A 111,495-nucleotide genomic window follows, 5' to 3' on the forward strand; every position below is an offset into this window, starting at 1 on the left:
GAACAAGGAACACATCAAGAGTTAGTGGCTCGAAAAGGACAATATTATGAGGTTTATCAGAAACAGCTTGGATTAGAAAAGCAGGAGGTGGATTAAATGGCACGCAATCGTTTCGATCAGGATGAAGCGTTGGAAGAAGAATTCAATTGGGGGCATTACAAACGAGTAGCTGCCTACATCCGACCTTATAAACGACCAATACTAAAGGTGTTAGCTGCCATCATCGTGGCAAATGTCTTAGGAATGCTGGGACCGTATTTCACGAAGATTGCTATCGATGATATCTTACCGCAAAAAAATACTTCGTTGCTTTGGGTACTGAGTGGTGTCTTCCTGATATCGCTCGTTATCATGGGTTGGCTTCTTCGCTACCGCATTCATGCAATAACTGAGATTGGGCAGGATATCTTGAAGGATATGCGTTCTTCCATTTTTGAGCATTTACAGCGTCTGCCATTTGCCTACTTTGACAATCGACCTCATGGGAAGATTCTCATTCGTGTGGTTAACTATATCAATACGCTGAGTGATTTGTTGAGTAATGGTTTAATTAATCTGATTTCGGATATCTTTAATGTGATTATCACATTAATTTTTATGTTCCTTATTGATGTAAAGCTGACACTGTACAGTTTGGCACTTCTCCCGCTGTTGTTTATCATCGTGATGGTTATTACGACAAAACAAAGAAAGGCGTATCAGGTTCTTAGTAACAAGCAGTCCAATTTGAACGCCTATATTCATGAAAGTATCTCCGGTATCAAGATTACACAATCTTTTGCCAGAGAAAAAGAAAATTTTCAAATTTTTAATGAGGTAAGTGAGGAATACCGAAGCTCATGGATGAAGGCTGTAAAAATTCAATTTCTTTTATGGCCGGGAGTCCAAAATATTGCCGTAATGACTACATGCCTGATTTACTTTATTGGTATTCGTCAAGTAGGAGTTACAGTCAGCACTGGAACGTTGGTGGCCTTTATCGGCTACATTAATAATTTTTGGAACCCTGTCATTAATATTGGCAATTTTTATAATTCATTGATTACGGCAACTGCCTATTTAGAACGGATTTTTGAAACCTTGGATGAGGTTCCTGATATACAGGATGAGCCAAATGCGACGGAGCTGCCAAAAATTGCCGGACAAGTAGATTTTGAGAACGTAACCTTCCGCTATGAGCCTGGGAAAAATATTTTGAATGATGTCAGCTTTTCTGTGGCAGCGGGACAAAGTGTTGCCCTAGTTGGACCGACGGGAGCTGGGAAATCTACAATTATCAACTTGCTGAGCCGCTTCTATGATGTGAACGAGGGCAGTGTCAAGGTAGATGGGTATGATGTGCGAGAGGTTACGTTGTCTTCTTTACGAAAACAGATGGGTGTTATGCTGCAGGATACCTTTGTTTTTTCAGGTACGATTTATGAGAACATTCGATATGGCAAGCTGGATGCAACCGAAGAAGAGGTGATTCGAGCGGCGAGAATCGTTCGGGCACATGAGTTTATCAAGGACTTAAAGGATGGGTACCACACGGTTGTTGAGGAGCGCGGGAGTACCTTGTCAGCAGGACAACGTCAATTGATTTCATTTGCGCGAGCGTTACTGGCTGATCCTAAAATTTTGATACTGGATGAAGCGACATCGAGTATTGATACAAAAACAGAAACGCTGCTGCAGGAAGGCTTGCAGGAATTACTAAAGGGCCGCACATCCTTTATTATTGCCCATCGTCTATCAACCATTAAAAACAGTTCAAAGATTTTTTATGTAGATGATGGTCAGATTGTCGAAGCGGGAACGCATGAAGAATTGATGAAGCTGAGAGGGCTGTATCATCATTTGTACCAATCTCAATATGACTTATTACAAGTCGGCTAATTCTATTGATTCCATTAGTGAAACGAAAGAAGCAGTGAAGTCTTTTGCCGGTATCTTTGGCAGAAGACTTTTTTCTATGAGAATTAGTGGAAATATAAATATACACGATTCTACTAAAGGCGGTTCAACCTTTTCATCATTCATTTTTTTCACACGGCTGTGCAAAAATTGACCATAATAAATTTCCTTCTTCTGTTAAAGTAAATGGAAAGAATCATGGCTTTTAGAAAGAAGGGGACAAATGAAAACTGAATTGAAAAAAATTCCGGGAATTCTGGCAGGAATTCTAATTATTTCGATAGGATTGAATTTTTTCTTACTCCCACATAGCATAGCTTCCGCCGGTGTCGGCTCTATTGGCTATTTGCTTGAAAGCTTACTGTTTATTGAGCGAGGCGTAGTTGTTTGGGCAGTGAATTTACTGATGCTTTGTTTGGCTTTTCTATTTTTGGAAAGGGAGATGTTCTTTAAAACGGTGATAGGAAGCTTACTGTTTCCGGTTATTTTGAGCTATGTTCCGGTTATCCCAATGACGCGTTTCATTACTGCGGCACTGATCATTGGCAGCTTTATGTTCAGTCTTGGGATTTTCATTCTTTATCAGGTAGGAGCGTCCAATGGCGGAGTAACAGTTCCACCACTGATTTTTGATCGGCATTTTGGGATGGATCGAGCAACAGGAATCTTGCTGACAAACCTCGTGATTATCTTTCTAAACTGGTTTGTTTTTGGTTTTCGAGAGGCCATGGTATCGGCGATTTCTATTTACCTCATCGCTTTTTTTATGAAGAAGATGATGCAGCTTCAAAACGAAGGGGTTCTAAAAAAATGGTTCAATAGAAGAGTATCTAATTAAATAAAAAGAAGCATATGACGTACTCCATTTATCAGGAGTGTCATTTGCTTCTTTTTATTTGAAGTAAGGTGAAACAGTTTTGCATGTTTGGTTTTGCAGCTATTCATCTGTAGGAAGAATTGATATACTATTATTGCTTGTGAAAAAAAGGAGCGTTGAGAAATAATTGGAAAGGGAGAGAAATGTTGTGGAGGATAAGGATGTTGTTGTTATAAAAAAGGAATTAATGGAGTGGCAGAATTTTAAAAAGATGGTTTCCGTATTTACCTACTTAGAAATTCCAGCCTATCTGTTTACTATACTTGCTGTAGTCGGAGGTGCATTCTTTTTGTATGAGGGCGTACCTTTTGATTTTGAAAATGTTGAAATCCAGCTTTTGCTGGCAATTGCACTTTTAGCAGTTGTTTTTATGAGTGTGTCGATTATAAGAACGAATTATTTGATGAAGAAGGCCTATAACTATTATATGGAAAGTCCCTCAGTTTTGAAAAATGAATTGTTTGGATTGAGCGGTGGGTATTGCTTTTATATAGAAAGCGGCTATGAATCAACAAGAGAACAGATTGAGAACGTAGTTGTTAGTTACTTGGAACAAAAAAATGGACAATTCAATGATTCTAAAAGAGACATAGCTGAGTTGAGAGAAATTCTTTCTAAAAATTTTGACATAGAGCTGCAAGGAACAATCAAACCTCAAGGGCTAAAACATGGAATGATTGTCGGGTATGAGGAAGAGGAAACAATCTTTATTTTTAAAGTTGCCAACGCCAAAGGGAAACAGATTTCGCTCTATAATCTGGACCGTATCTCAGAGCTTGAGCTGAGAGATATTCGAATCATTGGTTGGTAAGGTATAAATCGAAACGAATCCCGCTGCTTTGTCATGTGAAAGCAGTGGGATTCTTAGTTTTGTTGATAAAGCTATAGTAACAGTGTTTGGTGTATATTCTTTATCAGAATTAACCCACTGTTTTATAACACTCTCATGCATTATTACTTCTTCGTACAGGAATCATCAAATCCATTTGAGGAAAGTCAGAATCATTATTTTTGAAATAGGTATAAGCATTTAGATGTTCTTCCAATGAGTCAAACATGTTTTCAGGATTGCCGTTCCCACGGTATTCATACTGAGGATTTTCTGAGACCCATTGTTCCAACAATCCCCATTCTTGGAAGTTCCCCATTACGATGCTATGTGCAGCATATTCTCCGCCCGTAAAGTTCCTTTTTATCAGCGGCTCAGTTACTTCCATGTCTTCAGGAATCGTAACCCAGAATTCGTAGCCATAGGTTGAACTTTTTTCAGAAGGATTAGGATGATTAAAGCCAAATACACGGATATCAGACATGATTTCCCAAAGCTTGTTCTTTTGAACAAAATCCTTTATTTGATTAAATGCCTGTTGCTCTGGTTCGGGACCGATAAAATGAGCCGCAGCTACACTATAAGATGGAACGTGAATAACTCTCGGTTCAATTTTTTTCAGTTGTGAAGCTGCTTGGTTGATTGTTGTCATATTGATTTCCTCCTTTAATGTTGTTTCGGGTATCGGAAGATCGGTGAGTAATGACTGCAACACTTCATCCTTCAAGTTGAGCTCAGGTAGCACAGAGCGTTGAAAAACAGTAATCAATTGCTCGTAGGCTTGTCGTAGAATCGAATAAGCAGAGACCTTTTGATCAATCGAATACATATTTTGTTCGAAAATTTCGATTGCCTGCTGAGCATCAGAGCTATTTAGAATCACGCCAATCTCTTTTAAGGAAAGTCTCAGTTTACGTAAAAAAAGAATTTTTTGGATTCGCTCAGTATTTTCTGCATTGTAAACTCGATAAGCATAGCCTGATACACGTGTACTTTGAATCAGACCCATTTTTTCATAATACCGCAGCATACGGGAAGTCACTTCATAATGCTTGGCTACCTCACTAATTGTTTTCAAATTATTTGTCATCACTTGATCCTCCTTACATGTAACTCCTGCCAAAAATTTTTCTATACGCTGAGTAGATGACCGCATATATCCATATAACTTTTAGTTGCAGCTACACTAAATAGAATAGCGGCGGACACCGTGTCGCTGTCAAGCAGCTATCCAATAATTCTTTCCATAAGTTTCGTCATATGTATCATAGCATATTCGAATCTAATGAATACCCGAATTTTCCAAAAAGAAACAATGTGTCTCCGATAGAAGTTAGGTGTTATACTTAAGAAAAAGGTGGGTGTATGTATGGAGAAGGAACTTTCTGAGATGAGTATGGCAGAGCTTTGGGCACTATTTCCGATTTTTTTGGTGGAGCAAAATGCAGAATGGCATAGGTGGTACAAAGAGGAAGCACAGGAGCTGAGGACGTTGCTGCCGGAGCACACAATTTATTCTGTAAATCATATTGGAAGCACTGCAATAAAAGGGATTAAAGCAAAGAATATTGTAGATGTGCTGGTTGAGCTGACAGAGGATGCGGATATGCATGAAATAGCGAAGCTTCTTTCATCTCAAGGCTACATTGTTATGTCGAATGAGGGAAAACGAGTCTCACTAAACAAAGGGTATACAAAAACAGGTTTTGCTGAAAAAGTCTTTCATATCCATCTTCGCTATATCGGTGACAACGATGAAGTTTATTTTCGAGATTTCCTCAACGAGCATCCAGAGGTGGCAGCGGCATACGAGGAACTAAAAATGACGTTGAGCGACACCTTCAAACATGATCGTGATGCTTATACAAATGCAAAAGGTGCGTTTGTAAAAAAATGGACGGCTGTTGCTAAAGAAAGCTAAGAGGATGAGCGCTACTTTTATGACAAGATATTTGTGATAAAAAGCAAGAGAAAAAGAATTGATTCTGAAGTGAGCCCCCATAGTGAGACCACAAAATCTAGCTTAGGGGGCGCACTTCATTTTCTCTTGTTTTTTATTTATTGCTTAGAGGAATAGGCAGGATTGGCTACTCGAACAGCATCAGGAAAAACTTGCTGTAAAGCCAGAAAGGCATCGGTCACTCCTTTTGGCACTTCAACATGTGCAAGGTAGTTTTTCCCATTAGGTCCATAGCCATTTTCATCATCAGTCAGCCTGGGGATTTCACCCATGAGTAGAGAAATATAGCGTTCGATTTGCCACATTCCGCTGATTTCTTGCGTATATTCGAGTTGAAGCTCTCTGCTTTCAACCTGTGCCTGATAAGCGGCATAATTGATGACGATAGAATGAGTATCAAACTTTTTGAACGTGGCATCCATACGACGCTGCATCGCTGCATCCTGTATAAGAATAATCGATTGGTGAGGGATGGCTTCATTTTTTAATAAGTCGAGCAGATACGTGATGTTGTTGCCGCAGTTTGTTGACTTTGTTTCAAGGTAATCAGCTTGAAGTCCATAAGTAGCTTTTAGGTATTCGTTGAATAGCTCAGCCTCAGACAGTTGATTCACAGGTAAGCTATCCGACAGATGCTTTTGAATTTCTTTTCGCAGTCCGTCAGTTGTATGACCATATCCGCCAACAATAATATACTTTCTCGCAAGGTTATTCTTCATTGCTTGGGCCAAAAGGTCTCCACCGGCAAGAATGCTTCCGCCAAAAAGAACGAGTACATCGGCTTGCTCGATTCCGTATTTTTGCTTCAGGTTTGCTGTTTCAAGTGCATTTAAGTCTCTTTGCCCGCAAAAGGCACTCAACGTGTTGATGTTTTGTACAGTTGTTGCTTTCACATAATCACCAGCTTTTCTATTTTCACTTTCTTATATAGTAGCAGTTGGTAGGAGAGGGAAGCAAGAGATTATCAGATATGAAATATTGTTTAATTTTTTTATGAAGAGTAAATAAATCATCTGATGCAGTGAAATGGGTGAAAATAAGATGGAAAGAGAAGAGGTAGAAATATAAATATTACTTTTTCTCATGTTTCCCATTTTTTTATGTAAAACATGAGAAAAAAGAGCTGTTAGTGGTTGACAAATAATCTCATTCTGATATTATAAATATACCAACAACAACCTTTTTATTTTTCATATTACTCTTTTGAGTAATACTCCTTTTAACTATCTCTGAAAAGAGATAGTTTTTTTTGTTTAAAGACACAACCAGACACCTTAATACTCACTGAAATATATCGGCGTTCATATTTTTAGCGCATACAGATAGTTAGCATCTACTTTTTCATTGGATAGTAGAAAATATTACGGATTCTACTAATAAAAACAAGAAAGACAATTCAGCAGGAAAAGCAACGAGTAGCAAGGCTACTTCTGTTTTTTCTGAAAAACTGAAATTTTTCCTAACAAAAAAAATCTAAGGCTGCCATTTTCGGACCTTAGATTTTTTATTATCGTATTTCCTCTAAACCTTTTTTTAAATTATCTCTTCCTGATTCAAAGGATTTTTTTAGAGAGTCGCTTAATTCCTTTGTCTCTTCTTTGATTTCCTGAGCGGCTTCACTTAATTCCTGTCTTGTTCGTTCACGCCAATCTGAGGGACGAGTAATGTGTGTTACCCCAGCCAGACAAATCAATCCCAGTAATGCGATACCCCAAAATAATCGATCCTTTGTACGTTTCATTCTAATTTCCTCCATCTCTCTTTTTCTGTAACCTCACTATCTATTCTATAGAAAGTAGACGTTTCGTTCATCCATCCACAGTCCGAACTTCATTGAAGAATAACTAAGACTTTAGTTGCAAGTTTGGGCAATCGAACGGGTCAAACATCATTCCGGTAAAGAGGATAAACCAAATCATCCTGACGAAAAAAATAAAAATTGGGATGAAAGCGATAACATTTCAACGAAGAACTTCTATATACTATGGGTAACGACGGAGAGAAAGGAGGGGAACGAATGACAATCGATGAGTATTTTAATGAGGAATTAGCCGACATAATTGAAGTAAAAGGTGGGCAAGAGGAATTTTTTTCCTATATCTTCCAAAAATTAAAGCAGAAGGATTATGTAGAAGAAAGTTTTTTTGAAGCACTCAAGGAACGAGAGCGAGATTATCCAACAGGTTTAAAAACACATTTTATGGGTGTAGCGATTCCTCATACAGATCCTCAGCATATAAAGAAACCGTTCATTTTTATTACAAAGCTGAAAAACCCAATTCAATTTGGTCAGATGGGCTCAGTGGACGAGCAGGTAGAGGTTCACTATACCTTTGTTTTAGGTTTTGACAAGGGAGAGCAGCAGCTGGTTTTACTACAAAACTTAATGGCAATGTTTGCTGATGAGAGCATAATGACCCAACTGGCAGAAGATGTTTCAGAAAAAGAGATGTATGCAATTGTTAAGCAATACTATATTAATAAAGGATAGGAGTTTTTACTGATGGGAAAGATTCACAATATTTATGAAGCACCATTTATCAAAGAAATGTGTGAGGCAACTAGGAATCTATGGAACAACGGTTGGGCCGAAAGAAATGGTGGAAATATCAGCTATCGTCTGGATGAGGCAGAGGTTCAGTTCTATCTTGATACGAATCGAGTACTGGACAAGGTGGCCCTTGGGTTTGATATACCGGAGCTGGCAGGAATGATTTTTCTTGTATCAGGTTCAGGTAAATACTTTAAAAATGTCTGGCAAAATCCTGCCGATAATTTAGTCATTTTGAAAGTGGATGACGAAGGAAAAAATTATCAGGTTCTTTGGGGCTTGGAAACTGGCGGTGTGCCAACGAGTGAGCTGGCTTCTCATTTAAAATGTCATGCTGTTCGATTGAGAAAAGATTCGGAGCATCGTGTGATTCTTCATACGCATTCAATCGCGATTTCAGCGATGACCTTTGTACACGACTTGGATGAAGACAAATTTACCAAATCACTTTGGGAAATGATTACTGAATGTCTCGTTGTTTTTCCAGATGGGGTTGCAGTTTTACCTTGGATGGTAGCCGGGACCGTTGAGCTGGGGGAAGCTTCTGCAGCGAAGATGGAGGATTCACGTATCGTTGTATGGCCGCATCACGGAATCATGGGTGCAGGACAATCAATGGATGATGCCTTTGGTCTGGTTGAAACAGCAGAGAAAGCAGCAGATATTTATATGCGGGCGATTTCTGCTCCGACAGGAATTATTCAAAAGATTACCGACCAACAGCTTTGGGATTTAGCTGATCGTTTTGGCGTTGTGCCGAAGGACGGCATTTTAGCACCTAGAAAATAGAAGAGAAGAGGAGAGAATAAAATGAAACGAGTGAATGTGATTTCAGTATGTGGTTCCGGAACTGTGACCAGCTCAATGGTTGCTGGAAAGGTCAAGGACTTTTTGGAGGAAAATGGTTATCGAGCGAAAACGGTAGAGGTAAATCCAGGAGGAGTGGAAGGTGAACTGGCTTCCGGTCAGTGGGATGTGATTGTTCATACGAGTCCGTTGAAGGGGAAGTATGACATTCCTACAATCAATTCTGTAGGGCTGTTGACCGGGATGGAGGAAGATGAGTTTTATGAAGAGCTGCTGGCGACGGTAAAAACATTATAAAAGGGGGAGGAAACCTTGTTAGAACTATTATCTAGTATCATGGAGTCCTTTGGAGCGGCAATCGTCGTTCCGGTCATTATTTTCTTTATTGCGCTGATTATGAAGGTAAAACCGAAAAAGGCATTTACCGCTGCGCTAAATGCAGGAATTGGACTGACAGGCTTTAATATGATTATTGGTGCATATTCACCAATCGTTACACCAGTTGTGCAGCGGATGGTTGAGGAAACAGGCGTAAACCTGCGTATCCTCGATACAGGCTGGCAGGCGACGAGTGTGGTGGCGTATTCTACACAGGTTGGGATGATATTTTTAGGCTTAGGCTTGTTACTTCAGCTGATTCTGTTTGTATTGAAGTTTACCAACATCTTTATGCCGTCGGATTTATGGAACAACTTTTCGTTCATGCTTTGGGGATCGATGCTGTATATTGCTACAGGGAATCTATGGCTGGCGATTGGTCTTATGGTCTTGTCAAACCTTTATAGTTTGGTCTTCTCTGAGATTGTGGCAAAAAGATGGTCGACCTATTATGGCTATCCAAAATGTACGATGACAGCTCCTCACCATATTTGTTCCGTTCCACTTGCTATAGGAATGGACTGGATTTTGACAAAGCTTGGTGCCAACAAGGTGCAATGGAATCCTGAAAAAATACAAGATAAGCTGGGCTTTTTAGGAGAACCGACTTCTCTTGGCTTCATGCTTGGTTTACTGTTGGGGTTTGCCGGAAACTTCATGCGTTTGGATACCATGGAAGGCTGGGGCGAAATCGTGACAGTTGGAATTGCAACGGCAGCTATCATGGCAATCTTCCCGAAAATCGCCGGAATTTTTGCTTCTGCGTTCACAACAATTACCGATGCTTCTAAACGCACGGCTAAATCAGGCGGAAAAGATCGTGTTTGGTACTTGGCAATTAATGATGCAGCAGGTTACGGAGAGACCGCTACTTTGCTGACAGGCATGCTATTGATGCCGATTATTTTAGTATTGGCGATTCTCTTACCAGGAAATGAAACCTTGCCGATGGTTGACTTGATAGCGATTCCATATATGATAGAATTGATTATCTGTATTTCAAATGGAAATATTTTTAAGTCGTTGATTTCCGGAACAATCTGGTGTGTTGGCGGTCTTTATATGATTACAGCCGTGGCACCAATTTTTACCGATGTTGCTTTAGATGTCGGTGTCAATCTGCCGGAAGGCGCATTGCTGATTTGTAGTTTTGCAGTAATGACGAATCACATCATGGGTGGTTTGTTCTTAATTTTCATGACACAAAATCCACTTTGGATTGGTTTATCTGTTGTTGCTTATATTGCGATGTACATCTTTGTGAGAACACGTAGAGAAGCAATCCATAATTATCTGGAAAGACAGGCAGAATTAGAAGCAAATGCACAGATGATACTGGAAGAGGAGGCAGCATAATGGTGAAAGTAGTAGTTGTCGGTGACCGTCTGGTAAGCAGTGAGACGTTGAAAGATGCGGCGCAGCAGTTAGAGCTGGGAACAGCGATTGATGTGGTGGAATTTAACTGGCACGCAGATTTAACCAAGGATCAGTTTCAAGAAAAAATACTGTTAATCGAAAAACATGGTCCGGAAGCTGTAGATGTACCTGATGGTGTGGTTGAGGCGATGAAGGATGCGGATTATTTATTGGTGCACATCGCTCCGGTCTCAAAAGAAATGCTGGAAAATGCACCAAATTTAAAGCTGATTGGTACGTGTCGAGGCGGTTTGGAGCACATTGCCATAGAGACTGTAAAAGAGAAAAACATTCCCTTGCTTCATGTCATTCGTAATGCAGAACCGGTTGCAGATTTCACCGTTGGTTTGATTTACGCGGAGACACGAAACATCGCCAGAGGGCACAAAGATGCAGTGACTGGAAAATGGACAAAAGCATTTCCAAACGATCCCTACAAAACAACGATAAGTAACTTGAAGGTTGGATTGATTGGTCTCGGCTATATTGGCAAGCTAGTAGTGAAACGGCTGAATGCTTTAGGTGTTGAGGTTATGGCATACGATCCGTTTGTCAATCAGGAAAAAATCAAAAAAGAAGGCTTAACCGTAACTTTTAAAGAACTGGATGAAGTATTTTCAGAGGCAGATGTGATTTCTCTTCACATGCGGGTCACACCTGAGACAACAAATATGGTTAGTGATCGCTTATTATCTTTGATGAAACCGAGTGCTTATTTGATTAATACTGCCAGAGCAGCGGTGTTAGACAAAAACGCACTGATTACCGCTCTGAAGGAAAAAAGAATTGCCGGTGCCGCCCTAGATGTAATATGGAAAGAACCAATCCAAGAGGATGATCCCTTATTACAGCTGGATAATGTGACTCTCACCCCACATATAGCAGGCGACACAATCGACGCGATTCCCAAATCTCCTTACTTGTTACGAGATGTAATCAATGCGTACTTTAAACTTGGCATAAGTGATATGCTAATTAAATTATAACGAACTAAGAATGAAAAAGAAAGAATCTTGTGACTATAAGCTGAAATAATCCTTATAGTCACCCTGGTTCTTTGAAAAGGGATAAAAAAGAAAATAGGAAACAGGGTAAATACTTGCCCTGTTTCATCAAAGAATAAAAGGAGAGCCATTTCCCTTTTGCTAAGAATGCTAGGGAAATGGACATCGGACCACCAAAATAAAGAAACAAGGCAAACCCTTGCCTTGTTTCACCAAAAAATAAAAGGAGTTTGGATATGGATTCAATGATGAAGCAAGTGATTGAGCTGGTGTTAAAAAACACTGCGGTTTCTTCACATCGTTTGATGAAGGAGCTGAATTTGAGTAAAAGCCAGTTGGATTATCGAATGAAAAAAATCAATGATTTTCTGAATGCAAAACAACTGCCCATGATACGCAAAGAAAACCATCGCTATTTACTTACTCTAAGTCGTGAACAAAAACATTGTCTTTTAGAAAACGATTCATCATTGCCCCATTTCCAAAGTGAAGAGCGACAGCAATATATTATTCTTTTGATTATTTTGCATGAAAATTTGACGTTGGGAAATTTGGCAGAAACATTAGGTGTTAGTCGAAATACTGTTTTAGCTGATATGAAGCAAATCAACAAGGACTTAACCAATCGTGGATTGATTATGAAATCTACTAGATTAAAAGGTTATTTTCTGGTCGGACAGGAGATAGCGATTCGTAAGCTGTGGCTATGTTTGATTAAGGAAGAAATTGACAAGGAATATTCACTGGCGACTTTCAAGAGGCTGCTGGAAATAGATATGGTTTTATTGGATAAGATTTATCAACGAATTGAGCAGCTGGAAAAAAGACTTCAATTGTTTTTTTCGGAGGTCAAGATTACCTATCTCAGCATGATTATCTACCTATCTATTTGTCGCTTTCACTCAGAGGAGTCTATTGACACTGAAACGATTGATCGCTACGGTAAGCTCTTAAATCATGAAACCTACAATGTTGTTGCGGCTTTATTTATGGATCTTTACTCCAAGAATCAAGTCAAAGAGCATGAAGAGGAACTGAGATTTATCACCATGCATATTCTGAGTATCAATGTGGTTAAGCGTACCTCTTTTAGACAAAACAAAGAGCTTCAACAGGCAATAACCAGCAGTATCGATCGCTTTGAAAAATCGAGTATCACTTTTTTTGAAAACAAAGAAGAATTATGCGACATTCTTTATCAGCATATCATACCGGCAAGTTATCGAATTCGCTTCGGTGTTCCTGATGAGAATGAGCTTTCTCATTCGATTCAACAGGAATATCAAGAATTTTATTCCATTGTAAAAAAAGCTGTTCAGCCGATTGAACAACATCTAGCAATTGAGTTTGTGGACGAGGAGCTGGCCTATCTTCTAATTATTTTTTTAAGCTTTTTAAAGGGAGACAAATTTCTTGAGCAAGAAAAAAAGACAGCGGTTGTAGTTTGTATGCATGGCGTTTCAGTGTCACGATTGCTTTTAGAGACATTGAAAGAATTGTTACCTGAAATTCGTTTTATTCGCTATATGTCCTTGCGGGAATTCTATGAATCAAATCCGAAAGTTGATATTGTTTTTTCGACAGTTGGTGTAGATACTGATATTCCCTGCTTTTTTATCAAGCATTTTCTGACTGAAGAAGAGAAGCAGCTGTTGAAATATAAAGTAGAGGCTGAGGTTTTTGGGCGTCAATTATACGTTGGCACAGGAAATCATCTTAACTTGGATAAACTGATTGCAGTGATTGAAAAGCATGCGACAGTCCACTCTCGACCGTTGCTGAAGCAGGAGCTGGAAGAAGTATTTTTTACTGAGAAGAAGAATCGGTCCATAAAACCATTTAAAGAGCAGTCAGATTTACTGGCTCTCTTGCCTCAAGAAAATATCCAAATTTATGATAAACCACTATCTTTTGCTTCAGCAATTCGTTTATGCGGGAAGCCGTTGCTTCAGCAAGGGTTTGTTGACGAGGCGTATATTGAAACAATCATTAGAAACTATGATCCTGAATATCCATATTTTGTAATTGCTCCGCAAGTAGCGATTCCGCATGCTGCTCCGGAGGATGGTGTTAAACGGTTAGGGATGTCTCTGTTACGGATAAAGCACCCAATTCCTTTTTCCGATACCTTGTCTGTCCGCATTTTAGTTATGATTGCACCAAAGGATAAAAAGAGTCATTTAAATGCTGTAACGACTTTGTACAATCTTGTAAATGATCGAACATTCAGAGAGCAGCTTTTAGCAGCCAAATATGAGCAGGAGCTGCACCATTTATTAAGCAGCACTCTAGCAGAAAATACTTGCTTATCTCAGTAATTTTCCATAGAAACGAATAGAAATAATTGATAGTTAAACGAATAGGAATGAAAGAAAGGAGCTTATACATGGCAAACAGAATGGTATTAAATGAAACATCGTATTTCGGTAAAGGAGCAATCAATGAGATTGTGGGCGAGTTTCAAAAACGGGGCTTCCAAAAAGCGATTGTGATTACTGATAAGGAGCTGATTAAGTTTGAGGTAGCGACGAGGGTAACTGCTTTATTGGATGAAGCAGGAATTGCCTATACTACGTATGATGGTATCGTGCCTAACCCAACAATTAAAAACGTCACAGATGGTGTGGCGGCAGTGAAAGAGGCTGCTGCGGATTGTATTATTGCCATCGGTGGCGGTTCACCAATTGATACAGCGAAAGCCATCGGAATTATTGTGACCAATCCGGAATTTGCGGATGTGCGCAGCTTGGAGGGGGTAGCAGAGACGAAAAATCCTTGTTTACCAATCCTTGCGGTACCAACAACCTCAGGAACAGCAGCAGAGGTAACCATCAATTATGTGATTACAGACGAAGAGAACCACCGTAAGTTTGTTTGTGTCGATCCCCATGATATCCCAATCGTGGCATTTGTAGACAGCGACATGATGATGGGGATGCCGAAGGCGTTGGCAGCCGCGACAGGGATGGATGCCATGACCCATGCTATTGAAGGCTTCATCACGAAGGGTGCTTGGGAAATGACGGATATGCTGCATATCAAAGCGATTGAAATTATTGGTCGCTCGTTGAGAGCCTCTGTGAATGGCGACCAGACAGGGAGAGAAGAGATGGCATTAGGACAATATATTGCCGGTATGGGCTTCTCGAACGTCGGCTTGGGCTTGGTGCACGGGATGGCGCATCCATTAAGCGCGTGGTATAACATTCCTCATGGTGTGGCCTGTGCTTCATTGTTACCAACCGTAATGAAATACAACAAAGATTTTACTGGTGAGAAGTACCGTGAAATCGCCTTGGCACTGGGACTGGAAAATGCAGCCACAATGAGCATTGAAGAAGTTCGTGATGCAGCTTGCGCAGCCATCGATCAGCTGAGTAAAGATGTTGGCATTCCGGCGACGATATCTGAGCTGGGTGTGAAGGTGGAAGACCTTCCGCAAATTGCACAGGATGCCTTCAAGGATGTTTGTTCACCAGGCAATCCTCGAGATGCATCTGTAGAGGAAATTATTGCATTGTACCAAAGCTTAATGTAAAAACAAAGAGTCAATAGAAAACAGCCAAACTGTTATGTTCCTAAGAAAAGGAAGGATAGCTGTTTGGCTGTTCTTATTCTTTGTATTTGGATAGCTTCTAGCGTAATAAAGTGATGGGAGAAAGTTGCTTTGTCTGATTGATGATTGCAGCAATTTCTTCCGGAGACTCTTCCGCATCTCGATTGATCCATAGTAAAATTACTGAGACAATGCTTGATAGAAGGATTTCATGTGCATAAACCTTTGGCAACCCTTCATGATTGCAGGTTAGAAAATCAGATTTCTCAATTTTATGCTGTATCGTTTCTTCGATTAGCTCCTTAAAGGTATCAATAAATCTTTTGTCGCCACCTTCACCGATTAATGCTTTAATTAATTCAAACTCTGTCAAAACATAGTGCAAGGCTTCCAATATTGCTTCATATGGAATCAATTCCATTGGATCGTCGGTATTTCCATAGGTATTAAAAATTTTTTGTAAGCGAGAGAGGATATCAGCTTCAATCTTACTGAGAAGGTCATACTTATCAAGGTAATGCAGATAGAATGTTCCCCTGTTGATGTTCGCTGTTCTTGTGATATCACTTACGGTCAACCCTTCAATTCCTTTTTCTACAAGGAGTAGTGTAAATGCTTTTTTTATTCGTACCTTTGTTTCTGTATTTCTCACGCTGGACATGCTCTCGCTTCCTTTCTATGGAAATTAAATGAACAGTCTTCGAAAAATTGTTTATTGTATTCTTTCTGCGTTCATTTTACAATATCTTTATATTTAAATCAACGCGTTGTTCATTTAAGGAGGAAATAGTATGTCATATATAGAGATGATTGAGAGTTATAAACGTTATCAGATTGGAGATACAGTTGTCACAGCAAATAATGGTGTCACATTTTCCATTGAAAAAGGCGAGCTTGTTGTGATTTTAGGGGCTTCCGGTGCCGGAAAATCGACTGTCTTAAATATTTTGGGAGGAATGGACACCAACGATGACGGAACGGTCTTAATTGATGGGCAGAAGATATCTGATTATTCTTCGAAAGAGCGGATTGCTTATCGCCGAACCGATGTAGGTTTCATTTTTCAATTTTATAATTTAGTAACGAATCTGACTTCAAAAGAAAATGTAGAGTTGGCTTCCGAAATCGTTAAGGATGCTCTGGATGCTGAGGAAACGCTAAAGGAGGTTGGTCTCGGTGGTCGAGTCAACAATTTTCCGGCCCAGCTTTCAGGTGGTGAACAGCAACGTGTTGCCATTGCCCGTGCCGTAGCAAAAAATCCCAAGCTGCTGCTTTGTGACGAGCCTACAGGTGCTTTGGACTATCAAACAGGTAAACAGGTTTTGCAGATTTTACAAGATATGAGCAGAAAGAAGGGGGCAACGGTTGTGATAGTCACTCATAATGCGGCGATTGCTCCCATTGCGGATCGTGTAATTCATATGCATGACGGAAAAGTAAAAGCGATAGAGGTTAATGCAACACCTGAAATGATTGAGAATATTGAATGGTAGGTGAATAGGATGAGAAAAAAACAGCTTTGGAAGGATATTCGACGATCAATATCAGGTTCGTATGGACGATTTCTGTCCATTTTCAGCTTAATGTTACTGGGGGCCTTTGCTTTTGTTGGACTAAAGGTAACCGGACCGGACATGCGTACAACAGCAGAAGATTTCTATGCTAAAAACAATCTGGCTTTCGTGACAGTTACTTCCACTTGGGGCTTAGACACTGAGGATCAGGAGCTCTTAAAAAGGAGTGCACAGCTAGATGATATCGAGTTTGGCTATTTGAAGGATGTAGTTGTTAAAAATACAGATACCGGCTTTAGGATTTTCTCGACTCCCGACGATCTATCAAAGTATGAGCTTGTAGATGGGAAAATGCCAACGAAAGAAAATGAAATTGCCTTGGACTATCAACAACAGGGAAAGTATAAGCTCGGAGATGAGATTACATTTACAGAAAAGCTGGAGGAAGGCGATACTCCGATTTTAACAAGGGATGCCTTCAAAATTTCAGGCTTTGTCAAATCCAGTGAATTGATTGATAAAACCTCAATTGGACAGACAACGGTGGGAAGAGGACAGCTTGACAGTTATGGCGTTGTACAACCTGAGGTATTTGATTCAGAGGTCTTTATGATTGCAAGACTTTCTTTCACGGATACCAAGAAAATTGATGCTTACAGTGATGACTATAACGAAATCATTGAGAAGCATAAAGTAACTATTGAGGACTTAATGAGTACTCGTCCCTCTGAAAGATTGACAGTGCTGCAAGACGAAAAGCAAGAGGAGCTGGACGAAGGAACGGCTGAGATAGAAGAGGCCAAAGCTGAGCTTAATTCTGCGGAAGCGGCATTACAGCAGGCCAAACAGCAAATTGATGAGGCAAAGGCACAGCTGTCGGAGAATGAAAATAGTCTGGCTGCTAATATTCCTGAGTTGCAACAGCAATTAGAGTATGCTCGCCAGGAAATTGCCGTACAAGAAGCTGCTTACAATGAGCAATTGGCTGTCTTCAACGAGAAAAAGGGAAAGGCCGAGACAGAAATACAGGATGGAGAGAAGGAAATAGCAGAGCAGCAGACAGAGCTGAACGAGCTATCTGCACCAGTCTATACTGTAAATGACCGTAAAGACAATCCCGGCTACAAACAGTATTTGGAAAATTCTCAGCGAATTGATGTACTTTCAAACGTCTTTCCGGTTTTCTTATTTGGTATAGCAGCTTTGGTTAGCTTAACTACAATGACTCGTTTTGTAGATGAACAGCGAATCAATATGGGGACTCTAAAGGCGCTGGGATACAGTAATACGGATATCAAGAAGAAATTTATTGTTTATGGCTTAGTACCTAGCAGCTTGGGTGCGGCTGTGGGTACCTTGTTAGGGCATACTCTGTTGCCGAAGGTCATTTTCAATGCCTATGCAGCAACCTCAACATTTTCTGAGATTATTCTGCTTGTTTCATTTAAATATTCATTGATAGCGATTTTGACTGCGGTTATCTGTACAGTTGTTCCGGCGTATTTATTGGCTTCCGGTGAGCTGAGGGAGCATACTGCCAGCTTGCTCTTACCAAAACCGCCCAAGGCTGGTGCGCGCATTCTTTTAGAGAAAATCAAACCAATCTGGAATAGAATGAGCTTTACTTATAAAGTGACGGCACGTAATCTATTCCGCTATAAAAAGCGGATGCTCATGACAATTATCGGTGTGGCGGGCTGTACAGCGTTGCTGATTACCGGCTTTGGTATTAGAGACTCATTATCAGGTATTGTTGACGAACAATTTGGTGAGCTGATAAATTATGATTTAATCACCGTTTATGATGATGATGAAAAAACAATCAATCAGGAATTGACTGCACCGGAGCTAACGAAAAAAATTAAGGATTCAACAGATATTCGCTACGAGGAGGTATCAGCTGTTGCGGGTACGAACCAAGATAAGCAGTCAATTACTGTGCTTGCTGCAGATGATTTGATAGATTTTTCTACTTTTGTGAAATTACGTAATCGTAGTAGTGGACAAACGATTGAGCTGTCTGATAATGGTGCTGTTCTTTCAGAAAAGCTTGCGGAGCTTCTTAATGTTAAAAAGGGGGATCAGGTCACTATTCAAGATGATGATGGCATTGATCGAAAGATATTAGTTTCCGATGTGACGGAGATGTATATGGGCCATTATATGTTCATGAATCGTGTTGCTTATCAATCTATTTTTGAAAAAGATATGGTTTTGAATGGGAAATTAATGACGTTGAATGATCAGTCTTCAGCGGCCAGTGATGAGGTTGCAACTGAGCTGATGAATGTTGAAGGCGTAAGAGGGATTGTTCAATCAAAAGAGTTAAGCAGGAAAATCGATGCTGTGATGGGTGGATTAAATAATGTGATCGTTGTATTAATTGTCTGTGCTATTTTACTGGCAGTAGTCGTGATTTACAACCTTACAAATATTAACGTATCCGAGCGGATTAGAGAGCTGTCAACAATCAAGGTTCTAGGCTTTTACGATAATGAGGTGACATTGTATATCTATAGAGAGACAATCATTTTATCTATCGTTGGTATACTTGTCGGCTATGTTATTGGCTTCTTTCTACACAGCTTCATCATGGTTTCTTTACCACCGGACGAAGCCATGTTCAAGCCGGAGCTAATGCCAATGAATTTCATTTTATCGGCGGGGATTACGCTGGCAATTACCTTTGTCATTATGGGCGTGATGCATCGGAAAATCAAAAAAGTCAATATGCTGGATGCTTTGAAATCAGTTGACTAAAGAAATAGTTTATAGAAAGTATAAACCAGCTGCGGGACACCTTCGTTGTCCTTCAGCTGATTTTTTGCAGCTAAAATTACTGTTAATGACCTTCTTTTTGTGTAGAAAGGCTTTCGATGGCTGCCAGCAGAAAAGGGAGATAAAGAAAGAACAGATTTGCTCGTTGCCAAAGCCCGCGATAGGGAACATGGAGTTGGTCGATAATGGGAATTTTGGGAAGAGCGAATAGCAGCATAAGCACACATGAAATAACAAAAATAATCGGGATAATTGTAACCATAAAGTGTTTCTCCTCTAAAGAATATAGCTTAAAAAGTAAGGCTGTCCCAATTAACAGAGCGACAAAACCCGCACCTGATGCATAATCATGAATCAAGTCCTCAATATTTACTCCCGAATACTCCGTGGATCGGTCAAACAATCCTGTAATAATGCAATCACCAATACCAAAAATAGCAAGCATAACAGCCAATGCTTTCGCAAGAAAAGTAGAAGTTGTCTTGAATCGTTGGAAGAAGGCTGGGATTGTCATCAGAAAGAGCAAACCATCAATAATCACCCAAATCTTGAATGCCATTCTAACAGGACTTTTATCTTCTCCAAATGAACTAATCAGCATGGAAAGCTGGCTATAGTCTGGATAGAAGGCTCCTAAAACAAAGGGAAGAATCAATTCACTGATGACGGCAAGCACCATTAGATGAAATCCATAGGTTTTCAAAAATTTCATGCCACTATCTCCTTTCTGAATTGTCTTGTTTATTGTAATATGGATGTTTTATTTTCACACGTAATAGGCCTCTATCTATACAAAGTTGTTGAGTGGCTAAAGAATGAGGAAATTTTTGATAAGAATGTACGAGCGGGGGAAGCAGTCAAACGAAAAAATAGTATTTGTGTATTTTTGTACGAATTTCATTTTTTAATTAATCGAACGAAGAAACACTCAAGGAAAATGGCGTGTTTGCGCAGAATATCCTCTATCAAAAGAGGAAAGCGGTGTATTAAAAAATTAGAATTGTTTTTGCAAATGGAATTAAATTTCAATTATAAAGATAAGAAAATATTTAAATTAAATTATTTTTTCACAAAAAGGAACTTAAAACAAATCTTTTGCTTGAATTATAGAAAAAGGATAAAATTTATATTGAAATATGAAACTAAGGAGAGATAGCAATGATTAAAGTGTACACTTCCCCAAGCAGTACATCATCGAGAAAAGCAAAGAAATGGTTTGCCACTCACGAAATTCCATTTAAGGAGAAAAACTTTTTCAACGAAGAGCTGACAAATGATGAACTGAGAAGAATGCTGCAGATGACTGAAAATGGAACGGAGGATATTCTTTCAAAACGCTCTAATATCTATAGAGATTATGAGGATAGAATCAGCCAGTTTTCTACCAATGAATTAATTGAACTAATTAAGAAGGAACCATCTATCTTAAGAAGGCCAATTATTTTAGATGATTATCGCATGCAGGTGGGTTTCAACGAAGATGAAATCCGTGTATTTTTACCTAGAAATATCAGAAAACAAGAACTCACACACGCCTTGTTACTGACTGGGTTATAAAATTAAAAAGATTAAGCAGTACTTGAAAATATGTTTGGAAAATAGCCATCAATATAATGAGGCTAGTGATATTTAATTAAAAAGAAAGTCACAGAAATTTTTTAGATTTCTGTGACTTTTTTTCAGCCGTTCATTTGTTAGTTGAAAATGGTCATTGAAATCAGGAAAGAAATTTGCCATTATTAATAGGAAAGCTCCAATTAATATATTGTAATAAAGTAGTTTGGCTAAAGAAAATTATTTCAGAGGTCAATCAAGTCAAAGGCATAAGAGAACCTTGCCTGAATAGAAGAAGGAGAACGAGATGATGAGTGACGATATTCGCTATATCACTTATTCGGAAGAGGAAATGACTATTGTTAGAAATGGAACAGCGGCAATTAGAAAAGTCCTTGAACGAGGGAGTGAGAAAGAGAAAGAGCGGCTCTTATTCTGCTTAGACAGATACTTAGATCCTTGGTTTGAGTACAATCTATCATACAAAGCAGAGATAGATCGATTGTTGGAAGAAGTAATTGTCACTGCTAACACTTTGGCTGTAAAAGAATCGGCGCTGCAATTGTTGACAGATTATGGAGAAGGTGATTTTAAAATAATTAAAGAAAATATTGATAAAATTGAGCCCGAGCTGATGAGTGAAATCAATTATTTATTAGAAATGATTGATTTCACTCATAAAGGAAACGAAATGCTCTAAAAAAAGCGGATGTTCTCCGAATGAGGAGAACCATCCACTTTTTTATATGTTGATTGTTTATCGAGTTGTAACTTTCGCATATGCATATCTGTGTTTTCTGGTTAGTGTAATTGCTGTAATTGCAGCGATTGAAAGTAGGGAACCTGCAGTAAATAATTTTTTCATGAGCATCATCCTTTCTTGTGTAAGAGAGTCTAGTCATCTTGGTCAAAATCTAAGTAATTATATGATAAACCCTAGAAAAAATAGGGAAACGTGGACGGTAGGATTCGAACCTACACCTCTATGGATTGAGAATAAACATCTGTTAAGCCTCAGGCGAGTTAAAACACCACGTTCATCCACTTAATAGTATATGAGTAAGCAGTTATGCTTTTTTTCATTTAGTTGAAAGGAAGGAGTAAGGTGTTTCGCTCTTTTGTCTCACTGAGTCAATATCAGTCTTTTTGACAGTCCTGTTTTTAGAGTGAAACACACCTACTGGCTTCTGGTTTAGAAGTTCGGGTCATCTTTCCGGCTTTCTTTATACACCTGAAGGACAAAACCCAAAAATGAAAATCCAATTCCTTGAAACAGCCCCTTTCGTATTTGATGAGTTAATCATAACCATCTCATATTAAATGGAACATAAAAAAGTAAGAAGAAAATAATACTTTTCATGAAGGAATTGTGAAAGTGCTTAAAAAGAGGTAAAGGGATTAAAGAAAGTCTTTATCTATTTAGAAAAGCTTGATTTTGGTGTGCAAAATGGAAAGTTAAAAGGAGGTGCTCCTCCGACTTTTTTTTGTTAAAATGAAGAAAAAGGGCAGGTGTGCATGCTTGGAAAAAAGCGAATTAAAACATGGGATAAAAGAATGGTTGCTGAGAATTGATTTAGTGGATAGGCGGCCAGAAGAGATAATAGCATTGAATTTTGGACTTTTTGAACCATATGGACTAGAGTTGATTGGCTCGAAGGTTTATAATCTGGAAGACGATGACTGGGCTTGTGAGGAAGATTTTATCCCCACAGAAAGAACTTGCCAAGGAATAACATTTGACGACAATCAAACCTGGCAAGAAATTTTGTCGATGGTTTATTCAATAATAGAAGAATTAAGTGCTGAGTTGTCAGAGCTGGATCTTCTAAGGGTTCCTCATATTACGACAGGCTTTTCAGATGGAGATTTGCTGATTGTGAAATAATTCTGAGAGTGAAGCATGGGATGACAGTAGAAAGTATAGAATAATGATGGATATGGTAAACTATATAAGGATTTATTTCATTACTGCTCGTGGAAAAATGTGTATCAAGAGTAGAATGAAGACTATTTTGAACCAGATTTTACAGGGAATTTAGGAGGAATATAATGAGAAAAGCGATATATGCTTCAAGTGTTCTAGTATTGACCGTCGTGTTTATCAGCGGCTGTTCGTCTGCTGAAAATACTTCGGGTACTTCTGACAAACGTTCGGCCAATGAAATTGAGGTAACTGTTTCCTTGATGAAGGATGATGCTGAGGTTACTAAAAAGGAAATTACTACTGCCGAGGATACTACCTTGATGGAGGCAATGAAAGAAAATTTTGAACTCGAAGAAGACAACGGAATGATTACGTCTATTGATGGTATTGAACAGGATGAAGCCGAAAACCGCTATTGGGTTTACACGATTAATGGCGAAATGATTAACACAGGAGCAAAAGATACAACGTTGAAGCAGGGCGATCAGGTTGAATTTACGTATGAGAAATTCTAAGCAGCCATTGAAACCAGTGTTTTCGGTTAGAGAATTGACTTATTTGGCGTTGATTGTGGCCGCGTGTGTAGTTGGCAGAATCTTGTTTCAGCCAATACCCAATGTTCAGCCGATGACTGCTATTTTTTTGATTATCACAGCTCAGTTAGGCTTTGGAAGAAGTTTGATTGTTTGCTTGCTCTCAGTCATTGTAACGAACCTTTATATGGGGATGGGACTCTGGACAATTACTCAAATAGCTAGTTATACGGTAGTTCTAGCTCTATTCAGCGGGCTGCTAAAAATACCAATCGTAGGAAAAACCTTTATTACTCAATGGAGTTTCAGCTTTTTTTCAGGATTTATTTATGGATTTGTTATTTCTGTAATAGACGTTCAAGTCTATGGTATGCCTGCATTTCTGCCTTACTATTTACAAGGCGTATCCTTCGATTTTCTCCACAGCATAGGAAATTTTGCCTTTTTTCTATTATTAACACCCATTTTTCAACGACTCTTGAAAAGAGTTGAGGGAAATGAAAAAGCACGATGAGCTGTGTCAGTAGGCTCATCGTGCTTTTTTCGAATACTTTCTATGTTTGTTTCAGTGGTTGCAAAGAGTCTTCATCTGGTGTGACATATAGAGTCTTTTGATTTTCATAAATGACATAACCAGGTTTGGCTCCGTTCGGCTTATGAACATGCTTTACTTGAACGTAATCTACGGGTACTTGTGCAGAAAGACGGAATTTTGAGTAATACGCAGCGAGCAGCGCCGCTTCGTATAGCGTTTTTTCAGAAGGTTCAGGGTTCTTGATAATTACGTGTGAACCTGGAATGTCCTTTGCATGCAACCAAATATCGGTTTTCTTGGCTGTTCTCAACGTCAACTGATCGTTTTGCAGGTTATTTCTGCCGACAAGAATCGTGTCTCCATCAGAGGATAGAAATACCTCAGGTTTACTAGGCTGTTCTTTCTTCTGCTTTTTATTTTTTTGTTTTTTTACATAGCCTTGATTAAGCAGTTCTTCTCGAATAACGCCTAAATCAATTGGACTTGCCAGCTCTAGCTGGGAAAGGACAGATTCAAGGTAAATAATCTCTTGTTCTGTCTGTTCGATTTGTGTTTGGACAACGCGAACAGCATTTTTTAACTTTTGGTATTTTTGAAAATATTTTTGTGCATTTTGATTCGGTGTGAGTGAGGGTCTCAGCTTGATATCGATTGGCTGATTTTCTTCGTAATAATTGTCAAGCGTTACCTTATCAGCTCCTTTAGGTACTTGAGTCATGAAGGTAGTCAGAAGCTCACCGTTTCGTCGATAAAATTCTGCATTTTCAGTATCATCTAAAGTTTTTTTCAGCTTTGAAAGCTTTGTCTGATTTTTTTTCAACTCGTTTTCAATTTTGCGAATCAGCTCGCCGCCCTGTTGTTTGACGCGATCCTTCTCGGCTTTTCCACTATAAAAAGCATCTAAAAGCTCACTTAGAGAAGAAAATACCTCTTTTTCGCCGCTAAGCGAATGATACGTCAGCGGTGTGAAAAATTCTTTTTTTTCAGTTCTTGTCAACGTTGGGGTAGGATGTTCAACTAGTTCTTGCCAAAAGGCTTCCCAAACTGGAATTTTCCTACCAGGCTGTTCATTCAGACGATAAGCCAGCTCCTCTGCAGTATCTCGTCCAAGCCCTTGAAAGGTTTGCTGAAGGTAGCTTGCATTCAACTCATCTGCGATAGAAAGCAGTTCAAATACTTTTTCCTTTGATACTTGAAAAGGATTATGCTGGTCTTTCGCTGGCGGTGCAAGGTAGTCAACTCCGGGAAGAAGTGAGCGATAGCTGTTTTGAGAACTGCCAATATGCTTGATAGTATCCAGAATTTTTCCTGTCTCTTGGTTCATAAGGACAATTGTACTGTGACGCCCCATTAACTCAACGATTAATACGATATTCTGCAAATCACCTAGTTCATCTCGTTTGGTAAAAGAGAAATGAATGATGCGATCATTGTCGACTTGTTCAATTGATTCTAAAATTGCTCCATCTAAGAATTTTCTAAGCATCATCACAAAATTGGGTGGAACATCTGGGTTCGCATACGTCATTTCAGTTAATTGAATTCTTGCATAGCTTGGGTGAGCAGAGAGAAGCAGCTTATGATTCTTTCCTTTAGAGCGGATAACTAAAACAACCTCATTTTCATAGGGTTGGTGAATCTTTGATATTCGTCCAGAGACTAATTGCTCGGACAGTTCATTTGTTATTGTATGGGTAAAGACACCATCAAAGGACATGATTTTCCCTCATTTCTATAGTCCGTAATAGTATTATTATAACGAATACAAAATTAATAATAAAGAAAATACTCAGAAATTGATTGGTCTGCTGTAACTTCCCACTGCAATTGCTCATTTCTATAAAGAAATCAATGAAATTCAGTTTTTCCTGTTTGCGCTTTCGTTTTTTTATCAAGATGAGTATAATAGGTATAGACAAATTTTTTAGGAGGCTAACAAATGGTAAAACGATTAATCAGTGCAAGCTATAGTGAGGTTGCTAAAATGTCCGCGCAAGAATTGAAACAGTCAATTAAAGCAAGTGAAGGTCGAACAATTCTGTCTGAAAATGTTGTTTTGGCTTCTCCGCAGGCTGGAGATATCACAAATGCAGAGGTCGCTGCGGCTTTTGGTGCAGATTTGATTCTGTTGAATGTCTTTGATTGCTTCAACCCAATCATTCAAGGACTTCCTGGCATGGATATCGAAAAATTAATGACCTATATGCAGTACCCTGAAAAAAATACAAACAGCAACCCGATTGCTGAATTGAAGAAGCTAGTCGGTCGACCAGTAGGTGTAAACTTGGAACCGGTTGATGAACAATCAGAAATGTTCAGTGAAAAACTGGAAATCTCTAAAGGAAGAATTAGTTCGAAAGAAGCGATTCAAAAAGCTGAAGAACTTGGTTTTGATTTCATCTGCTTAACTGGAAATCCGGGTACAGGTGTAACCAATAAGCAAATCGCAAAAGCTGTAACTGTGGCAAAAGAGAATTTTTCAGGATTGATTATTGCTGGGAAAATGCACAGTGCCGGTTCTGACGAACCAGTTGTGTCAAATGAGGCAGTGGAAGACTATGCGAAAGCCGGAGCAGATATCTTACTTCTGCCAGCTGTCGGCACCGTACAAGGCTTTACAGAAGATAATCTGAAGGACGCTGTAGCAATTGCGAAGAAATATGATTTATTGACAATGTCCGCTATTGGGACAAGTCAGGAAAGTGCTAACAAAGAAACAATTCGCCAAATTGCTTTGATTAACAAAATTTGCGGCGTTGATATTCAGCACATCGGAGATGCCGGCTATGGCGGCTTAGCTCCTGCGGAAAATATTTACGAAATGTCTGTTGCGATTCGAGGCATGCGCCACACTATCAATCGTATGGCTCGTTCAGTCAATCGTTAATTTGGATGAGCGTCATTCAATCAGTTATGAATATAGAGGAACATGGATGTAGCTTATCATCCATGTTCTTTTTTTTAACTATAAAGGGATTGTAAAATTTTTATGGCTGTGAACTCAGTAATGCCACGGATTAGTTTCAGAACAGATGAAACATTGTCTAACTGAGCGAACTCGTTTAGCTTTTCTTATTGACAAATAACTGTAGTAGGTTATAATTTATTGTGAACCAAAAAATATTTTTATTCATAATAAAAGGAGAGAGTGAAGTGGCAAGAGGGCCTAAAGGTTTTTCCGATGAAGAAAAGGCTGTTCTAAGAGATAGGCTTTGTATGGAATGTGAAAAGAAATGGGCATTGTTAGGATACAAGAAAACCAATATTGGTGAGCTTACATCAGCAGTAGGGATTTCTACAGGAGCGTTTTATCTGCTTTTTCCATCAAAGGAAGACTTTTTCTGTGAAACTCTTATCAGGGTTAGAAACCGATTGAAAGAAACGATTATGACCATTATTCATGAAAATAAAAGTAAGCAAGGATTTGTTGCGGCATTAAACTGGCATTTTCAGGAGTTTGAACGGGCGCCGTTTCTGTACGACCTTGGTTCTCCTGATTTCATGGCTTTTTTAAATAAGATTCCTCGAGAAAGAGTAGACGAAATGACATTTGATAGTAAAACATTTTTCTATGAAATGGTTGAAGCCTCGAATCTGACATTTAAGATTGATTCACAAAAGTGCTATGAGGTTATTAATACTCTTCTGTATACTGTGGAATTGAAAAAGAATACGCCGTATGACTCACGATGGGTTTTTGAATTCTTATTAAACAGTGTGATTGATGATTTATTTGATTGATTTGCCTGTTCTTCATTAACAGAAAAAGACAACGATTTAGTATTATCATTAAAATTCAGGAGGAAAAAAATTATGTCTGAACAAAAAAAGCCGATGCTGCACAAGGTATTAGGGACAACCGAAAAATTGATTGAGGCAACATCTGGGATGGAGATAACTTTGCCTAAGCCAAGCAGACGTTCAATGAGAACCAGTGCTGCAACGAATAGTATTATTGGCATTGGGCTGACAGCCTATGGCTTACTGACACCCCATAAGTGGACGTTGATTCTAGGCGCAGCAAGTATTGCTGGTGCGGTAGTGATGTATAACGAAGCAAAAGACTGCGGTTGATTTTCAATCGCAGTCTTTTTTATTTACATTTTACATTTCGAATTGAGCAATCAACGTAGTAAGAACTTCAGCCGCTTCTTCCGGCAGAGCATTGTAGCCATTAAAGGCTGTTTGCTGTTTTTGAATGAACGCCAGGCGATCCTTTAAGCGACCTTGTACTTTTTCCAAATAATGCAAGTTGTTGAAGTCAGGATGATGGTTGCTTACTGGCAAATATTGGAGGGAGCGGGTTGTACCGAACGGAAGAAATTCAGCTTGCCCCTCCACAATTTTCTCGATGCTTTCCAATGTCTCGCTGACAGTAACCTTCTTTCCATCAAAGTGTCCTGTGTTGAGAATGTAACAGTCTGTGTTTTGTTGGAAAAGCGCTCTGAAATCCTCATAATCTTCTGCCAACGGATAACAACGAAATGGATTGGCAAAAGGTTCTATTACTAATTGATCTTGATTAAATGCTTCATCGAGATTTTCGGCACTGGAACGCTTTGTTGCTAAAGTAACACCAAATAAAGCTCCTAGTATTGGGTCAGTAATTTTTATGACTGGAGGCAAGCTGTCATCCTTCATAATCCAATAGACAGCATCAATTTTGTCTGTCAACTGATTTTTGCGGTTGGGTGTAGCGTGAGCGGATTTAACTGTCCGACCATTTCCATTACGAATATCTTCCGTAATTAAGACTTTGTTGCCCTCCTCATCTAATGTTACACCAACATTTTGACAGGTAAGGAAATAAGTAACAGCTGGATCGGCCATTGGATAGTCCTGTGTTTTATCAAAATAAGAAGGTTCGAGAGCGATAGAAGAGCCATCTTTCTTAGAAATGATAAAGGCATCGTCATGCAATACAGTGACTTCTTGTCCATTGTTGTTTTTTGCCAGTGTAATTGTTGACTTCCCGGAACCGGATAGTCCGAATGCTGCCATAGTATAGACGCCCTTTTCCTTTTTATATTGTTTCATACCACCATGGCAGGCAATAAAGCCATTGCGATGAGCGGTAGCCCATGCAAGTGTTAAGGTCGCTTTTTTCAGTTCACCAAAATATCTTAGCCCCAAGATAGCTGCTGTGTTATGAAGTGGATCAATCAATACTAGACCTTGCGGGAAGCTAGGGTGTGTCCAATCTGGATCTGCAAGGATGAAAATATCGCCTTCATCATAAGCAACGGAGGTATCAAATTGTTCGTTAAATGTCTCGTCAAAAAATTGAAAATTCAACAAGTAGGAATAAAGATTTCCCTCAAAACCTTCAGGCAGCAGTAAATGCCCACGCAGCATAAAGTCATCAGCTAAGCCGACACCAATGGAAGCAGCACGGCATCTTTTTTTCGATAACTGGTAAGCAGCCTCTCGTAAGATTCCGCTATAATAATCCTCATCAATGCCTGGTTGACCAATAATCCGGCGGGCGGCAGCTGTACGTCCGACAATATTTCCATCGTTTGTAACCAAGACACGGCTGTTAACAGGCAAGCCTAATGTCTCAGGTTTAAAAACAGGAAGATTTGTGGTAATAGTTCCCAGAGAATTTTTTGCCAGATGATAGGCCTCTGTAACAGATTCGATAGAGGAAACATTATTTCCATAGAATACTGTTTCAATCGTACTTCTTACCTTTGAGAAAAGTAGATTTGAATGACTGATTTTCTTTTTAGGGAACTGCTTGATTGAACTCATAAACAACACTCCTGACGTAATTATTTTGACATTCTTGATAGCTTTAATGAAAGTCAAGCTTTGATATACATGGATAAGACTTTGTTGATTAGTCGTTACTCGTGCCGGTAAAAGCTCTAAAATTCTTCTGTTTCAAACTGTTTTTGATAATTGTTATTTATAGTTTATCATATTTTTTTGTTTGTGAATGCGTTTTCTGAAACGAATTTTATCAGTTTTGCTAGGCAAAAAAAGAATCTATTAGTATAATGAAAGAGAGGCTTAGGGAATCTAAGTTGCCGATTTAAAGAAATTCATTGGATAACATGGGAGAAAGACAGGATGATGACAAGTAGTTGTTCTGGAAATAAGGAGAGAAGGCATTGGAAAAGAAACCAAATACACAAGCTAATGAGCCTAAGAATACAGGGTCTGGTTTAAACAAGCAGCAGCAATTGCTGATTCGAGTTGGGATAGCAGCGGTTATAGTGATTTTTGCATTAATCTTGATTATTCCACGTGCTCAGGCAAATATTCGTTCGTCACAAATTGATTCTTTAGTCGACGTGACTTTCAAAACGAAAAAAGTGAAGTTTGCGGATACGAAAACAATCGATAAAGAGATTGAAGAAAGTCGTGCTTCAACCATTATGTTTACTGTTCCAAGTGGGAAAACATACGAGCAGCTTATCTCTGTATTCTCAGACGAAGAACTTATGCAGACTTTTAGCCGCAGCATGACCATTTACCCAATCGTATATGATGCAGCAAATGTGGAAAAGAAGTATAATGTAAAAAAGGATGAGATTACCGTCATCTTTTTTGAAAGCGGCAAAGAGAAAAATCGTTTTATTGTTGATGAGAGTATGGATGTGAAAACTGCATTTATACCTAAGCTGAATGAGTTGCCTTTGGCAGCTGTAGATCCTGCGACACAAGAGCAGCAGGCTCAAGATCAGACACAGACAGAAACACAGGATACGACACCGCAAGAAACAGCACCACAGGAAACAACAGACACTGCCCAGAATGAGGAGCAGGTGCATCAGGAAAAATTACAAACTGTTCAATAAGCTGACGGAAAGAAGGGATTAAGATGAGATTGATGATTTTATTCGCTTTAAGTATCTTTTATCTAGTAATGAACACAAACAGGAAGCCAGTTCCTGTTTATGTAAGAAGGAACTCCCGTGGCCGTTATTAATTGGAAAAAGGCACTAGTATTTAATAAAAAGAGGGTTCCGGCAGGCAAGCTGGGACCCTCTTTCAAATGGTCCGATAAAAAACGTATCTACTTGAATGACCGACTACGGCTGGTTTCTTTTGATTATATGAGAAAAGAGTCTGTGGCATGGTATCAGGATGAAGAGAGTATGAAAAGTATTGTCGGAAAACCTATTATTTACGATGAAGATAAAATTACGCAAATGTATGACTGGCAGAATAAACATGGGGAATTATTTTATATAGAATACCTGGTTGGGGATACCTATCGGACAATTGGTGATGTCTGGCTTGCCAAAAATGATTATGCGATTGTCATTGATCGTAGGTACCGAAATCGGCATATCGGTCGAACGGTTACCAAGTATTTCATTTATAAAGCAAGAATGAATGGTTGGGAAACCATGTACGTGAGTGAAATTTTCAATTGGAATAAGGCATCTCAAAAAATGTTCACAAGTCTGAAATTTTATCCCTTCAAGGAGCATAGAAATAGTTGGAGCTATCGAAGACGGCTAAAAATAGCTGAAAAAAACAATTGATTATTTTTTTCAGCGAAGTATCAGTGAGAGTCAAGGAAGAACAATGGGTAGGCATATCAATAAAATCTAGCCATTACCTATAAAATTTTCTTGACAGAAGTATTTGTTTAGGTGTAGACTACTTTTAACGAAAAAATAACAGGAGGAATCAGGCATGAAACAATTATCGAACCAAACAAACCTAACATGGCAAAACTGGCGTAGATAAGTTGTATGTATGATTCTTCATAGATACAACTTTAGAAGACAAATGACGGATTCTAAAATTTGTATCTATGCTGGTTCTTTCGATTGATTTGATATTCGACCACATAGATGACTATCTATGTGGTTTTTGCGTAAAGGCAGTGACCACTCTCTGGAGTTCGTCACTGCTTTTTTTGTGTAATAAATATATTAGTGAGTGGTTTATAGAATGTGGCATATGCTTAGGAGGGAATAGAATGAAATCAAAGAAATTAACAGCAGTAATTGGGGTACTTGTATTATTTTTAGTTGTTTCATTTTTTACAGAAAAACAGGATGAATCGAAAGAAGAGCTGCCAACAGTAGGTGTGCTGCAATACGTGAGTCACCCGGCGTTGGACGAAATCTATCGTGGAATTCAAGACGGTCTGAAGGAGAGCGGGTATGAGGATGGAAAAAATATGACTATCGCTTTTCAAAATGGCCAAGCCGATCAAAGTAAGCTGGCCACAATGAGTCAACAGTTGATTGATAAGAAGGCTGATGTATTAATTGGAATTGCCACACCGGCAGCTCAGGCATTAGCAAATACGACAAATGAAATTCCTATTATATTGGGAGCTATTACAGATCCGGTCAGTGCCGGTCTTGTGGCATCCAATGACAAACCCGGAGATAATATCACAGGAGTCAGCGACAAATCACCTGTTGATGCACAGTTTGATTTAGCCATTAAACTTCTTCCAAAAGCTTCTTCTGTTGGTATTTTGTACTCATCTGCTGAAGAAAATTCAAAATATCAAGCAGCCGAAGCGGAGAAAGCGGCTAAAGCATTAGGTCTCAGTGCAAAATCTTATGTCGTACCGTCCAGCAATGAAATTGCACAAACCGTTCAGGTCATGTCAGGTGAAGTAGATTTCATCTATATACCAACAGATAACACTATTGCGAATGCCATGCAAACGGTAGTCAATGAAGCGAATAAAACGAAGACGCCAATCATCCCGTCCGTTGATACAATGGTAGAAGAAGGTGGTCTTGCAACAGTCGGAATTAATCAGTATGAGCTTGGGGTGCAAACAGGGAAAATGGCAGCAGATATTCTATCTGGAAAATCAGAGCCTGCAACAACGCCGATTTATACATTCAATACCGGAGACATAATTATCAACGAAGAACAAGCGCAAAAGCTTGGTGTTGTAATTCCGGAAAATCTTAAAAAAGAAGCGAAATTGGTTGGGGCAGAATAAGATAGAGCCTCTTGAATATAGAAGTCTCAATGAAATTATGAAAACAGGGACTTTCTGACCACGTAAGTGTATTACTAATGTATGTAGAAAAAGAGAGAAAATGACAGGAGTGGATAAAATGATTGTTTCAGCGATAGGACAAGGGATGCTGTGGGCGATTTTAGGATTAGGAATATTTATGACATATCGGATTTTGAATTTTCCGGATATGACAACGGAAGGGTCGTTCCCTCTCGGAGGAGCTGTTTGTGTGACTGCAATCACGAACGGTGTTTCTCCAATAGTTGCGACCTTACTTGGGGTGTTAGCAGGAATGGGGGCAGGTTTAGTCACAGGATTATTGTTCACAAAAGGGAAAATTCCGGTAATTTTATCTGGAATATTGGTGATGTCAGGATTGAATTCAGTCATTCTTTATGTGATGCAGACACCTAATTTATCTTTGTTGAACCAGCCAAAAATCCAAGAGATATTTTCAGCTTTAGACTTACCTAATTATTTTGATATTGTATTTCTTGGTATTATTGTCTTGGCGTTGATTATTGGGCTGTTGCTTTTCTTCTTCAATACAGTTCTCGGACAGGCCTATATTGCTACCGGAGACAATGAGGAAATGGCTCGTTCAATTGGCATCAAAACAGATACAATGAAGATTCTGGGCTTGACCTTATCGAATGGTATTATTGCTCTTTCAGGAGCACTCATTGCCCAAAATGACGGGTATGCAGATGTAAACAAAGGAATTGGTGTCATTGTCATCGGGCTGGCATCAATCATCATCGGTGAGGTGCTCTTTGGCGAATTGACCTTTGCCGAGCGGTTGGTAGCAATTGTCATCGGAAGCATTATTTATCAATTATTGATTCTGGCAGTTATCAAGCTTGGCTTCGATACAACCTACTTGAAAATCTTTTCCGCAGCGATTTTGGCTATTTGTTTAATGATTCCTCAGCTGAGAAAAGCACTGAACCTCAAAGGTTTTTCTGAAAAGGAGGAAAGATAAATGAGTATTTTACAAATCAGCCATGCAAAAAAAGTGATTGATAATGGAATGAATGAAAAGAAAGTTATTTTGGATGATGTATCTCTTGAAATCAAAGAAGGAGATTTCATTACTGTTCTGGGTGGAAATGGCGCTGGAAAAAGCACCTTGTTTAACAGTATATCCGGAACACTAGGCCTGACAGAAGGAAAGATTATGATTGATGGAACGGATATCACCTCTTACTCAGAGGAGAAGCGTGCTCATTACTTCTCCAGAGTATTTCAGGACCCAAAACAGGGAACTGCGCCGCGGATGACGGTAGCTGAAAATTTACTGCTGGCATTGTATAGAGGACAAAAGCGGACCTTGAAGCCAAGAAAGCTGAACGATCAGCGTGCGCTATTTGAAGAAATTTGTGCCGAGGTAGGGAACGGTCTGGAAGAGCATCTGGACACACCGACTGGCAATCTATCCGGTGGACAAAGACAGGCTTTAAGCTTGTTGATGGCTACTTTGACTAAACCTCGGTTGTTATTACTGGACGAGCATACTGCTGCCTTAGACCCTAAAACCTCAAAGCAGCTGATGAGCCTAACGGATCAGCGAATCAAGGATGGTAACCTAACTTGTTTGATGATTACCCATCGAATGGAGGATGCTCTAAAGTATGGCAATCGACTGATTGTGATGCAGAAAGGAAAGATTGTCAAGGACCTTAAAAATGAAGAAAAAGCAACGCTCAACCTCCAAGACTTGCTCTTATTCTTTGAAGATGACGAAGAGTTGGCCGTTGATTAAGTAAAAAAACGGATTATCTAAGAGATACTAGGCAGTTGAATAGCAACAGAGGCATTACGGTGTTTGAATATACATCGGGCACAAGAGTATGTATTTTATAGAAAAACCATTCAGAAATGAGTTGGTTTTTCTTTTTTTCGGAAAAAACCATGATGCTGCTTCCTGTTTTAGGTGTTCCCTTGAATGGAAAGTTCTTCTCGTGTTAAAATGGCTAACAGTGAAAAGAATAGGAGACAGGATTCATGGTCGACAGTCAAAAGGTATTAAAAGAAGTATTTGGTTACGAAGAATTTAGAACAGGTCAAAAGGAAATTATTGATCATATTTTGAATAAAGAAAATGTGTTGGGAATTATGCCTACCGGCGGCGGAAAATCAATCTGTTATCAATTACCTGCGTTGCTTATGGATAATCTTACCTTAGTGGTCTCTCCGTTGATTTCTTTGATGAAGGATCAGGTAGATGCTCTTAGCCTAATGGGGATTCCAGCTACCTTTATTAATAGTACATTGTCTCCTCAGGAAATCAATCAGCGCATTCAATTGGCGGTTGATAAAAAAATCAAGCTGCTTTATGTGGCGCCCGAACGGTTGGAATCCTTTGAATTTCAACAGCTTTTAATGCATATTGACATAGATGTGTTAGCTGTAGATGAAGCACATTGTATCTCCCAATGGGGGCATGATTTTCGCCCTAGCTATTTGAGAATGGCGGAGGTCATTCGCAAGTTCCAGCAGACGCCTGCAGTTGTTGCTTTGACAGCTACCGCTACACCGCAGGTAGCTGAAGATATTGTAGCTCAATTGGATATTCCGGAAAATAATCAAATCAAGACAGGCTTCGCAAGAGAAAATCTGTCATTTCAAGTTATTAAGGATCAAAATAAGGATGTTTTTCTTTTAGAGTATTTGAAAATGAACAGCAATCAATCTGGCATTATTTATGCCAGTACAAGAAAAGAAGTTGAACGTATTTATCACTTGCTAAAGAGTAAGAACCATACTGTAGGAATGTATCATGGCGGAATGAATGAAGGCTTGCGTAATCAGAATCAAGAACAGTTTCTGTTTGATGAGGTACAGGTTATGGTAGCAACGAATGCCTTTGGAATGGGCATTAATAAGAGTAATGTTCGCTTTGTTGTTCATGCTCAGATACCAGGGAACATTGAATCCTATTATCAAGAAGCAGGACGCGCCGGTAGAGATGGTCTTCCCAGTGATGCAATTTTGTTTTATGCACCTCAAGATTTACAGGTTCAGCAATATTTTATCGACCAATCGGACTCGCCGATTGAGTACAAGCAGAAGGAATATATGAAGCTGCGTGAGATGTCTCAGTATGCCAATGCACAGGCTTGCTTACAAAAATTTATTCTTCGCTATTTCGGTGAAGAGGGAGAAGAATGCGGTCAATGTACTAATTGCTTAGACGATCGAGAAATTGTGGATATCACAGTGGATGCTCAGAAAGTTCTCTCATGTGTCAAACGAATGGGTGAACGCTTCGGAAAAGGACTAGTTTCAAAGGTATTGACCGGATCGAAGGACCAAAAGATTGACCAGTGGAAATTTGACCAGCTACCAACCTATGGCTTGATGAAGGACCGTACACAAAGGGATATTAGTCAGCTGATTGATTATTTGACAGCAGAACGCTATCTATCTCCATCTGACGGACAGTTTCCGTTATTATCGGTATCTGAATCTGGAATTGATGTTTTACTGGGCAAGCAGACAGTACATCGAAAAGAGGATCAAAAAATCAGGAAGCTGGCGATGGACGACCAACTGTTTGAAGTGCTGCGTGCATTGCGGATGGATCTCGCACATGAAGAAAATGTCCCACCGTATTTGATTTTTTCGGATAGCACATTGAAAGAATTTTGTGAGAGACTGCCCAAAAATCCGATTGAGCTGCTGCAGGTAAAGGGAGTAGGGCAGAACAAGCTGGATAAATACGGCGAAACCTTCTTAGCGGCAATCAAGGAGCATCAGTCGGGATAGAGCAGAAATGGCACGCTTCTGAAGACTGGACGGAAAAGCTGATTTGTGAAGGTAAAGAGTTGATTGGAGCCATTGAGCCTTTTGCTTGAAGAAGTAGAAGATTTATGTCTTCAACAATGAAAGTTAAAAATTGGTTTAGTCCACTGATTTTCAGAAAATTTTTATTAATAAAACGCAAAAATATGCTATAATTGTTTAATTAAGATAGGAGGTTAAAGGCAGATGGAACCTATTTCTAAAGAATTTGCATTAGAACTGCTGAAAGAAGATGCGGACAGAATCAAAATGTTGATCCGTAATCAAAAAAACAGTCTCTGTATCTCTCAATGTAAAGCATTTGAAGAAGTTGTAGATACGCAAATGTATGGTTTTTCAAGACAAATGACCTACGCAATTCGTCTGGGCATTTTGAGCTCAAAAGAAGGTCATCAATTGTTGAGTGATTTGGAAAAGGAACTCAACCGTTTATATACTGAAGTATACGAAGAAACACATGAGAAAAAAGAGAGTGGCAAGGAGGTTTAAGCTTTGCCAAAAAAAGTAAAAAAGAGGCATTTGCTTGACTATAGTATTTTGATTCCCTATATGATTTTAAGCTGTGTTGGACTGATTATGGTTTATAGCTCAACTTCAGCCAATCAGATGAGTAAGGGATTGCCAGCTACGGCTATGGTCATTAATCAGCTCCAATTTTGGGTGCTGAGTTTGGTAGCGATGTTTTTTATCTATAAGATGAAGACAACCGTGTACCAAAATAAGGGCTTTATCATGTTGGCGATTGCAGTTATTTCTGCTTTGCTGCTGGCCGTTCGTTTTACCAATCTGGGGGTTACGATTAATGGTTCCAAAGGTTGGATTCGATTAGGCGGATTCTCTATGCAGCCGGCTGAGTATTTAAAAATCATGGTTATTTGGTATTTAGCATACATTTTAGCAAGAAGGCAAAAATACATTGACAGAGAATTCAAAAAGGCTGTACTGCGGCCCATGCTGCTGGTTGGCTTTTTGATTTTTCTTGTAGCTATCCAACCCGATTTGGGGAATGCCGCAGTGTTGACGCTGATTGCGATGATTATGCTGTTATCAAGTGGAATTAATTATATGTATACGTATTTGTTTGGTGGCTTGGGTATTTTAGGAAGTATTGGCTTTATTGAGGCACTGCTGTTGACAAAGGGCAGCTTTATTCCATCACAATATCAATATGTTTACCAACGTTTTGAAGTTTTTCTAAATCCGTTTATTGATGAACGGGACACCGGACATCAATTAGTAAATTCCTATTATGCATTGAGTAACGGCGGTTGGTTTGGTCGAGGCTTAGGTAACAGTATTCAGAAAAAAGGATTTCTTCCTGAGGCGCATTCAGATTTTATCTTTGCGATTACAGTGGAGGAATTGGGCCTGGTGGTTTCATTGATTATCCTTGCCATTCTGTTCTTTTTGATTGTACGTATTGTTTTAGTCGGCGTTCGTTCCAGAAAACCATTCAATTCTTTACTTTGTATAGGGATTGGATCGATGCTGTTGATTCAAGTGTTCATCAACTTAGGCGGAATTACAGGCGTAATCCCATTGACAGGGATTACCTTCCCGTTCTTAAGTCACGGGGGGAATAGCTTGCTGATTATATCCGTAGCTATCGGGTTTGTATTGAACATCAGTGCAGATGAAAAGAGACAAAAACTTATTGATGAATATCAGATGCTTGAAACTGATAGATAATTACTGAAGGTAAAAATTAAGAGGTAGGAGTGGGAAGATGAAGAAAGTTTTAGTAGCAAATCGTGGCGAGATCGCTGTACGTATTTTCCGTGCCTGTACAGAGCTGGGAATCAGAACAGTAGCTGTATATGCAGCAGAAGATGAATACTCTGTCCATCGCTTCAAAGCAGATGAGGCCTATTTGGCAGGCAAAGGAAAAAAACCGATTGAAGCATACTTAGATATTGAAGGTATTTTAAGTATCGCAAAAAAATGTGGTGCAGATGCAATTCATCCGGGATATGGTTTTCTTTCTGAAAACCTTGAATTTGCTAAGCGCTGTGAAGAAGAAGGTATCACCTTTATTGGACCTAAATCTCATCATTTAGATATTTTTGGTGATAAGATAAAAGCCAAAGAGGCAGCTGTTGCTGCTGGGATTTCTTCTATCCCCGGCTCTGATGGTCCGGTTGATACTGTAGATGAAGTGCTGAGTTTTGCAGACAGCCACGGATTCCCTGTAATGATTAAAGCGGCCTTGGGCGGCGGCGGACGGGGTATGCGTGTTGCGTATAATGAAAAAGAAGCACGTGAAGGATATGATCGAGCGAAAAGTGAAGCGAAAGCAGCTTTTGGCTCGGATGAAGTATATGTAGAAAAATACATTTCCAATCCTAAGCACATTGAAGTTCAAATTTTGGGAGACCAGCATGGGAACGTGATTCACTTGTTTGAACGTGATTGCTCTGTTCAACGACGTCACCAAAAAGTGGTTGAAGTTGCCCCTTGTGTATCAATGGACGAAGTATTACGCAAAGAGATATGTGATGCGGCCGTTCAATTAATGCGTCACGTTGGCTATGTAAATGCCGGAACTGTTGAATTTTTAGTAGAAGGAGACCGTTTCTATTTTATTGAAGTCAACCCTCGTGTTCAGGTTGAGCATACTATCACTGAAATGATTACAGATATTGATATTGTCGTTTCCCAACTGCAAATTGCACAAGGGATGGACATGCATAAGGATATGGAAATTCCTCATCAGGAAGACCTGACATTGAATGGGGCTGCGATACAGTGCAGAATCACAACGGAAGATCCGTTGAATCAATTTATGCCGGATACTGGAAAAATCGATACCTATCGTTCACCAGGTGGTTTTGGCGTTCGGCTAGATGTAGGGAATGCTTATTCCGGGTATGCTGTTACACCATATTTTGACTCATTACTTGTTAAGGTTTGTACTCATGGCTTCAGCTTTGAAAAGGCTGTTCAGAAAATGCAGCGCTGTTTGAAGGAGTTCCGTGTCAGAGGAGTCAAGACCAATATTCCGTTTTTACAGAATGTTGTCAGTCATCCAACATTTATTTCAGGAGAAGCCAATACAACATTTATTGATAACACACCTGATTTGTTTGAATTCCCAAGAGTACGAGATCGTGGCAACAAGACAATGAAATTTATTGGAGAAGTGACAGTCAATGGATTCCCCGGTGTTGAAAAAGCAACGAAGAAATTCTATGAACAGCCTAGAGTTCCAAATGATTTAATTGTGAAGAAAGATTTTGTGACTGCCAAAAATGTTCTTGATGAAAAAGGGGCAGACGCGGTAGTTGAATGGGTCAAAAAACAGGAAAATGTCTTATTGACAGATACGACATTCAGAGATGCACATCAAAGTCTGCTTGCGACTCGTGTACGGACACAAGACTTTAAAGCAATTGCAGAATTGACAGCAGAAGGGTTGCCGGAGCTGTTTTCCAGTGAGATGTGGGGCGGAGCAACCTTCGATGTTGCTTATCGTTTCTTGAATGAAGATCCTTGGCAGCGTCTGAGAAAGCTAAGAAAATTGATGCCAAACACGCTATTTCAAATGTTGTTCAGAGGATCAAATGCAGTTGGTTATCAGAATTACCCTGATAATGTGATTGCAGAATTCATTAAGGAGTCTGCGGCTCAGGGAATTGATGTGTTCAGAATTTTTGACAGCTTAAACTGGCTTCCTCAAATGGAAAAAAGTATTCAAGCAGTTCGTGATTCAGGTAAAATCGCAGAAGCGGCAATTTGCTATACCGGTGATATTAACGATCCGGATAGAGCAAAATATAATGTTCAATATTATAAAGATATGGCGAAGGAGCTGGAGCAGCTTGGAAGCCACATCATTGCAATCAAGGATATGGCCGGACTATTGAAGCCTCAGGCAGCATATCGTCTGATTAGTGAGTTGAAGGATACAGTGAATGTTCCGATTCACCTGCATACGCATGATACTAGCGGTAACGGCATCATCACCTATTCTGCAGCGACAAAGGCTGGGGTGGATATTGTCGATGTTGCGGCAAGTGCGATGAGTGGTGCAACAAGTCAGCCGAGTATGACAAGTCTATACTACGCCTTAGTGAATGGCGCACGTACACCAGATATTGACGTTGATAATGCCCAGAAGATTAACCATTATTGGGAAGATGTACGGATGTACTACACATCATTTGAAAACGGGTTGAATGCACCACAAACTGAGGTTTATATGCATGAAATGCCTGGAGGACAATACTCTAATCTGCAGCAGCAGGCGAAGGCGATTGGACTTGGCGATAAATGGGATGATATCAAGAAAATGTATCGAACAGTCAATCTGATGTTTGGTGATATTATCAAAGTGACTCCTTCTTCTAAAGTTGTAGGAGATATGGCCTTGTTCATGGTTCAAAATGATTTAACAGAGCAAGACATTTATGACCGAGGCGGGGAGTTAAGCTTCCCAGAGTCAGTAGTGACGTTCTTCCAAGGAGACTTAGGCCAGCCAGTAGGAGGATTCCCTAAAGAGTTGCAGAAGGTTATCCTAAAAGGTCGTCCAGCATTTACTGAACGTCCAGGAAGCTTGGCTGAACCGGTTGACTTTGAACAGGTTCGTAAAGAATTAGCTGAAAAAATCGGCTATGAGCCAAAGAATGAAGAAGTCTTGAGCTACTTAATGTATCCGCAGGTCTTCCTTGATTATCGCACGTCTTACCAGAATTATGGGGATGTTACTTTACTGGATACACCAACATTCTTCCACGGTATTCGCTTGGGTGAGTCAGTAGAAGTTCAGATTGAAAAAGGAAAAACGCTGATTATCCGTCTTGATGAGGTTGGTGAGCCTGACATTGAAGGGAATCGCACACTGTTCTTCAATCTTAATGGTCAACGTCGAGAAATCATTATTAAGGATCGTTCCATTATATCCAGTGTTCAGACGAAGCGTAAGGCAGAACCAACAAACAAGGGTCAGGTTGGTGCTACGATGTCCGGTTCAGTGCTGCAAATTTTGGTTAAAAAGGGCGACAAGGTCAAAAAGGGTGATCCATTGATGATTACTGAAGCAATGAAGATGGAAACAAGTCTTGAAGCTCATTTTGATGGTGTAGTAGACCATGTTTACGTTACCGAAGGTGAAGCAATCAGCTCCGGTGATTTATTGATTGAATTAACAGAAAAATAAGTGATTCAGGAGGAAGAAATGAAACGATTTTTAGCTTTTTTAGCAGTACTCATTTCAGTATTGGTCATCGGCTATTTACAACCTGTGTTTTTTCCTCCTGAAAAAGCTAAGATTAACATAGAGGACATTCAGAGACCTGATGTCTCTCATACGGCTTTGCCGCATGAAGAGCTGCCTGCTTCTGGGTATGCTCTCTACATAGGAAAAAAAATCACGGATTTCACCACTAAGTTTGGCGAACCGCTTACGTCTTATGATACAGGGTTTGGTTATGAGCTTTGGACCTTTGGCGAAGAAGATAGTGAATATATGGAAGTAAGTGTAAAGGACAATGTGATTTGTGCAGTTAAAGCTTTTAATACAACTGACGATGTCTCTCCCTTTACACTTGGGATGACTCTGTCAGAGGTGTCTGACATCACAACAATCTTTTCAAATTTTGAAATAGAGAATGAAAGTATGTCATACTCCATCGAATTGATGGAAGAGGACATGAACTATAGACCATTAATTGCATTTGATAACAATACGTTTGCAGTGCTTTTCTTTACCCACGGTCAAGATGTACTTTCCGGTATTGTCTATTTATCTAAGGACTATCTGCTAACTGTGATGCCTTATCAATTGATGGCAGGAGAAGCGCTGCCGATTGCAATCAATGACACTGAAGCAGAGATAGTCGATCAAAAGCAAAAGACAATCATGCGTATGATTAATATGATTCGAATAAAAGAAGCACTTCCTGCATATTCTATCCATCCATCAGCTGAAAAAAACGCAGAATCACTGTATCAGTTTTATGAGGAAAATGCTGCTGAATTTTTATCTGTTGAGCGATTGGAAGCACTCTCTCGTGTAAAAAGTGAAAGTTTGGGTGAGATAGCTACCTCTTTCATTCTAACAAATACTGAATTTGATTCCATGTTGAGTAAAAGTGAGCTTGATTTGCGAAAATCACAGGGAATATTCATGACTCCGGTGTATGACCTTTCGTTTACAGCGCTTTACTGGTTTTCTGATGGCGCATATTATTCCCGTCTGTCACATAGTGAAAATGAAACCATTGGCGTTGCTTTTTCTAAAGAAGATGTGTTAGTCTTATTACAGGCTGCTGAAAATAATACAGAAGAAACAGAAGATAGTAGGTAGATAATAATGATAGTGAATGAATCACTTTTCGATATAGAGGATCAAACAGAGCTGTTGATCCAAACCGTTTTAACTGGTAAGACAGTTGAACAATACAGAGGGAATAGAGAAGCAATGAACTGTTCAGAGCTTGTACAAGAAAAACTGGCGGGGTTTTTGATCTCTAAAGCAGAATTTGAACGAATTGAAAGCTATGGCTCCCACGCTCCGGATTTTAGAACGAAGCAAAGAGCGGTTAGGCAAGCAAAAAGACAGTTGGATATGTGTGAAGAAGTAGCCGATTTCAGAGTATCAGAAACAGAGGTACAGGATATTCTTGATACAATCAGTTCAGCTATCGCAAAGACGATTTCTGAAGACATCAAAGTAGATGCTGGAAATCCGTTCTTTACCAAAGGAAATAACCATGGATGTGGAGGCAGTTGTCATGCAAGTTGAGGAAGAAAAAGAGTTGTTGATTCAAAAGCGAAGATCATTGATTGTTTGGGTCTATTCGCTAAAGCAGTTAAAAACATTGAAGCGTCACGGCTTCATTCAGTATGTATCTAGAAGAATGAAATATGTTGTCCTCTATATGAATGAAGAAAGTGTTGAGGCAGCGGAAGAGAAGATAAACAGCCTCCATTTTGTTCGTAAAGTGGAACGCTCCTATCGTCCTGATGTAGAGATGAATTTTGCTGAAAAGATTGGTACAAAAGCAGCCTACCAATATGTAGAAGAAGAAGGATTTGAAGTGGAAGAAATCAATACTCAGATACGACTGGCAGAAAACGTTTAATTATATAGACCCTGAGGAAGATTCTGATACTCGACAAATGTTTTTTATCGCTGCTCTAAGTATAGAGCTAGTGGTTATCAGTACATTTCTTTTGCAGGATTTATACAGGTAAGACGATAAGATGAAAAATGTGGAGGAACTTCAAACATTTTTCATCTTTTTTCCATTAACTAGAGATAGAATAAAAACACTTAGCAGAAGATGAAGATAACATCCTATTGAAGTATTGAAGTATTTTACTTGGTTCAGCCGAGATAAGAGATAGAGGAGAGATGGGGATGCGAGTAGTCGCAGGAGAATATGGAGGAAGGCGCTTAAAGGCGCTGGATGGTGATAACACAAGACCAACAACAGACAAGGTCAAGGAATCGATTTTTAATATGATTGGGCCATATTTTGATAATGGAAATGTTTTGGACCTTTATTCCGGCAGTGGCGGTCTAGCTATCGAAGCCGTATCGAGAGGAGCCGGCCATGCTTGGTGCATTGAAAAAAACTTTTCTGCGCTAAAGGTCATCAGGGAGAATATCGCTGTAACGAAAGAACCGGAGAAATTTACTGTGAAGAAACAGGATGCTGATCGAGCACTTGATATGTTTTTGGAGGAAGGCAGAAGCTTCGACATTGTTCTGCTTGATCCACCGTATGCTCAGCAAAAAATTGAAAAACAGCTAAGTATGATGGAAGCAAACAATCTGTTGAGAGAAGGCAGCGTAGTTGTCTGTGAAACAGATAAATCTGTTGAATTACCGGAAGAAATCGGCTCTTTATACAAAGCAAGAGAAACTGTTTATGGCATTACTCAAATCACGATATATAGAAGGGAAGAATCAGATGCCTAGAATAGCTCTTTTTCCAGGAAGCTTTGACCCGTTTACAATGGGACATCTGAACACCGTTGAACGAGCTGCTTTGATGTTTGATAAAGTAATCATCGGTGTGTTTACAAACACATCAAAAAAATCATTGTTTCGTGCAGATGAAAAAGAACAGATGATTCGCGAAGCAACAAAGCATTTGCCTAATGTAGAAGTGTTTCAGCAAGAGCGGAAATTAACAGTGGATACAGCTCGTTCACTAGGTGCGAATTTTCTGATTCGCGGGATTCGAAATACACAAGACTATGAGTATGAAAAAAATATTGCCTTAATGAATCGTCAGTTAGCTTCGACGATTGATACGGTTTTTCTCTTAGCAGATGAAAAATATGGGCACATCAGCTCTAGCATACTGAAAGAGATACTGTCCTTTGGCGGGGATGTATCCGATTATTTGCCTGATTCTGTCAATCAGGCACTGCGAAATCGAGGGTTGACACATGAAGGATAAAAAGAAGGTATCATTTAAGGCATTTATTCCCTATATATTGATTGCTGTTTTTGCTTTAGTTTTTGTTGTTAGAATCCCTTATTATATTGAAGGGCCGGGCTCAACGGAAAACCTGAAGGATTTTGTTACGGTTGATGGGAAAACGGACGACTCATCCGGCGGTTTTTATCTAACGACTGTAGGTGTACGGAAAGCAACGATTGCATCAGCAATTTTTGCCAATTTTTCGGCGTTTAATGAGCTTGTCAGCAAAGAAGAGCTGATGGGCGGCAGTACAAATAAGGAATATGACCAAATTCAAAAATACTATATGGATTCTTCGCAAAATGCAGCGATTGAACAGGCAATGAAATTGGCTGGTGTTTCTTATAAGATGGACTTCAAGGGAGTTTATGTTTTAACGATTGATGATAAATCTGATTTTAAGGATAAAATCGCTGTTGGTGATACAGTAACCGGTGTTGACGGAAAAACCTTCAAAAGCAGTGAAGAGCTGATTGACTATATTAAAAAGCAAAAGGTTGGTCAAGAGGTAACTGTTTCTTATGAACAGGATGGCGAAGAAAAAGAAGCCACCGGAAAGCTGATTGAGCTTTCAACAAAGAACCCTGGAATCGGCATAGGCTTAACGGATCATACGGAAATTTCTTCAGATGTTTCTGTAGAGATTGATGCCGGAAATATCGGCGGGCCGTCTGCAGGCTTGATGTTTACTTTGGAAACCTATGAGCTGCTAACGGGGGATAACATTCGCAAAGGGCACGAAATTGCCGGAACTGGAACGATTAATTCAGAAGGAATTGTTGGGAGAATCGGCGGAATTGACAAGAAGATTGTTACAGCAAGTCAAAATGGTGCAGAAATATTTTTTGCCCCGGATGATGAGATTTCTGAAGAAATAAGAAAAGAAAATCCGGATATCAAAACAAACTATGAAGAAGCAGTTGAGGCAGGAAAGAAAATCAATACGAAAATGAAAATTGTTCCTGTGAAAACTGTACAGGATGCCTTGGACTACTTAGATGGGTTAGAGGAAAAATAGATATTGCATCAATTTACGTTTAATAGTGTTATGAAAGAACATCGAGGGTTAAAGAGAACCCTCGATGTTCTTTTTATCGCAATTTTCCTATGTTGCTGCAGGAAATACGAAAAGAACAACTGTCGGACAAATTGAGTTTGATGAAACTGCAAATTATCAGGAGGTTGTTCTCATAGATAAGACTGAGGTGGAACTAAAGAATCGCTTTATATCGGCAATGGTGTAAGGAATCTTTCTTTTCCCTGAAAAACAGTTAATTCATCAATGCCATTTTTTTGTAAAAGAGAAGCCATTTCTTGAAAGCCTAACCGATAATCTGAAGCAACATGTGCATCAGATCCTAGTGTAAATGATTTTCCTCCCAATAATGCTGTATAGAGAGGAACAGCAAACTCATAGAGTTCGGCATTTCCATACTTTATAAAGCTTTTGGCGTTAAGCTCAACAGCCATTTCCAGATCAATGACTTTCTTGAAAATATCAGTAAGAAGTGGTTCGAACTGTTCCAACTCCTTTTTAGAGAAGTCAAATTTTCTTAAGCCATAATCGAAATGAGTAAGAACATCACCTTGATGAAACTCTAACAACACAGTCAACATTTGTTGAAAGTATTCTTGTGCTACTGCGAATTTATCTTTTGTCAGAACAAGCTCATCCATATAATCAAAGCGACCATTTTGATGAATGCTCACAAGGATTAAATCATGAGGATGACTGATTAGATAGTTCTTTATAGTTTCTTCCTGCCCTGGAACGATACCTATTTCTATTCCTTTTAGAAAGATTGTATCCCAATGCTTGCTCAACTCAGCAAGCTTTTTTGTGTAGCCTATATAATCTGGGATATCGTCTTTAAATCCTGAATAGGGGTTCTTTAAGTCTAAATGATCCGTTGAAACAAAAAAATCAGGCTGGTCATTTAAATAATTTTCGAACTGTTCGTCGGAGTCAAAAGAAAAATACGTATGTAAATGCTGGTCATAATAGTTCATATCCAAACCTCCTTCTTTTTACCATAGCATAAGCTGTGAGAAACTGCGATCCATTTTTAGGCTTCAACACGAATCTTTTCAAACTTTATCAGATGTTTACAATGTTTACCAACAATTTTCTCAAAGTTGCTTGGTTTTTAACAGTACCTTGCTAAAGTGAAAGCAGTGACGAGAATAACTAAATCGTCCTAAGTAATCGAGTAGATGAAGAAATGGAGAGAAGTAAAAAAATGAAAAGAAGAATCTTTGGTTTTGCCGGTTTGGCAGTTTTAGGTCTTGTATTATCTGGGTGTAGTTCAGAAGGCAGTACTGCCGCTGATGTTTCTTCGGACGATTCGTTGGAAACAATTATTGAGAAGGCAAAAAAAGAAGGAGAGATTGCCAGTGTTGGGATGCCGGATACTTGGGCTAACTGGATTGGAACATGGCAGGATATAGAGAAGAAGTATGGCATTAGTCATGTGGATACAGACATGTCCAGTGCAGAGGAGCTGGCTAAGTTTGAATCCGAAGGTAACAATGGGACAGCCGATATTGGAGATGTAGGTATCAGTTTCGGGCCGCTGGCAAAAAGTCGCGGTTTGACCCTCCCATATAAAACAAGCTACTGGGATGAGATTCCTGATTGGGCAAAAGATGAGGATGGTGATTGGTTATTGAGTTACACTGGTACGATTTCCTTCATTACTGATACAGGGAATGTCCAAGCAGCGCCTAAAAGCTGGAAGGAACTGGCGGAAGGAGACTATAAAATCAGCGTGGGGGATGTAACGACAGCCAACCAAGCACAGTTTGCGGTTCTAGCAGCAGCAATTGCAAATAATGGAGATGAAGAGGATATTGATCCTGGCTTGGCATACTTCAAAAAAATTGCCCAGCAAGGCAGACTTTCTTCCACTGATGCCAGTGTAGCGAATTTAGAAAAAGGCGAGATTGATGTTGCAATCGTTTGGGATTTTAATGGCTTGAACTACAGAGATCAGATTGGTAAAGATCGATTTGAAGTAACGGTTCCTACTGATGGCTCTATTACAAGCGGTTATACAACGATTATCAACAAAAATGCACCACATCCAAATGCAGCGAAATTGGCAAGAGAATACATTCTTTCCGATGAAGGACAGATTAATTTGGCGAAAGGCTATGCACGACCAATTCGTGAGGTAGAGCTTCCCGCTGAAGTAGCTGAAAAGCTTTTACCGGATTCAGCCTATAAGGCGGCGGTTCCTGTGAAGGATAACGAAGCGTGGGACAAGCTATCTGCAGAATTGCCTGAGTTATGGCAATCCGAGGTGTTGGCCTATGCAAAATGATAAATTAATAGTAATTATTTTAGATGGCTGTCGTTATGATACGGCAGCTTCTCAATGTGGGTTTTTAAATCATTATGTTGAACATGGTCAAGGTGTACGTTACAAGGTAAGGGCAGAGATGCCCAGCAATTCCCGGCCATTATATGAAGTTTTAATGACAGGGGTGCCAACGTACAAGAATGGTATTTTTACAAATGCCTATGCCCAGTCATCAAACGAGGTGTCACTTTTTGATTTAGTCAAAGCTAATGGTGGAACAACAGGAGCAGCGGCTTACTATTGGTATAGCGAGTTGTATAATCAAGCACCATATGATGTTAAAAGGGATCGAATCCAACTGGATACCGAGGGGAAGATTCAATATGGCATCTTTTATAGTGAGGATACCTATCCGGATTCTCATTTATTTGCGGACGCTCACTATTTGATTGAGCAATATTCTCCTGATTTTCAATTGGTTCATTCGATGAATATTGATGATATAGGACATAAATACACAGCATCCTCAAAAGAGTACCAGTGGGCAGTCAATCGAGCAGACGGACTGTTAGGCGAATATCTCCCTATCTGGTTAGAGAAAGGATATCAGGTGGTTGTCACAGCCGATCATGGGATGGATGAATTCGGCTTGCATGGAGGAAGTCTGACAGCACATCGAGAGGTTCCTTTATATATTTACTCAGATAAGCTGAAAAAAGAACAGTCGGAAATAGTTCCGCAACTGGAGCTGGCTCCGTTATTTGCCTATTTACTGGGGATTGCTCCATCAACTGAGATGATTGAGCCGAGTATAGTGAAAGGAAGATAGGAATGAAAAGTAAGCTGATTTTAGTGCCCATGAGTCTGATTTTCGCAGCATTTTTAGTCATTCCGCTGATTACCATGGTTAGCGGCAGCTTCCATTCAGACTTGAATAATGAATGGACCTTGTCTAACTACACCACGATATTCAGCAATCCATACTACGGTCAGGCGTTTGGCAATAGTCTTATTATTGCCTGTCTTTCCAGTATATTTGGTATTATTGGGACAATCGTTCTATGTTTATGCTTGATGAGCTTGCCTTCAAAAGTACAAGAAAAAATTACCTTTGTTTCGAACTTAGCGGCAAATTTTGCAGGAATCCCACTAGCCTTCTCATTCATCATTTTGCTGGGAAATGTCGGCGTGTTGAAATTATTGCTGCCAATGCTTAGTGGATTTGATTTGTATTCTTGGTGGGGCTTGGCGATTACCTATATCTATTTTCAAATTCCTTTAGGCGTGCTTTTCCTATACCCCAGTATCAAAGAGGTAAAAAAAGAATGGCTGGATTCAGTAGAATTATTGGGTGGTTCAAGAGTGTATGCTTGGAGAAAAGTCGCACTTCCATTTTTGCGGCCCTCTATTGCCAGTACCTTTGTCATTCTATTTGCCAACGGAATGGGTACCTATGAAACAGCCTATGCACTAACCGGCAGTAATGTGAATTTGCTGACGGTTCGAATTGCAGCATTAGTCTCAGGAGATGTGTTTGCAAAGCCGAACCTGGGTAGTGCGTTGGCCGTGTTGTTTGGCTTGATTCTGGTTACAGCCATGGTGCTGATTCAAAGAAAAGGAAGAGTGATAGAGAGATGAAAAAGATAGTTTCTCTTTGTGTATTACTGGTATTTGGTATCTATTATTTGCTGCCTTTAGTTGGCACTCTTTTATATGCAAGCTCAACCACTTGGACGAAAACTGTTTTACCGGATGATTTTACCTTTCAATGGTTTGAACAGCTGCTGGCCGACCCCAAATTTATCTTGGCTATTGGCCGTTCGTTTACGCTGTCAATGATTGTTTTACTGACAATTCTACTCATCATGGTACCTACGATTATTTGGATTAATTTATTTTTTCCGAAAATCAGTCGAGGAATGGAAAAAATTATTTTGCTTCCGTATGCTATACCAGGTGTTATCCTCGTTGCAGCATTGCTAAGAACCTATTCAAAAACAGGAATATCCATGTTTGTTGTACTAATTGGTGCGTTATTTATCAGTGCTTTACCAGTTGTCTTTTTAGGCATCAGCAATCAAATGAGGCTAATTAATATGAAAGCCTTAGTTGATGCCGCATCAACATTAGGAGCATCGATGTGGACAATCGTCTTTAAGATACTTCTACCCAACATTCGAATAGGAACGACCTTAGTTTCATTGATGATTTTCTCATCCGTTTTCGGAGAATATATGCTGACGAATCTCTTGATTGGTGGTCGTTTCGAAACAGTACGAATTTACATGATTCGACGGATGAGTGAGAATGGTCACTTGGCAAGTGCAGTCATGGTACTCTATTTAGGCTTTATGATTGGTATCGCACTACTGACATTCTTAGTTACCAACAGGCAGAAGCAATTAGTGAAGCGTTCGACAGAAATAAAGGAAGAGAAAAGGGTAGTGAAAGGAGCAACGACAGAAAATGTATTTGAGCATTGAAAATCTGGTATTATTTTTTGGTGAAAAACAGATTTTAGACATTGAATCTATCTCGATTGAAAGAGGCGAATTGGTGACGCTTTTGGGTCCCAGCGGCTGCGGTAAATCTACCTTGCTTCGCTGTATTACCGGATTAGAACAGCCAAAAGCAGGAAGTATTATGTTAGACGGCGAAGCGATTCAGGAAAAGCCGACGAAGGAACGGAATATCGGGTTTGTTTTTCAAGACTATGCCTTGTTTCCAACAATGAGCGTCTTTGAGAATGTCGCATTTGGGTTAAAGGTAAAGAAGCTGAGTAAAGCGGAAATTAATGAACGAGTATTCAAAATTCTGGATTTAGTGGATATGACTGAGTTTGCCGGAAAAAATGTTCAACTGCTGTCAGGGGGACAAAAACAACGAGTTGCCTTGGCCCGCTCCTTGGTAACTGAGCCTAAGGTACTATTATTGGACGAGCCATTGAGTGCTTTGGACGCACGAATCAGAAAACAGCTGCAGCGTGATTTGAGAAGAATCCAACAGGAACTGCAGATGACGATGATTTTTGTGACTCACGATCAAGAGGAGGCAATGAGAATCAGTGACCGTGTTTTTGTCTTGGATTCTGGAAAAGTAGTGCAGAGTTCGTCAGCAGAGGAGCTTTATCAAAAACCGAAAAAAACGTTTGTTGCAGAATTTGTCGGCAGCTACAATCGCTTTGAATGGTTTGAGTTGGAGCGCTATTGTGATAGCCTAGGGAACTTTACCAACGACTACATCTATTATCTTCGCCCGGAATTGATTCAGCTAGAGTGGACAGAAAACAGCCTGAAGCTTCCTGCAGTTTTGAAGGAAACATTTATTCTGGGGAACATTCAGCGCTACATTTTTGCTGTCGATGGTCAAAAAGAAGTCGTTGTAGACAGACTCAATAATAAATCAGTTCCAAAAATTTCTGACAGTCTCTACATGCCATTGGATGATATCCTCAAGCTTGCAGTAGAAAACGAACCAACGGCTGTTTCAGAATATAGTTAAGCTGTAAAATTCTTTTAAAAAAATAGTCAGAAGTGTTCGACCCTGTGATCTGTAGTATTCAGACATAGGAAGTTGAGAAGCTTCTGGCTAATTTTATTTTGTAGGATTAATTAGTGTACATGGAGAGCTGTTCTATTGGATTGATTGAAAATAAAAAGCAGTATTACGTCTACTCAAGTAAAAAATGCGTATTATATTTCAGGGGGAAGGAAATGAGAGAAAAAATACTGTATTATCGTTATTGGCTGATGGGAGCAGGAGTGATTGTGCTGATTCTGTTTTTTGTCGGTTTTCAGTTATACTCCAGCTCAAAAGCAACAATCAATCATTCAGAAGAGTGGCTCACTTCTTCGGTTGAATCCACTGAAAGTACAACACTGAGTGAAAGTCAGGAGATGATTTATGTGGATGTTAAAGGTGCAGTGCTATCTCCAGGAATATATCCTGCTGAAGAACAGATGAGAGTATGGGATGTGCTGGAGTTGGCAGGTGGAATAACGGAGCAGGCAGACGAAAGACAGATTAATTTATCGCTAAGGGTGAAGGATCAAATGGTTATTTATGTACCTGAAATAGGAGAAGAAACAGATTTTTCAATGGAATACATCATTGGAGAAGCGGACAGCTCTGAGACAGGCAAGCTTGACTTGAATACAGCTACAGAGCAAGAATTAACAATGCTATCAGGAATTGGCCAAAAGAAAGCGCAGGATATCATCAATTACAGAGAAGCACAGGGAGGCTTCAGCTCTGTCGATGAGCTGACAAACATTTCAGGCTTTGGTGCGAAGACCCTTGAGAAGATTCGAGAATTCGTTTATGTTTCTTGACTGGAAATATAACTCACGACGAAGATAGGGGGCAGGATTTTATTTCTGTCCCAAACTCTGACAAACTGTTCAACAACACCATTGAATCTGCGACAGCAGTGTTATCAGCTTTCTGTGTTACAGCTTGATTTAGTTCAGTACAGCAAGGGGGATAACAGTGAGAGTGATCGCGACAATCACGGACACATAGCATTCATCACTAACAGATTTAGGTAATTATTAAAGCAGCTTAACAAGCCAATTATTTTTTCGAGAAGATAGGTTTTATCATGATTATTTTCTCAAGGCTATTGACGGCAATTTTGAATTCACGTACTATTTGTATAGCTTACTTTTTCAGCAAATTATTTTTCGTAGGACTTCGATGGTTCATTTTCAAGATAGGTCCAACAGAAAAACAGGTAATAAAAATATCAGAAGACAGAGGCGGGTCTTCATGAAATATGAAGGAGATATAAGATGACTTTAGAAAGAATTCCATGGAATCAATATTTTATGGCACAAAGTGTATTACTGGCATTAAGGAGTACCTGCACACGTTTGGAAGTTGGAGCAACAATTGTCAGAGACAAGCGTATTATCGCGGGCGGTTACAATGGTTCTGTCAGCGGAGATGTCCATTGCGTTGATGAGGACTGTTACGTAGTAGACGGGCATTGCGTGCGAACAATTCATGCTGAAATGAATGCTGTCTTACAATGTGCGAAATTTGGTATCCCAACTGAAGGTGCTGAAATTTATGTCACACATTTTCCGTGTTTGCAATGTACAAAAATGATTTTGCAGGCTGGAATCAAAAAAATTCATTATTTGAAGGACTATCGAAATGATCCTTATGCAGTGGAGTTAATTGGGAAAGCCGGTGCAACTGCTGAGAAAGTAACCTTGTCCAAGAAGTATTTTGCTGAGCTTCAATTGGGAGAAGAGGAAAGCAGCTCGATTGAAGAGCATTTGCCGGAATCTGAATAATTTCTGGATTTTTCCAGTTCTCTTTGCCGTGGCAGCAAGCTGTCTGCTTTTAGACATCAATAGCTTTACAGGTTTGTTTTTCATTTTCAGCCTGATTCGATTATATAGAACAGGGGATCACCGACTGATTCTTTTCGGCTCTGCTTTTGGCGTGCTGCTTTTAGTTTTTTCCTTTCTTATTCTTTTGAAGGAACAAAGGGAGGGGAAAGTAAGCGGTCAGGTTGCTGAGGTTATTCTGTCGATTGATTCAGATAAGATAAAAGTAGATGGTGAGTATTTGCAGCTGGAAGGACTACTGTCCCTCTCTGATGGGGAGAGGCAGCGTATACGAGCCAGCTACTATTTTGTATCTGAAGAAGAGCAGAAGAGCTGGCTGTCCTGTGATTATGCATTGGACATGGTTGTCTCTGGTGTTTTGGAGCAGCCAGCTGTTAGAACGAATTTGAATGGCTTTGATTATCGAAGCACTCTAAGAAATAGACAGGTTCATCAGGTTTTAACAATTGAAAAAATTCATCATATAAAACCTCAAAAGGTGCCTTGGCATGATGTTATGACACATATGAAGGTTTGGCGGAGAAAGCTGCTGCTTTATTGTGAGAAGCATTTTTTACCGGCTACTGCGGCTTATATTCAAATTCTTTTATTGGGAGAGCGCAGTGGGGACTCGGAACTGATAGATGCTTTTAATCAATTAGGTATTGTGCATCTTTTTAGTTTGTCTGGTATGCATGTAGTATTTTTCTTTCAGTTTTTTCGTTTTGGTGCATTAAAGCTGGGAATAACTATTGAGCATTGGTTCTGGCTTCAGTTAGTAATTTCTCTATTATTTGGTGGGCTGACAGGCTTTTCTATAAGTGTTGTTCGCGCGCTGCTTCAAACGAATATTTCAGAAGGGAATAGGCGTTTTCAATTTAACCTTTCACCATTGGATATTTGGAGCTTTACCCTTCTTTTCGGAATCATCTTTCAACCATTTATCCTCTTTTCCTCAGCTGGCCAATTCAGCTATTTTCTTTCTTTTTCACTCCTGTTCATTCGTTCAGCTATTGCGAAAATAGAGTACAGAATTCTGCAGCAGTTTTGCTTTTCAGCATTGTTGTCGCTGTTTACGCTACCCCTGATTGCCATCAGCTCTCATGAATGGCAGCCAATTGGCATATTTTTGACGTTTTTATTGATTCCTGTATTTGAACGCGTGTTGCTTCCCGTATTGACTGTAGTGTTTGTTTCATCCTTTTTTGTGAGACTGTCCTTGCTTTGGGAAGGTCTTGAGGCAGCGCTTAATGTATTGAATAAGCTGTTTCTTTATCTGAGTGAGTGGAATCATTTTACAGTAGGAGTGGGTCAAATTCCTGTTTGGTTATTTCTTGTTGAACTTGCTTTGTTATTTTTAGCGTTGTTATATATAGAAAAAAATTGGAAATATAGTGCCGTTTATCTGAGTATTTTGCTTCTTTTAGTCAACCAGAAATACATGTTCCAAAAAGGGATGGTAGCATATATTGATGTGGGGCAAGGAGATAGTATTCTGATTCAAGCTCCTTTTCACGGAGAAACACTATTGATTGATACGGGTGGAGCCTTGGCGTTTTCAAAAGAAGAATGGCGCATGCGGAAAAATAAGAAAAGTAGTGCGGAGTATACGGTACTTCCTTTTTTAAAGAGTAGAGGAATATGGAAGCTGAATAAGCTTTTTGTAACCCATGCTGATGCAGATCATATGGGAGATATTCTCGCTATCAGTCAGAGGGTATCCATTGAGCAAGTATACTTTCCGGAAGGGGCAGATCAGGATACACATTTTCTAAAAATTCTCGAGCAGTTGACCGAAGGGGGAACCAAATGTTCACCGATACTTTCGGGAGCATGGATTGATAGTTCTTTCCAGCTGAATATCTTATCACCAGCTTTGCCTGGGCAAGGTAGTAATGAAGATTCCTTAGTAATTCATACGAACATAGCAGGGCGAAATTTTCTGTTTACCGGTGATTTAGAGGAAGCAGGTGAAGCTGCACTAATCCGGAAATATCCTCGTTTGCCGATAGATGTTTTGAAGGTTGCTCATCATGGCAGTCGAACATCCACAAGTAAAGCTTTCATCGAAGCGTTTCAACCAAAACAGGCCGTTATTTCCAGTGGAAGAAACAATCGCTATGGGCATCCTCATACGGAGACATTGTCCACTTTATCAGATAATAATGTCGAAGTATTTCAAACAGCAAAGGATGGAATGATATACTATGAGTGGTTGCCTTTTACGGAGCTGTCAGAGGTCAGAACTATTTTGGTCTCTGACTAGATTTTGTCTGATAGTAATGGTAGGATGGATAGGAGAAAAGAGGGATTAAATGAGTTTGCAGACAGTTTTGAAAGAAATTAGAGAAAAGAAAATAGCACCGATTTATCTGGTTTTAGGTACAGAGATATATCTTAGTGAGCTATTTAAGACAGAGTTGCTGTCTCAGCTTTTTAAACTGGGGGATGATGAGTTTAATGTGACTGCCTATGATATGGAGGAGACCTCACTTTCAGCTGCGTTGGCAGAAGCAGAAACATTGCCGTTTTTTGGCGATCATCGCTTAGTTTTTATTGAAAATCCATATTTTCTAACCAGCGAAAAAAAATCAACAGGCATTGAGCATGATATGAAGGAGCTGACAGCTTATTTAGAACAGCCTTCTGATTCTACTGTCCTTGTGTTTCATGCAAATGTAGAAAAGCTTGATGAACGAAAGAAGATAAGCAAGCTGCTAAAGAAGAAAGCAGTAGTAGTTGATGTTTCTCCAATGGATGAAAAAGCATTGAAAACATATGTGCAGCAATCGATTCAAAGTGAAGGGTATACGATTGAGCCGAAAGCATTTGATTTGCTGCTCCATCTATCTGATTTTCAATTGACAAAGGTGATGGGCGAGCTGCAAAAGCTGTATCTATTTTCTTCAGAGGAGAAGCGTATCCTGTTGACCACGGTTGAAGCATTGGTTCCTAAATCATTGGAACATAATGTATTTGATTTAAGCTCAGAGATTCTTTCAGGCAATAGCGGAAAAGCCTTGCAGACCTATGGAGATTTACTGCTGCAGGGAGAAGAAACCATCAAGCTGTCGGCAATTTTAGTAAGTCAGATTCGACTGCTTTTACAAATCAAAATTTTGGCACAGTTGGGCTATCAGCAGGCAAATATTGCCGAGGCTCTAAAGATTCATCCCTATCGTATCAAGTTAGGCATACAGCAGAGCAAGCGCTTTGAGCTCTCTCGACTGGAAAAAATCTTTGATGAATTGGTTGAAAATGATTTTATAGTAAAAACCGGAAAGATGGATAAAGAGTTACTGTTTGAGCTGTTTATTCTTAAAATATCGGAACAAACCAAACGGTAAATGGATACAGACATACAGTCGATCCGGACCTTGTTTCATACTGAATATTGATTCAGTATGAAAGGAAAGAGTTCAGAAAGACTGTATGTTTTTGCGTATAAAAAGAAGCTGACAAAAGTCAGCTTCTAAAAGGTCAATTATTTAGCTAATTGTTTGCTTAAGCGAGATTTATCGCGGTTCGCTTTGTTTTTATGGATTAAACCTTTAGTTTCAGCCATATCAACAGCTTTTACAGCGTCTTTATAAAGTGCATCTACATTGTCAGCTCCAGCTGCTACAGCTTCTTCAAATTTCTTGATAGCTGTACGCATAGCGTTAGTTTGAGATGAATTTTTAGCATTCGCGTTTGCAGAAGTACGTACACGTTTGATTGCAGATTCAATATTTGGCATTTCTTTCACCTCCGATAAAATAGGGTCTTACAAATTGGACAATCCAAAATGTAATTCAACAGTAATCATTATACCGAATCCATTCAGTCATTGCAATAAAAGATGACAAGATTTTTTCCTTAACAGCTAAATAATTTTTTTCAAGGTGCTATGATGGTGCTGTTCCGTTCGTCTACTCAAGGGCTATCATTGGTAAAAAAGAACACAAGATTGTAGAATGAAGAAAAATATTGTGAAAGTATGAGGGTGTATGAAAAAGCGTATAGGGCTTATTATTATTGCCATGCTGATAGGAGCAGGAGGCTTCTTTTTTTGGCAAAGCAATCAAAAAACAACAGTAGAGGTCTCGTCAGTTGATGAGGGTGTAAAAAAAATGATGGATAGTAGTCCGGAGGATTTTATGCTGACGTTCGGTAAATCAAATGAAGAAATTCAAAATCGTCGCTCGATATTAAAAACGTTTATTCAGCAGAAATTGATGAAGGACGGGAATATCGTCACCAACTACTTACCTGATGCTGAACAACAAAATGTTGCAACCGGACATGATCTTTTAAGTGAATCTGCTGGGTTGTATCTTCTTGATCTTGCGGCTAAAGATACAAAGGGACGATTTGATGTGTTTTATAAACGAACAATGGACACCTTTTACGATGGTACACAGTTCAGTTACCGTGTTTCAGACAAGGGGGAGAAGTATAAAGTAAATGCCAGCTTGGATGATTTGCGTATTTTACGGGCATTAATTATCGCGAAGGCTAACTTTGAGACAAATGATTATGATGACGACATTCAAAGCATTAGTGAAAAGTTTATTAAAAATTCAACCAATGACGGGCTTCTGATTGATTTTTATGATGAGGAGCATGATGAAAAATCACAGGAGATTTCGCTTTTCTATTTAGATTTTAAAACTTTAGGTTATTTGTATCAGCTGCATGGGATTGATGTGAAATATTTGCAGTACCAAGTAAATCTTGCAAAAGACGGATACATCTCTGATGATTTTCCTTTGTATCATCAGAAGTATAGCTACCAAGCAGAAGAATATCAGGATGGTGAGAGTGTCAATATTATTGAATCTCTATTGACCATTCGTTATCTGGCAGAAGTTGGCGAAGCGCAGCAGAGCAGCTTAGATTTTGTTAAAGAGCATGTAGCGAAAGGAACCTTGTTCAATGCCTATGATCTCAACGGCAATCCTGTCGATAAAAATCAGTCTGCTGCCAGTTATGCGATTGCTGCACTCATTGGTTATTTTACGGATGATGAAGAGCTTTATAAACAAGCTGTATCTATTCTGGAAAACTTTCAAATGATGGATGCAACAAATGTCCTTTACGGAGGCTTTGGTGATCCGATCACGAAGGAAGTTTATTCTTTTAATAATTTGATGGCACTCCTCGCGTATGGGCTTTAATGGGAAATGAGGGATTGATGATGAAGTTTAAGGATTTATTACGTTCGCTGAGCCGGTATGTATCACCGGCGTGGATGGCGGTGCTGCTTGTTGGAATACCCGCAATTATTTTGCTTTTTATTCCGCCAATTAATGGCTTGGCGGATAATGGCGATTATTTTATGATATTGAATACAAACAATCTGTATATTCAAAATCCGGAAACCTATCAATACAACAGCTATTTTCAAAACGTTTATGGTATCAGACAGTTTTTTAATCAAACGGATACCGGTTTTCTTTCTACCGGTGGGCTGTTTATTACGGTAGCAGTCTGGCTGAACAAGCTTTTTTTCAGTAGTCATTTGTTCGATCTGCGGTTTCTGGGAGCTGTCTATCTTATTGCTTTGCTGCCGGCAATCTATCTATTAACGAATGCGTTGACGTTTGGTATGGAAAAAAAGCGCAGCTATATTACTGCTGCAATTGTAGGCTTCATGTTTGGTGATGGGATGTACATCATTTATTTTAATTCATTTTACCCGGAAGCGGCTGCGTACATCGGACTGCTCTATTTTGTTGCAGTACTGCTTTATTTTTTTAGAGTAAAGACCAGTGTCTATGGTTTCTCCATCAGTATGTTGGTTTCTGTTCTTATTTTTATCGGCGCATATCGGCAGTTTCTCTTTTTGATTGTCGGTGTAGTAATTACAGCAGCAGGCTTGCTAACCTATTTGTCGAATCGAACTCAGCAACTGACATTAGTTGCTACAGTTTTAGGATTGACGGGCTTATTTATAACCCTGTTTACATTGACTCCTGACATGACCTATGATCGGGACGTCTATCATAGTGTGAATCGCGGCTTGAATTTGGATGCTGAATCACCAGGAGAAATCTTGGCAGAGGGCGATGTGAATCCGCAATATGGATTATTAAGGGGCTCCAGCTATTATGATGAATTTTCACCTATTCCATTAAACTCAGCTTCATTAAAGAAAGAGTTCCTTAATCAAACCACTCATCTCTGGGTTGCCGCTTCCTATTTTTTGCATCCTAAAGAGCTGTCCAAGCTGTTGGCTATAGGGGTAAAGGATATGTATTTGATAAAGCCAAACGAACTAGGAAATTATCTTGAGAAGGATAGTAGTGAGGCTGGTCAGAAAACGAAGTTTTTTGCATTATACAGTCAAATAAAAGCAGCGGTCTTTCCAAAGAATTTTGGTTTCTTCCTTTTGTTTGCAGCAGTCATTTTAGTTGTTTATGGTATTGGCTTTTATCAAGGCCTTAAGAAAGGTCAGCGTTGGCTTTGTTTTCGATTTTTTATTGTGTTGGGATTATTTCTTAACTTCTTCCTGACATTTATCGTTGCGGCTATATACGTAGGAGATGCTGATTTTACCAGGCACCTATTTTTAACCTCTGTTTACTTTGATTTGCTTCTATTGGTGTTTATTTCAGACTTACTGGGAAATAGGATTTTGTCAGATGAAAGGACGTCGTTTATATGAAAAAACTCGTCATTATATGCTTAGGTATTGTCTCGGGTCTGTTCATGTTTACGACGAAAGCCGAAGCAGCAGAGTCAGAACGAGTTCTATTGGTTTACGATAGCTTGAATTTGGCGGATGAAGGTGAAAAAAAGGTTGATTCTCTTCAGCGGCTGTTAACAAGTATGGGGGTTCAGGTGGACACCGTACAGGATAGCGATTACCTGAAAGGAAGCTTGAGGGAAGATGTTTACACAGGCGTCCTTTCTTTTGTGAACTGGACAGAAAAAGGGATACGCTCAGAGGTGTTTGTCAAGGATCGAGCAGGGTTTAATGGAAAAAAACTGCATATTGGAATGGCAGTCATGGAGGATGAAGCGCAAGACTTCGATGGAACCTTTAAGCAATTAAGTCATCGGCAATACACCCTCACTCATCAAAAGGAACAATACCGACAGCAGCTGGATTATCAGGATCAAAGCTTAATTTTGGATGATGCTTCCGGCACTTCATTTGGTACGTTAAAATCACAGGAGCTGACTGAAAAAACCTATTCCTTTGGAGTGATTCAAGGCAGCAGCGGGTTTTTACCTATGTACGATACAACGGGCGCAATTTTTCTTCAAAGTGCCGAGCTGATTCAGGCATGGCTTGGAAAGAACAGTAGTTTCAAACCAATGCTGACGTTTAAAGGCTTCACGCCGGTAAATGATATGGAGATTGCTAATTCATTTATTGATGAAATCAACCAAAAGGCATTGTACTACGTATTAAGCTCTACGGGTACACAACGAAACAATGAGTTGCTTACTTATAAGATTTTTATTGAGCTGTTAACCAAAGCTCAAAAATCAGGGTTGATCTTTCTGACCGTGCCTGCGGTAAACAGTGTGGATCTTAACGATAATCATGCACTGAGGGGGATAATGGAGGAGCAGATTAGTCTACTTGTTTCAAGTGATTTATACCCAGTGGGTATTAGTGCACCCGGCTACTGGAATCAGGATACACAGTATCGAGCGGATGCGTTAGCCTATTCGGAATCGATTATTTTAGAGGAGAACCCCTCTCAAGAAGATATACATTATCGCGTACAAGACAATCGGGCGGAAACCTATCCGACAGCATTTTATTCATTAACGATGCAGGAGCTTGAGGATGTCGAATGGTTGCAGTCCGGCAGATATACAGAATATGAGTTTCCAACTGCTGTTAGTCTGGCCATTGATTTTCCAACGGATCGTTCATCAGAAAAACGTGCGTTGGAGGTAATTGAGAACAGTGTGTTCAATTTTGGACAGAATTATGATGAAAAATATGTATTTCAAGTAGATACACAAACACAAAATATTGCGTATATAGATGGACGACTTGCATTGAATGGAAAAACCGTTAGTCAGTTTGTATCAGATGAACAGACTGTATTGCCGGAGGAAGAGTTCAAAGGACTGTTCGCGAACTTCTTTCAACGAGTGAATGTCGGATTAATTTGGTTTATCGCTAGTGTATTAGTTATCTTAATTTTGCTGTTCGTTCGTGGTAATCGAAATTATCGATCAAAATACATGAATCAGGGAGGGAAAAAGAAATGACGATTACAGATATCATCATGTTGGCGGCGACGCTGATTATTTGGTCGCTATTAATTGTCAACATGATTTTGGTTATCGCAGGTTACATCTATTACTTGCGAACAGACCCTAAAGGCCCGCCTGAACTGGATGATGAAACGGCACCATTTGTTACGATTATGGTTCCGGCTCACAATGAAGGAATTGTGATTGTAAAGACAGTAGAGGCACTTTTGAATTTTAATTTTCCTCAGGATAAATATGAAATTATTGTAATTAATGACAATTCCAGTGATAACAGTGCAGAGTTGTTAGAGAACTTAGGCAGAGAATACCCGAGCCGCAACCTGCATGTTATCAACACAGACAGTATTACCGGCGGCAAAGGAAAGTCTAATGCTTTAAATATAGGTTTCAAGCAAGCAAAAGGTGAAGTTATTGCAATCTATGATGCAGACAATACCCCGGAGCCTAATGCTTTACGCTATCTTGTGGCTGAACTGGTCGAGGGGGATGAGTATGGAGCAGTCATTGGAAAATTCAGAACTAGAAACAAAGAAACAAATTTGCTAACAAAATTTATCAATATTGAAACGTTGGCTTTTCAATGGATGGCTCAAGCCGGTCGATTCCAGTTGTTTAAGCTTTGTACGATACCCGGAACAAATTTTATTGTTCGCAGAAGTATCATCGAAGAAATTGGAGGCTGGGATGATAAAGCGTTGGCAGAAGACACGGAAATCAGCTTTAGAATCTACATGATGGGCTATAAAATTAAGTTTCAGCCCAAAGCTGTCACTTGGGAGCAGGAACCACAAACGCTCTCGGTCTGGTTTCGTCAGAGAACTCGTTGGGTAAAAGGAAATATTTATGTCATTGTCAAAAATGCAAAGCTGTTATTCGATCATCGAGCTAGAAAAATCCGCTTTGACATTCTTTATTTTCTATCCATTTATTTTTTGCTCATGACATCACTGGTTTTATCTGATGTGTTCCTAGTGTTATCGGTGTCCGGTTACGCGCATACGAATCTGCAGGGCTTCAGCAACTCGTTATGGGGCTTGGCAGTCGTTTTGTTTATCTTCAGCACATTTCTTAGTATTAGTACGGAAAAAGGGGAGATGAATCTCCAAAATATTGGTGTTATCAGTCTAATGTATGTGACCTATAGCCAAATGTGGCTGGTGGTAGCAGCTTATGGAATGTTCATGTATATCAAAGAAAAGGTATTCCACAAAGAAAACGCAACAAAATGGTACAAAACAGAAAGATTTAAGTAAATGATTTTCAAACATTGGTATTACTCGATTTTTGTTTCTCTGAATACCCTTTTTAGAAATTTAAATAATTTGCTAACTTGTTAATGGATTCTTTCTCAGCTCCTTTTGTTACATGAGTGTATATATCTAATGTAGTTTTTACATTTGAATGTTTGGACCTTTTTTATTGTTGCGCCAGACTCAAACAACAATGAGGCTTGTGTGTCGAAAGGAATGTGCGTAATTTTCATGTCAAGTTCGTTCAATAAGTAGTTGATTTTCTTATGATCGTGAACCATTCATTAGGTCGACAGAAAATTAGCTGCTTATTGTCGTTTTTTTGTCTTTGTCCAAAGGAGAAGAGCCATTCCTTTTGCTGCTTTTTTCATAACTTAAGTTCATTCATAGTAATTGTATCTAAGGATAGTAATCGTTGTGAAGGTTTAGTTTTAGGCGTTGAAATTGTGTACTTCTTATTAGTATAGGCAGAAGTGTTAGTAATTGAAACTGTACCTTGCTTAAATCAATGTCATCCCATGTTAGTGCGTAGAGTTCGCCTTTCGTATTCCGATGTGGGCTGCCTTTTCGGGTAGTTAATCTATCCCAATCTGCAAGTGAAAATTGTTTTTTATTTTTCTATTTTTGTCAAAAAGTGTAAAAGTTATTCATGAAATAAATAGATTTTATACATGCTTATGTTATACTTACATATGTAAAAAATATATCTTAAAGGAGTTTTTCAAATGGCTAAAAAAACATGGGGAAAAATTGGATTGGTCGTCGCTGGATTAGCAACAATATCGTTGTTAGGAACTGAATTTTCTGGTGCAGATGAGAAGAAAGTGTACATATCAGATGACAATTTAAGGGCGGCTGTTCTGGAGTCTGCAAAGTATGATCCAGAGACAGGTGAGGAAGTAGTTATTGAAAATGAATTACCAACAATTAGTCAAGTAGAAAAAATGAAAGATTTATATTTCTATAATGTACGATCTCTAGAGGGCATTCAGCATGCCAAGAGTGTACAAAGGCTAAACTACTCTCCTGCTCATGATGGAGAAAGTGTTATCGATTTTAGACCTCTTTCGGGTATGGACAGTTTAGAAGAGTTTTTTGTTTATAATTTCGAACCAAATCGTACAACACCGTTAGATATTTCAGCATTCGGAGAATTAAAAAGCCTAACTTATTTACACTTAGGATATTTTGCTTCAGTATTTGATTTCAGTCCATTATCAAAAGTGGAAACACTTGAGCGTGCTACAATATTAGGACATGGGATGGTAGAATTTCCTGTAGTTTATATATCGAGAGATACGAAGACACATATGATGGGACATCCAGTGACATATTCGACTCAGTTTGATGGAGAAAGAAGTGTCAGTGTTAATCTTAAACATGATGAAGAATATTTGGAAGATGAAGCGACTGTAACTCTTGAAGGAACAAAAGTAACAATCACTAACATTAGCGAAGAGGCTAATAAAATTCATTTAAGATTTGAGGCCAATTCTCAAGATGAAAACTTTTATGCAGGTACAGATTGTGTAATACCAATCGTTTGGTACTAAGAAGAAAATTCAAGCCTAGTCAGATTGTAGTGACCCCAAAAAGTCTAACTTTTTGGGGTCACTACATAATTGAGTTTCAGGGCTTTTTTTTTGCATCAAAATGAACCCCCTTTGAATACCTTTTTTTAATATTTTATGTTATTAAACAATACATATGATTGGCTAAAATGTTGATTTGTAGGTAATATATCTTTGTATGCCATTATTTTTTTGAGAAAACAAAACAGAAAGGTTTAAGTGAGGGATGACGATGAAAAAATTACTTGTGTTTTTAGCTGCCTGTTTGGTGGTGAGTATTCCATCTGCAGCACAAGCTGAAACGGAGGAGCAGAGCAATCACAGTTTTACACAGCCATTTCAAAATGTGACTGGCTCTTTGACGGGGACCTCTGTCAAAGCAACGATGTATTTCACCAGAATTGATTATTGGGATGTAAAAAAGGCAACGTTCAACCTGAAATATCAGATTACTCAACTGGAAAATGACGAGGCCTCCGATATAACGGTAGCTGTCAATGGCGTGAAATTTTACTCTTGGCGACCAGACAAAACAACAGAAATCCAAAATGAAACAATCGATATTCCCTTAGATTTAGTCAGCAGCTCCAACACACTTACGGTTGAAGGGCAGATTATTAATGCAGAGGGAACTGACAGCTATAAACTTGTGCAGACTCCGGCGAATTGGTTGACCATTTATGACGGATCAAATGTGAATTTCCAATATGATTTGATGTTGCCGGAAAATACCATTCACTCTTTTTATAATCATTTTGCAGGTGCTGATACGATTGCCAATCAACAAAGCACAATTGTTGTTCCGACGGATGCATCTGCGGCGGAGTTGTCAGCAGCATCATATGCTTTGACAGGTGTTTCAAGAATTATTACAGCCAGCGAAAACTATTTGCCTCTGCAGTCGTTATCTGATGAAGCTGCGCTAGCAAAACCATATGTGCTGATTATCAGCAGGTATGATGAACTGCCGGAAAAATATAAGAGTCAGATTGATGAAAAAGAAATCAAAGACAAGGCGCTGCTGAAGTTCTTTAATACAGAACAACAACATGTTCTGGTTGCGACTTCCAACGATGAGACACAATTGATGAATGCAGGGCGTTATATCGCCAACCAAGAATTGATGACTCAGACAGAAAAGGCAGAGAAGGTTATTGATGAAAACACGAAAACCTTTACCTCCTCTTTAGAGTTTGATGGGAATATTCCGTTGACCTCAAGTGGTGATAAGCTTACCGGCAGTTACCATCAAGAGCAGGTTTACTTTGTAGATTTACCAGTTGATAGAAACAATGCAGATGGAAGCTCATTGGATATTCACATGAAGTATTCTGATAATCTGAATTTCGATAATTCCTTAGTAACTGTTTATGTCAATGATTTACCAATCGGCAGCCAAAAGCTCAGCAGAAACAAAGCAAACGGCGATCAGCTACAGCTTGATTTTCCTAAAGGTTTGGAAATTTCCGATGCGTTTGTCATCAAAGTTGCCTTTGATTTGAATGTAGATAATCCTGAGGTATTGAGAAATAGTGATACTCCTTGGGCACTGATTGAAAATGATTCTAATGTGTTTATTCAAACCGAGGAATCAGATGAAGTGCTTTTCTCTAACTATCCTAATGTATTCATTCAGAATCAAACCTATGCAGATTTAGGCGTTGTCTTGCCGGAAAAACTAGATACTGATTATTTCAAGGCATTGACAAATGTACTCAACCTTCTTGGAAATTATACACAAAGTAACACGGGAGATATCACCTATTATCAAAGTGAACCAAGTAAGAAGGAATTGGTATCCCATAACTTGATTATTCTTGGAACACCAAAGGATAACCCATTAATTAAAAAAATGAACAAGGATCTATATTTCCAATACTCTGATTCGTTTGATACATTTATTTCTAATGAAAAGCTGAGTATTGAATCTGATTATGGCAAAAGTATCGGAACGGCTCAGCTCTTATTTTCTCCTTACAACAAGGAAGCTGTGTCACTCGTTTTAACGGGGGTTAATTCTGAAACTGTTTATCTGGCCTCTACTCAGCTAAAATCCCAGGCCAATACATCGATTTATCAAGGGGATGCTGTTGTCGTTGATGGAAATTACCGCCGCTATGATTATCGCTTTAAGAAGGAAGCTTCTGCAGAGGAAGAGGATTCAGTCATTTCAAGAATCATTAGTCAGAAGGATGCCTTGATTTACAGCATCGTCTTTATTCTTGCCGTCGTAACTGTAGCGTTGGTTCTGTACTACATTATTAAACGTTATTATCCAAATATAGGTGGAAAGGGGGAGGACCGAGATGAATGATAGTAAAAAACGCGGTGTAATTATGGACCTGTGTCTGTTGGGCTTCATGACAGTTGTTCTCCTGACTGCCATTTTTATGGCGATTGGACCGCTTGGTTTCTTTTTCAATTTGATTTGTCTCATGGTCACCTTCATACTTGTGATTATCACTTATTTCACAAGTATTGTTACGGGCTTGATTTTCAACCTATTGTTTTTCTTTGCTCAACTTGTCTATGTTTTCTATGTTAGTATGTATAAAGATGGTTTTTCTCTCGGTTATGTTTTTTGGCTGATTGTTCCGCCGGTGTTATGTTTGCTGATATATGGTATTACGTTACGACTCAGGGAACAAATTGCAGAGAATATTCAATTGAGAAGAAGTAACACGCGATTAACAGCTTTGGATCAAGAAACCAATTTACGAACCTTGAATATGTTTGACGAAGATTTTTCTGTTTTGGCAATGGGAACACAAGACCATCCAACACAGCTCAATATGATGATTATTCGGATTCGTTACTGGGATAGTTTGAAATCCAGACTGACAAATGATCAAACGAAGGAACTGATACACATGATTACGGAGCAGGTCAATACCTGTTACAACGATCAAAACTTCAAATATATCATCGATCACAGTGTTCCTACTTGGGGAGTCTTGACTTTTCACGAGATGAACGAGTTGAAAGTGATTCGCGCACGTTTAAAGGAAGACCTTCAAAAGAAAGTAGCTACTTCTGAAATTTTGGGCAGCCTTAAAATTGAATTGATTATTTCAATTGCCAACTATGACAAGGAAGAAAACAAAACCTCCACTGATTTGCTGGCGGCTGGGATTAGAGAACTGCAATATGATGTTTAGTTAGCCGTGAATCATTTATTGGATTGAAATAGGACGATCGGGATTGATACAGCGAATGATAACCTGAAGATTGGAGTGTGGATGGAATGAAGAAAGTAATTGTAGTTTTTGGTACGAGGCCGGAAGCTATCAAGATGTGCCCGTTAGTGAATGAGCTGAAAAAGCGAGCTTCCTTAGATGTAAAGGTCTGTGTTACCGGTCAGCATAGAGAAATGCTGGATCAGGTGTTAAAAGTATTCGGTGTAGAGCCTGACTATGACTTAGCGATTATGAAAAAAAATCAGACATTGTTCGATGTAACCAGTGCCATTCTGTTAAGCATTAAGCCAGTCCTCGAGCTTGAAAAGCCTGATGTTGTCTTGGTTCATGGCGACACAACGACAACCTTTGCGACTGCCTTAGCTAGTTTCTATCTTCAGATTCCGGTTGGTCACGTAGAAGCTGGTCTGCGAACATACAATATCTATTCTCCATTTCCGGAAGAGTTCAATCGTCAAGCGGTTGGTTTGGTCGGTAAATTCCATTTTGCTCCTACAGAGACAGCAAAGGAACACTTGTTGAAGGAAGGAAAGTCTGCTTCTGATATCTATGTCACAGGAAACACTGCAATCGACGCGTTAGAGACAACAATCAGTTCCTCCTATCATCACAAGGAGCTTGACTGGGTAGGAGAGGACCGCTTAATTTTGATTACAGCTCATCGGAGAGAAAACTTAGGTGAGCCAATGGAGCATATGTTTAAAGCAATCAGAAGAATCATTGATGAACACGAGGATGTGAAGGCTATCTACCCAATCCATCTAAATCCTAAGGTGAGAGAAGCCGCAGATAAATATCTTTCCGGTGATGATCGTATTCACCTGATTGACCCACTGGAGGTTGTTGATTTTCATAATTTTATGGAGAGAAGCTACTTGATACTGACCGACAGCGGGGGCATACAGGAAGAAGCGCCGTCCCTTGGAAAACCTGTTCTTGTTATGAGAGACACAACTGAGCGCCCTGAAGGTGTTGAAGCTGGTACGCTCAAGTTGGTGGGTACTGATGAAGAAACAATTTATAAGAGCTTCAAGCAGCTGCTGGAGGACCCTAAAGAGTACGAACGAATGAGTCACGCCAGCAATCCTTATGGTGATGGTTTGGCTTCAAAACGAATTGCAGATATTCTTGAGGAAAAAATTTAAAACAGAAGACCTGCTTTGAGTCATAATCAATACTCAAAGCAGGTCTTCTGTTTTTTATTTGGTCTTACAGAGTTATAAAGGATTAAAGTTTTTCAGGAATCATAGTCGCTTGTTTCTGAGATTTCATCGGCTTATCTGTATTGGTAGGGATTGTTCGGAGTAGTCTCAGTCCGTTAAGAATAACTAGGATTGTACTGCCCTCATGACCAATTACACCAAGCGGAAGATTAATTACTTGGAAAAGATTAGAAAAAATCAATACTAAAATTACTGCGGCGGAGAAAATGATATTTTGAAGGACAATTCGTTTAAGCTTCTTTGATAGCAGATGGCTCATTTGCAGCTTTTCAAGGTCATTTTTCATCAAAACGACATCTGCAACATCCATCGCAACATCTGTTCCTTCACCCATCGCTACACCGATCGCTGCATTGGCTAAGGCCGGCGCATCGTTTATCCCATCACCAACCATTCCGTTTACGCCATATTTCTCTTTTTGTTCCTTAATTAAGCGAGTTTTATCTTCAGGTAAACAGTTTGCATGAATTTCGTTGATAGGTAAAGCTTTTCCGACTGCCTGAGCCGTTTTCAAATGGTCTCCGGTAATCATTGTTGTATGAATCCCATTCTCTGTGAAGTAGGTTAGAACCTGTTCAGCCTCTGGTTTTGGCAAATCCAACAAACCAAAGTAGGCTGCCAGCTGATCCTCTTTAAATAGGTAAATCACTGTTTTTCCTTCATCATGTAAAGTCTCAATATTCTGCATCAAGTCGGTTGAAAATGGTGCTGTTTCTGCGAAGCTTTGCTTCCCGATTCGCCAAGTTGTTCCGGAAACCGAAGCCTCCATACCAAATCCAACGATGTTTTTTACTGTAAGATTATCTAGCAAAGGAACGGAATCGTCTTTAAAGTAAGACATGATAGCTTGTGCCAACGGGTGGGTAGATTTTTGCTCCATCGAAAGCAGAATATCAAGCCCTTCTTTATTTTCAGTTAGAAAAACAGCATTGGTCACGGTTGGTTTTCCTTCAGTCAAGGTTCCTGTTTTATCAAAGGCAATCGCTCGTAATTCAGCTAGATTTTCAAGATATACGCCGCCTTTGAAAAGTACGCCATTTCGAGCGCCGTTTGAGATAGCCGCTAATGTTGCCGGTGTAGCGGAAGCCACCAAAGCACAGGGGGAAGCAACCACAAGAAGAACCATGCCACGATAAAAGCTTTCGTCCCAGCTCCAGCCAAGAAAAAGGTAGGGGATAAGAATCATCAAAGGGATGATAATCAATACCACTTTTACATAGACATTTTCAATTCGTTCAATAAAACTGGCTGTTTTTGACGGAGTATTTTGCGCTTCATCTACTAAACGAATAATCTTGGCAAATAGTGTATCTTCAGTGTTTTTTGTAACCTTCATGGTAAATGACTCACCTAGATTAATTGTGCCGCCAAACAGTTCATCGCCATCCTTCTTTTCGACGGGAATAGATTCGCCACTGACTGCAGCTTCATCAATTGAGCTATTTCCTTCCAGCAGTAAGCCATCGATTGGAATGCTGGCTCCTTTGGGAACGAGCAGCTGATCGCCAATTTGCAGCTCGCTGACAGCCAGCTCCTTCGTTTGACCATCTGGCATCATTTTAAGTGCTGTTTCAGGTTGCAGATTAATCAAATTAGAAATTTCTTTTTTACTTTTGTTGGTTGCATATTCTTCTAACGCACCGCTTAAACAGAAGATAAAGGTTAACATTGCGCCTTCGAACCAGTTACCGATGATACATGCACCAATAGCTGCCAGAGCCATCAATAAGTCGACATTCAAGTGCTTATTTTCAAAGGTGTCAATCAAACCTTCTTTCGTTTGCTTAAACCCACCGAATAAAATTGCGAGAATAAATGCTGCTGGATAAAGAGCTAATTGGGCTGTTTCCATGATTAGTCCGGTAAGCATGAATAAAAGACATAGGACAGTAGCAAGCAGTGCTTGTTTTTCTTTGGATAATTTCATTTTCATCGCCTCCTCAATTAGAGCATAACACACTATCACTTATAATTGATAATAAATATGTCTAATTGAGAACGATAGTGATTATCATTTAGAGGGAACCTAGTTATAAGTGGGTTTCTTGATTGGTGAAATTCTAATCTGTAATGATAATCATTATCAATTGGAGAGTAAGAGAAAATCCTTTTTAAAAATAGAGAGGCTCCATTTCTAAAAAGGATTTTTTTAACTATTTTCAGTTTATGACACGGGATATTTGTCTTCTTGAAGCTTCCACAGCTGATCTGTAAGAGCTGAAATAGCTTCTTTACCATTTTTTCCATTAGTAAATACAGAAAGGATGAACGGGTGAGAAGACTCAAGAATGCCCATATCATGAATGTCGTCATCATAAGAGCCAATCTTATGAGCAACTTTACCGGTTGTTAAAGCTGTTTCCAAACGTTCATGAAAAACTGTTTTCTTCATATAGTCATAAATTTTCTGATATTCCTTGTTTGTTTCTTTTTCCTTATAAAGCTTCAAAAGAATGTCTGCACCATCAGAGGACGAAAACTGCGTATCTTCAACATTTGCTTCTCGTTTGAAAAAGTATCTATACAGCTGTTTTTTTGCCTGATCGTTGCCGCCAAATAAACCGTAAAGCATATTTTTCGCAATATTATCTGAATAAGTAATGTTGTATTCCTGAAGTGTTTGGAGGGAGTAGGTTGGTTGGATATTATTGATAATCCGACCGGTTCCTTCCTCATAATCCGTTTCTTCTTTATAAGTAATCGTGTCGTTCCATTTCAGGACGCCTTCATTTACCTTGTCAGCGACCATCATCGCTAAAGGAACTTTAATTGTACTGGCTGTATAGAACTCTTTTTTTCCATTGACAGAAATTTCCTGACCTGTTGTCAAGTCAATATAGGTCACAGCCATCGTACCATTGAAGGAAGCAGACGCCTTGTCCAATGTTTTTTGAATTTGATCATAAAATTCTTTTTCTGCAGCTTCAGTATCTGACTCAACATTTGGCTCTTCACTATTGGAAGCGACGGTTTGTTCAGGTACAGGTTGAGCAATAGTACCTAAAGAAGACGTGTCGCTGGAAGAAACGGTAATCGCTGGCTGAGCAGTTGTTAAAGGCAATGAATGACTAAAATCAGTACTTGAATCTGCAGCAGCGCTTTGAACGTTTTCATCAGCTTGTTCATTCGTTGATGAAGCGGCTGATTGGCTCTCTGTTGTTGAGACGGATGTCTGTTCCACCGCATAGTCTAATGTATGGGTAGAAAAAAAGAAGACAATGATCAAAAAGAAACAAATAAAGAAAATCGTGCTATAGAAGCCTATTTTCTTTTTTTCCACTATTTCTTTCCTCTCTAAAATAATTCTGAGACAGTTCCATTTAATCATTTTTCGAATTTTTTTGCAAGGTGAAGATAGAAAAGACCAATCTAAAGGAAAGAGAGAAGTGCTTTTTCCGATATAAAGCAAGCCTATCTAGTCAGTTTGAAGTGTACGATTATTGATAGATGGATTCGTTTTATTTTTTTGTCTGAGAGCAGGGCTGTGCCTTCCCATTCAATTTTTTCTTAGATATCAATTCTTTTAAGCTATTTTTAAGTTGGCAAGTCTAAAGTAAGACTAGTTCCGACATGATTATTTGGCTAGGAGGATATTATATGGATTTTTTAAGACGGGCATTACTAAGTATGAAGGCAAAAAAGGGAAGGACGCTATTATTAAGTGCGGTGTTTTCAGCAATCTTGATTTTTGTCTTGGCGGGTTTGACGATTCGCAGTGCGGCATTGTCTGCAACTGAAAATGCTAAGAAGAGTGTCGGTGCGACGGTTACATTAACGACAAATCGTCAAAATGGAATGGAGCGCTCAGAAGGAGAAGATGGCAGTGAACGACCGGATCCAAGTAGTTTTACTGTGACACCGGTTAATTTGGAGGATGCGGAGAAAATAGCTGCGTTAGCTAATGTGAAGAGCTATTCCTTCATTTCTTCATCTTCTGCGGGAGCAACGGATGACATCACGCCTATTTCCAGTTCAGACGATTCAGAAGATACAGCAACCTCATCATCGACAGAAACGACAGATGAAGGAATGATGGGCGGCGGCCCCGGGGGCATGATGGGTGGTGGAGAAACTGGTGGCGGCGCTGCAATGATGCAGAGCGATTTTCAAGTAACTGGTGTCATGGAGCTGTCTATGTATTCCGGTTTTTCTGAAGGAACTTCCAGTATTGTTGATGGTGAAGCAATCACAGCTGAGGATGAGGGAACAAATAATGTGGTGATTGAACAAACCCTTGCAGAAGCAAATGAGTTAAGTGTGGGAGATACGTTTACCATTACAAGCCCTGATGATGAAGAAACAACCTATGAAGTGACAATCAAAGGTATTTATGAAACATCTGAAAGCAGCAGTAGTATGGGGACGATGTTCAACTTCTTGAACCCTGCGAATACATTGTACAGCTCTTATACATTTGCGAATACGCTAAAAGGTGAGGATGCAGAAGGGACGATTGATTCAGCCAGCTATACACTTTCAGATCCTGAAGCAATGGATCAATTTGTAACAGAAGCGGAAGCATTAATCGATACAGACACATTCAGTTTACAAACGAATGATCAAATGTATCAGCAAATGTTGCAGCCGTTGAATAATGTTGCCAGCTTTGCGACAAATATTGTTGTCTTGGTAGCAGTTGCCGGAGTGATTATTTTGACACTGATTGTGATGATGACGATTCGCGAGAGACGTTATGAAATTGGTGTGCTGCTTTCATTGGGTGAGGCAAGAGTGAAAGTAATTATGCAGTTCTTTACTGAAATTTTGGTGTGTATGTTGTTTGCATTAGTTGTGGCATCATTTAGCGGAAACATTGTCGGAAATGTTATCGGCGAACAATTGCTTGAACAGCAGACAGAGTCAACGCAGACAGCATCGAACGGAAATAACGGTATGAGTGAAAACGGACCTGGTGGAAATCAAGGTGGCGGACCTGGCAACTTTGGCAGTATCGGAGCCAGTTCACAGGAAGCAGCTCAGGAAATCCAAGATATGGACATCACTGTGACTGCGGATCAAATTATTATGCTTGCTGGTGTAGGTGTGCTTATCAGTTTTGGTTCTATCTTACTATCATCAGTAGGAATCATTCGTTTGCAGCCAAGAAAAATACTAACAACATAGGAGGAAATGTATATGCTTGAAACAAAGAATGTTGGTTACTGGTATACCAATGAACAGGATTATCTATATAAAGACATTGATTTAGAGTTTCATAAAGGGAAAATGTATGCCATTCTAGGCGCCAGCGGCTCTGGAAAGACAACCTTTCTATCGTTAGTATCTGGATTGGATGTACCGAAAACCGGCACGATTCAATATAACGGTGAATCATTGAAAAATATTGGTTTACGAAATTATCGTCGCAACGATGTATCGATTATTTTCCAAGCGTATAATCTGCTTCCTTATATGTCAGCATTGGATAATGTATTGACTGCTATGGCTATCTCAGGACTGAAGAAGGAAGATAAGAAGGCTTACGCATTGGAACACTTGGCAACAGTGGGCATTGATGAAGCACTGGCAAAAAAAAGTGTGACCCAACTTTCCGGTGGTCAGCAGCAGCGGGTAGCAATTGTGCGAGCGCTATGCTGTGATCATGAGCTGATTGTTGCAGATGAACCGACAGGAAACCTGGATGAAAAAACATCGGAGGACATCGTAAAACTGTTTCAGAAGGTTGCTCACGATGAGCACAAATGCATCATTATCGTAACTCACGAGCAGGATGTGGCAAATGCCTGTGATACAGTCTATGAATTGAAAAACCATCAATTTACAGAAAAGCAAAATAACCAAGAAGAAGCAACCGCATAAATAGTGAAAAAACTCAGACAATGGAAGCCACTAGCTTCTACTTGTCTGAGTTTTTGCTTGTTCTTTTAAAATATTCTGCATGAGACGGGAATCGGTACTGATTTTTTCACCAATCGTTGTATCTTTTACCTTGATTCGATCGATTTTGCGATCGACTATCTGTCTGCTGGAGACAATATCATCCCCATTCACAATAGCAGTCTCCTTATTTGAGAAGGGCTTATGAGCAGCCAGATGCATACCGTAAGAATTATAGATTAGGGTATAGCCGCCGATTCCAGTGATCTTCTGGTAGGATTTTGAGAAACCACCATCGATAACTAACATCTTGCTATTGGCCTTGACCGGTGTTTCTCCTTTTCGTACTTTGATGGGTGTATGACCATTGATGATGCATCCGGTATCGGGATTTGCTCCAAATTCTTTTAACATGTTACGACAAACCTGCTCCTGTTCCCGTAGTAGGTAATAGGGGTTTTTCTTTTCAACATGGAGTTCGGGAACATCAATGAAATAGCGTTCAAAAGTCTTCATAGCTGTTTTCCCAAATAAGGAGGAACCTTCTCCACACCAGAGATACCAGATGATATCCGTTAGCTCTTCAATACAACTGGAACGGTTAGTAAAGGCTGAAGTGATACAACGGTCGAAGTAATCCAACAGTTTTTTTCCGGAGTAGGACTTACCTCTGAAGGAAACGGATTGGAAATCACCGTTTTCTGTTAAAGGAATACAGCCGTGAATCAGCAAATTTTGATTGTAATTTAGATAAAGAGACCCTTTTTCCATCAAAAATGTCATGTGTTTTTCAAGTCGCTCTGATTGTTGCATCTGTTGCAGCAAGTCTTCAAAAAGCTCTTCTTCCTCGCTGGTCAGGGCATAGGGCTGTTTTGGATCAACCGTTTGAAAGCACGCGTTGATTAATGGATAGGTCTTTTGTTTAACTGTGACTGTATGCTTGGTAAGCTTGTCCAATAATAACCGATCCGTCATATTAAAATCTGGCCGTCTGAGAATAACTTGTCCTTCAAGCTTTTGTTGAATAATGGCAGCTGCTTGTTGAATCAGCATGCTGTCAATTTGTTCCTGCTTGGAGAGCGTACTATAGGGATTCTTTTTAGGAGCAAATGCTAAATTATGTGTGTAATGTTTTCTGCTAAACCGTCTCAAAGAAGAGAGTGAAATTCCATAAGCATTCTCTAAAAGCTCTAAATTCCCATAGCGGGCACAAATCCTTAACACATTGGCAAGGCAGGCTTTCGAACCGCAGAAAGCACCTAACCAAATAATATCATGGTTGCCGAATTGGATATCTACAGAGTGATAATCAATAAGCTTATCAATGATTTTATCTGGGTGCGGTCCTCTATCATAAATATCACCGATGACATGCAGATGGTCGACAATCAATCGCTGTGTTAGGTGGCATAGAGCAGAAACAAAGAACTCCGCTTCATTTAGATCAATGATTTTTTCAATAATCTGTTCATAATATTCTTGTTTGTCCGCTTCTTCATCGTAAGGATAAATCAATTCCTCCAAAATATAGGCATATTTCTCAGGTAGCGCTTTGCGAACCTTGGAACGGGTATATTTGCAGGAACAAAAACGAACAAGCGTAATCAGCTGATGGATGGTTCGGTACCAAAAGCCGGAGGTTAAAGTTTCCTGCTGCTTTAGGAGGTTGATTTTTTCTTTAGGATAGTAGATAAGGAAGCAGAGAGAATTGATATCTTCTTCAGAAAGAATTTTACCAAAGATTGAATGAACCTTTTCTTTGATACTTCCTGAGCCATTTCTCAGGATATGATCAAAGGCTTCAAATTCACCATGCAAATCACTGACAAAATGTTCTGTTCCTTTTGGTAAGTTTAAAATGGCTTCCAAATTGATAATTTCAGCAATCAACTCGTTTTTTTGTAATTGTTTCAATCAATCTGCCTCCTTTGCAAGAAATATTGCTATTAAGTCGTTTTTCGATTATTATTCTGTCAGATTTTCAATAATAGAAGAGGTTTCTTCAATTGATTTTTTCTCCACATCAATAACAACAGAGTTATACTTTTCAAATACTTGATTCGCGTAAGTCAGCTCATCCTTAATTCTGTCGCAATTCGTATAAGCCGAGTCTTCCTTGAGGCCTAATGAGTGAAGGCGAGACTTCCGGATATCTCTTAAGCTTTCCATTGATGTCGTCAAACCAATAATTTTCTTCGAATCTATCATATCCAGTTCTTTCGGAAGAGGAACCTCCGGAATTAGCGGTAAGTTGGCAACTTTATGATTTCTGTTAGCCATATACATACTCAGCGGCGTTTTTGAGGTTCTTGATACACCCAAGAGAACATAGTCGGCTTCAAGAAAGCCTTTCGGGTCTTTTCCATCATCATAGCGAACAGCAAATTCAATTGCGGCAACACGATTAAAATATTGCTCATTCAATTTATGCAAGGCTCCGGGCTCTTGAAGAGGGGCAATCCCGAAAGTTGATTCGATAATTTCGCTAAGCGGGCTCATGTAGTCGACAAACTGAAGGCCGGTTCTTGCAGCAAAATCACGAACCAAGGCTACTAATTGTTTGTTAACCAGTGTCGTAACGACGATAGCCTTATCATGTAAAGCATCCTTCAAAATAGGCTGTAATAAATCTTCATCTGTGATAAATGGAAAACGCTGGATATCTCTCATGTCAATGTCTGGATATTGTGCAGAGACCGCTGAGATAATTTTTTGTGCAGTTTCTCCTACAGAGTCGGAAATTAAATAAATCTTTACATTATTCTTTTTCATAATCGTCAAACACTCCTAATAGTTTTCATTTTCTATATCTTTACCGGCAAGGATAAAGTATTCCATTAATTTTGTTTTTGTCAGCTTCCCAAGCACCTTTGTCGGGTTAGACTCATCAACAACCGGTAAGGTATCTACACTATGGAGAAGCAATAAATCACCTGCTTCTAAAATAGTATGTTCTCCGGTAACTGTTGTGATATTGGGCATTCTAGTCATGATGACAGCTACAGGTGTTTTTTCTGTATGAGGATTACTGATTGCTGCTCGTAGCAAATCTTTCCGAGAAAGCAGCCCAATCAAATTCTCCTGTTCGTCTTTGACATAAAGCGAGCCGACATCATACATAAACAGATTGGTAACAGCATCGTAAATGGTTGTAGACTGGGGAATTAAGAGTGGAGGAATCATGATATCCTTCACTTTTTTTCGATAAAGCTTTTCATACAGCAAAGGCTCAACCGTTTGACCGGTATAAAAATAACCAACTTTTGGTCGTGCATCAAGTAGACCAGTCATTGTTAAAATCGCCAGATCGCTGCGAAGTGTTGCTCTGCTCAAACCCAATGTCCTTGCAATGGATTCACCGCTTATCGGTTGATTTTCCTTCACAATTTTAATGATTTCCAGCTGTCTGGAAGTTAAATTCATTTCGCATAACCTACTCTCTTAATGTGACATACTAATTATTATATATGTGGTCATATATAAAATCAAGTGAAAATAAAATGTATCACAATTGTGTTGACACAATATGTGTTACACTATATAATTCGTTTTAAATCTAATGTGTTACACTATAAAGGAGGATGTTTATGACATTTGTTTATGAGTTTTCAGAAGGAACCAAGGAACAAACCGCATTATTAGGAGGCAAGGGTGCCAATTTAGCTGAAATGACCAGCCTCGGCTTGCCTGTGCCAAACGGATTTACAATAACAACAGAGGCGTGTGTTGACTATCTTGCAGGTAATGGGCAGCTTCAGCCAGATTTAAAGAACGAAGTCCGGCATCATATCATCAGCTTAGAAAAAAAATCTGGAAAAGGATTCGGCAGTAAAGAGAAGCCGTTGCTAGTTTCCGTTCGCAGCGGATCAAAGTTTTCGATGCCGGGGATGATGGATACGATTTTAAATCTAGGATTAAATGATGAAACTGTTGAAGCGTTGGCAAGTAAAACAGCAAATGGTCGTTTTGCCTATGATTGTTACCGCAGGCTGCTGCAAATGTTTGGAGATGTGGTTTGCGGAATAGATAAGAATCGCTTTGAGGATCAACTGACCTTTTACAAAAAGAAAAAGAATTATCAAGAGGATACGGAAATGACGATGGAGGATTGGCAATATCTTGTTGGTATCTATAAAGGGGTCTATCAAGAGGTCCTTCATCGCGCGTTTCCTCAAGATCCTATGGACCAGCTTTTTCAAGCGATAGAGGCCGTTTTTCGTTCTTGGAATAACAAACGGGCAATAACATACCGTCGCCTACATCAAATTCCTGATAATTTAGGAACAGCTGTAAATATTCAGGAGATGGTTTTTGGTAATTCTGGTTTTGAAAGCGGAACCGGGGTGGCATTTACGAGAAACCCGGCAACAGGAGAAAAGGGGATTTTTGGAGAGTTCCTTCTCAATGCACAGGGTGAGGATGTTGTTGCGGGTATTCGAACACCACAACCGATTCATAAGCTGCAGCAAAGTATGCCTACTGTATATGCTGAATTTGAAAGAATCAGTGAGCGTTTGGAAGGCCATTATAAGGATATGCAGGATATTGAATTTACGATTGAAGACCAAAAGCTGTATATTCTTCAGACGAGGAATGGCAAAAGAACAGCGAAGGCTACCTTCAAAATATGTATTGATATGGTAGAAGAAGGGATAGTATCTAAAGCAGAAGCGTTACAACGAATTACCCCATTAATGGTGACGCAGCTGCTGCATCCTGTTTTTGATCCGGATGATTTGAAGCTGGCAACTCCAATTGCCAGAGGCTTGCCCGCCAGTCCGGGAGCGGCTAGCGGCAATGTCTACTTTACAGCAGAAAGCGCCAAAGCTGCAACATTAAGGGGAGAGAAAGTCATTCTCGTACGTCAGGAGACGTCTCCGGAAGACATTGAGGGAATGGTAGTCAGTGAAGCAATCATTACCTCAAGAGGAGGGATGACCTCTCATGCTGCTGTTGTGGCACGTGGAATGGGTGTCTGTTGTGTTGCCGGTTGCGAGGAACTGGTTGTTGATGAATTTATGGAGCAAATTACCTGTAAGGAACAGGTCTTTAAGGTAGGAGATACGCTCTCAGTCGATGGAACAACAGGACTGATTTATCAAGGGATGATTACCAAAAAGCAAGGAAATGAACAGCAGCTGCTGCAAAAAATTCTTAGCTGGGCAAAGGAGATCAATCAGCTGAAGGTCTTCGCGAATGCAGAAACACCGGAAGATATACGAACTGCTTTGAACTTAGGCGCTGAAGGAATCGGACTTGCTCGGACAGAGCATATGTTTTTCGGTGAGGAACGAATCAGCGAGATGCGAAAGATGATTTTAGCAAAAGATACCAGGGGCTTGAAGGAGCCGCTAGATAAATTGAAGGAGTATCAGAAACAAGATTTTAAAGAGATTTTCCAGTTGATGGAAGGGCGTCCATGTACCGTTCGACTTTTAGACCCGCCGCTCCATGAATTTCTTCCAAGAACAGGAAAGGAGATTGAAGAGCTGGCTGCGGCATCAGGAAGAACGCCTGCTCAGATTCGTAAGCGCATGAATGAGTTGGAGGAGCAAAATCCGATGCTTGGACATCGTGGCTGTCGTCTTGCAATTACGATTCCCGAAATATACGATATGCAGGTAAAAGCGATTGTTGAAACAGCACTGCTTGTGAATCGAGAAAATGATTTCCAGACGGTTCCTGAGATTATGATTCCGCTCATCAGTACTAGGGAGGAAATGGATGTGTTGAGGGCTCGTTTGGAAAATGTAATACAGTCTGTTTTAGCAGGAGAATCGCTTGAGTATAAAATAGGTACAATGCTGGAAACACCAAGAGCTTGTCTTCTAGCTGAGGAAATTGCTGCGCATTCAGATTTCTTCAGCTTTGGGACAAATGATTTAACACAGCTCACATTCGGTTTTTCTCGAGATGATTCCGGTAAATTTTTAGGAGAATATGTTGATAAGAAGCTATTGAAGGATGATCCATTCCAGCACATAGATGAAGCCGGGGTTGGTAAGCTGATTGATATCGCTGTAATGAATATAAAGAAGGCCTCAAAGCAGGCAAAGATTGGTGTTTGTGGGGAAGTAGGCGGTGATCCGCAGTCCATCCGCTTTTTGAGAAAACTGCCGATTGATTATGTTTCTTGTTCTCCCTACAGAATTCCGGCAGCGCTTCTGACAATTGCTCAGGAAACAAGTGCAGAGAAATAATCAGTTATCTAGCAGTTTTATTGCTTGAAAATTTCTAGTTACATTCACCAGTTTACTTAAGGCAAAATGAAAAAACAGATAGGAAGTTTATCATTTTTATGTTATTATCATTGATAACGAAAATGAAGAAGGTGAAAAAATGTCGTTATTATTTGGTACAGCAGCTTTCAATGAAGAAGACCATTTAGTTATTGGTGGTTGTGATACAACAAAGCTTGCTGAAAAGTATGGAACACCACTGTTTATTTATGATGTCGCACATATTCGGGAAAAAGCCAGAGGATTCAAGCGAACACTTGATGAGCTGGGGGTCAAGAATAAAGTGGTGTATGCCAGTAAAGCATTTGGGTGTCTGGCAATGTATAAACTGCTAGAGGAAGAAAACTTAGGCTGTGATGTCGTTTCCGGTGGGGAGCTTTACACAGCTTTGAAAGGCGGCATGTCGCCTGAAAATATTGAGTTTCATGGGAATAACAAATTGAAATCAGAGCTTGAGTTAGCAGTCGACAGTCATGTAGGGACGATTGTTGTTGATAACTTTTATGAACTGGAGCTTTTGAAAGAGCTGACCAGCGCTAAAAATGTTGAACAAGCTGTGATGCTTCGTGTGACTCCGGGAGTTAATGCGGAAACGCACGACTATATTTTGACGGGACAGGTTGATTCAAAATTTGGCTTTGACGTAAATAGTGGTCAGGCAACAAAAGCAATGGATATCGTGATGGCGACAAAAGGATTGACACTGCAAGGAATACACTGCCACATTGGTTCTCAGATTTTTGCTCCTGAAGGTTTTTTAGTTGCCGTGGAGCGGATGATGAGTATCCTGAAGGAATGGAAAGAAGATAAGGGTTATATTGCACCTGTTTTAAATATGGGTGGCGGATTCGGTATCAAGTATACGGAAGAAGATACGCCTCTTGAGCCGGAAAAATTTGTTCAGGCGATTGTGGAAGCTGTAAAAGGACAATGCTCATTGATGGATTATCCTTTGCCTGAGCTATGGATAGAGCCTGGCCGCAGTATAGTGGCAGAAGCTGGAACAACGCTTTACACAGTTGGTGCTCAGAAGATTATTCCTGACGTTCGACATTATGTGTCAGTGGATGGAGGAATGGGAGATAATATTCGTCCGGCCTTGTATGGTGCTGAATACACTGGGATGTTGGCTAACCGTATCAGTGAAGAGAACAAGAGTCACGTAGCTGTTGTCGGAAAATACTGTGAGTCCGGAGACATTCTGATTAAGGATATTGAGCTACCTGAAATGGTTTCAGGCGACTTGTTTGCAATGGTTAGTACAGGTGCTTACGGCTATTCTATGGCAAGCAACTATAATCGAAATCCTAAGGCAGCAGTTGTTTTTGTCGAAGACGGCAAAGATAGACTGGTCATTCGCAGAGAGACCTATGAAGACTTAGTTTCATTGGATTGTGAATGAAATTTTTATAAAAGCTGAATAATAAAATAAAGAAATTATAAAGCAACTTGGTTATATCAGGCTCACTCGGTGAGACGATATAGTCATGTTGCTTTTTTTTACTACAACAGAAAGGGATATAAATTTTTTATAACTGTGAATTCAGCAAGAGCAAGGATTAAAGAGTAAGGCAATTAGGAGTTGTGTTGTTTTGTTGTTCGGAAGCTAAACACTCGTTCAGCTTTTCTACTTGTCTAGCTTCACGAGTCAGCTCACTTTCAGCTTTTCTTATTAGAAATTTTTGTAAAGAGAGAAAATATAGTTGGAAAAGCTGTGAAACTCTGTTATTATTTTAGTAAAGTTTTAGTAAAAACAATAACTTTAAAAGTAAGGGTGTGACAATAAAAATGAGTACAACAAAAAGACTAGAAGAGGAAATCAAGCAAGAGGCAAAAAAATATCTTCAGCAATCAGAGATAGCTCCGCTTCCCGTTTCAGGCTATGAGGAATACTTAAAGTCAGGCAATCGACTGAAATTTGAGCAGGCTTATTTCAACCGTCGCCGTCAACTGACTGTTGTTGCGTTAGCTGTTTATTTAGGCGAACAGTCTGAGGAGCTGCAATGCTTTTTGGAGCAAATTATTTGGGAAGTATGCAATGAGTATACTTGGGCTTTACCCGCTCATCTATCGGTGGAAAATAACCTTTTTAGTGAGAATTCACCATTTTGTATTGATCTTTTCGCCGCTGAAACCGGACAAACGCTGGCAGAAATTATGACGCTGATGGGCTCCAGCCTTTCGCCGCTGTTGAAGCAAAGAATACAAGGGGAAATTGAACGAAGAATATTTCAGCCGTTTGAAAAATATTCTTGGGGTTGGGAAAAGAAGGAGAATAATTGGAGTGCTGTAATTGCGGGCTGCATAGGAATGACAGCGTTATCTTTGCTTCCGCCGAAAAGCGCTCGTTTACAGCAAATTGTGAAGCGTCTGGAAACTGCGATGGCTAGTTATTTATCCGGGTTCGGGGAAGATGGTGCCTGTGTTGAAGGGGTGGGCTATTGGGGATATGGTTTTGGTTATTTTATCTATTATGCAGAACAACTAGCCAAAGTTCTAGGAGATGAACATTATTTAAAGATTCCTAAAGTGAAAGCGGTTGCTGCTTTTCCTTACCGTGTATTGATTGACAATCAGAAGTATGTTCCATTTTCAGATTATTCTCAGCCGGAATTGCCAAGTGGGCTAATAAGCTTTTGCGGAGACTATTTTGGGGTTCCTATACCATCTGTCTCAGAAGCAAACCAGTTAGATTTTGATCATTGCTATCGCTTTGCGCCGCTTCTCCGAAATCTTCTTTGGACAAAGGCAGCTGATTCGACAGAAAATTCTGAGTTTTATCACTATTTTGAAGATGCACAATGGGCGATTGTTAAAAGTGAGCAGCCGCAGTTCTTTTTTGCAGCAAAGGGCGGCTCAAATGAAGAGAGCCATAACCATTTAGATATCGGTCATTTCATATTCGGCAATCAGAAAACGTTATTTTTAACAGATATTGGAGCCGGAGAATATACCCGCGACTATTTTGTAGAAGCAAAGCGTTATCGCTATTTTCCGACCTCTGCTGCCAGTCACCATCTTCCGATTATTAATGGTCAGACACAACAGCCCGGTGCTGTCGCTGCGCAACATGTAAATTTTGACCACTTGACTGCTTCTTCGGAACTGACAATGGAGCTGCAGGAAACCTATACTGAAAATAAAGAATTGACACTGTTTAAGCGCTCGTTCAAAGTCAATGCGTGCAAAAAATCTATCGAGCTGAAGGACAGCTTCAATTTTCAAACATCAACAAATGAGATTGTTGAAAATTTTGTAACGATGATTCCACCTGTGATAAGTGGTTCACAGATTTTGTTGCAGAGCGAAAATCAAGGTTGTGTGATTGATGTGGGAACAACAGCTGTTTCAGTAGTGGAAAAATGCTATCAAGACCATCATGGAAGCAGTCAAAAGGCTTATCAAATTCAAGCACGATACAAAGTAGCGCTGGAAGCGGAGATTATCATTACGATTCAGTTAGAGGAATAAAGAGGAATTGTTGAAGTTATTATTGAATCACATTACCTATGTCATGACAGTAGTGGAGGGGAATTTTTCTGACTGCTGCTAAAAGAAAGGGAGGAAAAGAATGCATACATTTGAGAGTCAAGAGGAGTTCTTTTATGATGGTCAGCCGTACAAAATAATTTCGGGGGCCATCCATTATTTTCGTGTGGTTCCGGAATATTGGCGGGATCGTTTGGAAAAGCTGAAGGCCTTGGGCTGTAATACAGTAGAAACCTATGTCCCATGGAATCTGCATGAACCCCAAGAAGGACAGTTTTGCTTTGACGGACAAATTAACCTTCGGAAATTCATTCAATTAGCGGCAGAGCTTGAGCTAAAGGTAATTTTAAGACCGGCACCCTACATTTGTGCAGAGTGGGAATTTGGTGGACTGCCATATTGGCTAATGAATGATGCAGCAATTAAGCTTCGCTTTAACAACCCTGAGTTTATGAAAAAAATTGAGGAGTATTATGAGCATTTGCTTCCGGAAATACTGGATCTGCAAATAACTCAGGGTGGACCAATCATTTTAGTTCAGGTTGAGAATGAATATGGCGGGTATGGGAATGATAAAGACTATTTAGAGAAGCTGGTGGAGATACTGAGTCATAAAGGGATTGATGTACCATTGGTTACTTCGGATGGACCTTGGGGAGATATGTTGGAAAGCGGATCGATTCCTGAACTGGCACTGCCTACAATCAATTGCGGCTCAAAAGTCGATGAGCACCTGAAACGACTACAGCAGTTTCACGGAAGAAAGCGTCCTTTGATGGTTATGGAATTTTGGATTGGCTGGTTCGATGCGTGGGGCGATAAGGTCCATCATGTGACCGATGAGGATGCCGCAGCACAGGAGCTAGATGCTATTCTTTCTCAAGGCTCAGTTAATATATACATGTTTCACGGTGGAACAAATTTTGGGTTTACTAACGGAGCAAACTATTATGAACGACTTGCCCCGGATGTGACCAGCTACGACTATGATGCTTTATTGACGGAATGGGGAGATATTACAGAGAAATACCGTAAATTTCAACAGGTTATTGCCCGTTATACAGAGCTTCCAACTGTTGAATTTTCAACTAGGATAAAAAAGAAGGCATATGGAGAGGTAGTTGCAACATCGAAAACCTCGTTGTTTGTGAATCTTGATCGGCTATCGACTAGAGTAGTGAACAGCTATCCTATAGCAATGGAGAAATTGAAGCAGGCATTTGGTTATGTCTATTATCGAAGTCCTATCGGAAAAGCACGAAAAATCGATGATTTTCGTTTGATTGGGTGCATGGATCGAGCTCAGCTGTTTCTAAATGGCGCTCACTTGGCTACACAGTACGATCAGGAGATTGGTGAAAAGTTGACATTTGATTTATCGGCTGATGAGAATGAGTTGGGTATCTTGGTTGAAAATATGGGACGTGTTAATTATTCTGTAAAAATGGCACACCAGCAAAAAGGAATTTCAGAGGGGGTCATTATTAACGGAGCTTTCCAAAGTCAATGGGATATGTATTCCCTACCTATGGAGGATTTAAGCGAGCTGGATTTTACTTTAGAATGGCAGTCGGGGCAGCCATCCTTCTATCAGTTTATTTTCTCAGTATCAGAATGCGGCGATACCTTTATTGACATGACAGGGTGGGGGAAAGGCTTTGTGGTTGTGAATGGGAACAATATTGGCCGCTTTTGGGAACGAGGACCGCAAAAACGTTTGTATATCCCAGCGCCATTTTTGACTGTTGGAGAAAATGAGTTGATTGTTTTCGAATCGGAAGGTGTAGCAAAAGAAACAATCCTATTAACAGATACTCCGGATTTGGGTGGAAGTAACGCGGAGAATAGCAGGCTGAATTAGGCATTTGAATCGATGAATAAAAATAGAAATCCCCTTGTCGTTGGATGAACAATGACAGGGGGATAATTTGGATTATTTTCTCGGAGCAGCTGTTGACTCTCGAACAATCAATTCGGTACTTAAGAAAATTCTGCGGGATATCCCAGGATTTTCCAATCGTTCATGGAGTGTCATCACACCTGTTTCACCCATTTCTTCAGTAAAGGCGTGAACGCTTGAAAGCGGGGGAGAGACATAACGAGAAATTGACAAGTCGTTAATCCCCATGACGCTGATCTCTTCCGGAACTTTAATGTTGTGGGCTGTCAGAGTATGAATCACACCTATTGCAAATGCATCGTTGGCTGCTAAAATGGCAGTCGGCAAATCCTTCTTCCAGTCCTTTAGCGCTTGCTCAGTCATTTTTTCACCTGTGTTGACATCTAATCGACTGTTTTCTTTCAAAATAAAATAATCTTCTCTGAAAAAGCGACGACTAGTCATAATATCTAAATACATATTTGTCGTCGGTGTTTTATAGCGGCGATAGCCATGTAAATTCTGGCTTTCTTCTGCACCGATGAACGCAATTTTTTCATGACCCAAATCAAATAAATGGTTCAAAGCCAGCTCTGTCGCCTGACCAAAATCAGTATTAACAGAATCGTAATCTTCCAGCGGGAAATTGCTTCCGATTACACAAAGGTTTGGATGAAGCAGCTGTAACTGCTGCAGAGTCTCCTGTGTAAATTTCCCAATCGCCAATAATCCGTCGACTGCTTTAATCGACTGATCGTCAATTTGTGAAAGCTTCAGAATATCATAGCCTAACTCAGCAGCGCGTTTTTCCACTCCAAAGCGAATCGACATGTAATAAATATCCTCAAGCTCTTCGTCATCTGTCCGCCATTGAATGATACCAATAGAGCGTTCATTCTTTTTCTCGGCAGCTTGCAGCTCCGCATTTTCGCTATTCCGCTTTTTATTTTTTGCTTTGTATTTTGTATAATTCAGATTTTCTGCCGTTTCAAAAATCTTTCGTTTTGTTTCTTCTGTTACTGAAAGGGTAGTGTCGTAATTCAATACACGAGAAACAGTAGAAATCGAAACATTCGCTGCTTGAGCAATATCTGTAATTGTTGCCATAGTCATACCTCCTTATGAAATCATTTTATCTATACCCTTAGTATATTTCTTTTTAGTAAAAAAAATCAAGTCTTAAAAAAAGTTTTTACTAAAAAAGCTTGATTATTTTTCTAAAAAATAGTAAAATTTTCCTAAAGAAAGCGTTTTACCGGAAGAGAGGGGGATTTATGAAGAGAAAAAAATGGTTATCACTATCGCTGCTACTCCTCCTGCTGATGACTTGCGGATGCTCTGCCAATAAAGAGGAGGAAGCAAACAAGCAAGATACATTTAGTGAAGAGGTGATTGAAAATATAAAGGAAAAAGCAGAACATTTCTCTGATCAAGAGTTTCAGGAAGGAGAGGTTCCTCTAAATAGCTTTGTTCAAATTAGTGGAACAATTTTGAAAAGTGATAGCGGAAAAAATCAAGTGAAAAAAGGTGATCGTTTTATTCTAATAAACGAAGGCAGCCAGTACCAAGTATTCAATGAGCAGGATGGTACTTTTGAAATTGGTGAAAATATCACAGTTTATGGTGAGTATTACGGGTTTTTAAAAGGAATTTTGATTGAAAAGGATGGTAGCGGCATATGATAAACAATCGAATCAAAGCAAATGCATTTGAAACAAAGGAAGAAGTAAATCAAGGGTTTCTTGATTTGTTGGCACCTGTCGTTCCTTTTTTCGAGAAAAGCAATCCAGGGCACTTAGCACTTGGGAGTCATGGAACTGTTTATTCAAAAGAAAGACGCGAGGTAGAAGCCTTTCTCCGACCGCTTTGGGGATTAGGTCCTTATCTTACTGAGCAAGAAACACCGATTCTTGACACCTATTTGGAGGGAATTAAGGCTGGAACCAATCCGGAAAATTCTGCTTATTGGGGGAAAGTAACAAACTTTGATCAGCTGATTGTTGAGATGGCTTCCTTAAGTACCTTTCTTCTTTTGAATAAGGAGCAGACGTGGGATACGTTGAATGAACGTGAGCAGCAAAATCTTTATCACTGGCTCATACAGGCAAACGACCATACGATTCCAAGAAACAACTGGCACTTCTTTCGAATACTAGTTAATGTCGCGATGAAAAAGTGCGGAATGCCATACGCTCAGAATATAATTGACCAAGATTTAGCAGTCGTTGACTCGTTCTACGTCGGCAAAGGCTGGTATTATGACGGAGTTGAAACGCAGATTGATTACTATATTTCTTTTGCCATTCATTATTATAGTCTGCTTTATTGCAAATTTATGGGGGAAGACGATCCAAAACGCGTGAATACAATGAAAGAGCGGGCAATGAGTTTTGCTCAAAGCTTTAAGTATTGGTTTGATAGTACCGGAGAAGCGATTCCTTTTGGTCGCAGCTTAACCTATCGCTTTGCTCAAGTATCCTTTTTCAGCGCGCTGGTATTTGCGGATGTAGAGGCATTGCCTTGGGGAGAAATCAAAGGCTTAATCAGTCGGCACATGCAGTCATGGATGAACCACGACATCTTTACAACAGATGGGTTGCTCTCGGTAGGCTATCACTATCAGAACCTGACCTTTGCCGAAGGGTATAATGCACCAGGCTCACCATACTGGTCGTTTAAAACATTTATTTTGTTGGCTGTCCCTAAAGAGCATCCTTATTGGAAGACAGAGGCTTTACCGCTGCAGATTGAAACGAATCCATTGAGTCTTCCGGAAAGCCGTAATTTTTATCAGTATAACGAAGACCGAACGCATTTACAGATTTTTCCTGCCGGCCAGTTTCTGCATTTTCAAAATCATGCCGCAGCTAAATACAGTAAATTTGTGTATTCTTCTCATTTTGGGTTTAGCGTCCCAAAAAGTAACTATCTTTATTATGAAGGCGCATTTGATAACTGTTTGGCATTGGCTGAGAATGAGTGTTATTTCCGAAGCAAGGATCAGGATGTTGCTTATGACATTCAGGATGATCGTATCATTCATCATTGGCAGCCATGGGAAGATGTCACAATTAAAAGTACGATTATTCCTTTAGAAAACTGTCATGTTCGAATTCATGAGATAGACAGCAATCGAACACTGGATATTTATGAAGGCGGATTCAGCATGCCGCTTGAGGAGTTGGCTTCTCCGAAAATTACTGGTCTGGAAGCTGTATATGAGACTGAAAAAGGACACTCTAGTGTACTAGGTATCATTGGTTTCGAGCAAGCGGATGTTGTACGAACAGAGCCAAACACGAACTTATTTTATCCAGTCACCATGCTGCCGCACCTAAAGAGTCATCTGAAAGCAGGCCATCATTTATTGGTTTCTGTCGTCAGTGGTCGGTTAGTTGATGAAGTGCTGGAGCAGCCGGTTATTAGTATAGAAGAGAAAAAGATTATCATCACACAGGCTGAAAAACAAACAATTGCTGTGTTGGAAAATTAGGAGGAAATTATGGAAACTGCGTCACTTAAAGACAGCCTTTATTGGTTGCCGAAGGAAATTGATTATGTACTGCGAAAAATTCGAGAGAACCAACAAACCTTTGATGTGTTGGTTCCACCTGCAGCGAGTGAAAATCAATACTACAAACCAGAAGGAAATACCGATTGGACAGCCAGCTTTTGGGTAGGCATGTGTTTTTTAGGAAAAGAGCTGACAGGCTCGGCTGATTTTGACACGACAATCGAAAACCAACTGCAATCATTCAAAAATAGGTTAGAGCAGGAGATAGAGCTGGAAACACATGACATCGGCTTTCTCTACATTCTTTCAGCAATTGCAGATTATCGTGTAAATCACAATGAAGAGTCTAAAGAACTGGCCGTTAAGGCAGCGGATCTTTTAATGGAGCGCTACTCTCCAAAAGCAAAAATTATTCAAGCATGGGGCAACCTGAATGATCCGAATGAACGCGGACGGATGATTATAGATTGTTTGATGAATCTGCCGCTGCTGTATTTCGCTTCAGAGGTAACAGGAGAAGAACGTTATAAAGAAGCAGCTTATGCTCACGCATTGCAAACACAGAAATATATTGTGCGATCAAATTACACCACCTATCATACCTACTTTTTTGATACAGATACCGGTGAAGCCTTGAGTGGAAAAACAGCCCAAGGGTATTCTGACAACTCCTGCTGGGCTCGTGGTCAAGCATGGGGAATTTACGGATTTACATTGAGCTATCTCTATACAGGTGATGTCTCTTTTCTGGAAACGGCGAAGCATCTGGCGGATTATTTTATCAAGGAACTACCACAGGATAAGGTTTGCTACTGGGATTTAGTCTTTAATGATGGTAGCGGGGAAGAACGTGACAGCTCGGCAGCTTCAATTGCTGTTTGCGGACTTTTGGAGCTGTCAAAACAATTGCCGCTTTCTGATGAAAAGCATGACTATTACCAGGAAATTGCAGTAGAAATTATGGCAGCTTTGGCAAAGGATTACACAACAAAAAGCAATCTGAAGTCTAACGGTTTGCTGCTTCATGGTGTCTATGATAAGAATTCAGACAAAGGCGTGGATGAATGTATGATTTGGGGCGACTACTATTATGTGGAAGCTCTCACCAGACTGGCAATCAGCTGGTACAGTTATTGGTAAAAAAAGTTAAGGTGCGTTTCTGTTCAATGGTTATCTTAACTTTAGAAAAAAATATTGGAGGTCTCAAAATGAAATTATGGAAAAAAAGTCTTACTGCGGTTGCGTTATTAGGTTTAGCTGCTGGATTAACAGCATGCGGAGGCGGTTCAGATACAAAGGACAGCAAGGATTCAGGCACAGCTGATGGCGATGTTGAGCTGACTGTTACAACCTGGAATTATGATACGACACCTGAATTCGAAAAACTATTCCGAGCATTTGAAGAAGCAAACCCGGGAATCAAAGTAACGCCGGTAGATATTGCTTCAGATGATTATGACACGAAGCTTACGACGATGTTGTCTTCCGGTGACACGACCGATATTTTAACGATGAAGAACCTGTTGTCTTATTCCAATTATGCTTTACGCGATCAGTTAGTGGATTTGACGGATCATATCAAAGAAATTGATACTGACCCCGCTGCTGCAAGTTATGAAATGTACGATGTAAGTGGAAAAACCTATGCTCAACCATATCGGACAGACTTCTGGGTATTATACTACAATAAAAAAATGTTTGATGATGCAGGGATTGACTATCCTGATAATTTGACATGGGAAGAGTATGAAGAGATTGCGGAAAAGCTTTCTAAACCTGATGAACAGGTTTACGGTGCATATCAACATACATGGCGTTCAACAATTCAAGCCATTGCAGCTGCTCAAAATGACGGCAATCTGCTTGACCCGGATTATGCTTACATGGCTGATTATTATGACCGCGCATTGCGTATGCAGGATGCAAAAGCACAGATGGATTTTGGTACCGCAAAATCAACAAAAGTAACCTATCAATCACAATTTGAAAACTCTAAAACAGCAATGATGTATATGGGTACATGGTATATGGGAGCATTGTTAACGAACAAGGATGAAGGAAAGACTGATGTCGAGTGGGGCATTGCTCAGATTCCACAGAAAAAAACAGGAGAAGCAATCGATACTTTTGGCTCGCCAACCGCATTTGCTGTAAACAAGAATTCTAAACATCAGGAAGCTGCACAGAAGTTTTTGGATTTCTGCTCAGGAGAAGATGGAGCTAAAGTGTTAGCCGAAGTAGGTGTGGTGCCTTCTTATAAAACTGATGCAATTGATGAGCTGTATTTCTCACGCGAAGGCATGCCTTCTGATGAAGTGTCAAAAACTGCTTTTAATCCGGAAAATGTAGCAATTGAGTTTCCTGTAGATAAAAATGGTCCTGCCATCGACAAAATTCTTCAGGAAGAGCACGATTTGATCTTAGTAAATGATGAAACACCAAAAGAAGGAATCAAAAACATGGAGAAACGAGTAAAAGCAGAAACTGAGTAAGAGTACAGTGGTTCTACTGATAAATGACTGATATTCTCAATGATTATCAGTCATTTATCAAGTAAATCATTGTCGCTACAAGAAAGGGGGACAGCTGTCAGATAGCTTTAACAATAGGCTGTCAGACAGATATTTCTATGGAAATAACATCTAAAACGAAAGCAGCCGGTCGGCTAAAGCGAAAGAACACGTTGATCGCCTGGTCATTCATTGCACCAAACTTTATTGGCTTTTTCCTATTTACGTTGATACCTGTTATATTTTCTCTTATTCTTGCATTTATGAGTTGGGATTCATTTTCAGCACCAGAATTTGTCGGCTTGAAGAATTTCACAAAAATGCTTGGTGATGACACCTTTTGGATTTCACTGAAAAATACATTTCTATATACTATCGGTGTTGTACCATTAACGTTAATCGCTTCTCTTGGTTTAGCTATTTTGCTGAATCAAAAGATTCGAGGAATGAAAATCTTTAGAACTGCTTTTTTCTTTCCTTACGTAACGTCGCTTGTGGCCATTGCAGTTGTCTGGAATATGCTGTTCCACCCAACGATGGGACCAATCAATCAGTTTTTGCGTCATTTCATCGAAAATCCTCCCGGCTGGACTTCAAGTTCGGATTGGGCACTAACCGCAATTGTAATTGTTAGTGTTTGGCGTGGGATGGGCTACTATATGATTTTATATCTTGCAGGATTACAGAGTATTCCAAAAGAGTTATATGAAGCAGCTTCAATGGATGGTGCGAATAAATGGAAACAGTTTATGAATGTAACATTACCATCACTGAGATCAACGACCTTCTTTGTGACAATCATGCTGGTTATTAACTGTTTCAAGATTTTCGATTTGGTTCAGGTAATGACCGCCGGAGGACCGGGCAGGGCAACTAATGTTTTGGTCTACAACATTTATAATGAAGCGTTTGTGAAGTTTAATTTCGGTTATGCCTCAGCAATCGCTATGGTTCTGTTTGTCATCGTATTACTAATCACAGTTGTCCAATTCAAATGGAATCAACTAAGAGAACGTTAAAAGGAGGCGTGAGCTATGGAGGCAACGGCTATAAAAACAAAAGAAAAGAAAAAGACGAAAGAACGGCTCAGCTTGGGAAGGTTTTTATTGATAGGTCTGCTAATTGTGCTGGCTCTAATCACCTTAGTTCCATTTATTTGGATGCTGTCCGCTTCCTTCAAAACCAATAACGAAGTATTTACTATTCCGATTCAATGGGTTCCTAAAGAATGGCATCCTGAAAATTACTCTGTCATCTGGGAGCGTATCCCCTTAGTGACATTTTTCAAAAACACCGCTTTTTTAAGTATTATTATTACCTTAATTCAACTATTAACTTCCAGCTTTGCAGCTTATGGATTTTCAAAAATGAATTTTCGGGGACGCGATACACTTTTCCTCGCTTACATCGCAACAATTGCTGTCCCTTGGCAATCCTATATGATTCCTCAATTTATCATGATGCGGCAGTTTGGTTTGACAGACACATTGTGGTCTTTGGTTCTGCTTCAAGCATTTAGTGCATTTGGTGTTTTTTTATTAAAGCAATACTACAGCAGTATTCCTGATGAATTATGCGAAAGTGCCCGAATTGATGGCTTGACTGAGTGGGGTATTTATCGAAAAATTATTTTGCCTTTAACAAAGCCTGCCTTGGCCAGTCTGACGATTATTACCTTTGTGAATACTTGGAATGACTACATGGGACCGTTTATTTATCTATCTTCCACAGAAAATAAAACCATTCAGTTAGGCTTGAAGATGTTTGTCGGACTTTTTGATGCAGAATATGCGCTCATTATGGCGGCTTCAGTTGTTTCGATTCTTCCGGTTGCACTTGTATTCTTAACCATGCAGAAATATTTCGTTGAGGGAATTGCAACCTCAGGAATGAAAGGATAAAAGAAAGAGGGGAGAACTATGCTTCGAAAACAAACCTTTGAGACAAATATCTACATGAAGCTGTTTCGTTGGGCGTATATCTTTTTGATGAGCAGTCTTTGTGTCACCTTGACAGTTACTCCTTTTTTTCTAGCTGTTGTTTCTTTAGCGATTGACAGTCAAAATATTCTGCCATTTGCATTTAGTTTACTGTTCTTTGGACCTGCAGTAGGTGCTGCATTGTCAGTAGCTGATGGATTCAAGCAAGAGTATGATGTTGCACCGGTTCGCCAATTTTTTTCAGCATATCGTCGTTTGGGCTGGCGTCATCTGTTGTTCTGGCTGCCGGGGTGGTTGGGTAGTATTGTGGCATCAGTAGATATTTTCTTTTTCGCTAAAGTAACGAATGGGCAATGGATGATTCCATTTTTCATACTAATTGCTGTTTCCGGGATTGGATTAAGTATCAATTGCTGGTATTTTCAGATGAAAAACCCTAAAGCGTCAATTAAGGATATCTTTCGAATTTCTATTTATTACGTATTCAGAAAATGGTATATCAGCTTGCTGAATGTGTTGGTGTTCCTCTTAATTCCTTTATTAATGCTATTGAAGCCGCAATTTGGCTTTATTATTACACCATCCGTATTTATCGGACTGATTTATTTGAATGCCAGTAGACTTCATAAAAGTACTCAAACTGATGTTTCTAAAAGCTGATACAGCTTGAGTGTGGAACCTGTATTCTTTTTACGCGAAAGAATATGGACTAATATTTCAAACAAACGACTAAAAAATGCCTTCGCTTTTACAGCGATGGCATTTTTTTTAGCTAACATACATGTATATATCAAGCCTTAGATAAGTGAAAAACAGAGGGATTAGACTGTAGAAGACCTTGATTTTTTACAATCTATCGCCAAAATTTAGTGAATTCAGCTTTGTCGCTGATATTAAAATCAATCATTTTCTTTAGCAGCTCATAGTCAATATCTTGCGTCCATTTTACCCTAATAATATTTTCCGTATGATCGTAGTTTGCTTGCTCAATTTCTTTTTCGAAATGTTTCATCGTTTTTACTTCCGGAGAAACGGAGAAATGTTTTTTCGAGATACTGAATCCAATGATGTAAGTTCCGTGATGGGTAAACATCGGTTGATTCCATTTGATAATTGGGACTAACTCTGGGTATTGACCGATGACCCAAGATAGAAGTTCGCTCATTGTTTCTCTCTGCTTTGAATCACTGATAGTAGCAAGATAATCTTCAAAATTTTTCATAGAATAGTCCCCTTTTTTTATAGGATTATAGCACAGTCGGAGAAAAATAGAACAGGTATTGATTTCAACTGTGATCATGACAAAGTTTTTTACGCTACAGTAATAACCAGCTATTTTTCGAAGATGACTTCTTTTGTATAGTGTTCTTCTCCGATACTAAAGTGAAAAACTCCTTTTATTCTACCAGAATCAAATGGCACATTTTCTTCATGCTTGGTGGTTTCACCGGGAAGAAGGTTAAAGGTCATGGAAATCATTCCCTTACTACCACCGGTATCAGCAACCCAAGAATCACCTTCCTGCTTAAAAAACTCAGTTTCAGAAACAATAATCGTGACCAGCTCTTTTGTATCGTTGGTCATCATAAAGAGCTGTTGTTGTCGGTTATAGTCAATAGTAACATTAGGGTCTTGCTGAGTAGTGGAACTGCTTACTGTTGATGAAGCAGAAGGTTCGTCCGATTCTGTAGCCGCAGGCGATGCACAGCCTGATAATAACAATAGAAATGACAAACTAATCATAATTCGTTTCATTGGAGACTCCTTTTAAAAACATGTTTAGTTTATCCTATCATGGATTTAGTAGTTAGAGAATAGGTGAATGGAAAAAGAAGTAAGCGTGTTCTTGAAATAAGTGCTGTATGTTATAATTTAATCAAATAAAAAGGAGGCGTGGGGAATGGATTCGGATGTACTTGTTTTAATAGCAGTTGCTTCAATGACAACAGTATTTGGTATTCAGTTGATACGTGGAAAGTGGCTGATGCTGATTGCCGGGTATAACACGATGGGTGCAGAGAAACGAAAGGCAGTTAATGGGAAAGCACTAGGTAAGGCTGTTGGTATTTATCTGCTTTATGCATCGGTGCTTTGCATCTTGCCTATTTGGTTTCCAGCCGTTAATCATTGGTTTGGTGGACTGATTCTTTTGCCGACCCTTTTCTTATTGGTGTATGTAAATGTCTCTCCGAGATTTAAGAATAAGTAAAAAATGATAACGTATCTTTTGGAATAGTTTGTTCAAGTGATAGAAAGAGGAGTGGAAGTATGGGGAATCAAGTGATCGTTCAACCGATACATGAATGGATGGACGTAGAAGGACTAACAAATTATTATACTTTCTCGACAGTAATATGGGGAAAGGAAACGCCGTTTTCAGTATCTTTAGAAAAGCCATTGAAAGATTTGACTATCCATGAAAAGTATCTATTGGTAAAGATTGCTACAAAAGAAATTGGTTGGCTGGAACAGAACAAGGAGCGCATGGTAGCAGCTCTTGTTGATGATGGTATCTTAGAGTTAGCCGAGGATTGGGTCAGCGGCGCTCAAGAGGTAGAAGGAAAAGAAAACTGTTTTGAGGTTGAGGATGGACAGCAAGTGCAGCTGCCAATTAGTCAAAAGGATTTTGAGGATAGTGTGTATCTCAATAGCTTGGGGTTAACTTTTGAGCAAGACTTGCTTGATGGCTTTTCGATGGCAATCTACATTCAGTGCAGTCCGGATTATTTTGCCTACCATTCAATTGAAGTGTACTATGAATCGGATCATCAAATTAAAGTGAATGGACTTGCGGGGTAATTTTCAACTCATTTTCACTGGGTTCATATAAGAAAATCCTAAGTCTTATTGATTGCACTGCCTATCACTGGTATTCTCTTTCTTCAGGTTATAAAATGGATATAAGATAGAAACTGGAGGGATAAGTTATGAATAAACGAAACAAAATCGATAAGATCCAACTTTTAAAGGCAGTAATAACAATCGTATCCGGGATTTTATTATTGAAAGCTGTGTTTAAAAAGCGAGCGTAATTATTTAACAACACCATAGGTAAAGGAAGCAGCAGATTTTTCCGAAGGAAATCTGCTGTTTTTTAGATGTTGCCAAAATAGATGAAGTGAAATGCATGGATTGAGTTTTGTATTGAATAGTATAGTAGAAAAATTTTTTATACATCCAGCAGAAAAATTTGCTGTTTTTTGATATACTATAAAAGCGAGCTTATACTTACACAATGTTCTTTGTTTGTTATTCATTGTTTGTAATAACAAGGTGTAAGTCTGAGTACAATATAATTAGAGTGCAACAAAGGAGTATGGGTGGATGAATAAAATTGTAAATTTAGTGCTGGCAGGGGTTACAGGTGTCATTGTAGGTGTCGGCGGAACTTATTTAGTAATGACGAGCTTTGCCAGAGGGGAACAGCTGCCAAAAACAGGCGTAACCAGTAACAGCTATAAGGAATTGAAGCTTGATGATACAATGAGCTCAGGCAAACCTGTAGAAGCGACATTTAAAGCGGGAGATTTTGGCGAGGACAGGGGCGCGGGTACGTTTGATTTGAGTAATGAATCAGGAACGACTGCAAATGGTGTTGTTCCGGTTGTATATGCAATTGGAAGTACGATTACTCAATTAAAATTAGATGTTACTGACTTTAACGGTGCGCTTTTGACATTTGTTTACTTAGATGGAAAAGAGATTGCGACGAATCAATGGGGAAATTCATCAGCTACGATTGATTTAACCGATGGAAATGGCGGATTAGCAGAAGGGATTCATACGATTCAGCTTGTCCAATATACAGAGAATAATCCAGAACTTAATCCTGTACTAGTAAAATCTCAGCTTTACGAAGTGAAATAGAAGAGTGATTTTGTAAATAATAATGAAGAAAACCAGCAGTAACTGTCCGATTTTCGGTAGTTGCTGCTGGTTTTTATAATAAATATTAGCAGTCAGACAAGCGGGATATAGGGTCTTCCTGAGATTTCCAACTTGTTCTTGGTACTGATTCGCATGAAACAAGCTCCGATTACTCGCTTAGACAAAAAAAGAACTGCAGATAGTTTCTACAGTTCTTGCTTTTTTAGTGATATTAACGAATGCCTAAAGCAATTCGTGCGTAACGAGACATTTTATCGGTTGTCCAAGCAGGATACCAAACAAGTTTTACGTCTACGTTTTTTACCTCTGGAATATCGGCAACTGCTTGATGGATTTGTTCTGTCAGAATATCCGCCAGTGGGCAGCCCATGGTTGTTAAAGTCATCTTGATGACCGTATCGCCGGTTTCTTCAAATTCTATCTCATAAATCAAGCCTAAATTTACAATATCAATACCTAATTCAGGGTCAATTACTGTCTCAAGAGCTGTTAAAATCTCTTCTTTGATCCCTTCAATTTCTTCAGCAGACCATTTTTGTTCTTCGCTCATTGTCTTCTCGACTCCTTTATCCTTAGCTAACGTTTATGATACCTTCTTTTTGGCATTTTGTAAATGAGAATATCTTTCAATCACAAATTAGTGAAAAGCAGAAAAAGTAAGTAACAACAAGCTTTTTCTGCAAAAATAATATTTTTATTAAGAATTAGTATAGAAAATGGTTGACAAATTATTAAGAAATTTGTAAACTAATTGATGTTAACACATTGTAAATAAGTTTTCATGTGACTAGATAATACTAGGCATGGAAGAATTTCGTATAAGTATGGATCGTTCATACTAGATATGGGATTGTTCTATGCTTTTTTTGCGTCTTCGATCGAGATGAAAACGAAGCAAACACTTCTGCAGAAGAGGAATGTTTATGAAAATTAAAAAAGTGCTAAACCAAAACGCAGTTCTTGTCTTTGACGAAGGACAGGAAAAAGTTGCTGTCGGTAAGGGTGTCGGTTTCAACAAAAAGAAGAATGATTTGCTGCACGCACAGCAAGTAGAGCGGATTTTTGTGATGGAGCCGGAAGGATTGAAAAAGCTTCAAGTTCTATTATCCCAAATTGATGAAAAATATTTTTATGCAACAGAGGAAATCATTAAGTATGCTGAGAACTCTCTTGGCGAAAAATTGAATGCCCATATCAATGTCGGCTTAAGTGATCATATCGCTTTTGCTGCTGAGAATATTCAGAACAATATCATTGTCCGTAATAAGCTGTTAAATGAAATCGAGATTCTTTACAGTGAAGAATTTGCGATTGCACAGTGGGCAGTGGATTATCTGACTCAAACATTGGGGCTGCCATTCAGCTATGATGAAGCCGGATACATTGCGATTCACATCCATAGTGCCAGAGGTGGTCGAACAGATAACAGCAAGAGTATTCGCGAAGTAACTATTGTTTCTGAAATTATACGATTGATTGAAAAAGAATTGGATATCGATGTTTACTCTGAACAAATGAGTCTAAGCTATTCTCGCTTAGCCAACCATTTACGTTTGTTCATCCATCGCTTTGAGCAAAATCATTATGCGGTATTGGATGATGATATCCTTGATGTTGTTCGGAAAAAATATGCTGAAAGCTACGAAATCGCTAAAAAAATTCAGGTGCTGCTAATGAAAAATTTTCATTATCAAGTGCCGAGTGAAGAGCTGGGCTATCTGGCGATTCATATTGAGCGGTTACGTATGATTAAAAACAAGTAGAGAAGGAGTTATGTATCATGAAAGAATACATGCAAAGAATGGGTCGCTCATTAATGCTTCCAGTCGCAGTGCTTCCTGCTGCAGCGATCCTAATGGGGATTGCTAACTGGGTCGGTAATGGAGATCCAAATGTCAATGTGTTTACTATTTTTATGTTTAATGCGGGAGATGCGATTCTTGGGCATCTGGCATTGTTGTTTGCTGTCGGTTTGGCTTTAGGGATGTCTAAGGATAAAGACGGTTCAGCTGCGTTAGCCGGACTGGTTGCTTATCTAATTCCTGAAAAATTATTAGCACCTGCTTCTGTTCAAATGATTCAAGGTTTGGACGATGTAAGTGAAGTGGCTGCAGCATTCTCAAAGATTCAGAATAATGTTCTGATTGGGATTATTGCTGGTTTAGTCGCTGCTGCAATGTATAACCGTTTCTCTAATGTGAAGCTGCCAATGGCATTGTCATTCTTTAGTGGGAAACGTTTGGTTCCAATTATGGCTGCCGCTTCAATGGTTGTCATCTCAGCCGGTCTTTACTTTATCTGGCCGGTAATCTTTGATGGACTTGTAGCATTTGGTGAAGCAATTTCAGGTCTAGGATTTATTGGTGCGGGTCTTTACGGCTTCTTCAACCGTCTATTGATTCCTACTGGATTGCACCATGCATTAAACTCCGTATTCTGGTTTGATGTTGCCGGAATTAATGATATCGGGAACTTCCTTGGTGGTCAAAAAGCCATCGAAGAAGGCTTGGCAATCGTTGGTAAAACAGGAATGTATCAAGCTGGTTTCTTCCCGGTAATGATGTTCGGTTTGCCAGCCGGAGCTTTAGCGATTTATCAAAGTGCTCGTCCTGAAAAGAAAAAAGCAACTGCTTCATTGATGATGGCTGCGGCATTCGCTTCATTCTTTACAGGGGTAACTGAACCATTGGAATTCTCATTTATGTTTGTTGCTTGGCCATTGTATGTATTACATGCTGTGTTTACAGGTCTGTCATTAGCTGTTGCAGCATTCTTCCAATGGACTGCCGGATTTGCATTTAGTGCCGGCTTCGTGGATTACTTCTTAAGCTTGAAAAACCCAGTGGCGAACAGCCCGCTTATGTTAGTAGTTGAAGGTGTTTTCTTAGCTGCTGTTTACTATTTCGGCTTCCGTTTTGCAATCAAGAAATTTAACTTGATGACACCGGGACGTGAAGAAGGTGACGGAGAAGAAACATTGGATGTTGCTGATAGCGACAATAAATTTGCTTCTTTGGCTCGCAGAATCTATGAAGGTTTGGGCGCACAAGGAAATGTTACATCAATTGATAACTGTACAACACGTTTACGATTGACAGTGAAGGATACTGGTACTGTAGATCAAAGCAAGATTAAAGCGACAGGAGTTCCTGGCGTGAAGGTAATTGATGATAAGAACATTCAAGTAATTGTAGGTACAGAAGTACAGTTTGTTGCAGATGAAATGACGAAGCTGCATAATTCAGGTGGTATCACAGGTGCACCAACAGGTGAAGCTGCAAAAAAGCCTGAATTACAGCCGGAAGCACCTGCACCAACAGCTGCTGGCGGTACAAATGATCTTTATGCTGTAGCTGATGGAAAAGTTGTTCCAATCAGTGAAGTAAGTGATGATGTTTTCTCAGCGAAAATGATGGGTGATGGGTATGCAGTACTTCCAACGAATGGTGAAGTATTCACACCTGTTGCTGGTAAGATTACAAATATCTTTCCAACAAAACATGCCATGGGTATCTTAACTGATTCCGGTATTGAAGTCTTGTTGCACATGGGCTTGGATACAGTAGAATTGAAGGGCGAACCATTTACTCTTCATATTACTGAAGGGCAAACAGTGGCTGCGGGAGATAAGATTGCAACTATCGATTTATCTGCTTTGGAAAAAGCTGGAAAAAAATCTGATTTAATTGTTGTCTTTACAAATCAAGATATTGTTTCTTCTTACGATTTAACAAAATCAGGTCAAGCTGTAAAAGCCAATGAAGTTGTTGGTCAAACAGTTGTAAAATAAGAAACGAAACAGGAAAGCTCGAGTAATCGGCTTTCCTGTTTTTTTCTGTTATTTTTGCAAATTAAGTAGCGATTACCAAAGGGATGATAGAAAGTACTGAGAGATTTTGCTAAAATGAAAGATATTGATGAATGAAGAGGGAGAAAAATGAATAGTATAGAGACAGAACGACTTTATTTACGTAGATTTAATGCAACAGATGGTGCAGCATTGCATGAATACTTATCCGATGAAGAGGTTGTGGCATACGAACCCTATAAGGCTTTTTCATTGGAAGAAGCTGAGCAGGAAGCGATTAGACGATCAGAAAATCCTGATTTTTTTGCTGTTTGTCTAAAAGACGGTCGCCTAATTGGAAATGTTTATTTTAGTAAAGGCGCCTTTGATACATGGATGATTGGTTATGTCTTCAACAAAGCCTATTGGGGACAAGGCTATGCCTCTGAGAGTGTAAAGGCTGTAATCAATTATGGATTTGCTTCATTAGGAGCACATCGAATCACAGCACTTTGCAATCCGCAGAATAAGGCTTCGTGGCATTTGATGGAACGCGTGGGTATGAGAAGAGAAGGAATATTGAAGAAGAACGTTTATTTCTGGAAAGATGCTCAGGGAGAACCGATTTGGCAGGATACTTATGAGTACGGATTGCTGAAGGAAGAGCAAGAAAATAACTAGAACTGTTTAGGATGATAGCCTGAAAAATGACTTGTCTCTCAATAAAATGAGCAGCCATGAGAAGCCAGAACAGTATGCTCCGTGATACAATAAACTAAATCAAAACCGATTGTTTAGGAGATGAACACTGTATGGTTTTAGAAAAATTAGCAATCAGTCAGAATCGTAAGGATGAGTCACCCAATGTAGAGCTAGCAGAGCAATTAGTGGTAAACAGTGATCGTGAAGGTATTTCTGAGCTGATTAGGGGGCTGCAGCTATCAAAAGGAATTGCAAATGACTGTATCAAAGTCCTATATGAAATTGGTGAATGTGCACCGTTACTTATTGCTGACTATGTCGCTGTATTTCTGGATTGTTTGATGAGTCGCAACAATCGTCTCGTGTGGGGTGGGATGACAGCACTTAATTCAATTGCTGATTGTGAAGCAAAGGCCATCTATACACAAATTGATAAAGTAAAAACGGCATATGAAAACGGTAGTGTGATAACTGTTGATAATAGTATTTCTGTATTCTCTAAAGTAAGCAAAGCCAATCCTCAGTATGAAAAAGAAATATTTCCTTTTCTAATGAAGCATTTGGAAACTTGCCGACCAAAGGAAGTTGCACAGCATGCTGAAAGAATTGTTGTTTGTGTAAATGAAGGTAATAGGGCGTTGTTTATTCAGATACTGGATAAACGATGTACAGAATTATCCAGTGCACAAAGTAAACGGGTAGCTAAGCTTATAAAGAGAGTAAATGTACAAGCAGCCGAAGTATGAATGGGATAGAAAATCTTTGTTATAGCAACTTTTGGCTGTCTGACTAGCGTAGCCTTAAGAGCAGGAGACTGCTCTTTTTTTGCATGATTAAGGAGCAAATTTTCTGAAATGCTCAGCACTTATCTTTAGTAAGCATATTAGTTGTCATATTTTAAAAAAGGTATATAATTTGAAAAGTAAAGGTCAGTGAACGTCAAACTGAAAGTGACTGTTGATAGACCTTACAAATAAAAACAGGAGGTTTGCATATTATGGCAAAAGAACATTATGACAGAAGTAAAGCCCATGTAAATATCGGCACAATTGGTCACGTCGATCATGGGAAAACAACATTAACCGCTGCAATTACTACAGTATTAGGGAAAAAAGGCCTCGCAAACCCGCAGGACTATGCTAGTATTGATGCAGCACCGGAAGAACGTGAACGTGGTATTACAATTAATACTGCTCACGTAGAATATGAAACTGAAAAACGACACTACGCGCACATTGATGCGCCCGGACACGCGGATTACGTGAAAAATATGATTACCGGAGCGGCGCAGATGGATGGTGCCATTCTAGTTGTATCCGCTACAGATGGTCCGATGCCTCAAACCAGAGAACATATTCTATTGTCTCGGCAGGTAGGGGTAAAACATTTAATTGTCTTCTTGAATAAAACGGATCTGGTTGATGATGATGAACTAATCGATTTGGTGGAAATGGAAATCAGAGAATTGTTGTCTGAATACAACTTCCCGGGAGATGATATTCCTGTCATCAAAGGTTCAGCATTGAAGGCTCTTGAAGGAGATGCAGACGCAGAAGCAGCAATCATGGAACTGATGGATACGGTAGATGCGTATATTCCAACACCTGAAAGAGATACAGACAAACCGTTGCTGCTTCCTATTGAAGATGTGTTTACGATTACTGGTCGAGGCACTGTTGCCTCTGGTCGAATTGATCGCGGACAAGTCAAAGTCAATGACGAAGTAGAAATCGTGGGAATCAAGCCGGAAACTCGTAAAGCCATAGTTACCGGAATCGAAATGTTCCGTAAAACACTTGACTATGGAGAAGCGGGTGACAATGTTGGGATTCTTCTTAGAGGAATTAACCGTGACGAAATCGAACGTGGACAAGTAATTGCAAAACCAGGCTCCATTACACCACATACCAAATTTAAAGCTGAGGTCTATGTGTTAACAAAAGAAGAGGGTGGCCGACATACACCATTCTTTACAAACTACCGACCACAATTTTACTTCCGTACAACGGATGTTACAGGAGTAGTTGAGCTTCCTACAGAGGTTGAAATGGTTATGCCGGGTGATAACGTGACAATCGATGTCGAACTAATCCATCCAATCGCAGTAGAAATGGGCACAACATTTTCTATTCGTGAAGGTGGACGAACAGTCGGCTCAGGGATAGTTACAGAAATAGAAAAATAATGAAAAAGCTCAGACCGCATGTATCAAGTCGTGCGGTCTGGGCTTTTCAATTTTTCTAAAAAATACTATCGAATAAATAAGCTCTTTTTATCTCTATCTACGGATTTTGATGTGAAGGCTATCAGGCATTCCTCACAAGCCGATAATACAGCAACAGAAATGAGCAGAAGACCCAGTGTTTTTAGGGTTAAGAAAAGATAGAACAGTGGTGAAAGAAAGAGCAGCAGTCCAGTCAGTTTATTGAGATAGGTGTGTAGGCTGATAAACTGTCGATGTCTGATAAAGCCGATAAGGTAAGCAAGCAGACGCAAAAACAAGACAATCAGGGACCACGACCATAGCCATGTTGGGAGTGTTACTACCGGTATAATTTTTATGACGACGACAATTAAGAAAAAGGTGTCAGCAATACTATCAAGGATGGCACCTGTTGAACTGGCAGTATGCGTTTTTCTAGCGATAAACCCATCTAACACATCACTAATACCGCAGCTAATGTATAGAAGAAAAAAAGTCGGTGTTAAAGGTATAGTAAATAATAAAAAGCAGGTTAGGAGCATTCGGATACCTGTAATGATAGTTGCTGCATATTTCATGTTGTCCTCCATCTTATTGCTTTTCATTGAAATGTTTGCATGTATCAAAATCATTATATCAAATCATCAGATAATTCCTCCTGATTTTCTTTGTTATCTATGCTATAATCAGTCAAAAATGAAGAGGTATGTGTATATGGAATGTCATGTGATACAAGTCGATGCGTTTACAAAGAAACCGGGCCAGGGAAACCCTGCGGGAGTGATACTCTCAGGAGACAATTATTCAACAGAGCAGATGCAGGAAATTGCTAAAAAAGTCGGTTTTAATGAGTGCGTATTTATCTGCGAAAGCAAGATAGGAGATATCAAGCTGCGCTATTTCACACCAGGTCACGAAACACCATTATGCGGGCATGCAACAATGGGAGCCGTCTATCTGCTTTCGCAGCTGGAAAATCATGATAGAAATTGGCTGATAGAAACACAGGCTGGCTTGATTACTGTCAGCTACTGTAAAGAAACAGAATTGATGACAATGGAGCAATCTCCGGCAAAATTCGAATCATTTGCAGGAGACCGAGTGGAACTTTGTGAAGCAATCGGAATTTCAACGGCTGATTTGAGTACAGAATTTCCAATTGTATATGGTAACACAGGCTCTTGGACGCTGATTGTTCCTGTAAATGAATCAGCCGTATTAGACAAGATGACTCCTGATACACAGCGTTTTCCTGATATACTAAAAGAAATGCCGCGTTCGTCTATCCATCCTTTCTCAGTGGCTTGTGATGAAGGAAATCAGTACGAGGCAAGACATTTTTCTTCGCCGTTTTCAGGAACTATTGAGGACTCTGTTACCGGCACAGCTTCAGGGGTTATGGGTGCTTATTTACTGGAGTATAGGTATCAAACGGAATCGGAACAAAGGATTTCAATTGTTCAAGGCAAGCATGTTGAACGAGAAGGAACACTTACAGTATTGGCTAAACGAGCAGCAGATGGTTCACATCAGGTATCTATCACAGGAACAGCCTGCAAAAATAAAGAATTCTCTATTTTTATATAGATAACTACTGTAAAGAGAACAATAAAAAAGAGTAGGACAATAATTAACTTTTCCCTCGACCGATAATTCATATCAGGACAAACGGCGGAACAGAAGCAACGACTACGATAATAAGCCGAAATTCACGAAAATTTGTAAAACAATTTTCGTGAATTTCGGCTTATTGCTTGTAGCTGAACACTTCTGATTCAGCCTTTTTTTATTCTTTAGCGTTGGTATCTATTCTTTAGGATCTTTTTGATTCCATGAAGCTGCTTGGTTGTTTTATCTATAGGAGCGTTGTCAATAATCAGTAAAGCAATCATGACATAGATGATTGAACTGTCACGAGAATATAACGTATAACGAGGAACCCAACTTGAAGCATACTTATTTTTGTATGCACGCAATCCTTGGAAAGAGTAAAAGCTGGTACCGAATTTGTAAACGAGAAAGGCGATTCGTTCCTGAATAAAGCTTTTCCGAGACGTTCCTACATTAGAGAGTGGTGCCATTCCCATGTTAAAGTAAGAAATGCCATCCTCTTTCATTACGTTAAAGATGGAAATGAAGAGGAAATCCATCACACCGGAAGGGGCATCTTGTTTATAGCGCATTAAATCAATGGTTCCCTCGGCCTTGTTGTATGTAGGCATAATCGTTGCAAAAGCAATGATATCCCCTGCCTTACTTTTTACTACGGCAATATCGGACAGTTGTAGATACTCTTCTGAAAAGAAGCCGAGAGAAAAGCCCTTTTCTTTTCTGTTTCCCAACCATTCATCGGATACTGCTTTTAGTTCCGCCATCGTTTCCGGAAGGAAAGGCGGGGAGAGAACTTCAAAACGGTAGTCCTCTTTGTCGAAACGATTCATCGTTGCTCGATCTGCTCGGCGCTTTTTCCCAGATAGTGTGAAATTAGCCAAATCGACATGGGCCTCTTCTCCCATTTTTATAAAGTCGTAGCCAAACTCATGGAGCAGCAGGACAAGCGACTCAGATACTTCATAGAAAACAGGTAAGTAACCCCAGATATCGGCTTCATGAATGAACTGTTCGACAGCATCAGTAAAATCTTCTTTGGCTCCGGAAGGGTCGCCCATGACGATGCACTTGTTGTTGAAGGTTTTGAACTGAAGCAGAACGGTTTCCTCTTCGAGACTGTTCTTATAAACATACATATCCTTGTCATCGAGAAACAGGAGCTGACTATCTGTATTTCCACCATAAGTCTTTAAAAGCTTCATCGCACGGTCACGGGCTAAGGCTTCACCAATAGTGCGCTTTTCGCCTTGCAAATAACGAATAAAAACAAACATGAACATTGCGGTAATCAAAATACCTAAAAAGCCTGATAACCAGACTCGCTCAGATGGAAATAAGAAAAATGAAATCACATGATGCTGATGGTGAGGGAATGCCGGGAGATTATAGACTCCGATAACTATATAAAGAACCATCAATACTGAAAAAATGATTCCATCTACTGTTCTCATTTCCCAAGAATAGACTAACTGCTTGCGATAGAGTTCCTTTTTTGAAAAAATGACGAAAATCAGCAGTAATGTTAAAAGAATAACAACACTCCAGCTCATATCCTTAAAAACCGTGTAAGCCAATGTCAATAAAAGCAGACCGATTGTTGGCAGATAAGCACGTGCAACTCTTGCAGCGATTCCGCGACCCATAATAAGTAAAGAAAAACCAAGCAGAACTGCAGGAAACTGCGTCAGTAAATGAAATGACCACGGATTTAACTGTTTTAACCAATGAAACTGATTAAATGCCTCAGGGATTGTCGTAGAAAGAACAATCATAATACCGGAAAAATACATTAAAATAACTAGCAGCTTATGACTAATCTCGATTGATAATTCTCTGGGAATGCCGGAATAACGATCATTCAAATTGCTGCTAAGATTTTTCAGAAAAAAAACAACCCCGATTAAAAATGGAATAATATAATAGAAGAGTCGGTATAGCAACAGCCATGCGATGACAGTTTCTCTAGGGATGTTTCCTAAAGAGGATAGGCCCAAAATCATCATAATATCAAAACTGCCCAATGCTCCGGGAATCATTGATATAATACCAATAACAGATGCTGCAATGAAGAGCGGAATGACCTGAGCAGTATGGAAGGGAATACCCATCAGCTTGCCGATTAGTAAAAAAGTAGCCAGGACACCTGTCCATTCCAAAAAGGAGGTCAACATTAGCTGAAGGCGTGAAGTGAGCGGGATGTCCCCAATGTACTCATCTTTCCTGATGGCTGTTAGCAGTAGGACAATCGGGAAATATAATCCTCCACCAATCAGCCAAATGGAGTATTGACTAAGAAAGCCGTTATCGTGACCAAAGAGAACCATAATAAATGAGAGCAAGCTATAGATTGAAAGTCCGGATAACAGAAATATCAGAATTTTCGAGAGAGCCTTCACTACCTTTTTTCCGTCTGTCTCTTTGCCATAAAATTCAGAACGAAGTCCAATACTAACTAAGCCGCCGAAACCCGCAATGTTGTTGATGGTATTAATCATCCAGCTAGTTTCGAATAAATAGCTTTTCTTAATTTTTTGTTCTAATGTTCGATTAAGGATGATATCATAACCGAACATAGGGGTTACTGCTACCAGACCTGTCAGAAGCATTAAAGCGATTTTCCAGATTGGTAAATCTAAGAAAATCATTTTGAGCTGTTCGAAAGAGATTGTTTTTCCAATTGATAAAAGTTCACTAATTACAATAAAAAGGACGGAAATGACAAAAACTGTTTTGAAAAAACCAGCTCGATTCTTAAACCATTGTAGAATTGCTTTCATAATTTCACCTGCTTTTCTAAAAGAAATGATAGAATATGTTCATTGAATAGTTTGGGATTTTTGAGTGCAAAAAGATGTCCTTGCCCGGAAATTAGGACAAATACAGCTTCAGGAATTGACTCCGCAATATACATTGAATGCTTCAGCTTGATGACGTCTCTTTTACCAACAATCACCATTGTTTTCGCAGAAATACTGTTGAGGTCAGACTCGGTAATCCCAGTGTCCCGCAACATTAGGGCGGTGATTGCTGCTCGTTTTCTCCAACGTGGAAAAGGACTTAGAAGCTTGAACCAAAGATATTCAAGCTGTGTACCTATTTTAACAGCCGTAGTCATTCCACTAACTTCTGTATTTCCTGCATTTAATACGAGATGTCTGACCATTTCAGGGTGGTCGGCTGCAAAGCGCATAGCAATGTTTGCACCATCGCTGAAGCCCAAGATATCAAGAGAGTGAATGTTCTCTTTTTCTGTGATAAGATAAAGGTCATCGGATAGCAGCTTAAATGAAAGAATGGCTTGTGTATTCGTGGAACGACCATGACCCCGCAAATCGACAGTGTATACTTTGAAAAACCGGCTAAAAACCGGCACTTGATGAATAAAATATTCTCCGCTGCCGCCATTTCCATGGAGCAGAAAAAGTGGGAAGCCGGCACCACTTACTTTATAAAAAAGTACACTGCCATCCGCTACTGTAATAGACTTTTCTTCTATTTTCATTTCCATCACCTACTGGTTTAAGTATAGCCAGTTTTTGCAAATTTGAGAAATAATATGAAGAGTAGGGGCCATTGGTACTGTTTATTAAAGAATCTTAAAGAATAATCTTGGAATAAGATATTTTTTTCAGAGTAAAGTATGATAAGTAAGAATTGCTCTTAGGCTTGGAGGCTTTTATAAACCATTATGAAAATCATAAAACGATTGAGCATCATAGTAACTATAATCATTATCATCGGTTTACTATATACAGGCTACATTATTCGCGGAAATGTGCAGCAGGTGGTTCGCTATGAGGACCAAGTATCGGCAGCAGCAGAGGAAAATGGTATTCCTGAATATAAAGAATTAATCTTGGCAATCATCTACGCAGAGTCTAAAGGACGTTCAGCCGATTTGATGCAAAGCAGCGAGAGTGTTTATGGACAACAAGCGGTCATTGATAATCCTCAGGAAAGTATTGATTATGGAGTCAAATTCTTAGCAGAGGCAATCAAACAAAATGATGAAGCTGGGAATGACGTTTGGACTGCTGTTCAGGCATATAATTATGGTTTAGAGTATATCCGCTTCGTGAAGGAAAACGGCGGCAAAAATACTGTTGCGCTTTCTGAAGAGTACTCGAAGGAATTTTTATCGCCAATGCTTGGAAATGAGGACGAAGAAACATATCCATACTACCGATTGCAATCCGTATTCCATAACGGTGGATTCCTCTATAAAAATGGCGGCAATATGTTTTATGCCGACATCGTCAAGATGAATCAACAGCTGATTAAATGGTTTCGTTGGAGCTTATAATGTAGGATGCAGAAAAAACAATAGGAGAACAGAATGCAGATTCTGTTCTCCTATTGCTTTTTGTTAATGACTTTAGTCGGTTTCAATCACTAAAGTGATTGAAACAAAAAAACCACGCGTACTGCGCGTGGAAGAAGTAGCTTTAGCGATAAAACTCCTTTCGATATACTAGATAAAGGC

At 39.5% G+C, this 111,495-nt stretch carries 99 protein-coding genes and 1 tRNA gene (1 of these 100 cut by a window edge); 78 read left to right on the forward strand and 22 right to left on the reverse strand.

All coding sequences use genetic code 11. The features are described 5' to 3' along the window. The 4 genes from IW510_RS12355 to IW510_RS12370 all read left to right on the forward strand — a co-directional run. A protein-coding gene (locus tag IW510_RS12355) for an ABC transporter ATP-binding protein (RefSeq protein WP_202060085.1) crosses the window boundary here: on the forward strand, positions 1-96 show its final stretch. 1,647 nt of this gene lie to the left of the window's left edge; 96 of the gene's 1,743 nt are visible here — the last part of the coding sequence; its start codon lies off the left edge, out of view; the stop codon is at positions 94-96. After that, complete coding sequence (locus IW510_RS12360; RefSeq protein ID WP_202060087.1) at positions 97-1,878, forward strand: ABC transporter ATP-binding protein; 1,782 nt, start codon at positions 97-99, stop codon at positions 1,876-1,878. Positions 1,879-2,119: 241 nt separating this feature from the next. Next, positions 2,120-2,734, forward strand: coding sequence for a YitT family protein (locus IW510_RS12365; RefSeq protein ID WP_202060089.1), 615 nt, complete (start codon positions 2,120-2,122; stop codon positions 2,732-2,734). A gap of 187 nt (positions 2,735-2,921) precedes the next feature. Beyond that, positions 2,922-3,584, forward strand: coding sequence for a hypothetical protein (locus IW510_RS12370; protein ID WP_202060091.1), 663 nt, complete (start codon positions 2,922-2,924; stop codon positions 3,582-3,584). A 133-nt stretch (positions 3,585-3,717) separates the two neighbouring features. Here IW510_RS12370 and IW510_RS12375 read toward each other — a convergent pair whose 3' ends face one another. Beyond that, positions 3,718-4,692, reverse strand: coding sequence for a MerR family transcriptional regulator (locus tag IW510_RS12375; protein ID WP_202060093.1), 975 nt, complete (start codon positions 4,690-4,692; stop codon positions 3,718-3,720). 279 nt (positions 4,693-4,971) lie between these two features. On the opposite strand from IW510_RS12375, the gene IW510_RS12380 reads away from it, so the two are divergent. Beyond that, positions 4,972-5,523: a GrpB family protein gene (locus tag IW510_RS12380; protein ID WP_202060095.1), complete on the forward strand. Its 552-nt coding sequence runs from the start codon at positions 4,972-4,974 to the stop codon at positions 5,521-5,523. 137 nt (positions 5,524-5,660) lie between these two features. Here the strand turns inward: IW510_RS12380 and IW510_RS12385 are convergent, their stop codons facing one another. Continuing rightward, a complete protein-coding gene (locus IW510_RS12385) occupies positions 5,661-6,455 on the reverse strand; it encodes a YdcF family protein (RefSeq protein WP_202060097.1) in 795 nt (264 codons plus the stop codon). 614 nt (positions 6,456-7,069) lie between these two features. Beyond that, positions 7,070-7,303 carry a YtxH domain-containing protein gene (locus IW510_RS12390; RefSeq protein ID WP_202060099.1) on the reverse strand — a complete coding sequence of 78 codons (234 nt, stop codon included), beginning with the start codon at positions 7,301-7,303 and terminating at the stop codon, positions 7,070-7,072. Between the two features lie 276 nt (positions 7,304-7,579). Here IW510_RS12390 and IW510_RS12395 point away from each other — a divergent pair, with 276 nt between their 5' ends. From IW510_RS12395 to fucO, 7 genes are all read left to right on the forward strand, one after another. Further along, positions 7,580-8,053, forward strand: coding sequence for a PTS sugar transporter subunit IIA (locus IW510_RS12395; RefSeq protein WP_202060100.1), 474 nt, complete (start codon positions 7,580-7,582; stop codon positions 8,051-8,053). 12 nt (positions 8,054-8,065) lie between these two features. Next, positions 8,066-8,902, forward strand: coding sequence for a rhamnulose-1-phosphate aldolase (gene rhaD / locus IW510_RS12400; RefSeq protein ID WP_202060102.1), 837 nt, complete (start codon positions 8,066-8,068; stop codon positions 8,900-8,902). 21 nt (positions 8,903-8,923) lie between these two features. Beyond that, complete coding sequence (locus tag IW510_RS12405; RefSeq protein WP_202060104.1) at positions 8,924-9,217, forward strand: PTS sugar transporter subunit IIB; 294 nt, start codon at positions 8,924-8,926, stop codon at positions 9,215-9,217. A 15-nt stretch (positions 9,218-9,232) separates the two neighbouring features. After that, complete coding sequence (locus tag IW510_RS12410) at positions 9,233-10,654, forward strand: PTS galactitol transporter subunit IIC (protein ID WP_202060106.1); 1,422 nt, start codon at positions 9,233-9,235, stop codon at positions 10,652-10,654. Further along, entirely contained in the window at positions 10,654-11,700 is a 1,047-nt protein-coding gene (locus IW510_RS12415) for a 2-hydroxyacid dehydrogenase (protein WP_202060108.1), read from the forward strand. The genes IW510_RS12410 and IW510_RS12415 overlap by 1 nt, the downstream gene beginning before the upstream one ends. A gap of 254 nt (positions 11,701-11,954) precedes the next feature. Next, the gene (locus IW510_RS12420; protein WP_202060110.1) at positions 11,955-14,036 is read left to right on the forward strand and encodes a BglG family transcription antiterminator; all 2,082 of its coding nucleotides are present in this window, start codon (positions 11,955-11,957) and stop codon (positions 14,034-14,036) included. A gap of 68 nt (positions 14,037-14,104) precedes the next feature. Beyond that, complete coding sequence (gene fucO / locus IW510_RS12425) at positions 14,105-15,256, forward strand: lactaldehyde reductase (RefSeq protein WP_202060112.1); 1,152 nt, start codon at positions 14,105-14,107, stop codon at positions 15,254-15,256. Positions 15,257-15,353: 97 nt separating this feature from the next. On the opposite strand, the gene IW510_RS12430 is transcribed toward fucO, so the two are convergent. Then, positions 15,354-15,935 (reverse strand): TetR/AcrR family transcriptional regulator, encoded by a 582-nt coding sequence (locus IW510_RS12430; RefSeq protein ID WP_202060114.1) that lies wholly within the window; start codon positions 15,933-15,935, stop codon positions 15,354-15,356. Positions 15,936-16,065: 130 nt separating this feature from the next. On the opposite strand from IW510_RS12430, the gene IW510_RS12435 reads away from it, so the two are divergent. Together IW510_RS12435 and IW510_RS12440 are read left to right on the forward strand one after the other, a co-directional pair. Further along, on the forward strand, positions 16,066-16,767 hold the full coding sequence (locus IW510_RS12435) for an ABC transporter ATP-binding protein (protein ID WP_202060116.1): 702 nt from the start codon (positions 16,066-16,068) through the stop codon (positions 16,765-16,767). A gap of 9 nt (positions 16,768-16,776) precedes the next feature. Then, entirely contained in the window at positions 16,777-19,548 is a 2,772-nt protein-coding gene (locus tag IW510_RS12440; RefSeq protein WP_202060118.1) for an ABC transporter permease, read from the forward strand. Positions 19,549-19,630: 82 nt separating this feature from the next. Here IW510_RS12440 and IW510_RS12445 read toward each other — a convergent pair whose 3' ends face one another. Continuing rightward, positions 19,631-20,278: a DUF998 domain-containing protein gene (locus tag IW510_RS12445; protein ID WP_202060120.1), complete on the reverse strand. Its 648-nt coding sequence runs from the start codon at positions 20,276-20,278 to the stop codon at positions 19,631-19,633. Positions 20,279-20,724: 446 nt separating this feature from the next. Here IW510_RS12445 and spx point away from each other — a divergent pair, with 446 nt between their 5' ends. Then, entirely contained in the window at positions 20,725-21,123 is a 399-nt protein-coding gene (gene spx, locus IW510_RS12450; protein ID WP_202060122.1) for a transcriptional regulator Spx, read from the forward strand. 304 nt (positions 21,124-21,427) lie between these two features. Next, positions 21,428-21,820 carry a hypothetical protein gene (locus IW510_RS12455; protein WP_202060124.1) on the forward strand — a complete coding sequence of 131 codons (393 nt, stop codon included), beginning with the start codon at positions 21,428-21,430 and terminating at the stop codon, positions 21,818-21,820. A gap of 254 nt (positions 21,821-22,074) precedes the next feature. Here the strand turns inward: IW510_RS12455 and IW510_RS12460 are convergent. Beyond that, positions 22,075-22,165: transfer RNA gene (locus tag IW510_RS12460), tRNA-OTHER, on the reverse strand. Positions 22,166-22,639: 474 nt separating this feature from the next. Here IW510_RS12460 and IW510_RS12465 point away from each other — a divergent pair. The 3 genes from IW510_RS12465 to IW510_RS12475 all read left to right on the forward strand — a co-directional run bounded on the left by IW510_RS12465 (position 22,640) and on the right by IW510_RS12475 (position 24,091). After that, positions 22,640-23,005 (forward strand): hypothetical protein, encoded by a 366-nt coding sequence (locus IW510_RS12465; protein ID WP_202060126.1) that lies wholly within the window; start codon positions 22,640-22,642, stop codon positions 23,003-23,005. Positions 23,006-23,169: 164 nt separating this feature from the next. Next, on the forward strand, positions 23,170-23,559 hold the full coding sequence (locus tag IW510_RS12470; protein WP_202060128.1) for a DUF4430 domain-containing protein: 390 nt from the start codon (positions 23,170-23,172) through the stop codon (positions 23,557-23,559). Beyond that, complete coding sequence (locus IW510_RS12475) at positions 23,546-24,091, forward strand: ECF transporter S component (RefSeq protein ID WP_202060130.1); 546 nt, start codon at positions 23,546-23,548, stop codon at positions 24,089-24,091. The genes IW510_RS12470 and IW510_RS12475 overlap by 14 nt, the downstream gene beginning before the upstream one ends. A gap of 40 nt (positions 24,092-24,131) precedes the next feature. On the opposite strand, the gene efbA is transcribed toward IW510_RS12475, so the two are convergent. Further along, positions 24,132-25,829 carry a fibronectin-binding protein EfbA gene (efbA, locus tag IW510_RS12480; RefSeq protein WP_202060132.1) on the reverse strand — a complete coding sequence of 566 codons (1,698 nt, stop codon included), beginning with the start codon at positions 25,827-25,829 and terminating at the stop codon, positions 24,132-24,134. 222 nt (positions 25,830-26,051) lie between these two features. Between efbA and IW510_RS12485 the strand changes: the two genes are divergently transcribed. The 3 genes from IW510_RS12485 to IW510_RS12495 all read left to right on the forward strand — a co-directional run bounded on the left by IW510_RS12485 (position 26,052) and on the right by IW510_RS12495 (position 28,186). Beyond that, entirely contained in the window at positions 26,052-26,999 is a 948-nt protein-coding gene (locus IW510_RS12485) for a DUF7916 family protein (RefSeq protein WP_202060134.1), read from the forward strand. Between the two features lie 266 nt (positions 27,000-27,265). Next, positions 27,266-27,853: a TetR/AcrR family transcriptional regulator gene (locus tag IW510_RS12490; RefSeq protein ID WP_202060136.1), complete on the forward strand. Its 588-nt coding sequence runs from the start codon at positions 27,266-27,268 to the stop codon at positions 27,851-27,853. Positions 27,854-27,925: 72 nt separating this feature from the next. Beyond that, positions 27,926-28,186 carry a hypothetical protein gene (locus IW510_RS12495; protein WP_202060138.1) on the forward strand — a complete coding sequence of 87 codons (261 nt, stop codon included), beginning with the start codon at positions 27,926-27,928 and terminating at the stop codon, positions 28,184-28,186. Positions 28,187-28,216: 30 nt separating this feature from the next. Here IW510_RS12495 and IW510_RS12500 read toward each other — a convergent pair whose 3' ends face one another. Further along, entirely contained in the window at positions 28,217-29,866 is a 1,650-nt protein-coding gene (locus tag IW510_RS12500) for a phosphoenolpyruvate carboxykinase (ATP) (protein ID WP_202060140.1), read from the reverse strand. Positions 29,867-30,228: 362 nt separating this feature from the next. Here IW510_RS12500 and IW510_RS12505 point away from each other — a divergent pair, with 362 nt between their 5' ends. The 16 genes from IW510_RS12505 to IW510_RS12580 all read left to right on the forward strand — a co-directional run bounded on the left by IW510_RS12505 (position 30,229) and on the right by IW510_RS12580 (position 46,551). Then, complete coding sequence (locus IW510_RS12505; RefSeq protein ID WP_202060142.1) at positions 30,229-30,918, forward strand: hypothetical protein; 690 nt, start codon at positions 30,229-30,231, stop codon at positions 30,916-30,918. 117 nt (positions 30,919-31,035) lie between these two features. Continuing rightward, positions 31,036-31,611: a GNAT family N-acetyltransferase gene (locus IW510_RS21585; RefSeq protein WP_330932653.1), complete on the forward strand. Its 576-nt coding sequence runs from the start codon at positions 31,036-31,038 to the stop codon at positions 31,609-31,611. A gap of 443 nt (positions 31,612-32,054) precedes the next feature. Beyond that, a complete protein-coding gene (gene trpX, locus IW510_RS12515) occupies positions 32,055-33,047 on the forward strand; it encodes a tryptophan ABC transporter substrate-binding protein (protein ID WP_202060143.1) in 993 nt (330 codons plus the stop codon). A gap of 118 nt (positions 33,048-33,165) precedes the next feature. Beyond that, positions 33,166-34,050 (forward strand): ABC transporter permease, encoded by an 885-nt coding sequence (locus IW510_RS12520; RefSeq protein ID WP_202060145.1) that lies wholly within the window; start codon positions 33,166-33,168, stop codon positions 34,048-34,050. Beyond that, on the forward strand, positions 34,051-34,830 hold the full coding sequence (locus IW510_RS12525; protein WP_202060146.1) for an ABC transporter ATP-binding protein: 780 nt from the start codon (positions 34,051-34,053) through the stop codon (positions 34,828-34,830). A gap of 242 nt (positions 34,831-35,072) precedes the next feature. Further along, the gene (recQ, locus tag IW510_RS12530) at positions 35,073-36,836 is read left to right on the forward strand and encodes a DNA helicase RecQ (RefSeq protein WP_202060148.1); all 1,764 of its coding nucleotides are present in this window, start codon (positions 35,073-35,075) and stop codon (positions 36,834-36,836) included. 222 nt (positions 36,837-37,058) lie between these two features. Continuing rightward, positions 37,059-37,361: a YlaN family protein gene (locus IW510_RS12535; RefSeq protein ID WP_202060150.1), complete on the forward strand. Its 303-nt coding sequence runs from the start codon at positions 37,059-37,061 to the stop codon at positions 37,359-37,361. Positions 37,362-37,364: 3 nt separating this feature from the next. Then, the gene (locus tag IW510_RS12540) at positions 37,365-38,561 is read left to right on the forward strand and encodes an FtsW/RodA/SpoVE family cell cycle protein (RefSeq protein WP_202060152.1); all 1,197 of its coding nucleotides are present in this window, start codon (positions 37,365-37,367) and stop codon (positions 38,559-38,561) included. Between the two features lie 37 nt (positions 38,562-38,598). Beyond that, entirely contained in the window at positions 38,599-42,027 is a 3,429-nt protein-coding gene (locus IW510_RS12545) for a pyruvate carboxylase (RefSeq protein ID WP_202060154.1), read from the forward strand. A gap of 18 nt (positions 42,028-42,045) precedes the next feature. Then, the gene (locus IW510_RS12550; RefSeq protein WP_202060156.1) at positions 42,046-43,176 is read left to right on the forward strand and encodes a CAP-associated domain-containing protein; all 1,131 of its coding nucleotides are present in this window, start codon (positions 42,046-42,048) and stop codon (positions 43,174-43,176) included. Positions 43,177-43,182: 6 nt separating this feature from the next. Beyond that, positions 43,183-43,614, forward strand: coding sequence for a YlbF family regulator (locus IW510_RS12555; RefSeq protein ID WP_202060158.1), 432 nt, complete (start codon positions 43,183-43,185; stop codon positions 43,612-43,614). Then, positions 43,604-43,954 (forward strand): YlbG family protein, encoded by a 351-nt coding sequence (locus IW510_RS12560; protein WP_202060160.1) that lies wholly within the window; start codon positions 43,604-43,606, stop codon positions 43,952-43,954. Before IW510_RS12555 ends, IW510_RS12560 begins: the two co-directional genes overlap by 11 nt. A gap of 278 nt (positions 43,955-44,232) precedes the next feature. Further along, positions 44,233-44,796 (forward strand): 16S rRNA (guanine(966)-N(2))-methyltransferase RsmD, encoded by a 564-nt coding sequence (gene rsmD / locus IW510_RS12565; RefSeq protein ID WP_202060162.1) that lies wholly within the window; start codon positions 44,233-44,235, stop codon positions 44,794-44,796. Next, entirely contained in the window at positions 44,789-45,283 is a 495-nt protein-coding gene (gene coaD / locus IW510_RS12570) for a pantetheine-phosphate adenylyltransferase (protein ID WP_202060164.1), read from the forward strand. The genes rsmD and coaD overlap by 8 nt, the downstream gene beginning before the upstream one ends. Then, the gene (locus tag IW510_RS12575) at positions 45,273-46,325 is read left to right on the forward strand and encodes a SepM family pheromone-processing serine protease (RefSeq protein ID WP_202060166.1); all 1,053 of its coding nucleotides are present in this window, start codon (positions 45,273-45,275) and stop codon (positions 46,323-46,325) included. Before coaD ends, IW510_RS12575 begins: the two co-directional genes overlap by 11 nt. Positions 46,326-46,389: 64 nt before the next feature. Continuing rightward, positions 46,390-46,551: a hypothetical protein gene (locus tag IW510_RS12580; RefSeq protein ID WP_202060168.1), complete on the forward strand. Its 162-nt coding sequence runs from the start codon at positions 46,390-46,392 to the stop codon at positions 46,549-46,551. On the opposite strand, the gene IW510_RS12585 is transcribed toward IW510_RS12580, so the two are convergent. Beyond that, on the reverse strand, positions 46,532-47,317 hold the full coding sequence (locus tag IW510_RS12585) for a PHP domain-containing protein (RefSeq protein ID WP_202060169.1): 786 nt from the start codon (positions 47,315-47,317) through the stop codon (positions 46,532-46,534). The genes IW510_RS12580 and IW510_RS12585 overlap by 20 nt on opposite strands. Positions 47,318-47,547: 230 nt before the next feature. Between IW510_RS12585 and IW510_RS12590 the strand changes: the two genes are divergently transcribed. The 9 genes from IW510_RS12590 to holA all read left to right on the forward strand — a co-directional run bounded on the left by IW510_RS12590 (position 47,548) and on the right by holA (position 57,292). Next, the gene (locus tag IW510_RS12590; protein ID WP_442896422.1) at positions 47,548-48,630 is read left to right on the forward strand and encodes an ABC transporter substrate-binding protein; all 1,083 of its coding nucleotides are present in this window, start codon (positions 47,548-47,550) and stop codon (positions 48,628-48,630) included. Then, positions 48,620-49,438 (forward strand): alkaline phosphatase family protein, encoded by an 819-nt coding sequence (locus IW510_RS12595; protein WP_202060173.1) that lies wholly within the window; start codon positions 48,620-48,622, stop codon positions 49,436-49,438. The genes IW510_RS12590 and IW510_RS12595 overlap by 11 nt, the downstream gene beginning before the upstream one ends. 2 nt (positions 49,439-49,440) lie before the next feature. Then, positions 49,441-50,247, forward strand: a complete 807-nt coding sequence (locus IW510_RS12600; protein WP_202060175.1) for an ABC transporter permease — start codon at positions 49,441-49,443, stop codon at positions 50,245-50,247. After that, positions 50,244-51,092, forward strand: coding sequence for an ABC transporter permease (locus IW510_RS12605; RefSeq protein WP_202060177.1), 849 nt, complete (start codon positions 50,244-50,246; stop codon positions 51,090-51,092). The genes IW510_RS12600 and IW510_RS12605 overlap by 4 nt, the downstream gene beginning before the upstream one ends. Continuing rightward, a complete protein-coding gene (locus IW510_RS12610; RefSeq protein WP_202060179.1) occupies positions 51,076-52,110 on the forward strand; it encodes an ABC transporter ATP-binding protein in 1,035 nt (344 codons plus the stop codon). The genes IW510_RS12605 and IW510_RS12610 overlap by 17 nt, the downstream gene beginning before the upstream one ends. Positions 52,111-52,322: 212 nt before the next feature. Continuing rightward, complete coding sequence (locus IW510_RS12615) at positions 52,323-52,940, forward strand: helix-hairpin-helix domain-containing protein (RefSeq protein ID WP_202060181.1); 618 nt, start codon at positions 52,323-52,325, stop codon at positions 52,938-52,940. Between the two features lie 459 nt (positions 52,941-53,399). After that, positions 53,400-53,909 (forward strand): ComE operon protein 2, encoded by a 510-nt coding sequence (locus IW510_RS12620; protein WP_202060183.1) that lies wholly within the window; start codon positions 53,400-53,402, stop codon positions 53,907-53,909. After that, a complete protein-coding gene (locus IW510_RS12625; RefSeq protein ID WP_202060185.1) occupies positions 53,881-56,211 on the forward strand; it encodes a DNA internalization-related competence protein ComEC/Rec2 in 2,331 nt (776 codons plus the stop codon). The genes IW510_RS12620 and IW510_RS12625 overlap by 29 nt, the downstream gene beginning before the upstream one ends. Positions 56,212-56,260: 49 nt before the next feature. Beyond that, on the forward strand, positions 56,261-57,292 hold the full coding sequence (gene holA / locus IW510_RS12630; protein WP_202060187.1) for a DNA polymerase III subunit delta: 1,032 nt from the start codon (positions 56,261-56,263) through the stop codon (positions 57,290-57,292). A gap of 137 nt (positions 57,293-57,429) precedes the next feature. Here holA and rpsT read toward each other — a convergent pair whose 3' ends face one another. Beyond that, positions 57,430-57,684, reverse strand: coding sequence for a 30S ribosomal protein S20 (rpsT, locus tag IW510_RS12635; protein ID WP_202060189.1), 255 nt, complete (start codon positions 57,682-57,684; stop codon positions 57,430-57,432). A gap of 250 nt (positions 57,685-57,934) precedes the next feature. Here rpsT and IW510_RS12640 point away from each other — a divergent pair, with 250 nt between their 5' ends. The 8 genes from IW510_RS12640 to wecB all read left to right on the forward strand — a co-directional run bounded on the left by IW510_RS12640 (position 57,935) and on the right by wecB (position 69,334). Then, complete coding sequence (locus tag IW510_RS12640; protein ID WP_202060191.1) at positions 57,935-59,104, forward strand: hypothetical protein; 1,170 nt, start codon at positions 57,935-57,937, stop codon at positions 59,102-59,104. Between the two features lie 17 nt (positions 59,105-59,121). After that, positions 59,122-60,594, forward strand: coding sequence for a glycan biosynthesis hexose transferase WsfD (wsfD, locus tag IW510_RS12645; RefSeq protein ID WP_202060193.1), 1,473 nt, complete (start codon positions 59,122-59,124; stop codon positions 60,592-60,594). Beyond that, positions 60,591-62,165 (forward strand): hypothetical protein, encoded by a 1,575-nt coding sequence (locus IW510_RS12650; RefSeq protein ID WP_202060195.1) that lies wholly within the window; start codon positions 60,591-60,593, stop codon positions 62,163-62,165. The genes wsfD and IW510_RS12650 overlap by 4 nt, the downstream gene beginning before the upstream one ends. Beyond that, positions 62,162-63,424, forward strand: a complete 1,263-nt coding sequence (locus tag IW510_RS12655) for a glycosyltransferase (RefSeq protein ID WP_202060197.1) — start codon at positions 62,162-62,164, stop codon at positions 63,422-63,424. Before IW510_RS12650 ends, IW510_RS12655 begins: the two co-directional genes overlap by 4 nt. Positions 63,425-64,146: 722 nt before the next feature. Continuing rightward, on the forward strand, positions 64,147-64,974 hold the full coding sequence (locus IW510_RS12660; protein ID WP_202060199.1) for a hypothetical protein: 828 nt from the start codon (positions 64,147-64,149) through the stop codon (positions 64,972-64,974). 250 nt (positions 64,975-65,224) lie between these two features. Beyond that, on the forward strand, positions 65,225-67,306 hold the full coding sequence (locus tag IW510_RS12665; RefSeq protein ID WP_202060200.1) for a cellulose biosynthesis cyclic di-GMP-binding regulatory protein BcsB: 2,082 nt from the start codon (positions 65,225-65,227) through the stop codon (positions 67,304-67,306). After that, on the forward strand, positions 67,299-68,150 hold the full coding sequence (locus IW510_RS12670) for a diguanylate cyclase (protein ID WP_202060202.1): 852 nt from the start codon (positions 67,299-67,301) through the stop codon (positions 68,148-68,150). The genes IW510_RS12665 and IW510_RS12670 overlap by 8 nt, the downstream gene beginning before the upstream one ends. An 86-nt stretch (positions 68,151-68,236) precedes the next feature. Next, complete coding sequence (wecB, locus tag IW510_RS12675; protein WP_202060204.1) at positions 68,237-69,334, forward strand: non-hydrolyzing UDP-N-acetylglucosamine 2-epimerase; 1,098 nt, start codon at positions 68,237-68,239, stop codon at positions 69,332-69,334. 82 nt (positions 69,335-69,416) lie between these two features. On the opposite strand, the gene IW510_RS12680 is transcribed toward wecB, so the two are convergent. Both IW510_RS12680 and IW510_RS21335 read right to left on the reverse strand, forming a co-directional pair. Beyond that, positions 69,417-71,339: a heavy metal translocating P-type ATPase gene (locus IW510_RS12680; RefSeq protein WP_202060206.1), complete on the reverse strand. Its 1,923-nt coding sequence runs from the start codon at positions 71,337-71,339 to the stop codon at positions 69,417-69,419. A gap of 237 nt (positions 71,340-71,576) precedes the next feature. Beyond that, positions 71,577-72,692 carry a serine hydrolase gene (locus tag IW510_RS21335; protein WP_330932654.1) on the reverse strand — a complete coding sequence of 372 codons (1,116 nt, stop codon included), beginning with the start codon at positions 72,690-72,692 and terminating at the stop codon, positions 71,577-71,579. 317 nt (positions 72,693-73,009) lie between these two features. Between IW510_RS21335 and IW510_RS12690 the strand changes: the two genes are divergently transcribed. Next, positions 73,010-74,536 (forward strand): ABC transporter permease, encoded by a 1,527-nt coding sequence (locus tag IW510_RS12690; protein ID WP_202060208.1) that lies wholly within the window; start codon positions 73,010-73,012, stop codon positions 74,534-74,536. Between the two features lie 12 nt (positions 74,537-74,548). Beyond that, the gene (locus tag IW510_RS12695) at positions 74,549-75,232 is read left to right on the forward strand and encodes an ABC transporter ATP-binding protein (RefSeq protein WP_202060210.1); all 684 of its coding nucleotides are present in this window, start codon (positions 74,549-74,551) and stop codon (positions 75,230-75,232) included. A 30-nt stretch (positions 75,233-75,262) separates the two neighbouring features. On the opposite strand, the gene IW510_RS12700 is transcribed toward IW510_RS12695, so the two are convergent. Genes IW510_RS12700 through IW510_RS12710 form a run of 3 tightly spaced genes read right to left on the reverse strand, consistent with a single transcriptional unit; the run spans position 75,263 to position 78,673 of the window. Then, complete coding sequence (locus IW510_RS12700) at positions 75,263-77,164, reverse strand: fructose-1,6-bisphosphatase (RefSeq protein ID WP_202060211.1); 1,902 nt, start codon at positions 77,162-77,164, stop codon at positions 75,263-75,265. Between the two features lie 51 nt (positions 77,165-77,215). Further along, positions 77,216-78,022, reverse strand: coding sequence for a pyruvate, water dikinase regulatory protein (locus IW510_RS12705; RefSeq protein ID WP_202060214.1), 807 nt, complete (start codon positions 78,020-78,022; stop codon positions 77,216-77,218). A gap of 15 nt (positions 78,023-78,037) precedes the next feature. Next, on the reverse strand, positions 78,038-78,673 hold the full coding sequence (locus IW510_RS12710) for a helix-turn-helix transcriptional regulator (protein WP_202060216.1): 636 nt from the start codon (positions 78,671-78,673) through the stop codon (positions 78,038-78,040). A gap of 164 nt (positions 78,674-78,837) precedes the next feature. Here IW510_RS12710 and ppdK point away from each other — a divergent pair, with 164 nt between their 5' ends. The 4 genes from ppdK (at position 78,838) to IW510_RS12730 (ending at position 86,839) form a co-directional block, all read left to right on the forward strand. Then, a complete protein-coding gene (gene ppdK, locus IW510_RS12715) occupies positions 78,838-81,450 on the forward strand; it encodes a pyruvate, phosphate dikinase (protein ID WP_202060218.1) in 2,613 nt (870 codons plus the stop codon). A gap of 139 nt (positions 81,451-81,589) precedes the next feature. After that, on the forward strand, positions 81,590-82,891 hold the full coding sequence (gene lysA, locus IW510_RS12720; RefSeq protein WP_202060220.1) for a diaminopimelate decarboxylase: 1,302 nt from the start codon (positions 81,590-81,592) through the stop codon (positions 82,889-82,891). Positions 82,892-83,277: 386 nt separating this feature from the next. Then, positions 83,278-84,960: a heparinase II/III family protein gene (locus IW510_RS12725; RefSeq protein WP_202060222.1), complete on the forward strand. Its 1,683-nt coding sequence runs from the start codon at positions 83,278-83,280 to the stop codon at positions 84,958-84,960. A gap of 100 nt (positions 84,961-85,060) precedes the next feature. Further along, the gene (locus tag IW510_RS12730) at positions 85,061-86,839 is read left to right on the forward strand and encodes a glycoside hydrolase family 35 protein (RefSeq protein ID WP_202060224.1); all 1,779 of its coding nucleotides are present in this window, start codon (positions 85,061-85,063) and stop codon (positions 86,837-86,839) included. Between the two features lie 72 nt (positions 86,840-86,911). On the opposite strand, the gene IW510_RS12735 is transcribed toward IW510_RS12730, so the two are convergent. Beyond that, complete coding sequence (locus IW510_RS12735) at positions 86,912-87,964, reverse strand: LacI family DNA-binding transcriptional regulator (protein ID WP_202060226.1); 1,053 nt, start codon at positions 87,962-87,964, stop codon at positions 86,912-86,914. 167 nt (positions 87,965-88,131) lie between these two features. Between IW510_RS12735 and IW510_RS12740 the strand changes: the two genes are divergently transcribed. From IW510_RS12740 to IW510_RS12770, 7 genes are all read left to right on the forward strand, one after another. Further along, positions 88,132-88,539 (forward strand): hypothetical protein, encoded by a 408-nt coding sequence (locus IW510_RS12740; RefSeq protein ID WP_202060228.1) that lies wholly within the window; start codon positions 88,132-88,134, stop codon positions 88,537-88,539. Further along, entirely contained in the window at positions 88,536-90,350 is a 1,815-nt protein-coding gene (locus tag IW510_RS12745) for a DUF2264 domain-containing protein (RefSeq protein ID WP_202060230.1), read from the forward strand. The genes IW510_RS12740 and IW510_RS12745 overlap by 4 nt, the downstream gene beginning before the upstream one ends. Before the next feature lie 9 nt (positions 90,351-90,359). Further along, the gene (locus IW510_RS12750; protein ID WP_202060232.1) at positions 90,360-91,511 is read left to right on the forward strand and encodes a glycoside hydrolase family 88 protein; all 1,152 of its coding nucleotides are present in this window, start codon (positions 90,360-90,362) and stop codon (positions 91,509-91,511) included. A 68-nt stretch (positions 91,512-91,579) separates the two neighbouring features. Then, a complete protein-coding gene (locus tag IW510_RS12755; RefSeq protein ID WP_202060234.1) occupies positions 91,580-92,863 on the forward strand; it encodes an ABC transporter substrate-binding protein in 1,284 nt (427 codons plus the stop codon). A 137-nt stretch (positions 92,864-93,000) separates the two neighbouring features. Continuing rightward, the gene (locus IW510_RS12760; protein WP_202060236.1) at positions 93,001-93,900 is read left to right on the forward strand and encodes a carbohydrate ABC transporter permease; all 900 of its coding nucleotides are present in this window, start codon (positions 93,001-93,003) and stop codon (positions 93,898-93,900) included. A 15-nt stretch (positions 93,901-93,915) separates the two neighbouring features. Then, positions 93,916-94,782: a carbohydrate ABC transporter permease gene (locus tag IW510_RS12765; RefSeq protein WP_202060238.1), complete on the forward strand. Its 867-nt coding sequence runs from the start codon at positions 93,916-93,918 to the stop codon at positions 94,780-94,782. Between the two features lie 18 nt (positions 94,783-94,800). Then, positions 94,801-95,481, forward strand: a complete 681-nt coding sequence (locus tag IW510_RS12770; RefSeq protein ID WP_202060240.1) for a DUF624 domain-containing protein — start codon at positions 94,801-94,803, stop codon at positions 95,479-95,481. Between the two features lie 193 nt (positions 95,482-95,674). Here the strand turns inward: IW510_RS12770 and IW510_RS12775 are convergent, their stop codons facing one another. Continuing rightward, positions 95,675-96,043: an iron chaperone gene (locus IW510_RS12775; protein WP_202060242.1), complete on the reverse strand. Its 369-nt coding sequence runs from the start codon at positions 96,041-96,043 to the stop codon at positions 95,675-95,677. 110 nt (positions 96,044-96,153) lie between these two features. Next, positions 96,154-96,576, reverse strand: a complete 423-nt coding sequence (locus IW510_RS12780; protein ID WP_202060244.1) for a hypothetical protein — start codon at positions 96,574-96,576, stop codon at positions 96,154-96,156. A gap of 145 nt (positions 96,577-96,721) precedes the next feature. Between IW510_RS12780 and IW510_RS12785 the strand changes: the two genes are divergently transcribed. From IW510_RS12785 to IW510_RS12795, 3 genes are all read left to right on the forward strand, one after another. Then, on the forward strand, positions 96,722-97,030 hold the full coding sequence (locus tag IW510_RS12785) for a DUF3784 domain-containing protein (RefSeq protein WP_202060246.1): 309 nt from the start codon (positions 96,722-96,724) through the stop codon (positions 97,028-97,030). 59 nt (positions 97,031-97,089) lie between these two features. Beyond that, a complete protein-coding gene (locus tag IW510_RS12790; protein WP_202060248.1) occupies positions 97,090-97,620 on the forward strand; it encodes a DUF2262 domain-containing protein in 531 nt (176 codons plus the stop codon). Positions 97,621-98,145: 525 nt separating this feature from the next. Then, a complete protein-coding gene (locus tag IW510_RS12795; protein WP_202060250.1) occupies positions 98,146-98,688 on the forward strand; it encodes a hypothetical protein in 543 nt (180 codons plus the stop codon). A gap of 232 nt (positions 98,689-98,920) precedes the next feature. Here IW510_RS12795 and IW510_RS12800 read toward each other — a convergent pair whose 3' ends face one another. After that, complete coding sequence (locus IW510_RS12800; protein ID WP_202060252.1) at positions 98,921-99,259, reverse strand: metal-sulfur cluster assembly factor; 339 nt, start codon at positions 99,257-99,259, stop codon at positions 98,921-98,923. 373 nt (positions 99,260-99,632) lie between these two features. Between IW510_RS12800 and IW510_RS12805 the strand changes: the two genes are divergently transcribed. From IW510_RS12805 to tuf, 5 genes are all read left to right on the forward strand, one after another. After that, complete coding sequence (locus IW510_RS12805; protein ID WP_202060253.1) at positions 99,633-100,472, forward strand: PRD domain-containing protein; 840 nt, start codon at positions 99,633-99,635, stop codon at positions 100,470-100,472. 17 nt (positions 100,473-100,489) lie between these two features. Beyond that, positions 100,490-102,499, forward strand: a complete 2,010-nt coding sequence (gene nagE / locus IW510_RS12810; RefSeq protein ID WP_202060255.1) for an N-acetylglucosamine-specific PTS transporter subunit IIBC — start codon at positions 100,490-100,492, stop codon at positions 102,497-102,499. Between the two features lie 147 nt (positions 102,500-102,646). Continuing rightward, positions 102,647-103,177, forward strand: coding sequence for a GNAT family N-acetyltransferase (locus IW510_RS12815; RefSeq protein ID WP_202060257.1), 531 nt, complete (start codon positions 102,647-102,649; stop codon positions 103,175-103,177). A gap of 131 nt (positions 103,178-103,308) precedes the next feature. Continuing rightward, positions 103,309-103,944 (forward strand): hypothetical protein, encoded by a 636-nt coding sequence (locus tag IW510_RS12820; RefSeq protein ID WP_202060259.1) that lies wholly within the window; start codon positions 103,309-103,311, stop codon positions 103,942-103,944. Positions 103,945-104,195: 251 nt separating this feature from the next. Then, positions 104,196-105,383 carry an elongation factor Tu gene (gene tuf / locus IW510_RS12825; RefSeq protein ID WP_202060261.1) on the forward strand — a complete coding sequence of 396 codons (1,188 nt, stop codon included), beginning with the start codon at positions 104,196-104,198 and terminating at the stop codon, positions 105,381-105,383. Between the two features lie 65 nt (positions 105,384-105,448). Here the strand turns inward: tuf and IW510_RS12830 are convergent, their stop codons facing one another. Beyond that, positions 105,449-105,979 carry a CDP-alcohol phosphatidyltransferase family protein gene (locus IW510_RS12830; RefSeq protein ID WP_202060264.1) on the reverse strand — a complete coding sequence of 177 codons (531 nt, stop codon included), beginning with the start codon at positions 105,977-105,979 and terminating at the stop codon, positions 105,449-105,451. A 136-nt stretch (positions 105,980-106,115) separates the two neighbouring features. On the opposite strand from IW510_RS12830, the gene IW510_RS12835 reads away from it, so the two are divergent. Further along, positions 106,116-106,988 carry a PhzF family phenazine biosynthesis isomerase gene (locus tag IW510_RS12835; RefSeq protein WP_202060267.1) on the forward strand — a complete coding sequence of 291 codons (873 nt, stop codon included), beginning with the start codon at positions 106,116-106,118 and terminating at the stop codon, positions 106,986-106,988. 206 nt (positions 106,989-107,194) lie between these two features. Here IW510_RS12835 and mprF read toward each other — a convergent pair whose 3' ends face one another. Both mprF and IW510_RS12845 read right to left on the reverse strand, forming a co-directional pair. Then, a complete protein-coding gene (gene mprF / locus IW510_RS12840; RefSeq protein WP_202060269.1) occupies positions 107,195-109,789 on the reverse strand; it encodes a bifunctional lysylphosphatidylglycerol flippase/synthetase MprF in 2,595 nt (864 codons plus the stop codon). Further along, positions 109,786-110,514 (reverse strand): alpha/beta fold hydrolase, encoded by a 729-nt coding sequence (locus IW510_RS12845; protein WP_202060271.1) that lies wholly within the window; start codon positions 110,512-110,514, stop codon positions 109,786-109,788. The genes mprF and IW510_RS12845 overlap by 4 nt, the downstream gene beginning before the upstream one ends. Positions 110,515-110,700: 186 nt before the next feature. On the opposite strand from IW510_RS12845, the gene IW510_RS12850 reads away from it, so the two are divergent. Next, the gene (locus tag IW510_RS12850; protein ID WP_202060273.1) at positions 110,701-111,315 is read left to right on the forward strand and encodes a lysozyme family protein; all 615 of its coding nucleotides are present in this window, start codon (positions 110,701-110,703) and stop codon (positions 111,313-111,315) included. Positions 111,316-111,495 lie beyond the last annotated feature (180 nt).

The organism is Enterococcus sp. BWR-S5, assembly GCF_016745255.1.
Taxonomy (GTDB): domain Bacteria; phylum Bacillota; class Bacilli; order Lactobacillales; family Enterococcaceae; genus Enterococcus_L.

What these genes read in the sequence shown, in the direction of transcription:
- IW510_RS12360 (WP_202060087.1), top strand. Translation starts at nt 97, where the DNA reads ATGGCACGCAATCGTTTCGATCAGGATGAAGCGTTGGAAGAAGAATTC.
- IW510_RS12365 (WP_202060089.1), top strand. Translation starts at nt 2,120, where the DNA reads ATGAAAACTGAATTGAAAAAAATTCCGGGAATTCTGGCAGGAATTCTA.
- IW510_RS12375 (WP_202060093.1), bottom strand. Translation starts at nt 4,692, where the DNA reads ATGACAAATAATTTGAAAACAATTAGTGAGGTAGCCAAGCATTATGAA.
- IW510_RS12380 (WP_202060095.1), top strand. Translation starts at nt 4,972, where the DNA reads ATGGAGAAGGAACTTTCTGAGATGAGTATGGCAGAGCTTTGGGCACTA.
- IW510_RS12390 (WP_202060099.1), bottom strand. Translation starts at nt 7,303, where the DNA reads ATGAAACGTACAAAGGATCGATTATTTTGGGGTATCGCATTACTGGGA.
- IW510_RS12395 (WP_202060100.1), top strand. Translation starts at nt 7,580, where the DNA reads ATGACAATCGATGAGTATTTTAATGAGGAATTAGCCGACATAATTGAA.
- rhaD (WP_202060102.1), top strand. Translation starts at nt 8,066, where the DNA reads ATGGGAAAGATTCACAATATTTATGAAGCACCATTTATCAAAGAAATG.
- IW510_RS12405 (WP_202060104.1), top strand. Translation starts at nt 8,924, where the DNA reads ATGAAACGAGTGAATGTGATTTCAGTATGTGGTTCCGGAACTGTGACC.
- IW510_RS12415 (WP_202060108.1), top strand. Translation starts at nt 10,654, where the DNA reads ATGGTGAAAGTAGTAGTTGTCGGTGACCGTCTGGTAAGCAGTGAGACG.
- IW510_RS12420 (WP_202060110.1), top strand. Translation starts at nt 11,955, where the DNA reads ATGGATTCAATGATGAAGCAAGTGATTGAGCTGGTGTTAAAAAACACT.
- fucO (WP_202060112.1), top strand. Translation starts at nt 14,105, where the DNA reads ATGGCAAACAGAATGGTATTAAATGAAACATCGTATTTCGGTAAAGGA.
- IW510_RS12430 (WP_202060114.1), bottom strand. Translation starts at nt 15,935, where the DNA reads ATGTCCAGCGTGAGAAATACAGAAACAAAGGTACGAATAAAAAAAGCA.
- IW510_RS12435 (WP_202060116.1), top strand. Translation starts at nt 16,066, where the DNA reads ATGTCATATATAGAGATGATTGAGAGTTATAAACGTTATCAGATTGGA.
- IW510_RS12440 (WP_202060118.1), top strand. Translation starts at nt 16,777, where the DNA reads ATGAGAAAAAAACAGCTTTGGAAGGATATTCGACGATCAATATCAGGT.
- IW510_RS12445 (WP_202060120.1), bottom strand. Translation starts at nt 20,278, where the DNA reads ATGAAATTTTTGAAAACCTATGGATTTCATCTAATGGTGCTTGCCGTC.
- spx (WP_202060122.1), top strand. Translation starts at nt 20,725, where the DNA reads ATGATTAAAGTGTACACTTCCCCAAGCAGTACATCATCGAGAAAAGCA.
- IW510_RS12455 (WP_202060124.1), top strand. Translation starts at nt 21,428, where the DNA reads ATGATGAGTGACGATATTCGCTATATCACTTATTCGGAAGAGGAAATG.
- IW510_RS12470 (WP_202060128.1), top strand. Translation starts at nt 23,170, where the DNA reads ATGAGAAAAGCGATATATGCTTCAAGTGTTCTAGTATTGACCGTCGTG.
- IW510_RS12475 (WP_202060130.1), top strand. Translation starts at nt 23,546, where the DNA reads ATGAGAAATTCTAAGCAGCCATTGAAACCAGTGTTTTCGGTTAGAGAA.
- efbA (WP_202060132.1), bottom strand. Translation starts at nt 25,829, where the DNA reads ATGTCCTTTGATGGTGTCTTTACCCATACAATAACAAATGAACTGTCC.
- IW510_RS12485 (WP_202060134.1), top strand. Translation starts at nt 26,052, where the DNA reads ATGGTAAAACGATTAATCAGTGCAAGCTATAGTGAGGTTGCTAAAATG.
- IW510_RS12495 (WP_202060138.1), top strand. Translation starts at nt 27,926, where the DNA reads ATGTCTGAACAAAAAAAGCCGATGCTGCACAAGGTATTAGGGACAACC.
- IW510_RS12500 (WP_202060140.1), bottom strand. Translation starts at nt 29,866, where the DNA reads ATGAGTTCAATCAAGCAGTTCCCTAAAAAGAAAATCAGTCATTCAAAT.
- trpX (WP_202060143.1), top strand. Translation starts at nt 32,055, where the DNA reads ATGAAATCAAAGAAATTAACAGCAGTAATTGGGGTACTTGTATTATTT.
- IW510_RS12520 (WP_202060145.1), top strand. Translation starts at nt 33,166, where the DNA reads ATGATTGTTTCAGCGATAGGACAAGGGATGCTGTGGGCGATTTTAGGA.
- IW510_RS12525 (WP_202060146.1), top strand. Translation starts at nt 34,051, where the DNA reads ATGAGTATTTTACAAATCAGCCATGCAAAAAAAGTGATTGATAATGGA.
- recQ (WP_202060148.1), top strand. Translation starts at nt 35,073, where the DNA reads ATGGTCGACAGTCAAAAGGTATTAAAAGAAGTATTTGGTTACGAAGAA.
- IW510_RS12535 (WP_202060150.1), top strand. Translation starts at nt 37,059, where the DNA reads ATGGAACCTATTTCTAAAGAATTTGCATTAGAACTGCTGAAAGAAGAT.
- IW510_RS12545 (WP_202060154.1), top strand. Translation starts at nt 38,599, where the DNA reads ATGAAGAAAGTTTTAGTAGCAAATCGTGGCGAGATCGCTGTACGTATT.
- IW510_RS12550 (WP_202060156.1), top strand. Translation starts at nt 42,046, where the DNA reads ATGAAACGATTTTTAGCTTTTTTAGCAGTACTCATTTCAGTATTGGTC.
- IW510_RS12555 (WP_202060158.1), top strand. Translation starts at nt 43,183, where the DNA reads ATGATAGTGAATGAATCACTTTTCGATATAGAGGATCAAACAGAGCTG.
- IW510_RS12560 (WP_202060160.1), top strand. Translation starts at nt 43,604, where the DNA reads ATGCAAGTTGAGGAAGAAAAAGAGTTGTTGATTCAAAAGCGAAGATCA.
- rsmD (WP_202060162.1), top strand. Translation starts at nt 44,233, where the DNA reads ATGCGAGTAGTCGCAGGAGAATATGGAGGAAGGCGCTTAAAGGCGCTG.
- coaD (WP_202060164.1), top strand. Translation starts at nt 44,789, where the DNA reads ATGCCTAGAATAGCTCTTTTTCCAGGAAGCTTTGACCCGTTTACAATG.
- IW510_RS12575 (WP_202060166.1), top strand. Translation starts at nt 45,273, where the DNA reads ATGAAGGATAAAAAGAAGGTATCATTTAAGGCATTTATTCCCTATATA.
- IW510_RS12580 (WP_202060168.1), top strand. Translation starts at nt 46,390, where the DNA reads ATGTTCTTTTTATCGCAATTTTCCTATGTTGCTGCAGGAAATACGAAA.
- IW510_RS12585 (WP_202060169.1), bottom strand. Translation starts at nt 47,317, where the DNA reads ATGAACTATTATGACCAGCATTTACATACGTATTTTTCTTTTGACTCC.
- IW510_RS12590 (WP_442896422.1), top strand. Translation starts at nt 47,548, where the DNA reads ATGAAAAGAAGAATCTTTGGTTTTGCCGGTTTGGCAGTTTTAGGTCTT.
- IW510_RS12595 (WP_202060173.1), top strand. Translation starts at nt 48,620, where the DNA reads ATGCAAAATGATAAATTAATAGTAATTATTTTAGATGGCTGTCGTTAT.
- IW510_RS12600 (WP_202060175.1), top strand. Translation starts at nt 49,441, where the DNA reads ATGAAAAGTAAGCTGATTTTAGTGCCCATGAGTCTGATTTTCGCAGCA.
- IW510_RS12605 (WP_202060177.1), top strand. Translation starts at nt 50,244, where the DNA reads ATGAAAAAGATAGTTTCTCTTTGTGTATTACTGGTATTTGGTATCTAT.
- IW510_RS12610 (WP_202060179.1), top strand. Translation starts at nt 51,076, where the DNA reads ATGTATTTGAGCATTGAAAATCTGGTATTATTTTTTGGTGAAAAACAG.
- IW510_RS12615 (WP_202060181.1), top strand. Translation starts at nt 52,323, where the DNA reads ATGAGAGAAAAAATACTGTATTATCGTTATTGGCTGATGGGAGCAGGA.
- IW510_RS12620 (WP_202060183.1), top strand. Translation starts at nt 53,400, where the DNA reads ATGACTTTAGAAAGAATTCCATGGAATCAATATTTTATGGCACAAAGT.
- holA (WP_202060187.1), top strand. Translation starts at nt 56,261, where the DNA reads ATGAGTTTGCAGACAGTTTTGAAAGAAATTAGAGAAAAGAAAATAGCA.
- rpsT (WP_202060189.1), bottom strand. Translation starts at nt 57,684, where the DNA reads ATGCCAAATATTGAATCTGCAATCAAACGTGTACGTACTTCTGCAAAC.
- IW510_RS12640 (WP_202060191.1), top strand. Translation starts at nt 57,935, where the DNA reads ATGAAAAAGCGTATAGGGCTTATTATTATTGCCATGCTGATAGGAGCA.
- wsfD (WP_202060193.1), top strand. Translation starts at nt 59,122, where the DNA reads ATGATGAAGTTTAAGGATTTATTACGTTCGCTGAGCCGGTATGTATCA.
- IW510_RS12650 (WP_202060195.1), top strand. Translation starts at nt 60,591, where the DNA reads ATGAAAAAACTCGTCATTATATGCTTAGGTATTGTCTCGGGTCTGTTC.
- IW510_RS12655 (WP_202060197.1), top strand. Translation starts at nt 62,162, where the DNA reads ATGACGATTACAGATATCATCATGTTGGCGGCGACGCTGATTATTTGG.
- IW510_RS12660 (WP_202060199.1), top strand. Translation starts at nt 64,147, where the DNA reads ATGGCTAAAAAAACATGGGGAAAAATTGGATTGGTCGTCGCTGGATTA.
- IW510_RS12665 (WP_202060200.1), top strand. Translation starts at nt 65,225, where the DNA reads ATGAAAAAATTACTTGTGTTTTTAGCTGCCTGTTTGGTGGTGAGTATT.
- IW510_RS12670 (WP_202060202.1), top strand. Translation starts at nt 67,299, where the DNA reads ATGAATGATAGTAAAAAACGCGGTGTAATTATGGACCTGTGTCTGTTG.
- wecB (WP_202060204.1), top strand. Translation starts at nt 68,237, where the DNA reads ATGAAGAAAGTAATTGTAGTTTTTGGTACGAGGCCGGAAGCTATCAAG.
- IW510_RS12680 (WP_202060206.1), bottom strand. Translation starts at nt 71,339, where the DNA reads ATGAAATTATCCAAAGAAAAACAAGCACTGCTTGCTACTGTCCTATGT.
- IW510_RS12690 (WP_202060208.1), top strand. Translation starts at nt 73,010, where the DNA reads ATGGATTTTTTAAGACGGGCATTACTAAGTATGAAGGCAAAAAAGGGA.
- IW510_RS12695 (WP_202060210.1), top strand. Translation starts at nt 74,549, where the DNA reads ATGCTTGAAACAAAGAATGTTGGTTACTGGTATACCAATGAACAGGAT.
- IW510_RS12705 (WP_202060214.1), bottom strand. Translation starts at nt 78,022, where the DNA reads ATGAAAAAGAATAATGTAAAGATTTATTTAATTTCCGACTCTGTAGGA.
- IW510_RS12710 (WP_202060216.1), bottom strand. Translation starts at nt 78,673, where the DNA reads ATGAATTTAACTTCCAGACAGCTGGAAATCATTAAAATTGTGAAGGAA.
- ppdK (WP_202060218.1), top strand. Translation starts at nt 78,838, where the DNA reads ATGACATTTGTTTATGAGTTTTCAGAAGGAACCAAGGAACAAACCGCA.
- lysA (WP_202060220.1), top strand. Translation starts at nt 81,590, where the DNA reads ATGTCGTTATTATTTGGTACAGCAGCTTTCAATGAAGAAGACCATTTA.
- IW510_RS12725 (WP_202060222.1), top strand. Translation starts at nt 83,278, where the DNA reads ATGAGTACAACAAAAAGACTAGAAGAGGAAATCAAGCAAGAGGCAAAA.
- IW510_RS12730 (WP_202060224.1), top strand. Translation starts at nt 85,061, where the DNA reads ATGCATACATTTGAGAGTCAAGAGGAGTTCTTTTATGATGGTCAGCCG.
- IW510_RS12735 (WP_202060226.1), bottom strand. Translation starts at nt 87,964, where the DNA reads ATGGCAACAATTACAGATATTGCTCAAGCAGCGAATGTTTCGATTTCT.
- IW510_RS12740 (WP_202060228.1), top strand. Translation starts at nt 88,132, where the DNA reads ATGAAGAGAAAAAAATGGTTATCACTATCGCTGCTACTCCTCCTGCTG.
- IW510_RS12745 (WP_202060230.1), top strand. Translation starts at nt 88,536, where the DNA reads ATGATAAACAATCGAATCAAAGCAAATGCATTTGAAACAAAGGAAGAA.
- IW510_RS12750 (WP_202060232.1), top strand. Translation starts at nt 90,360, where the DNA reads ATGGAAACTGCGTCACTTAAAGACAGCCTTTATTGGTTGCCGAAGGAA.
- IW510_RS12755 (WP_202060234.1), top strand. Translation starts at nt 91,580, where the DNA reads ATGAAATTATGGAAAAAAAGTCTTACTGCGGTTGCGTTATTAGGTTTA.
- IW510_RS12760 (WP_202060236.1), top strand. Translation starts at nt 93,001, where the DNA reads ATGGAAATAACATCTAAAACGAAAGCAGCCGGTCGGCTAAAGCGAAAG.
- IW510_RS12765 (WP_202060238.1), top strand. Translation starts at nt 93,916, where the DNA reads ATGGAGGCAACGGCTATAAAAACAAAAGAAAAGAAAAAGACGAAAGAA.
- IW510_RS12770 (WP_202060240.1), top strand. Translation starts at nt 94,801, where the DNA reads ATGCTTCGAAAACAAACCTTTGAGACAAATATCTACATGAAGCTGTTT.
- IW510_RS12775 (WP_202060242.1), bottom strand. Translation starts at nt 96,043, where the DNA reads ATGAAAAATTTTGAAGATTATCTTGCTACTATCAGTGATTCAAAGCAG.
- IW510_RS12780 (WP_202060244.1), bottom strand. Translation starts at nt 96,576, where the DNA reads ATGAAACGAATTATGATTAGTTTGTCATTTCTATTGTTATTATCAGGC.
- IW510_RS12785 (WP_202060246.1), top strand. Translation starts at nt 96,722, where the DNA reads ATGGATTCGGATGTACTTGTTTTAATAGCAGTTGCTTCAATGACAACA.
- IW510_RS12790 (WP_202060248.1), top strand. Translation starts at nt 97,090, where the DNA reads ATGGGGAATCAAGTGATCGTTCAACCGATACATGAATGGATGGACGTA.
- IW510_RS12795 (WP_202060250.1), top strand. Translation starts at nt 98,146, where the DNA reads ATGAATAAAATTGTAAATTTAGTGCTGGCAGGGGTTACAGGTGTCATT.
- IW510_RS12800 (WP_202060252.1), bottom strand. Translation starts at nt 99,259, where the DNA reads ATGAGCGAAGAACAAAAATGGTCTGCTGAAGAAATTGAAGGGATCAAA.
- IW510_RS12805 (WP_202060253.1), top strand. Translation starts at nt 99,633, where the DNA reads ATGAAAATTAAAAAAGTGCTAAACCAAAACGCAGTTCTTGTCTTTGAC.
- nagE (WP_202060255.1), top strand. Translation starts at nt 100,490, where the DNA reads ATGAAAGAATACATGCAAAGAATGGGTCGCTCATTAATGCTTCCAGTC.
- IW510_RS12815 (WP_202060257.1), top strand. Translation starts at nt 102,647, where the DNA reads ATGAATAGTATAGAGACAGAACGACTTTATTTACGTAGATTTAATGCA.
- IW510_RS12820 (WP_202060259.1), top strand. Translation starts at nt 103,309, where the DNA reads ATGGTTTTAGAAAAATTAGCAATCAGTCAGAATCGTAAGGATGAGTCA.
- tuf (WP_202060261.1), top strand. Translation starts at nt 104,196, where the DNA reads ATGGCAAAAGAACATTATGACAGAAGTAAAGCCCATGTAAATATCGGC.
- IW510_RS12830 (WP_202060264.1), bottom strand. Translation starts at nt 105,979, where the DNA reads ATGAAATATGCAGCAACTATCATTACAGGTATCCGAATGCTCCTAACC.
- IW510_RS12835 (WP_202060267.1), top strand. Translation starts at nt 106,116, where the DNA reads ATGGAATGTCATGTGATACAAGTCGATGCGTTTACAAAGAAACCGGGC.
- mprF (WP_202060269.1), bottom strand. Translation starts at nt 109,789, where the DNA reads ATGAAAGCAATTCTACAATGGTTTAAGAATCGAGCTGGTTTTTTCAAA.
- IW510_RS12845 (WP_202060271.1), bottom strand. Translation starts at nt 110,514, where the DNA reads ATGAAAATAGAAGAAAAGTCTATTACAGTAGCGGATGGCAGTGTACTT.
- IW510_RS12850 (WP_202060273.1), top strand. Translation starts at nt 110,701, where the DNA reads ATGAAAATCATAAAACGATTGAGCATCATAGTAACTATAATCATTATC.